The following is a 106,952-nucleotide window of genomic DNA, read 5'->3' on the forward strand; positions in this document are numbered from 1 at the left end:
CCGCAAGATGCAAAAGAGCGTCAGTGTGAAGGTGTCTAGTCTCATCGCTCCAAGTGCCAAATGCCGTGATAACCACATCAAATTTTGCCACATCATCTTTTTTCAAGCTCATGATATCCTTATAAAGTACCTCGGTTTTATCATTTTTATACTCTTTGTTTCGCACGATAGCTGTTACTTTGTATCCTTGAAGCAGTGCCTCATCTACAAGCTTGCTGCCTGCGTTGCCATTTGCGCCAATTATCGCTATGTTTTTCATCTTTGTTCCTTTTGGGTAAAATTTAGTTGTAAATATTTTTATTACAACTTATGGGCGAAGTATAACAAATTTTAGTTGTAATGTCAAGCCTTACAACTAAAATTTTACTTTTATTCTTGTGAAATGTAAAATATAGCCCCAAAATAAGGATAAAAAATGCAAAATCAAATATTTAGAATACTGAAATTAATCATAAAAAATAAATTTTAATAATTATCTTAATTATAATTATTAAAAAATCTATAATAGTTAGTTATAATAAAAACTATTTTTAGATAAAAAATTTAAGATATTTATAAATAGCTATAGTTTAAATTTAAATTAAGGAATTTAAGATGGCAAAGAAAAGATTGTATCTAGTCTATTTTAGTCCCAGCGGTTCGACTGAGAAAATCGTAAAGATGGTTGCAAATGAGATTGCAAATTTGGATGAATTTGAAGTAGAAAAGATTAACCTTTTGTACTCGGCAAATCGTAAGAAAAAATATCATTTTACAAAAGATGATTTGGTGGTTTTTGGCTGTGCGAGCGCCGGTAAGCTTTTTACGCTCTCAGAAGAGATGTTTGAATGCTTACAAGCAAAGGAGACGCCGTTTATTGGGCTTATAACTTATGGTAATGCATATTACGGCATAGCGATAAAAGAGATGTTTGAACGAGCAAATAAAAGCGGTTTTAGCGTCGTTTCGCTTGGAGCTTTTATATCAAGGCGTTCAATCGATATGAGCTTGGCTCATGATAGACCCGATGCTAGCGATTTAGAGATTATAAAAAATTTCGCAAAAAAATCGTATGAGAAATTTTTAAGCGGAGATTTTGCTTTGCATGATGAGCTAAAAACTGGCTGGGGCGATTGGGAGCTAGGAAAACAAGTCATCGCTTACAGGCAGGAGCACCCCGAAGTGCTTTACACGCTTCCGCCCGAATATAAATCCAAAGAAATTTCAGATGCTTGCAAAAAGTGTGGAACCTGCGTGAAAAACTGCCCGACTGACGCGATAGATATCGAAAACAAAATATTTGACCTTGATAAATGCATAGCCTGTTGGGCCTGTATAAATCGCTGATAAAATCAACAAGTAAAGAATTTATGGATATAGTGGATTCTTTTGTTAAGGCTTCAGGCAGAAGGCAAGAGCCGTCTTTGTTTTTTTAATTTTTCAGTGCTGATGTTTAAAAATTATTTATCAGCACTTTTTATCTTGTTAGCTTATAAGCAAATTTTACTTTAATCCTTACAAAAGCCCTAAAATAAGGATAAAATGCAAAATCAAGCATTTAAAACACTCAAACTAATCGCAAGTTAAATTTAAAAAAGCTATCACTCACATTTGCTCTGGTTATGGCTGAAAATGGGTTATTTCTAGTCTATCCTATCATCGCTGGTATTGCCATAGATGCCATCACTAAGGGGCAAACTATCTTGTGATAATATATGCTCTTATCGTCTTTGTAGGCTGGGGCGTAGGAGCGATTAGAAGGCGTGTGGATACGCAGGTATTTACAAGGATTTATGCTGATTTAGCCGTAAAAGTCATAATGAACGAAAAAGTCATTAAAAAGGACGACTTAATCATCGTCGTAGTTTATCAAGAAAGCTTGTAAATTTTTAAAAATCACTTCCCTGTGTTTTTACATCTGTTATATCGAATTTGGCTTGGCTTTTATGCTTTTGTTTGTCGAGTTTTACGTGGGTTTGGCGGCACTAGTTTTGCTTGTTATTTTTGCACTACTTTTACCAAAATATGTATCAAAAAATGATCATCTATACTTAAAGCTAAATAATCAAATAGAAAAAGAAGCAAGTCGCATAACAAACAGCGATGAGATCACGCTAAAAAGGCACTATGGGCTACTTTCGATGATACGGGTTAAAATTTCAAATCGTGAAGCGACTAGATTTTTCATCTAAGTTTTGATGATGCACCGAAATTGGTTGAAGAATTTAGTAAGCTAAAAGAGATCACAAAACGCGTTAATATCGAGATTGGCAGTGATTATTTATAATCCTTAATTAGATTTTAAATGAAATTTGGGCAATATTTAGCACTAAAAATTTAAATCAAAGTAAAACTAAGCATGAAAAACATAAGAAATTTTAGCATCATCGCCCACATTGACCATGGCAAATCAACTCTTGCTGACCGCCTTATCCAAGAGTGTGGAGCTGTTAGCGACCGCGAGATGAGTTCTCAGATAATGGACACAATGGATATCGAAAAAGAGCGTGGCATAACCATAAAAGCACAAAGTGTGCGACTAAACTACGCAAACGGTGGTGAAAATTATGTATTAAATTTAATCGACACACCGGGGCATGTGGATTTTAGCTACGAAGTATCTCGCTCACTTGCAAGTTGTGAGGGTGCTTTGCTTGTTGTTGATGCTTCTCAGGGTGTTGAAGCACAAACCATTGCAAATGTCTATATTGCCCTTGAAAATAACCTAGAAATCATACCAGTCATCAATAAAATCGACCTTCCAGCAGCAGATCCACAGCGTGTTAAGGACGAGATTGAACATATTATTGGACTTGATTGTAGCGGCGCGATCGAGGTTAGTGCCAAAAGCGGTATCGGTATAAAAGAGCTTTTAGAGGCGATCGTAAGCCGTGTGCCAGCGCCAGTATCACAAGAAAATGCCACTACAAAAGCGCTCATTTATGATAGCTGGTTTGACAACTACTTGGGCGCTTTGGCTTTGGTGCGTGTGTATGATGGAAAGATAGCTAAAAACGATGAAATTTTAGTTATGGGAACTGGCAAAAAGCATGTCGTTTTAGACCTAATGTATCCAAATCCAATCGCACCAGTAAAAACCCAGAGCATAACCGCTGGTGAGGTTGGGGTAGTCGTGCTTGGACTTAAAAATGTAAGTGATGTTCAAGTGGGTGACACCATAACGCTCGCAAAATCTCCGACAAAAGAGCCAGTAGGTGGCTTTGAGCGGGCAAAGCCATTTGTTTTTGCGGGACTTTATCCGATAGAAACGGATAAATTTGAAGACCTTCGCGACGCACTTGATAAGCTTAAACTAAATGACAGCTCGATAAGCTATGAGCCAGAGACCTCCATAGCGCTTGGCTTTGGCTTTCGTGTGGGATTTTTGGGACTGCTTCATATGGAGGTTATTAAGGAGCGTTTAGAGCGTGAGTTTGACCTTGATCTTATCGCCACGGCACCGACCGTTACATACGAAGTTGTGCAAACCGATGGGCAAATTTTACGCATACAAAACCCAAGCGAACTGCCAGTTGTAAATAAAATAGAGCATATCAAAGAGCCATATGTAAAATCAACAATCATCACTCCAAGTGAGTTTTTAGGCAACATCATCACGCTTTTAAACAACCGCCGCGGCATTCAAACAAAGATGGACTACATCACGCCAGAGCGTGTCTTACTCGAATACGATATACCAATGAACGAGATCGTTATGGACTTTTATGATAAGCTAAAATCAGCCACAAAGGGTTATGCAAGCTTTGACTATGAGCCAAGCGAGTACCGCATGGGAGATCTCGTTAAGCTTGATGTTCGCGTGGCTGGCGAGATCGTTGATGCCCTTTCCATCATCGTGCCAGAGAGCAAGGCGGCTACTAAAGGCAGGGATTTTGTTAAAGCGATGAAAGAGATAGTGCCAAGACAGCTTTTTGAAGTGGCGATACAAGCTAGTATCGGAAATAAAGTCATAGCACGCGAAACGGTTAAATCAATGGGTAAAAATGTAACTGCAAAGTGCTATGGTGGCGATATCACAAGAAAGCGAAAACTTCTTGAAAAGCAAAAAGAGGGTAAAAAACGCATGAAAGCTATCGGTAAGGTAAATTTACCGCAAGAGGCGTTTTTGTCGGTGTTAAAGATTGATTAGTACGGGCTTTAAAGGAAGCTTATGCCTTATATAAATATCAGAGTCACAAAAGAAAATGGCGAGCCAACGCAAGAACAAAAAGAGCAGCTTATAGGTGGAGTTACAGAGCTTTTTGAGCGAGTTTTAGGTCGTAGTGGTAAAAATGCGATTGTTATTATTGATGAGGTAAGTCCAGATGATTATGCTATTGGCGGAAAAAGCGTGGCTAAAATCCGTGCAAAAACTTTAAAAGAGGACTAAATTTAGCTTGAAATTTTAAATTTTAGGCTAGAATTTGGTTTTTATAAGCGGTTTTAAAAGGAGATTTATGAAGATTAAAATTTTACTTTTGTCTATTATTATGATGGTATTTATTGGTTGCTCAAGCACAAAGAGTATGTCTTGTAATGCATGCGGAGATGAAGGTATGCGAGTAGATGCTCACAATAAAATACTTTTTACCCATGTTATAGAGGTAGAAAATGACTGCTCGATTTGTTCAAAAGATGGCAGTAAAGTCTTTATAAATGGAGCTGGTTACGGTCAAAATGGCGCACTAAAATGCTGTCTTGAAAAAAATATGATAGATACAAATATTGGGCTTAAGAAGGTATATTTTCATCGTTTTACAGATGAGAGAAAGAGCGCTAGAAGTATCGTTTATACACGCAAAAATGGCACACAAACGGTCTTTAACTCAAATCCACGCCTTGAAGTGCTATTTTATATGTTCTTAGAGCATGAGCTAAAAAGCCGAGGTATAGTTGTGGTAGATACTCAAACATCGCCATATACATATAGACTTGACTTTAAATTTTATGGTTTAAAGGGTGATTATGATAGATCGGCTGAGTATCTTTCTGGTAGTATCAACGGTGAGTTTAGCCTTTCAAATATAAATCTTAAACGCCAGAAAAAAATAAATGCCCGCCAAGTTGTTGAAAAGCTTAAGGCGAGCGACTCTGATGACTTTGACTTTTTTGTTGCGCTTTTGGTTAAACAGCTTGCCATAAATGTCGCTGATGAAATTTCAAAACTTTAAAGGAATATGATGAAAAATTTACTATTTGTCTTAGTCCTTGTATTTTTTACAGGATGCTCTACAAAACAGACTTTTATATCATTAAAAGAGTATGTACCTTCACAAAGTATTAAGAGTGATAAAAAAGCCATTGTAATAGCTAGCGTAAATGATATGCGAACCAACAAAGATGTCGTTGCTACGATAGCTAGCGCAAGTGGGGAGATAAGCGAATATGTCGTTTTAAATAATGATGTTGCGATATATTTTAAAAATGCCCTTTTAAATGAGCTTAATTCTCGTGGTGTAAGTAGCAGCGGCGAAAATGCGGTAGTTGCGAATATAAATATCACTGAACTTAAAGCAAATATCAGTGGTTACGCAAGTGATAATACAAAAGCAAGTATCAAAGTAACGCTAAATGCAAGCCGTGGCAGTGAGACGATAACTAAAAATTTTGCTGATAATCAGACAAAATTTGAGCTTATACGAACTGGAGGCGCATTTTCTCCGATATTAAAAACGATGATAGATGATATGGTAAAACGCGTTGCAGATGGACTTATTTCGCTTTGAGATGTTTTGGCTGTGAGTGTTTTAGCCTAGCTTTTATATGCAACCAATGCGCTAGAAATTTCCAAGACTTTGACCTTAGTTTTAGGCAGGTCTCAGGGCTTAAGGTTTATACTTTTTATGACTATTCTGACATAAAAAGATTTATCCATGCAAAGCACAAAATGCAAGGTGGTTTTGCTTTAAAACACCTTGCCAAACTAAGTTTTGCAAAATTTGCAAGTGAGTTTAACCCAAATTTTACTTTAAATGCCATACCTATTGATGATAAAAATAAAAGTGGCTACTCCCATACAGCTATCTTAGCTCACGCTTTGCGTTCTAAGTTTATAAAGCCTATTTTTGGCGCTTTGCGTGCTACTTCAAGCGTAAGTTATAGTGGCAAGGATCTTAAATTTCGTCAGGAAAATCCTAGAAATTTTAAACTTTTAAAGCACCCAGCACATCCAGTAATCTTAGTTGATGATATCATAACTACTGGTACAACGCTGCTTGAAGCGCGTGATACTCTACAAAAAGTGGGCCGTGAAGTTGCATTCGGACTTGTTTTGGCTGATGCAAGATATTAAAATTTAAAAAGAAATTTTAGTAAAAATTAAATCAAAAAACTAACTCTTAGCAAGTTTTTATTAAATTTTAGCTAAAATCTATCCAGTTATTTTTAAGGATAAAAATGGAAGAAAATTTACTAAATTTAAACCAAGATATACAAAATATCGATATTGAAGAGTCGATAAAGGCAAGCTATCTTGACTATTCGATGAGCGTTATCATAGGAAGAGCGCTACCTGATGCGCGCGACGGATTAAAGCCTGTTCATAGGCGAATTTTGTATGCGATGCATAAGCTTGGTGTGCGAGCAAGTGCGAAGTATGTAAAGTCAGCTCGTATCGTGGGTGATGTCATCGGTAAGTATCATCCGCATGGCGATACAGCCGTTTATGACGCGCTTGTGCGTATGGCGCAAAGCTTTTCTATGCGCTATCCGAGTGTTGATGGGCAAGGAAACTTTGGCTCTATCGATGGTGACAGCGCGGCTGCGATGCGTTATACTGAAGCAAAGATGACAAAGCTTAGTGAGGAAATTTTAAGCGATATCGAAAAAGAGACTGTTGATTTCGTTCCTAACTACGACGGCAGTGAGATGGAGCCAGATGTGCTTCCAAGCCGCGTGCCAAATTTGCTACTAAACGGCTCAAGCGGTATCGCAGTAGGCATGGCTACAAACATTCCACCACACAGCCTAGATGAGCTTATCGATGGACTTTTGCTTGTGCTTGATAACAAAGATGCAAGCCTTGAAGAGATTATGCAACATATCAAAGGTCCAGACTTTCCAACTGGCGGTATTATTTTTGGCAAAAAGGGCATCATCGAAGCCTATCGCACGGGTCGCGGACGCGTTAAGGTGCGCGCCAAAACTCACATCGAGAAAAAGCCAAATAAAGATGTTATCGTCATCGACGAACTTCCGTATCAGACCAACAAAGCACGCCTAATCGAACAGATAGCCGAGCTTGTTAAAGAAAAGCAGATCGAGGGCATAAGTGAGGTGCGCGACGAGTCTGATCGCGAAGGTATTCGCGTCGTCATCGAGCTAAAACGCGACGCTATGAGTGACATCGTGCTAAATAACTTATTTAAATCAACCACGATGGAGAGTACTTTTGGCGTTATAATGCTTGCGATTGATAACAAAGAGCCAAAAATTTTCAGCCTTCTTGAGCTATTAAAGCTATTTTTAAATCACCGCAAGACGATCATCATTCGCAGAACGATATTTGAACTAGAAAAGGCAAAGGCTAGAGCACACATTTTAGAGGGCTTAAAGATCGCGCTTGATAACATCGACGCGGTTATAAATCTTATTAGAAATAGCGCAGATACAGCAACCGCCCGTGCAGGTCTTATGGAAAATTTCGGTCTTAGCGAGCTTCAAGCAAACGCAATCCTTGATATGCGCCTTAGCAAGCTTACAAACCTTGGACGCGACGAGATCGAGAGCGAGCTAAAAGCACTTCTTGAAGAGATCGAGCGACTAAGTAAGATTTTAAAGAGCGAAGAACTACTTGAAAATATCATAAGAGAAGAGCTAACTGAAATTCGCTCAAAATTTAAAGTCCCACGCATCACTGAGATCGTTGATGACTACGATGACATCGACATTGAAGATCTTATACCAAATGAAAATATGGTAGTTACTATTACGCATCGTGGTTACATCAAGCGCGTACCTAGCAAGCAGTATGAAAAGCAAAAGCGCGGCGGCAAGGGCAAGGTCGCAGTCACCACATACGATGATGACTTTATCGAGAGCTTCTTTACGAGCAACACGCACGATACACTGATGTTTGTAACTGATCGTGGACAGCTTTACTGGTTAAAAGTCTATAAAATTCCAGAGGGTAGTCGCACGGCAAAGGGCAAAGCTGTGGTAAATTTAGTCCAGCTTCAAGCCGATGAGAAGATTATGGCGATAATCCCAACTACTGATTTTAGTGAGAGTAAGTCGCTTGCATTCTTTACTAAAAACGGTATCGTAAAGCGCACAAATTTAAGTGAGTTTAAAAACATTAGAAGCATTGGCGTAAGAGCCATCAGCCTTGATGAAAATGATGAGCTAGTTACAGCTCTCATTGTTGAAAACGATGATGACTTTTTGCCAAATGAGAACGAAAACGAAAACGATGAATCGCAAAATGTAGAAATTTTAGCAACCGAGGTTGAAGCCGATGAAAACGGTGATCTTATAAGCCTTGAGGGCGAAGAAAATGGCGAGAAAATGCTATTTATCGTTACTAAAAAAGGCATGTGTCTTAAATTTAATGTGAGCAAAGTTCGCCAAATGGGACGAACAGCACGCGGTGTAACAGGCATTAAATTTAAAGAGAAGGGCGATGAGGTGGTCGGTGCTGCCGTGATCGAAAACAATGCGCAAGAGGTGTTAAGCATCTCTCAAAAGGGTATCGGCAAGCGCACAACAGCTGATGAGTATCGTTTAACAAATCGCGGTGGTAAGGGTGTTATCTGTATGAAGCTAAATAACCGCACAGGCGATTTGATAGGCGTTGTAATGGTTGATGATGATATGGATTTGATGGCTCTTACAACAAGTGGCAAGATGATACGCGTTGATATGCAAAGTATCCGCAAAGCAGGGCGAAATACAAGCGGTGTTATCGTAGTAAATGTCGATGGAGACGATGTTGCAAGTATTGCAAGATGTCCAAAGGCAGAAGAGGATGATGGCGAGTTTGATGATGGCGAAGCAAGCCTTTTGGATGAGTAAAATTTAAAGGAAGTGTGATGATAGTTAAAATTTTTGCCGCGATTTTACTAGCGATTTTAACGAGTGGGTGCTCGTTTAACGGCTTTGTGGGCAATGATGATGTTGCAAAGCGTAATGTCGTGATACAAAAGATAGATAAAGATGACCTTAGAGAAGTTATGAAAAAAGAGAAGATGATATACGACACGGCGCCAGTTGAAGTAAGTTTTGCTGCGATAGGTGAGGGTATAGCCCCTACAAATGCTATCTCATATGCGCAGGCTCAAACCCTTGCAAAGCGCGCTGCTGTCGCTGATGCACAGGCACAACTTGCTGGCAAGCTTTATGGCGTGAAAGTAAATGGACAAGACACTGTGCGCGATGCGATGCTAAAAGATAGCTCGATTACTACTAAAGTTCAAGGGCTTGTAAAAAACGCTCGTATCAAAGAAGAAGGCTTTAAAAACGGGCTTTATAGGGTTGAGATGGAGCTTAGGATAGATCAAAATAAGTGGAACGAAGTCTTTGCTTACTGATACTTTTAGCATCTGGGATTTGGGCTGAACAGCTGATATTTTCAGCCCAAGTCGATGTTACAAATGCCTCTTTATCAAGACAGGCTATAAGTATTACAACATCACACATACAGTTAAAAAATGCAAATTTTAAATATCTTTGTGAGATAAAAAATGAAGATAACAATAGTGATATAGAGGCATTTTTAAACACTTACAAAGAGGAGTTGCTTGATTGTTTTATATTGTATAAAGCTAGGGTAAAAAGCAAGATTATAAAAAGCGAAGAAAATGTAAAGAAAACACTAAATTTACGCGTGCTTCCAACAAGATTTATCATAGATTTTAAACCAAAACTAGCCATTATTAAGACTATTTCAATAAAGGGGGATAGATGAAAATTCTCATCGTTGAAGATGATATAAATATGCGAAAATCACTAGAAATAGCACTTAGCGACTATGATGAGTTTGAAATTTCTAGTGTTAAGAGTGCGATAGAAGCCCTAAAAAAGCTTGATAGTATCGCTCCAGAACTCATCATAACCGATATAAATATGCCTGGCATGGACGGAATAGAGTTTATAAAAGAGCTTGATGGTAAATTTGATGTCATTATAATGACAGGAAACGCTACTTTAAACAAGGCCATAGAGAGCGTAAGACTTGGTGTAAAGGACTTTTTAACAAAGCCTTTTGATGTTGAGACACTTTATCATGCTATAAAAAGAGTTGAAATTTTAAAAGAGAAGATGCCGCATAAAAAAACTAAAACAGAAGAAATTAATAGCGAGTTTATAGCCTCATCAAAAGCACTTCAAGAAGCACAAAATATCGCACTAAAAGCCGCAAAAACAGACGCTAGTATCATGCTTATGGGTCAAAGTGGTGTTGGAAAGGAAGTTTTTGCAAATTTTATACACAAAAACTCAAAACGAAAAGATGCACCTTTTATAGCCATAAATATGGCCGCCATACCAGATAATTTGATAGAAAGCGAGCTTTTTGGCTTTGAAAAAGGAGCATTTACGGACGCAAGTGCCAGCAAAAAGGGTCTTTTTGAGCTGGCAAATGGCGGAACTTTGTTTTTAGACGAGATAGGCGAAATGCCAATCAATTTACAACCAAAACTACTTCGAGCACTTCAAGAGCGCGAAATTTCAAGACTCGGTGCAACTAAACCCATAAAGATAGATGTTCGCATAATAAGCGCTACAAATGCTAATTTAGACGAGCTTATAAAAGAGGCAAAATTTAGAGAAGATTTATATTATAGACTAAATACCATCCCTGTTTTAATACCTCCGCTTCGTGAGCGAAAAGAGGAGATAATGCCGCTTGCCAACCATTTTTTAAGCCTAAACTGCAAAGAATTTGGTGTAGGTAAGAAAAGTTTTGCAAAATCAGCCATAAAAGAGCTTGAAAGCTACAACTTCCCGGGCAATATAAGAGAGCTGATCTCTGTCGTGCAAAGGGCAGTGATTTTAAGCGAGGGAGATGAAATTTCAGCACAAGATTTATTTTTACAAGCTAGAAGCGTGAAAGATTGAATTTGTGTAAAATTTGAGATAAATTTAAAAAATTTTAATTTTGTTTGTAAAATTTTGGTGTAATATTTAAAAAAAGTTGTAAAATAGTCGTAAATCAATAAAAAAGGATTAAGATGAGAAAATTTAATATCGCAGTCGTGGGCGCAACTGGTGCCGTTGGGGAGGAAATTTTTAATGTTTTGGCTGAGCTTGACTTTCCGGTGGGCGAAGTTTTGCCACTTGCAAGTGCCAAAAGTGCTGGAAGTCAGATAGAATTTAAAGGTAAAAACTATAAAGTAAAAGAGCTTACAGACGCTGTTTGGCAAGAGCATGATATAGATATAGCATTTTTTAGTGCAGGCGGTTCAGTTTCTGAGCGTTTTGCTCCAGCTGCGGCGGCAAGCGGTGCGGTCGTGATAGACAATACAAGCCATTTTCGTATGCAGCCAAATGTCCCGCTCGTAGTGCCTGAGTGCAACCCGTCAGACATAGCACTTTACAAGGAAACCGGCATCATAGCAAATCCAAACTGCTCGACCATCCAAATGGTGCAAATTTTAAAGCCGCTTGATGATGCTTTTGATATAGAGCGCGTAGATGTGGCGACCTATCAGGCAGCAAGTGGTGCTGGCAAGGAAGGCATGGAGGAGCTTGTGCTACAGCTTCAAAAATTCTTTGAGTTTAAGCTTGATGAGTGCGAAGCGAAGGTATTTGCGCATCAGCTAGCGTTTAATGTCATACCTCATATTGATGTATTCTTGGATAATGATTATACAAAAGAAGAGATGAAAATGGTAAATGAAACGCAGAAAATTTTGCATAAAAATATCGAAGTTTCGGCAACTTGTGTTCGTGTGCCAGTGCTAAGAAGCCACTCAGAAGCCATCACGATCCACTTTAAAAACAGCGTAGATGCTAATCGTGCGCGTGAAATTTTACGCAACGCACCAAGCGTAGTCGTAGTCGATGAGCCATCTAAGAAAAAGTATCCAATGCCGCTTATTTCAAGCGATACTAACGAAACTTATGTGGGCAGAATTCGCAAAGACAACTACCGAGATAATGTCCTTCATCTTTGGTGCTCGGCTGATCAGATTCGCGTAGGTGCAGCAACAAATGCCGTCAGGATCGCACAAAAGTGGATCGAGCTACAAGACTAAACTCGCACAAGTTAATTTGACCGCTCTTTGGGCGGTCTTTTGCAAAATTTAAATTTTCTAACTTGATATTCTATTTTTTATTTACCCCATCAGTTATTTTTCTAGCTTTTTGTCAATAATGAGCTAGTAAAATTTGATAAGTTTATGTCTAAATAGTTCATGTGATACTTGCAAGTCTATTCTAAACAAGGCTCGCTAACTATTAAAGTTATTGATAAAAGTAGGCAAAGTAGGTTTTTTATGCTAATTGGTAGAAAAATTAAAATTTACCTAAAATTAACTCTGTAAATATCTTAGTTATTTGACAGTGTTTATAAAATTTGGATAGATCTGCTATAAATTTTTGCTAAAAATGCTCTCTTTTTTAATTATTTTTTTTAATTAACTAATGCCACGAAACTTATGTGCTAAATTGATTACAATGCTAAAGTATGTAAAATTTTTTCAAACTGTACGCCATACCAAGTTTTATTTGGATCTTGCAGTGTAGCTTTTATACTCTCTACAACAAAATTTGCAGCTCTTTTTATCGCTTCCTCTTTACTAAAACCAAGCACTAGCGAGCCAAAAAGCACAGAGGCAAATATATCTCCAGTTCCGCTTGTTTTTAGTGGAAGTAGTTCATGAAAGTATTCGCATTGATTGTTTCTTTTTGTATCAAGCGCTATAACACCACAGCTATTTTTAGTGTAGCTTATGCCTTTTAGGACGATTTTTGAGGCGCCTATTTGTGCTAAGCGAGATAAAATTTCATCGATATAGCCCTTATCGTAGCCATCATTTTTATACTCCATACCACACATTGCGGTTGCTTCTGTGAGATTTGGCGTTATGACATCAGCTTTTTTGCAAAGTTCGCGCATTGCCATTGCAAAATTTTGATCAAAGCCAGGATATAGCTTGCCGTTATCGCCCATACAAGGATCAACAAGTATGATTTGATTGTCTTGTTTAAACTCATCAAGGAGTTTTGCCATGATCTCAAGTTGCTTAAAACTACCCAAAAAACCAGTATATATACCATCAAAATTTATATTTTCACTTTTCCATGTGTTGCAAATTTTTTCAATCTCATCGGTTAAATCGCAAAAAGTAAAATTTTTAAAACCCGTATGCGTTGAAAGCACTGCCGTTGGTAAGATACAAGTTTCTATCCCAAGTGCACTAATAACAGGTAGTGCCACTGTAAGTGAGCATTTGCCAACACACGATATGTCTTGTATGGTTAAAATTCGCTTCATTACTCCTGCCTAATCTTATAAAAATTTACTCCAGCCACACTGACTTTATGGACTTTGCCTTGATCTATAAGTGTGGCTAGGTTTTGTTTTGATGACTCGCTAAAATTTTCACTCACATTTGCTTGGCTTTGTGGTCTGCGAGATAAAGTTTGTAAAATTTCATCACAGCTAAAGTTATAAATTTCTGTGCTTTTTTGGGCTTTGGCTAGCACAACTGGTACATTTTTTATAAATCCAGCAAGCTCGTTTAAGCGCTCATAACTCACGCTTTTTACAGGATATGCTGGAGGCCTGTCTATGCTGCTTATATCGACCCTATCAGGAGCTATAAAATTTATGGCTTCATTTAATGCTAAAAACTCGCTTTGCTTGTCATTAAAACCAGCAACGACTAGTATCTCAAGTACAAGTAAGCCCTGAAAATTTTTACGAAAATCTGCCATTGCTTTGATGATATTTTTAATATCTAGTCCGCTTTTATCACGATCTATCTTTTTAAAGGTGCTTTGTATTGCACTATCAAGGCTAAATTTTACTATGTCAAGATCTTTTAATGAGCTGCAAATTTTGGGATTTAGTGCGCCAGTGCCATTACTTAGTATGAGTAGTTTTTTGTCTGTTTTTACTAAATTTAGCTCAGTTATTAGCTCTTTTAGGTGTAGATAAAGAGTTGGCTCTCCATTTGCGCTTATGGTTATAACATCGATATTTGGATGAGTTTTTAGGGCTTTTTTTACCTCAGTTATGATATCTGCTACACTTGGAGGGTCTGGTATGAAATTTCTAGGCTTTGCCCCCTTTAGCTCGCAATAAACACAGTCAAAGTTGCATGACTTTTCCTTTGGACTCAGGTCTATACCTAGGCTCATACCAAAACGGCGTGAATTTATCGGACCAAAAACTACACTCAAACTACGCCCTTGCACTTTTTTCTTGAACTTGCTTGATGAAGTACTTAGCATGCTCTACAGGTATGTCTGGTAAGATACCATGACCTAGGTTAAATATATGTGGCGTGCCTTTCATTATGCTTAAAATTTCATCTATGCCCTCATCAATAGCTCTTTTGCTATAAAGACGAGTTGGTTCCATATTTCCTTGCAAAACATAGCGTGGGCTTAGGTCTGACTTTGCAAGGTCGATAGGCGTACTCCAATCTACTCCAAAAACATCAAAATTTCCGCTTATCTTATCTAAATATCCGCTTATGCCTTTTGGAAAGACGATGACTGGAAAGTCTGGAAATTCTGCTTTTATGGCATCTACGATACGCAAGATGTAGCTCCAGCTAAACTCAAAAAAGGCACTCTCTTCAAGTGCGGCCGCCCAGCTGTCAAAAATTTGTATCGCATTTACGCCAGCTTTTATCTGTGCCTTTGCATAGCCGATACAGGCTGTTGTGACCTTGTCTAAAATTCTATGAAGTAGCTCAGGGTCGCTGTATAACATCTTTTTACAGATTGCGTAAGTTTTTGTGCCTTGCCCTTCTATCATATAGGTAGCTAGCGTCCATGGCGCACCCAAAAAGCCAATGAGCGCCTTGTCGTTAGCTAAATTTTGTCTAGTTAAGCCTATCGTATCATATACATAGCTTAGATTTTTAACCGCAAGTTCGCTGTCTAGCTTATCAAGGTCAGACTGTGTTTTTATCGGTGCGTCAAAGACAGGACCTTCGCCTTTTATAAATTTTAGCCCCATACCCATTTCAAGCGGCACTACAAGGATGTCGCTAAAAAGTATAGCTGCGTCAACGCCTAAAATTTCTACAGGCTGTATAGTAACCTCACTTGCTTTTTTGTAGTCTTTGCAAAGACTTAAAAAATCGCTGGCTTGGGCTCTTACTGCCATATATTCAGGTAGATATCGACCAGCTTGTCGCATCATCCAAACAGGAGTGTATGGGGTTGGTTTTTTTAAACATGCGTCAATAAATATCATAAATTTCCTTTTTTGTAAATTTTAGTGATGACCTTTGTGTAGGAAGTAAAGTCCTATACAAAGTGCTAGGATCGAACCAGCAAGATATAACATCTCAACTGGTGTAGTAAAGTTTGTATGTAAAACTCGCTGGAAAAAATTTACGATTAGCACCATTACGATAACTTTTGCAAGTTTATCTTTTAGCTCATCAAGTGAATGTACCTCTAAGACATTTAAATTTTGGCTGTCTTTTAGTTCTTTTATTGGGCTTATGAAAAGCTCATAAATGCCAAAGCCAAAAATAAAAAGTACAAGTGCCATAAGATAAAGATCTATCGCTCCAACGATTGCCCCAACCACATCTGAGTGGAAATTTTCAGGGTGTATGCCTTTAAAAAAGTAAGCATAAATATCGCCAAAAACGACGATAACATCGTAGCTTGCGATGATAAATAGCACTATGGCGCCTAATATACAAAAAACTACTGGTAAGACGGTAAACATATTACTCGCCAACATCAATCTCTCAAACAAACTCTTTAACATTTTTTTCCTTATTAGTTTAAATTTTGCTAAAATTTTTATATTAGTTGATCAGCTCTCTCTCTCTCTCTCTCTCTCTCTCTCTCTAAATACTCGCTATTTTCGGCATCTCTTTGGAGATTTTTTATGATACTTGAAAGCTTGGTTTTGTTTATTTGTGGCGAAAGTGTTCTAACATAAGATTTTAGTCCGCCTAGCTCTTTGCTTATCTCACTAAAGATAAACAGCCTGCTATCGACACTATATCTAATCCTAGCCTCATCAACATCAAGTATGACCTTATCCATCTCAAAGCCAGCTGCATTTTCATCGATAAGAACTGCGCCAAACGGCTTTTCTTTAAGCTCTTTCTCAAGCTCATCAATGCTATTTGCAACAGTCAGATACTCACTAAATTCTTTAAGCGCACCAGCAAAAATTTTGTTTTCTAATGGTGTTTTTTTGTAAAGCAGGATATGTTTGTTTGTTTTTTCTAGGTTACCTTGCTTTTTAAAACTTTCGATATTGTTGATGTATTTGGTTAGAATTTTTTCAAGTTCTTCGCCCGCCATCGGTTTTTTAATGGTGCTATCAAACATCTCAATTGTTTGCTGGGATAAAAATTTACTCGTATTTGAGATCATTGCGATGATAGGTGTTTTGAAATTTGGGTTTTCATCTTTTATGCGTTTTATTGTCTCGGCAACATTTGTGTTGGTTAAATTTATACTTGTAAATATTATGGTAAATTCATTCTCACTTTGTGTGCTTAAAGGCTCAAAGTTGTGTGATATGGTTAAGTTAATGTTATAGTTTCTAAAGGCAAACTCAGCAAATTTTACGCTTATCCCATTATCTTCGATAAGTAAAATTTGTGGTTTTAATAGGCTAAATTTCGCACTTTTTAGCTGAGAATTTGTTTGCATAAATGATAAAATTCCAAGTGGCGTTAGTGGATCTTTTATTTCTATTAGGTTTTTTAAAGCAGAACTTACCTCATGTTCGTTACGGATAAAAACTATGTCGTAGTTGTGTCCAGTAAGTAGCTTTGTATCATTTGCAAAGCTTTTAAATTTAATACCAAGACCGTCCATAGTTCGCTTGAAAAAGTCGTTGTATTCTTTGTTATTATCTTCGATAAAAGCAACATTTTTTGTAAATTTATCATAGAGTGACTCGCGAACATTTTTGATACGAAGCCTAAGTGTAAAGAAAAATTCATTTCCAACATTTGGAGTGCTTTTGATATTTAACTCAAGTCCTATCATTTTTAGGTATAAATTTGCCATCGATAGCCAAAAGTCGCTGTAATCAGCAGTCAGTAGGCGGTTTTTATCAGCATCTAGGATAGTTGCTATCTTGGCTTCACTCATTGGCTTTGCATCATTTTTAACACTTACTAAAATTTGAGAAACATCACTGCTTTTAGTAAAATCAGCTGGTTTTATCTCCACATATAGTTTTGAGTAGGCGTTACACTGGGCTGTTGCTCCAAAGATGATGTTAGCGATGATGGTTATTATCTTATTTTCGTCGCCTTCAACTTCATTTTTAATAGACGGATCGATGTAAGTTGCGTAGTTTATGCGTCTTTTTTCTATCTCGTAGATATTTGCCTCAAGAGCTTTTTTAAAGGTTGATTGTGGGCAAAATGTACTTGTTTTACACACAAGGTTTTCCTGCTTAAAATTTGCTATCTTGCTTAGGTTTTCTATTATAAGATGTGTGGCTGAGAAATTTTCTTCGATAAGATTTATCACCTTAATGCACTCAACATCTTTTAGCTCTTTTTTAAGAAATGCTAGGGCTTGAGAATTTTCTTTTAAAAGTAGTTTGTTCTTCTTTGCTATGTGTGTCATATAGTTGTTTTTTAGCCTATTTAGACCATCTATATAGCCCTTTTCATCTTGTAGTCCTTGGGTTATGTCACTTAATATTTTTATGATATTTGCATGCGAGTCATCGTCTGATTGTATATTAAATTTCTGTTTTGCTTCGTTTGTAGCCTCTTTGATTTTTTGGTATCTTAATACATCTTTATATGCTATGAAAAATTTATACATGAATAGCAACGAAAGCATCGTAAAAAGAAATAGTAAGAGCTTGGCATTATTTATATTTTCTTCATTTGAGCTTAAGAGCTTTTCATCTATGACATCAGAGATTTGAGTTAAGAGCGAAGTCAGGTAAATTTTTAGCCTGTATAACATTATGATGTCTTTTTCTGTTATGATTTGCTCTTTGGTGACAAAATTTTGTCTAGCGCTTTTAAATTCTTCAAACAACTCTTTGCCGTAGTTTTTTTCTGTTATATTTAAAATTTTTGCATTTATCTCATCATCTAGTAGGTCTTGGCTTGAAATTTCAGCCAAACTTTCCATATCAAGCCAATCGGAGATAACTCTTTTGTTTGGAACAGTCTTGTTTTGTAGCGCGTCTAACATAAATTTTCTATCATCAAGCATCTTTGCAATATGGCTGTGTATTGAAATGGTTGATAAAATGTAAGTTTTTTCTTGGATCGATATATGGTCTGATCTTGCAAAGGTCGAGTAGTTTTGCAGTATTTTGTTGTTTAATGTCTTATCAAAATTTATAAAAACCGCACTGTATTTTATGTTTCCTTGTTTGATGAATTCTCTAGCGTTTGCTAGCTGTTCTAGCATAGATGCAGCAAGCTCTTCATTTTTTAGATGCCCTATCTTTTCATTGACTTCATCTCTTAGTTTTTTAGCGATATCATTTTGTAAGATGGTGTCTTTATCTATTGCATCTATAATGGCTTGTCGCTCAATAAAAAATGCGCGTATTATGTCTTTTAGTACGATTTGCTCTTTTAAATTTGTGCTTATTTTTTTTAAGTCTATTAATTTTATAGTCTGATGATATGTCCCATAGCTAAATGTAAGGATAGCTAGAGCTATTGGCAGGAGTATGAGGTATTTTTTCATTTTCTGTCCATTTGTTGTTGTAATAAATCAGCCAGTGAATTTATGCACTCTCTGGCACTTATAAGCAGATCGTTATAGACCGCTGTATTCGCATTTAAAAGTGCATTATAAATTTCTATTAAAGGCGTTATATGAAGATTTTGTGCTGGTTCTTTTAGTTTTGCAACAATCTTTCTTACCGTGCTATAGTTGTGTATGGTTATTAAATTTTGCAACATGATGTCGATTTTATTTGCACTTTGGACGAAAATTTTAAGATATTGTAAAAACTCATCTCTTGTGAGTACAAGCTTTAAATTTGCTTGCTCTAGCCATTCTAAGTTTATAGCTATGTTTTTTTGTTTAAGATTTTGCTTGTTTTTAGATTCGCTAAATATCATTGGCAATCGCAATATACTAAGAGTTGCGCCATCTTTTGTGCTTATCTCATCGTCAAATATCCTATCTTCAAGCCGCAAGTCAAGCTCATAAAGCTTATTTGCTTGCTTATGAGAAATTTCATTAACTTTTAAAATTATAACTAAAAGTTTGCCACTGCGTGAGCGTATATGTACTTTTTTGCTGTGAGATGATAGTGTAAGTATGTGCTTGATGATACTTTGCTTGTTATCATATCCAACCACGAATTCACCTACATCTTTGTGATTTTCCAAAAACTCAGTAAGGCTTGAAAATTCTAAAAAGTCAAGAGCCTTTTCGCCCATTCCTAGAATGTTAAAATTCTCATCATATATTATCAACTCTTGTTCCTTTTAGCACTTGAATCTTTTGTGCAACGCTTTTGTTTGTAAGCTTTGCTATCTCGTCAAAATTTGCACTATAAATTTTATCAAAACTTCCATAAAATTTTACTAATTTTTCTATGCTACCGGGCGAAACTCCAGCCTGAGCAAGCTTGGAGTTTGCAAGATCTTTTTTTTGTCTGGTTTTTCGGTGAAAACTTATGGCAAAACGATGACTTTCGTCGCGAAGTTTTTGAAAAAATTGTAGCTTTTTATCATCAGTGCCAAGGCTAAATTTGCCTTTTGTGGTGTAAATTTTATCTTTTGCAAAACCTTTTGCACGATGTGCTTTGCTGTCTATCTTTTCCTTTGAGATGGCTATGATATCAACATTTGCTCCACTGCTTGCTAAAATTTCATGCGCTAATCTTAGTATTGCTTCTCCGCCATCAAGTAGCCAAAGATCGGGTGCGGATAGTTTATCAAAACGCAAAGCTCTTGCGGTAAGACTTTCACGCATTTGGTCATAATCATTTTTGCTTTGTAAGTGCATATGGCGGTAGTTTTGTTTTGCCCATTCGCCGTTTTCATAGCGTATCATAGCACCAACATTTGCCTCACCAAAAAGGTGTGAGTTGTCAAAGGCTTCGATAACATATGGTATATGCTCAAGCTCAAAATAGCTTTGTATCTCAGATAAAAGCTCGTTTTGGCTTGTCTTGCGGTGTTTTTGGATGTTTATTTGCGCATTTTTGGCAGCTACTTCGCAAATTTTACGCTTTTCACCTATTTTTGGTGTTTGGATACTAAATTTTCTAGTGTTGTGTCTAGTATTTAGTATATTTTCTATTATACAACTATCCTCAAACTCATCAAGAGTGTAAATTTTTGTACTTACAAATGGTTGCTCTGGTGTAAAGCTTTCTAGGATTATTTGCTTATATGCCTCATTTATAGAGTTTTTGTCAAGCTCTTTTGCCATCGTGATAACGCTTTTTACTCCATTTACTCTTCCGTTTTGCACGCTAAAACGCACAGCACAAAGCAAGTCGTTTTCGCCTACAACAGCGTATGCCTCAAAATCCTCAAGTCTTGCAAGATCGACTTCAATTTTGGTATTTAAACTCTTAATAGCCTCTATTTGATCGCGCACAATAGCTGCTTGCTCGTAGTTTTGTGTCATAGCAAAGCTGCTCATCATCTCTTTAAGTCGCTTTATTAGTAAATTTGGATTTTGCAATGCTAAAATAGCCTCCTTTACTATCGTTGCATATTCATCAGTAGAGATTTTGCCTTCGCAAGGGGCTTTGCATCTACCTATCTGATAAAACAAACAAGCTTTTTTGCCTTTTAGGCACGATCTTTTTTGCGCTAAAGCAAAGTTTAGATACAGTCCATCAAGCATCTCTCTTGCGCCGCTAAAATATGGTCCAAAATAGCGTATATTTGACCCTTTTATGATCTTTCTTGTTATCTCAAAACGAGGGTAATCATCGGCTAAATTTATATAAATGTATGGGTAAGTTTTGTCATCACGAAGCAAGATGTTGTATTTTGGTTTTAGCTGTTTGATAAAGGAATTTTCAAGGATAAGTGCGTCTGCCTCTGAGTTTGTGACGATGTATTCAAGTCTAGCAGTTTGGCTTATCATTTTAGCAATTCGCATACTGACTTTTGGATTTGGAGCAAGTTTTGGTGTAAAGCAAAAGTAGCTTTTTACTCGTTTTTTTAAATTTTTTGCTTTACCTACATAAAGTAGGCGATTTTGTTTGTCAAAATACTCATAAACGCCAGGTTCATTTGGTAGAGTTTTTATCTGGTCAATTAATGCCATTTTTTGCCTTTATAATGGCTCTTAATGCTTCAAATTTCTCGTATAATTTTTCATCTTTGCAAGAATTTTCAAACTCGCCTTTTGCTCTGAGAGGTCTAAAAATTTGTGTATTTTGTTGTGTTTGTTGAGGTTTTTTTACTCCATGTAAAACAAAAAATTTTATGTGATGTATGCCTTCAAAAATAGATATTTTTCCATCATTTTTTGCTTTTGTAGCTATAATCTTTAATAAGCTTTTTATGCTAATTATATTACTATTATGCCTTAGTTCTTGTAGTCCAAGTGGGTGTTTTAGTGCGCAATGTAGTGTATCGCCACTGACATAGCAAAATGCTATTAAATTTCTATGATGCGGTTGCATTACTTTTAACAAACATGCGCATTCATAGGCTTTGCTTAAGTTTTTATACAAAGGATTTTTATAAATATGTTCAATCAAAATTTTAGCTTGTTTCATAAGCTCATTTTATCATTTTTTGTCTTAATTTTTCTCGCTGGCTGTGGATATAAAGCACGACCTTTTTATGATGAGGCGCCCACAAAAAAGAGTAAGACCGAGGCGATAAATAAAATTTAAATAAAATTTAGTTCTTTTTAAGTAAAATATCACAAATTTTAAAAATTCCAAGGAGAAAAGATGAAAATTCTTTCACTTATGTTGCTAATGTTCTCAGCTCTTTTTGGCTCTGGTGGCGAAGTTAGTACGATGCCAGATCTTACAACTACATGGGTAGGTATACTATGTTTTATCGTGTTTTTGATCGGATATTATTTTATCGCTGCAGAAGAGGTTTATCATATAAATAAAGCCAAGCCCGCACTATTTATAGGCACTTTTATGTTTGTGCTTATAGGAATTTATATGGTTGTAAATGGTATGGATGTTCATCCGTTAAATCATGAAGTAAATCATCTAATCCTTGAGATCGCTCAGATAGTATTTTTCCTAACGGTTGCAATGACATTTATCGAAGCCCTCATAGATAGAGATGTCTTTAATGCTTTAAAATACAACCTTGTATCAAAAGGATATAGTTATAAAAAACTATTTTGGCTAACTGGTGTTATCGCGTTTTTCTTAAGCCCAGTGGCAGATAACCTTACTACTGCGCTCATCCTTTCGACCGTTCTTTTAACTATCGACCGAGAAAATAAACCATTTTTGGTTGCTGGTGCCATAAATATCGTCGTTGCAGCAAATGCTGGTGGTGCGTGGAGTCCGTTTGGTGATATTACGACGCTTATGGTTTGGGCGGCTGGCAAGGCTCCGTTTATCGACTTTTTAGCACTTTTCCCTGCTTCTATCATAGGCTGGGTGCTTACAGCGTGGTTACTTTCGCTTAGTGTCCCAGAGGGAAGTCCTCACTTTGACCCTACCACAGAGCCAAAAGTGACTATCAAAAGAGGTGGCAAAGTGATAATATATCTTGGTATTTTTACTATCATTTGTGCAGTTTTAGGACATCAACTTTTCCATCTTCCAGCGATGTTTGGTATGCTTTTTGGTATGTCTTTACTCGGAATTTATACATATGTCTTCAAGAAAATTTACAAAGAAGAAAAGCCAATAAATTTGTTTCACTTTATGTCAAAGATAGAAAATGATACGCTGATGTTCTTTTTTGGTATCCTTTCTGCTGTTGGTGCGCTACACTTCCTTGGATTTTTGGATTATCTTATTAAGCTTTATGATGTGTTTGGTCTTACTAGCGTTAATATCGCTGTTGGCTTCGTTTCAGCTATTGTTGATAATGTTCCTGTTATGTCTGCCGTACTTAAGTCAAATCCACAAATGGGGCTTGATCAATGGTTACTTGTTACGCTTACAGCGGGTATTGGCGGTTCGATGATAAGCTTTGGCTCAGCGGCTGGCGTTGGCGTTATGGGTAAGCTTAAGGGAATTTATACATTTGGTGCTCATATGGCTCAGGCTTGGAAGGTTGTGGCTGGATATATCGTTTCGCTTTTGGTTTGGTATGTTCAATTTGAAATTTTAGGATTATACTAATGAGAAATGCAGATATTGTTGTTTTAGATTTTGGCTCACAATACACCCAGCTAATAGCTCGTCGTCTGCGTGAACAGGGAGTTTATGCTGAAATTTTGCCGTTTAACGCAAGGCTTGAGGATATAAAAATAAAACAGCCAAAGGGTGTCGTGCTAAGCGGCGGGCCTGCGAGCGTCTATGCTGAGGATGCTTATTTTTGCGATAAAGGTGTTTTTGAGCTAGGCGTTCCTTTGCTTGGAATTTGCTATGGTATGCAGCTTTTAGCACACACAAATGGTGCAAAAGTTGAGGCTGCAAACAAAAAAGAGTATGGCAAGGCAGAGCTTAGCATTTCTAGTACGCATCCGCTTTTTGAGGGTACGCCAGCCAAACAAATCGTTTGGATGAGTCATGGAGATGTTGTTCTTGAGCTACCAAAAGGCTTTAGTTCTCTTGCGACAAGCGAGCACTCTCCGTTTTGTGCCTTTGGAGATGATACACGCAAATTTTATGCACTTCAGTTTCATCCAGAGGTTCAACATACCGAGTTTGGAACACAAATTTTAAGAAATTTTGCAAAGCACATTTGTGGTTGTGAAACAACTTGGAACATGGGAAGTTTTGCTAAGGATCAAATGGCAAAGATCAAAGAAAAAGTAGGCTCTGATAAGGTGCTTTGCGCGGTTAGCGGAGGTGTTGATAGTTCTGTTGTGGCAGCACTTTTGGCACATTGTATAAAAGAGAATTTAATCGTAGTTTTTGTTGATAATGGACTACTTCGTACAAATGAGCGAGCGCAGGTTGAAAATACATTTAAAACTCGCCTTGGTGTAGATCTTATAACTATCGATGCGAGCGAGCTATTTTTGGGACGCTTGACTGGTGCAACTGATCCTGAGAGAAAGCGAAAGATCATAGGCGAGACATTTATCGAAGTTTTTGACGCAGAGGCTAAAAAGCATACAAATGTCAAATATCTAGCGCAAGGCACTCTTTATACTGACATCATAGAAAGCTCTGTTGTTGGTGCTGGCAAAACGATAAAAAGCCATCACAATGTAGGTGGCTTGCCTGAGTGGATGAAATTTGAGCTTATCGAGCCACTAAGAGAAATTTTTAAAGATGAGGTGCGCGCTCTAGGGCTTGAGCTTGGGCTTAGCCGAGATTTAGTATTCCGCCACCCATTTCCTGGACCAGGGCTTGCTATACGCATAATGGGCGAGGTAAATAAGCCTAGTCTTGAGCTACTTCGCAAAGCCGATGTTATTCTTCGTGATGAACTAAAAAGCACTGGATGGTACGAAAAGACTTGGCAGGCGTTTTGCGTGCTACTAAATGTAAATTCTGTAGGAGTTATGGGTGACAATCGCACTTATGAAAATGCTGTTTGTATCCGTGTTGTCGATGCGAGTGATGGTATGACGGCTAGCTTTTCACGACTTCCGTATGATTTGCTAGAAAATGTAAGCCGTAGGATAATAAATGAGGTTGATGGCATAAACCGCGTTGTTTACGACATTTCAAGCAAGCCACCAGCAACCATTGAGTGGGAATAGGCTTATCTTTTAGGATGACTGCTTGTCATCCTAAATTTTTATAATAATAGTTTTTTGTAATGACAGAAAATTTAACACATCCGTTTGAGCCTATTTTTAATGAAAATTCTCAAATTTTAATACTTGGCTCATTTCCTTCCGAAATTTCTCGTAAATATGGTTTTTACTATGCAAATAAAAGAAATAGATTTTGGCAAATTTTAGCTGAGATTTTTGGTGAGTCAGTGCCACAAAGCGATAGTCAAAAGCGCGATTTTTTATTAAGAAATCACATTGCGATATATGACTCGGCACTTAGTTGCACCATAAAAGGCTCACTTGATACTAATATGAAAAATGTAACTCCAGCTGATTTAAGTGAAATTTTTGCAAAGTCAAATATAAAAGCAGTCTTTGCAAATGGCACAAAAGCTTATAAAATTTGTCAGAAATTTCACACACAAATTATCTTGCATCACACTGGTAAAAGTGTGATAAAATTACCATCGAGCAGTTCGGCAAATGCAAAATTTAGCCTTGAAAATTTAGTGCAAGAGTGGTTAAAAATTTTAGAGTAAACTATTTAATTCATCAAGAAGTGGTTTAAAGTTACTAAAATCAATATGTTTATAATTTTTTCTTACATATTGTGAAAATTTTTCCTTATTATAGTGCATCTCTTTGTTGAAATCTTTTTCTTTTAAGCATAGACTTTTATTGTCAATCTTTGTGCTGAGTGTTTCATCTGTAAAAAGATTTTCTATTTCACATTCATCTTTGTCGTCAACTAGTTGATGTGTCAGTAAATATAAATTGTGTGTAATATGGCTATATAGTTTTTTATTTAACTCAATTTTTATATTATTAAGAAGTTGTTTTAAAGGCTTATCTTTGTTTTTTTGTTCGTTGTCAACTAGCAGTATCACTTTATTTTGTGTTTCTGTTTTGTATTTTTTTTGAAAAAGTTTCACTAAACTATTTTTATTGTTATACATGTTGTTATATATATTTAACATCACACTTCCACCGTCTATGTTTATACCTAAAAAATCACTTAATCGTTCTGTTTTATTAAGAAAAGATATGTTAAATTTAAAACTATTACCTTCTTTTGTTATAAGCTTTGGATAATAGTTGTATAAATTTTTTAAAGCTGATTTTATATAAACTATATCTGTTTTACCTTCAGTTACGATGAGTGTCTTTGGATTTTGTAAAAAATACTTATAGAATAAAAATTTCTGATACTCTTTTTCTCTGCCGGATAAATTCTGAAAAACGCGCTTTTTTCCATCAAGTTTATTATTATGTTTTGAAAGTCTGTCTATAAAAGCAAATCTTCCTTCTAGCTGATCGATTGTGCCATCTATTCCATTAATAGTAAAACTGCCATCTTTGTATAAAGCATTTGCCATAGCTCTTGTTGTCTTGTAATAGTTTTTGCTAACATTGAGTTTTTTATTAACCACCAGACCGGTTACTTCTTGTCTAGAATCTTTATAGAGTAGCCTAGTTTTTTTATCGTTTATTTTAAAACCTGCCTTTTCTATAATGGATGTTATTTCAAATAAAAATTTATCATAGTGTTTGGGAAATATTTTATTATTTGTTGAAAATGTTAAATCATCAGCATATCTTGTATAGTCTAATTTATATTTCTTTGCAAGCTTTAAAAGTCTAATGTCTAGGATGTTACAAATTAGATTTGTTATGATTGGCGAACATGGTGAACCTTGTGGCAGTCTTTGCTTATAACAAGCAAGCCTAGCTATTGTTATAGCAATTTCGCTTGAAACTTTAAAGTATTTATTTTTTTCAAAAAATCCTTTTACTCTGCCAAAATGGAAAGAATGAAAAAAGTCTAGCAAGTCAATATTTAAAACAAAACGCTTGTTTTTATGAATTATAGCGTTTGTGATAAAAGTTTTATCAGTTTCAAAGCCGTGAGATATATTTGGTATTTTATTTTGATTATATTTTTCCCATATATTTTTTTGATGTTTCCATAGCATGTTTTTTATTTTTATTTGAATTTGCTTTAAATCATCATGCGGAGCATCTATTGTTCTAACGCCACCATTTTTCTTTGGTATTTCAAATGAATAATACAAATTTTCTATTTTTTGTTTATAAATAACATATGTTATTTTTTGCAACGGTATATCCATAAATTTTGCAAAATTTTTTAGTGTTTGTAAATTGTTAAAATTTCCCAATTAATAACCATAACATTTAAATCGTATGTGGCGACTCATTAGGCACAAGCTCCTCTATAAGGGCTAATAATGTAATAGCAAAAGTCTGCTAATATTTTAGTCAATACCTGCGAAACACAAGTAAAAAATCTAGCCACATACTTAAGTTTTCATTTTAATATTATTAATGTTAAAATATGCTTAATTTTTTAAGAGCGAGATTACTCTCCCTTAAACCAGCCTGCTATCTTTTCAAAGACACTTTTATCGGTGGCTGTGCTTTCGCCACTTTTTACCCCAAAGCTCTCTTGAAGTTTTTTTAGAAGCTCTGCTTGCTCCTCATTGATATTTTTTGGATATTGTATAGAAATTTGCACCACAAATTTGCCAAGTCGCTTGGAATTTACATCTTTTACGCCTTCGTTGTCAAAGACAAACTGTTGTTTGTCCTTTGCTCCAACTGGAAGCTCAAGCTCTTTTGTACCACGAAGCGTTGGGATGACGATTTTTTCACCAAGCGCAGCCTGCGTGAAAAAGACTGGAACATCAACATAAATATCGTTATTGTGCCTTACAAAATGCTCATCCTCGCGTACACGAATCAGCACATACAAATCGCCTTTTTCGCCGCTAGGCATCGTGTTTCCTGAGCCAGCCACACGCATACGCATGCCATTGTCTATGCCCTCTGGGATGGTGATTTTAAGACTTTGTTTGTGTTCTTCAAAGCCACTACCTTTGCATTTTGAGCACTTTTCTGTAACCATCTCTCCGCTGCCATGGCAATATGGACACTCTTGTACAAAGCTCATAAAGCCTTGTCTTTGGCTTATGCGACCGCTACCACCGCAGTGCTTACAGGTTGAAATTTTGCCGTCCTTTGCGCCTGTTCCTTTGCAACTTTCGCATGCACTTTTACTTTTAAACTCAACCTCTTTTTCGCAACCAAAAACAGCTTCGTGAAAGTCAATCGTAAGTGAAATTTCAATATCAGCTGGGTATTTTTCGTTGCGTCTAGTTCGCCTTTTGCTAGAGCCACTAGCTCCGCCAAATCCGCCAAAAAACGACTCAAATATATCATTTATATCAAAGTCTGCGCTAAATCCACCAAAGCCCCCAGCGCCATTTAGACCATCTTTGCCGTATCTATCGTAAGTTTCACGCTTTTGTGGATCACTTAGAACCTGATAGGCTTCATTGACAGCTTTAAATTTCTCCTCTGCATCCTTGTCGCCTTGATTTCGGTCTGGGTGATATTTTAGTGCAAGCTTGCGGTATGCTTTTTTTAGATCATCTGCGCTTGCGTTTTTGCCAACTTCTAAAATTTCATAATAACTTCGTTCCACATTTCTCCTTTAATTATTTCTTAATTGTTGCTTTATTTCTTCAAGTGCTGCTATGCGATCAGTCGTTAGCGGATGTGTGCGAAACAACGAACTAAATGTGTTTGCAAGTTGTCCGAACGGATTTATGATAAACATATGAGCTGATTGTGGATTTGCATTTTGCATTACATAGCTTTTTGAGTAATTTTCAAGCTTTTTAAGTGCGCTGGCTAGGTGCTCTGGCTTGCCAGTCATCATCGCTGCACCTTTATCTGCTTTATATTCGCGCTCTCTTGAGATTGCCATCTGGATGATCGTTGCTGCAAGCGGTAAGATTACCGCCATAACGATCGTTGCTATGCCACCACCTTGGCGGTTGCCATCGCGATTTACCATGCCAAATTGCGCCATATTTGCAAGCATTGCTATTGCACCAGCGATCACGGCAGCGATCGAGCCAGTTAAGATGTCGTAGTGTTTTACATGGCTTAGCTCGTGTGCGATAACGCCTTGAATTTCATCCTTGCTAAGCAAATTTAAAAGCCCTTCGGTTACCGCAACTGCTGCATTTGTGTGGTTGCGACCTGTTGCGAAAGCATTTGGTACTTGCTCTGGTATTATATAAACTTTTGGCATTGGCAAATTTGCTTTTTCACATAGTTCTCGCACGATCTGAAATAGCCCACTAGCATTGCTTTCATCGACTTGCACGGCGTTGTAGCGCTTTAAAACTAGCTTGTCGCTGAAAAAATAGCTAAAAAAGTTCATTCCAAGAGCCATTAAAAATGCCATTACCATGCCCTGCTGACCGCCGATCTGACCGCCTGCAAATACAAAAACAAATGTCAAAATTCCCATCAAAATTGCAGTTTTAAAGATCTCCATTTTTAGCCTCCACTAAATTTAAGCCCAATATTATAGCAAAATTTTAAATTTTATCCCACTTTTCTAAAAACGAGTGTTTAAAATTGTGTAGATTATAAATTTTTTAAGTTAGTGCTTGCTCATAAATTGCTGTATCAACCTCAAGTTCGGCTAAATTTTCAAGCTCACTATCGGTTTTTATAATGCAGGCTATCTTGCTATCAAAGAGATAAAACTGCGCTAGTTTGGCGAAATTTTGTGCGAGATTTTTTTCACAGATTATTAGCTTTGCACCAACAGCATTTGCTATGATCGCTTGACTAATTTCATTACAAAAAACTCCAAAATCAACTTTTTTTTCAATTGCGGTTTTTATCAAATTTTCATCAAATTTAAATACGCAGTTTTGGCGAATTTCCGCCTTGGTTTTTGCATGTAAAAGCGACTCGTAAGGCGCGAGCGGATGTCCTATTAGCTGCATTTTAACCCTTTATGCATTCACGGCAGATAAATTTTCCACCGCTTAGCACGGCGTCTTTGGTGGCGACAAATGTCCCACACTTCTCGCACTCGACGAAATTTTCAATCTCTTTATTTGTTTCATCTTTTTTTCGTAAAATTTTAAAAAACACAACATAAATAATGACACCAACGATGATTAGCGTTAAAATTTTTCCTAGCATATTTTTTCCATTAAAATGTAATTTCTATTTTTATCATTATAAATTTTTGCATCAAAGCCATCTAATTCGTCAGCAACACTGCTGCCTTTGTAGAACAAAAATTTCGTTTTTTCATCATAAAAACCATAGCAAATCTTGATAAGCTCAGGAGTTTTCATTAATGCCCTTGATGTGATAAGCTCGGCGTGAAATTTTTTGCTAAGCTCGATTTTCTGGCTATGAACGACTAAATTTTCTAAATCCAAACTCGCCTTTACAAAGCTTAAAAAGCTTGATTTTTTCACATTTGGTTCAAACAGATGCCATTCACACTCCTTTAAAATCATCGCCAAAAACACTGCTGGAAACCCAGCTCCAGAGCCAACATCAATAGCCGTGCGAATGCCGCTAAGATCGATAAGTTTAAGTGGTTTTATGCTGTCATTTACCTGCTCGGTGATGCTTTTGTAGTTTGTCAGACTATGGACACGGTTAAATTTAGCTAAAATTTCACTAAACTGATCTACTTTTTGCGAAAAATCACTTGGAATTTTCATCAAGCATATGTCCCATCTGTTCTTTTTTTACGCGTAGATACTCTTCGTTAAATTTATTTGCTTCTATTACGATTGGCACGCGAGCGACTACTTTGACGCAGGTTAAGCCCATTAGTTTTAGTGGGTTGTTTGTGAGTAAATTTATCTTTGTGATACCAAAATCTTTAAGGATAAAATCAACTATCTCATAAGTGCGCTCGTCCGCCTTAAAGCCTAGTTGGTGGTTTGCCTCGATGGTGTCAAAGCCCTTATCTTGTAGAGCGTAGGCATTTACTTTGTTTAAAAGTCCGATATTTCGCCCTTCCTGACGCAGATATATTACCATACCGCCGTATTCTTCGATGTATTTTAGACTTGCTTCAAGCTGATCTCGGCAGTCGCATTTTAGACTTCCGATAGCATCGCCAGTAAGGCACTCTGAGTGAATTCGCACATTTGCAACTTCGCCAAAAGGCTCTTTGTATATCACCATATGCTCTTTTACACCCTCTTTAAAGGCTTTGATTTTAAATTGTCCGAAGCGTGATGGCAAATTTGCCACATTTGAAAGTTCAATATTCATAAAAATTTAACTCCTGTTATGTTAAACTTGCTAAAATTGTAGCAAAAATAAGGGAAAAATATGTTTAAACGATTCAGAAGACTAAGAATCAACCAAAATTTACGCCAGATGATCAAAGAGACTAGCTTAAACGCTACTGATCTAATTTATCCACTATTTGTCGTGCCAGGAAGCGGTATTAAAAAGGAGATTTCATCGATGCCGAGCGTCTTTCAGATGAGCCTGGATGAAATTTTAAAAGAGTGTGAGATAGTGCAAAATTTAGGGATAAGGTCGATAATTTTATTCGGTATTCCAGCCACAAAAGACAGCATAGGCTCAGACGCTCTTAGCGATGATGGCATTATAGCGACGGCTTTAAGGGCGATCAAGGCGAAATTCCCACAGCTTTTTGTCATCACAGATCTTTGCTTTTGCGAATATACCGACCACGGACACTGCGGCATCTTAGATCACATCCACGAAACGGTGGATAACGACGCGACACTTGAAATTTCAGCCAAACAAGCCATTATCCACGCCAAAAACGGAGCCGATATGATCGCTCCAAGCGGTATGATGGATGGCATTATTGCGACTTTAAGAAAGGCTCTTGATGAAAATGGCTATGAAAATTTACCGATCATGAGCTACTCAACTAAATTTGCTTCGGCGTATTATGGACCATTCCGCGATGTGGCTGAGAGTGCGCCTAGTTTTGGGGATCGCAGAAGCTATCAAATGGATAGCGCAAACCGCTTAGAGGCCATAAATGAGAGCCTAGAAGACGAGGCACAAGGGGCGGATATTTTAATGGTAAAACCAGCGCTTGCCTATCTTGATGTGATCCGTGACATTAGGGAGCGAACGCTTTTGCCACTTTGTGTGTATAATGTCAGTGGCGAATACGCAATGCTAAAAGCAGCGGCAAAAGCTGGTGTGATTGATTATGAGCGAGTGATGATGGAGACACTTTTGGCGTTTAAAAGGGCTGGGGCAAATCTAATAATAACATATCACGCAAAGGAAGCAGCGGAAATTTTGCGTAGACAAGGCTTGGCTCGCGAGTGTCTTTAAATGAGTTTGAAATTTAAGTCTGCGATAGGCTTCGTGTCTTATCTTGACTTAAATTTCTGCACAACATTTAAATTCATCTCACGATACTTCGCCTTGTTTTTTGGTGGATTTTGATAAATTTTGAAATTTTGGAGTAAAATGCGACATTTTTTGACACTTGATGATTTTAGTAAAGATGAAATTTTAGAAATTATAAATTTAGGTTTGCAGATAAAAAAAGAGGCAAGAGAGCGAAATTTCAAGCCATATCTAAAAGATCAAAAACTAGCGATGATATTTGAAAAAAGCTCAACCAGAACGCGTGTTAGCTTTGAAGTTGGTATGCATGAGCTTGGCGGAATGGCGCTATTTTTATCAAAAAACGACATACAAATCGGTCGCGGCGAGCCGATTAAAGACACCGCGCGTGTGCTTAGCCGAATGTGCGATATGATAATGGCTCGTGTAAATAGCCATGAAACGCTCGTTGAGCTTGCGAAATTTTCATCTGTGCCAGTCATAAATGGACTAAGTGATAAATTTCATCCGATGCAACTTTTGGCAGATTTTATGACGATATTAGAGTATGGCTGGGAGATAGTAAATATGAGCGTTGCATATATCGGCGATGGTAATAACATGACGCATTCGTGGCTGATGCTAGCGTCTAAGCTTGGTTTTGAGCTTAGAGTCGCCACGCCAAAGGGCTACGAAGTGGATAGTGAAATTTTAGCTCGTGCGATGAAAAACTGCGAAATTTCAGGCGGTAAAATCATCATTACAAACGACCCAAAAGAGGCAGTGCGTGGTGCAACTATTGTAACTACCGATACTTGGGTATCGATGGGGCAAGAGGATGAGAAGGAAAAACGCATCAGGGATTTTGCTGGATTTTGCGTGGATGAAAATTTAATGAGTCTAGCCGATAAAAACGCTACATTTTTACACTGCTTGCCAGCTTATCGTGGATATGAGGTAAGCGAGGCGGTTTTTGAAGCACACGCGGATGAAATTTTTGATGAAGCAGAAAACCGCTTGCACGCACAAAAGGCGGTTATGGTTTGGCTTGATACAAAGAGAAAGTGAAAACATGAACAAGAAAAAGAGCGCATACGAGCAGATTGATGAGATAAGTGCATCGCTTGGATTTGGCGATGATGAGCGAACAATATTTGAGATAGTTCCAGCAAATAGCCCAAATGAACGCTGTTTAAGCCTAAAAAGTGGCTCTTGGGATGGGGCTGAGCCTTGGTTTGGCATTGATGAGAAGCAAAATTTACACACGATGGTTTCGGTAAAATCGCTCTCAACTCTGATCGAAGCACTTAAACGCTCGCAAAAGGAAAATTTTGACCTAAGGCTTGAAAAGACGATATGGCAGAGCATCCCAATAGATTTTGGCGATGTTTGGGCGGTGGCGATGGATGAGGTTAAAAAGGTTTCAAGGCAAAATAATGAGCATGAATTTGGCGTGGATCTTGAAAAACTTTTAAAGGGTATCAAAAAAGAGCACCCAAATTTGTTTGTAGATATGAAAGAGATAATGAAATTAAGGAGAGCAAGAAATGATTGACTTTGATGCCTATGTGAAATACTCACGCCCAGGACCAAGATACACAAGCTATCCAACCGCCTTAGAGTTTAGCCAAAATTTTAGCTATGAAAGCTATGTTAATGAGTTAAAAAACAGAGATAAATCTCGTCCGCTTTCGCTTTATTTGCACTTGCCATTTTGTCGCTCTGCCTGTTATTTTTGCGGCTGTAATGTTATTTATACAAGCAAAGAGGATAAAAAAGAAAGATATATCGAGTATATCGCAAAAGAGCTTGAAATTTTATCTACTCATCTTGATTGTAGTGCTCCTGTTTTACAGCTTCATTTTGGTGGCGGGACTCCGACTTTTTACTCGGCCGAGCAACTAGATCGTATCATAAAACTCATAAAAGCAAAGTTTAAAATTTTTAGTCCAGAGGCTGAAATTTCATGCGAGATCGATCCAAGATTTTTAAACGAAGATCAGATTATGGTGCTTACTTCGCACGGATTTAACCGCATTAGTTATGGTGTGCAAGATTTTGATGAAAAAGTCCAGCAAGAGATACATCGTATCCAGCCATATGAGATCACGAAAAATGCAGTAAATTTAGCACGAAAATACGGCATAAACTCAATAAACATGGATCTTATTTATGGACTTCCGTATCAGACATTTGAGAGCTTTAAAGCGACGCTAAACAAGGCTTTAACGCTTGATCCAGATCGCCTTGCAGTATTTAACTACGCGCATGTGCCTTGGATAAAAAAATCAATGAGAAAATTTGATGAAACTACGCTCCCAAACCCACGAACGAAGCTTGAAATTTTAAAATACACGATCGAGTTTTTTACCCAAAATGGCTATAAAATGATCGGCATGGATCACTTTGCCAAGCCAGATGATGAGCTTTTTGCAGCTCTTGCAAACGGGACTTTGCATAGAAATTTTCAAGGCTATACAACTAAGGGTGGAGCCGATCTGATAGGCATTGGCGTTACTAGTATCGGCGAGTGTGTTAGGCATTATGCACAAAATCACAAGGATATGGACGAGTATGAAAAGGCTATTGATAGTGGGTTGTTGCCTTACTCTCGTGGAGTGCTTTTAAATGATGAAGATTTATTACGAAAAGAAGTTATAATGAATTTGATGAGCAATTTTGCTCTTGACATATCAGATATAGAAGCGAAATTTGGTATCAATTTCAAGCAACATTTTAAAAACGAAATAAAAGAAGCTAAAGTTTTTAGTGAATTTGTCGATATAAACGATACTAAAATACAAGTAAATCAAACTGGTGCTATGCTTATACGCAATATAGCTATGTGTTTTGACGAGTATATGGTAAAATTTAAAGACAGTAAAAGTAGTTTTTCTAAGACAATATAAGTCATTTTTTTTTTTTTTTTTTTTGAAAACATTTACTTTTTTAAAAAAATATTATATAATCGCAGCAAAATTTAAATAAAACTAAGCCTAAAAGGAAAAGGATTTTTTATGAAAAAGGTAGTATCAATAAGCCTGTTTGCAGCGATGGGCATGGCAACTATGGCTAACGCTGAAGACAGTATATATAGGATATATGTTGGCATGTTTGGTGGAAACAGGGATGAGGTCGCCATAGAAAGGGTAACAAGTATTATTAAAGCAAAGATTGGTGATAGTCCAAAATTTGATGTTATTGATAGCTATATAACAGACGCTCAACAAAAGGTGCTTTATGTTGATACTAAGCCAGCTTCAAGAGCTCAAGCTGATGCTTTGGCTGCAGAAGTTAAACAAGCTACGGGATATAATGATATTTTTGTAAAACCAAAAGTTGGCACAAATCCAGTCGCAAAAGTTGATACTCTAGTAATGGCGCAAGAAAGTATGCAAACCCCAGTAGTGGAACCAGCCACACAAACTGCAGAAGTTCAAGAGCCTGCGGTATCTGGAATTTTAACAATTAGAGAAGCAGCACAAAAAGTTTTAGCTGAAAATCCAAAAATAAAAGAGTCAGAGTATAACTATTTTCAAGTAGGCAAAGATCTTAAAATAGCAAAAAGTGCTTATTATCCGACACTTGATCTTCAAGGATCAGTTGGTTATGAAAGAAGAGCACAAGATGAAGGTTTTAGACAGCCACGCAAAAGCGGTGATGGCAGAATCTCGAATGCCAGTCTTACTTTGGTTGAAAATTTATATAACGGCGGCGCTGATAAAAACCGTATAAACTCACAAAGTGCGCGCCTTGACTCGGCAGCTTATACTATAAACCAAGCTGCTGATAGACTTATATTGCAACTTGCAAATGCCTATCTTGAGCTACTTCATACTAAAAAGATTGTAGATATAGAGACTGAGACTGTGGCATCGCATGAGAGAATTTATAATCAAATCAAAGATCGCGCGGCTTCAGGTTTTGGTGTAGCATCAGAAGAGAGACAAGCTGGTTCTCGCTATACACTAGCACAGTCAAATTTGATTGCAGCGCAAAATAACTACGAAGATGCGATTACAACTTTTGAAAAGCTCTATGGGCAAAAAGTTGATGCAGATTCTCTTGTAATGCCTGATTTTAACCTTCCATTGCCAAACAGCGAAATGGAACTACAAGATAAGGCCTTAATGTGTAATCCAGCATTGCTAGTGCAAAGGGCAAATATAGCGATGGCTGAGTCTGTTGTTAAGGAAAAAAATGCTCCATTCTTGCCAAAACTTGATCTAGAGGTTTCTGGTAGATATGATCACTCTACAGTTTTATATGATAATTATGAAGATAAGGCATTTGATACACTTTTGAGACTAAGATATAACCTTTATAACAAAGGTATTGATAAGCTAGATAAAGAAAAGAGCCAGCTGGCTGCTTCACAAGAGCAACAAACACTTGATGTTTTAACGAGGGATCTTAAAGAGAGCCTTAAATTTACATGGCAAAACTACAACTTAGAACAAAAGAAAATGGCTTATTTAAATGAGCATGTTGAGTATGCAAAAGCTACACTTGACTCATATCAAGATGAGTTTAGAATAGGTCGCCGTGATCTTATAAACTTGCTTGATGCCGAGACTGAATACAACACAGCACTAAAAGAAATTCTAAATACTGAAGTAGCTATTCGCTATGCTCAGTATAGGATGCTGGATAATATGGGTATGCTATCTGATAGTTTTGAGCCAGGTTTTGGTAGAAAGTATATTCAGGGTGCGTGCTCTATAGAAAACGACTTAAGATAAGCTAAAGTATGACCCTGAGTAAGGTCAAATTTCTATCATGGGCGGTGATGTCAGCTGCCTTTTTGTTTATATTAGCACTGCATGCGCAAGATTACATTGCGTCGCATATACTAACTCAGCTTGAAAAAAGCTATGGGGATGCTGCTAGAAGAAGAGCTGTAGCATTAAATTCTATGATGAATTCTATCGCAAATGCGAGTGAAAGAGATAAGCTTACTAGGGTTAATGACTTTTTTAATTCATTTAGATGGGTGGATGACTTGAGTGTTTGGGGTCAAAAAGATTATTGGGCAACTAGGACTGAATTTATTGGTAAAGGCGCTGGTGATTGCGAGGACTATGTTATAGCTAAATACTTTACTCTCAAACAACTTGGTGTATCTACAAGTAAGATGTATTTTACATATGTAAAGGCGCTAAAATACAATCAAGCTCATATGGTACTATCATACTATGAAACACCAAAATCAATCCCTCTTGTTTTGGACAACATTAACGGCAATATCAAACCAGCAACTCAAAGAACTGACTTAGCGCCAGTTTATAGCTTTAACGGTGATTCGTTGTTTTTGGCAAAACAAGAAGGATTAGGGCAGGCCGTTCCGGGTGGAAATAAGAAAAATCCAAAATGGCTAGAGCTAGTTGATAAAATGAAAAAAGAGGGACTATGACACTTTTTAAACAGATAATTTTTGCTATCATTACTTTTAGTATTGTTGTTTTTGTTTCGGTTGGGTTTTTAAATTTTAAAAGTCTTGGTAATTATATCGAAACACAACTTGGTACAAATGCTAGCCATACGGCAAATTCGCTTGGACTTTCTATTAAGCCAGTGATTGATCCAAACGATCTTTCTATGGTAGAGGTTATGGTAAATTCTATGTTTGATAGTGGTTATTATCAAGAGATTAGTTTAAAAGATATAGACGGAAATATTTTGGTTGAGAACAAACAGCCACTAAATGTTTATGGTGTCCCATCTTGGTTTATTAATATAGTTAAGCTTGACGCACCTATAGCAGAGTCTGAAGTTATGGCTGGTTGGAGTAAATTTGGCACGCTTTATGTTCAAAGTAGCACAGGTTTGGCATATCAAGAGCTTTATACTAGCTTAAAAAATATCATTTATACATTGCTTACTATATTTGGTGTAGCTTTTGTATTTACACTGTTTGGCTTACAGGCGCTCTTTTCTCCACTCAAAAGTATCCAAAAACAAGCTGAAGCGATACTTGATAATAAATTTATTATACAAAATAAACTACCTTTTACCGTTGATCTAAAACAGATGGTTATGGCGATGAATACCATGGTTGGCAGAGTAAAAGATATCTTTGATAGAGAGTCTCAAACCCTTAATAAATACCAAGAGCTTCTTTATAAAGATGGTATGACTGGGTTATTTAATAGACGATATTTCCAAACAAAGATAAGTGAATTTTTAGGAAGCGAGGAGTATTCTAGCGGCTCTTTGATTATAATCAGTCTAAAAGAACTTACCGCGCTTAAAAACACTCTTGGTTTTGAAAGCTGGAGAAAACTTTGTATCGAAATTTCAGACTCTATCAATGCTCAAACTAAAGCACTCAAGCACTCAACCGTTTTAGCAAGACTAAATGATAATGACTTTGCTATTATCGTTCCTAATGTTACCTCTTTTAGTTTAGAAAATTTTGTTAAAAATAGCTTAGATGATATAAAAGAGATTTTTGCTAAAAACACTACTGTTGAAGGCGATGAGTGTTTAGTACATACTGCACTTGTGGATTACAGTAGCGAAAGTAGCCTAAAGACACTTCTTACTACGGCTGATGTTACGCTTGCTAATGCAAGACTTGGTGAAAATTTTAGTTATAAAATTTATCAAGAGAGTAAAAATACGATGATACTTGGTAGGGAACAATATAAAGAGCTGATTAACAAAGCTATGAATGAGGATAGGTTTAAATTTGCTGTTCAAAAAGTTACTGATGGGGATGATAAATTTATCCAGCATGAGTTATTCTTACGTTTTGTTGATGAGAGCGGAAAATGGCAGATGGTGTCATATTTTATGCCAATGGTAAATGAGCTAAATATTAGTGTAGATCTTGATATTTATATACTCAATCGCGTTGCAAATATGCTTGCAAAAGGCGAGCTTCCAGATACTCCAATAGCTATAAATTTAAGCAAAGAGACGCTTATGGCTGACCCTGCTCGTGAGCTTAAGCTAGAGCAAGCACTTAAGCAAATTTCAATGCACGCAAGACAGAAAATTTATGTGGAAGTGCCAAATAAAGATGATATTAGCTCACAGGCTATCATGAGTCTTGTTAGTAAGCTGCATAAATTTTACTTTGGGCTTGGGCTTGATCATTTTGACTTTAGTGCAAAAAGTATGGCAAAGCTACAAGATATTAATCCAGAATACATCAAGATACAAGCTGGAAATATCATTGACTTTTTAAGTGGCAGCGAGGGTGAACATACCAAAAAGTCGCTTGAAGTTATAGCTCAGTCAAAAGGAATGAAGATTGTTGCTATCGGAGTTGAAAATGAGGAGCAAAAGCAAAAACTCCTTGGCCTAGGTATAACCATTATGCAAGGAATTTATATAGATGATACTAAAAATATTGGATAATAAATGAGTACAAAAAAACAAGATCAGCTTTTAGAATGTTTGGTTATCTTTACCAAACTTCATAATAACCCTTATAGTGCAGACGCCCTAACTGTAGGACTTCCAGTAAAAGATGGCGAAGATGTTGAGCTGTTTTCTCTTAGTAGCTCAAAGTCGCTTTTTAGTCGTGCTGCAGCTCGTGCTGGTTTTGCCTCGACCCTTGTTAGAAAAAATATAGAGGAAATTTCACCACTTGTTTTGCCGTGTATTCTTATGCTTCGTGGTAAGCGTGCGTGCATACTTCAAAAGATAAGTTCTGATAAAAAGAGTGCGACCGTTATCTCGCCAGAGGTTGGAAGTGGGGCGAGTGTAGTTGATGTGGATACTTTGAAAGAGGAATATTTAGGGTATTCATACTACTTAAAGCGCGAATTTGTCCCAGAAGACAGTAGTTCATCACATTTGATTGATACGGGAAATGAGCACTGGTTTTGGGGTACGCTAAAGCGTTCGCGTAAAATTTATGCAGATGTTTTACTTGCTAGTTTTATTATCAGCCTTTTTGTGCTTGCAAGCCCACTCTTTACAATGAATGTATATGATCGCGTCGTTCCAAATAATGCCGTTGAAACGCTTTGGGTTTTAGCCCTTGGTGTTGGTATGGTTTATTTAATAGACTTATTTTTAAAGTTTATACGCTCATATTTTCTTGAAGTTGCTGGCAAAAAGAGCGATATTATCATGAGTTCGCTTATATTTGAGCGTGTTATGGATATGAAATTTAACAACAGACCAAAGTCGGTCGGTTCATTTGCTAACAATATGAAAGAGTTTGATACTATCAAAAATTTCTTCTCATCAGCTTCACTAGTTGCTATTGTTGATCTGCCATTTGCAGTTATATTTTTGATAGTTGTATATTTTATTGGAAGCTATCTTGTAGTAGTTCCTGTGGTTATTATAGCTATAATTTTAATTTATACATTTTCTATAAAAGACCCTCTTCAAAAGGCTATAAAAAGTACATTTGAAGCATCTGCGGCAAAGAGTGGAATTTTGATTGAGAGTCTAAATGCTCTTGAGACTATAAAGACTCTTGGTGCTAGCGGACATGTTCAATGGAACTGGGAGGAAGCTACTGGTGAGATCGCAAACCGCAGTATAAAATCAAAGATGATAACAACATCTATTACAACCATAACGGCGTTTTTAGTTCAGTTAAATACCATAGCTATTATCGTTACTGGTGTGTATATGATAAAAGAGACACACTTAACCATGGGTGCTCTTATCGCTGTTGTTATGTTAAGCTCTCGCGCGATAGCTCCAATGGGTCAAGTTGCTGCGTTAATTGCAAATTTTGAGCAGACAAAAGCAGCATATGAGAGCGTTAATAAAATTATGAATATGCCAGTAGAGCGACCAGAAGGAAAGAAATTTGTCCGTAGAAACTCGTTTGATGGCAAGATAGAATTCAAGAATGTTAGTTTTACATATCCTGATACTACAAAAGGCTCGCTTGATAGGATAAATTTTGTGATAAATGCGGGCGAGAAGGTCGGCATTATAGGACGAAATGGCTCTGGAAAAACAACGATACAAAAGCTTATTTTGGGTCTTTATGCTCCGACTGAAGGTGCAGTATTAATAGATGGTATAGATATTAATCAAATAGACCCAGCCGATCTTAGGCGCAATATAGGCTATGTTCCGCAAGATATTTTGCTGTTTAAAGGAACTGTACGCGAAAATATCGTTCAAAAAGCACCTTATGCTGATGATATGCAAATCATAAAAGCAGCTAAAATAAGTGGTGTTGATGAATATGTAAATGCTCATCCACTTGGCTTTGATATGCCAGTTTTAGAGCGCGGTGATGGTATTAGTGGCGGACAGCGCCAAAGTATAGCGCTTGCTCGTGCATTTTTGCTTGATAGTCCGATAGTATTACTTGATGAGCCAACAAACTCGCTAGATAACACTGTTGAAAATAAGCTAAAAGGAAATTTAAAAATAAATCTCGTTGATAAAACGATGTTGCTTGTTACACACAAAACATCGCTGCTTGAGCTTGTAGATAGGCTTATTGTCGTTGATGCGGGCAAAATTTTACTCGATGGACCAAGAGATGAAGTCTTGGCAAAACTTAGTGGGAAATAATAATGCAAGAAGATAAAATAGAAAAAGAAAATTTACAATCACAAAAAATCCAAGAAACTACTGAAGTTTCAGATGATGTAGCGCAACAAAAAGAGCATATAGATATACAGACACAAGATGCTATAAGTAGCGAAACTTTTGATAGTGTAAAAAGTATAAGAGATAGCATACAAAAGAAAAACTACGATGCTTATGATATTAGATTTATGTCAAGCCTTTCAGAAGCTGTTTTGGCAAAAGCTCCATCAAATTCAAGAAAAGTGCTTTATGCTGTTTTGATAACTGTAGTTTGGCTTGTTGCTTGGGCTTCTCAAGCTGAAATAGACGAGATAACTAGGGGCGATGGCAAGATCATTCCATCAGGTAAAAATCAAGCAGTCCAAAATCTTGAAGGCGGTATAGTTGAACAAATTTTTGTTAAAGAGGGTGATAAGGTAGAAAAAGATCAGATAATTTTAAAAATAGATAATAAAAATTTCTCAAGTAGCTATGGTGAGTCTCAGATTAGACTTGATGAGCTTCAGGCTAAAAAGTTAAGACTAGAAGCTGAGGCAACTGGTAAGGAATTTACCTATGATATGCTAAAAGATTTAAATAATACAAGAGCCATCTCATACGAAATAGGGCTTTATAACTCAAATATATCTCGTTTAAATGAGCAAATTCAGGTATTAAACGAACAGTATCGCCAAAGGCAAAGTGAGCTTAATGAGCTTAGAAACAAAATTTCTCAGACTCAAACAAGCTATGGGCTTGCTGTAAAAGAGCGCGATATTATGGAGCCATTGTTTAGAAAAGGGCTTGTGAGTGAGATAGAATTTTTACAACTTCAAAGAAAGTTAAGTGACTTAAAAGGTGAGCTTGATGCAGCAAGGCTTTCTGTGCCAAGGGTTGAATCAACCATGAAAGAGGTTGAAAATAAAAAGAGCGAAGCTAAAGCAACATTTGAAAGTGCAGCCAGAAAAGAGCTTAGTGAAGTTTCAGCTGAGCTTGCTCGTATAAATGAATCTCAGATAAATCTAAGCGATAGAGTGGAAAGAACTTTTGTGCGTGCGCCAGTAAGTGGTATAGTGAGTAAGCTTATAGTAAATACTGTCTCGGGTGTTATTAAGCCTGGTGAAAATATAGCAGAGATAGTTCCGCTAGAAGATAAGCTTGTTGCTGAGATAAAGGTAAAACCAGCCGATGTTGCGTTTTTAAGACCAAACCTTGAAGCTATGGTAAAATTTACAGCTTATGATTTTAGTATTTATGGTGGATTAAAAGGCAAAGTTACTCAGATAAGTGCAGATACTGAGACAAATGAAAAGACTGGCGAGAGTTACTACTTGGTTCGTGTGGAAACGGAGAAAAACTATCTAGGAACAGAAGAAAAGCCTTTGCATATTATCGTTGGTATGATAGTCAGTGCAGATATTATAACTGGTAAAAAAACAATACTCGATTACATTCTTAAGCCTATATTTAAAGCAAAAAATAATGCTTTAACGGAGAGATAGTGGGACTTTGTGTAAGGTATGATAAAAATTTTAGTGATTACAAGATCACAAAAGCTGGCGATAGTGGACTTATGCTTATCAGTGATGATGAAATTTCAGATATAGTGGATACAAGCGTTAGTGAGCTTTATTTTAAAGATGTAACGAAAAAATTTGATGATCTTTTAGTAAATGAGCAAATTTATGATATAATAATTAAATTTGGCATCGAGATACAATATGCTAAGGAGATTGAAACTTTAAAAATTTTAATACAAGGCTATGATGAAAATAGTGATAATTTAGTATTTGATACTACTTTTTTAAGTAGTCCATATCGATACTCTATTACGGATGATAGTATAGAGGTGAGCATAAATTTGAGCAAGGATAGTGCCGCACATGACTTTTTGCAGAGTTTAGCTTTAAAATGTCGTGCTAATGAAATATACAAAGAGAAGAAAATTTTTGTATATATAAATGGAAATTTGGTTTATGATAAATTTACACATCACAAGATAGGAATTTAAGATGAATGTAGTGTTATGTACAAATAATAATTCACTAAAAAACTTATGGAAGAGTTATAAGATAAAAAAGCTATCAAATATCGTAAAAACTGAAGCTGAGCTTTTAAGTGAGATCAAAAAAAATAAAGAGATCATCATAGGTATCGATATAGGCGCATTATCTGATCCGCAAAAGTTTATAAAAGAAATTTTGGCTACATACTCTGGGGCTAGGATTTTAATACTTGCAAATGAACCAAATTTTGCTTACGGCAAACTACTTTTAACTTATGGAGTAAAAGGATATGCAAACTCTCATATGCAAGAGATACACTTTTGTGATGCCATAAGAGCGATTGCAGACGGAAATGTATGGTTATATCCGGAGTTTATCCAGCAGATGATTGGCGAGCTTACAGGCACCGCTGGAACTGGCGTAAAAAATGATATATTAGCAGAGTTAACACCACGGGAAAAAGAGGTTGCCGAGCTGATTTATAAAGGATATACAAATCAAGAAATTTCAGATCTTTCAGGCATTACTTTACGCACTGTAAAGGCACACGCAGTATCTATATATGCAAAAGCTGGTGTGAAAGATAGGGTAGGTCTGGTTCTTGCTATGCAACAACAAGATGCTTAAGTTTATTTTATGCATATTGCTTTTCTCTCATACTATTTTTGCCAAAGAGTATGTACTCTCTTCATCAGCCCTAAACGCCTGTAAAAATGATGAGCGATGTAAAAATATTTTAAAACACTATGAAAATTTTATGAACAAGATTAAAAATGAAAATTTTACTCGTAAGGTCGAACTTGTAAATGACTATATTAACACCATGATGCCACGATATGATGATTTTTATAATACAAATATCGATATTTGGAGCACAAGGGCTCAGTTTTTGCAAACTGGTGGAGGAGATTGTGAGGAGTATGCTATAAGTAAAAAAGAGAGTTTAAAAGATCTTGGTATTACAAATGAACACTGCTTGCTTGTGGTTAAAGAGAAATTTTCTAGTGGCTATCATATGGTCTTAGCGCTTTGGGAAAATCCAAAAAAAGAGCCGTTAATATTAGACAATCTTAGCTTTAAAGTTCTGCCAATTTCTAAGCGCTATGATCTTGAGCCAAAATACTGTTTAAAAGATGAAAAATACTATAAAATTGCAAAAGATGGCAAAAGTCTAGAGCCACTAAATATTAGGATAGAAGCCTATGAAAAGCTCATTGAAAAAGAAAAAAGAGAGAATTTTTGGAGGCGTTAGTTTCCACTCTTTTTGTTTGATAAATTTGCATTTATATTTTCTTTATTAATCTGAATTTCCTCTTTATTTTTTTCAATCATTTTTCTGTTTTCTTTGATATTGGCACGATTTTCCTCAACAAGTTTGCCGAGTACATTTATCCTTTTTTCATATTTTATCATCAAAAAATAAATAGCGTATATGAGTATAAGTATGATTATCCATGGCAGGTATTGCATTTTTAACCTTTTAAATTTTCTATAATTATATAATTTTTATAGTTAAAGACAATTTAAACTGAACTTTTTTAAAAATTTTATAAAAACCCTTGACTTTTATTTTATTTTGAGATATAATTTCCACTTCACTAAATTGACGGATGCTGGTGTAGCTCAGATGGTAGAGCTACTGCCTTGTAAGCAGTAGGTCGGCGGTTCGATTCCGTTCACCAGCTCCATTTTTATAACAGTGTTTGACCAGAAATACCTAGCGAGCATTTATTTTTATTAATAAGGTGAGATACTCAAGCGGCCAACGAGGGCAGACTGTAAATCTGCTGACTATGTCTTCCGTGGTTCGAATCCACGTCTCACCACCATGCTACTGCGGGAGTAGCTCAGTTGGCTAGAGCATCAGCCTTCCAAGCTGAGGGTCGCGGGTTCGAGTCCCGTTTCCCGCTCCAAGAGAATAATGGATATTTAAACTGGGAGCTGTAAGATTTTATTTTTATTTGCTTCTAAAGTTTATTCCATTTATAGTTGATTTGTTATTGTTAAATTTATCGTCTCTGACAAGCGTTTTAACGCTCATATGGCTCAGAGGTAGAGCACTTCCTTGGTAAGGAAGAGGTCGCGGGTTCAAGTCCCGCTATGAGCTCCAGGTTATACGATATTTAAGATGATACAAATTTGGTTTTGATTTCATATTATTAATGGAGGACAAGATGGCTAAAGAAAAATTTTCACGCAATAAGCCACACGTAAACATTGGTACTATCGGTCACGTTGACCATGGTAAAACTACTTTGACAGCTGCAATTTCTGCTGTTCTTTCAAGAAGAGGTCTTGCAGAAATGAAAGACTACGATAATATCGATAATGCTCCAGAAGAAAAAGAGCGTGGTATTACGATCGCAACTTCACACATTGAGTACGAGACAGAAAATCGTCACTATGCTCATGTTGACTGCCCAGGACACGCCGACTATGTTAAAAACATGATTACAGGTGCTGCTCAGATGGACGGAGCAATTTTAGTTGTTTCTGCTGCTGATGGTCCAATGCCACAAACAAGAGAGCACATCCTGCTATCTCGCCAAGTTGGTGTTCCATATATAGTTGTTTTCATGAACAAAGCTGATATGGTTGATGACGCTGAGCTGCTTGAGCTAGTTGAGATGGAAATTCGCGAACTTTTAAGCACTTATGACTTCCCAGGAGATGATACACCTATCGTTTCTGGCTCTGCTCTTCAGGCTCTAAATGAGGCTAAAGAGGGTAAAGATGGTGAGTGGTCAGCAAAAGTTCTTGAGCTTATGGCAGCTGTTGATAGCTATATTCCAACTCCAGCTCGTGCAACAGACAAAGATCTTCTTATGCCTATTGAAGATGTATTCTCGATCTCAGGTCGTGGAACGGTTGTAACTGGTAGAATTGAAAAAGGTGTTGTTAAAGTTGGCGATACTATTGAGATTGTTGGTATCCGCGATACTCAAACAACCACGGTTACTGGTGTTGAGATGTTTAGAAAAGAGATGGATCAAGGTGAAGCAGGTGACAATGTTGGCGTTCTTCTTCGTGGAACAAAGAAGGAAGATGTTGAGCGCGGTATGGTTCTTGCTAAGCCGAAATCAATCACTCCTCATACAAAATTTGAGGGCGAGGTTTATATCCTAACTAAAGAAGAAGGTGGTCGCCACACTCCATTCTTTAATAACTATAGACCACAATTTTATGTAAGAACGACAGATGTTACTGGCTCTATCACACTTCCAGAGGGAACTGAGATGGTTATGCCAGGCGATAACCTAAAAATTTCAGTTGAGCTTATAGCTCCAGTTGCACTTGAAGAAGGTACTCGTTTTGCTATCCGTGAAGGCGGTAGAACGGTTGGTTCAGGTGTTGTTTCTAAGATATTAGCATAATATTATAGCTTAATAAGACTTATGGCGGGATGTTTTCCCGCCTTTTTAAAGGGAAAATTTATGGCAAAAAATAACAGTAGAGTTAAGATAGGTCTTAAATGTTCAGAAAGTGGCGATATAAACTACACTACAACAAAGAATAGTAAGACTACAACAGAAAAGCTAGAGCTTAAAAAATATTGCCCTAGACTTAAAAAGCATACAGTTCATAAAGAAGTTAAACTAAAAAGTTAATTTAGGCTATAAACAGTAGGGCAATAGCTCCAACGGTAGAGCGCTGGATTCCAAATCCAATGGTTGGGGGTTCGAATCCCTCTTGCCCTGCCAGTGTTAAGGTAAAATATGGAAAAGATAATAAACTATATAAAGCTTTCTAAACTTGAAATTTTCAAGGTTATATTTCCAACGAAGCAACAAGTTAGAAATGCTTTTATCACCGTTTTTATTGTGGTTACTGTTGTTTCACTTTTTTTAGCTTTAGTTGATGCAATTATGTCTTTTTCGCTTTCAAAATTAATATAAGGAATTCGGTTATGGCACATAAGTGGTATGCTATTCAAACATATGCCGGAAGCGAGATGGCTGTTAAAAGAGCAATCGAAAATTTAGTTAAAGATCATGGTATTGATGAACAACTTAAAGAGGTTATTGTTCCAACAGAAGATGTTATTGAGATAAAAAACGGAAAACAAAAGATAAATGAAAGGACTCTTTATCCAGGATATGCATTTGCTCACCTTGATTTAGATACAGCTTTATGGCATAAAATTCAGTCTTTGCCAAAGGTAAGTAGATTTATAGGTGAATCAAAAAAACCATCACCTTTAAGCGATAAAGATATTAATACAATTTTAGAGAAAGTTGAAAAAAGAGCTGCTCCAAAACCTAAAATTTACTTTGAGAATGGAGAGAGTGTTCGTATTACAGAAGGCCCTTTTGCGAACTTTACTGGTATCGTAGAGGAGTATGATATGATTCATGGAAAACTTCGTTTAAATGTTTCTATTTTTGGTAGAAGTACCCCAGTTGAAATTTTATATTCACAAGTTGAGAAGATAATTTAAGGAGAAATTTTATGGCTAAAAAGGTTATAGGCGAAATAAAGTTGCACATAGCAGCTGCTAAAGCAAATCCAAGCCCACCGGTTGGTCCAGCACTTGGACAAAAAGGTGTAAATATTATGGAGTTTTGTAAAGCATTTAATGAAAAAACAAAAGATATGGCAGGATTTAATATACCTGTTGTTATTACTGTTTATGCTGATAAAAGCTTTACATTTATTACAAAACAACCACCTGCAACTGACCTTATTAAAAAGGCTGCAGGCATAACAAAAGGAACGGATAATCCTCTTAAGAATAAGGTTGGTAAGTTAACAAAAGCTCAAGTTCTTGAGATCGTTGAGAAAAAGATTGTTGATTTAAACACAAAAGATAAAGAGCAAGCGGCTAAGATTATAGCTGGCTCAGCTCGTTCAATGGGTGTCGAGGTAATAGACTAATAACCTAAACCGCCAGGTTGATCTACAGAAGGCGGAAGCACTTTAAATGCGGAGAAATTTATGTCAAAAACTACAAAAAGATTTCAAGAGCTACTTAAAAAAGTAGACGATAAAAAAATTTACAATATTTCAGAGGCTATTGATACAGTTAAAACATTGGCTTCTGCAAAATTTGATGAGACTGTTGAGATAGCACTTAAGCTCAATGTTGATCCAAGACATGCGGATCAGATGGTTCGTGGCTCAGTTATTTTACCAGCTGGAACTGGCAAAAAAGTTCGTGTTGCTGTTATAGCAAAAGATGCTAAAGCGGATGAGGCTAAAGTTGCTGGTGCTGATTTGGTTGGCGCAGAAGATATTATTGATGATGTTCAAAAAGGTATTATAAATTTTGATGTTCTTATAGCTACACCGAATCTTATGGGTATCCTTGGTAAAGCAGCTAGAATCCTTGGACCAAAAGGTCTTATGCCAAACCCAAAAACTGGCACAGTTACAATGGATGTAGCTCAGGCTGTTAATAATGCAAAGAGCGGTCAGGTAAATTTCCGTGTTGATAAACAAGGAAATATCCATGCGGGTCTTGGCAAAGTTAGCTTTAGCAAAGAGCAACTTTCTGAAAATATTTCGGCTTTCATAAAAGCCATAAATAAGCACAAACCAGCCGCTGCAAAAGGTAGGTATGTTAAAAATGCAGCACTTGCTTTAACTATGAGTCCATCTATATCTCTTGATGCCCAAGAAGTTATGGATCTTAAGTAAAATTTATGGGCTGAAATTTCAGCCCTTTTTTAAGATTAAAATGTGAGTTTTTTTAACTTAGATTTTAATCTTAGATTGGAGATAGCCGAGGTCTTTTGACTTAATTGATTCGACCCTCTCTGCTTGAAATCACCGGTCGGAAAGGAGAAAAAGTGACACGAAACGAAAAATCTGAAATCATCTCAAAACTTGAAGGCGAGTTTAAAACTGCTGAAGCTATTGTTGTTTGTGATTATCGTGGCTTAAGCGTTAAAAAACTTGAGGCTTTAAGACATGCAGCTCGCGAACGAAGCGTTAAAGTTCAAGTTGTTAAAAATACACTAGCAAACATAGCTCTTAAAAATGTTGAAAAAGATGGCATGGATCTTAAAGATACAAACATTTATGTTTGGGGCGAAGATCAGCTAGCTGTAACAAAAGTTGTTGCAAAATTTGAAGAGAACAATGCTGAGCTCTTTAAAATTAAAACAGCTCACATAGATGGTCAAGTTGCAAGTGTTGACAAGGTTAGAGCTCTATCTAAAATGCCTAGTCGTGATGAGCTTATTGCAATGCTTTTGCAAGTTTGGAATGCGCCAATTCAAAATTTTACAATTGGATTAAATGCGCTTAAAGAGAAAAAAGAACAATCTGCATAAAATAAAGAAGGATAAAAAATGGCAATTACAAAAGAAGATGTATTAGAATTTATTTCTAACCTTTCAGTTCTTGAGCTTTCTGAGCTTGTAAAAGAATTTGAAGAGAAATTTGGTGTTAGCGCTGCTCCTGTTATGGTAGCTGGTGCTGTTGCTGGTGGCGGTGCTGATGCGGTTGAAGAGAAGACAGAATTTAATATCGTTTTACTTGACGGTGGCGATAAGAAGATCAATGTTATTAAAGTTGTTCGTGCTCTTACAGGTCTTGGTCTTAAGGAGGCTAAAGACGCAGTTGAGCAGACACCATCAGTTCTTAAAGAAGGTGTTAGTAAGGATGAGGCTGAGGCAGCCAAAAAAGAGCTTGAAGAAGCAGGTGCTAAAGTCGAACTTAAATAATTTCGTTTTTGCGAAATTATCAAAAATTCAAGAGAGGGCAAAGGCTCTCTCTTTTTTAAATTTAGATGCTCTTTATAAAAAGAGCTTAATACTTTCTTTCAAAATTACCACGAGGTAGATGTATGTTAAATAGCTTATACTCAGGAAATCGTCTAAGAGTAGATTTCTCTAATGTTGTTAAAGAGATAGATGTTCCTAACCTACTGCAATTACAAAAAAAGAGCTTTGATCAATTTTTAAATCTAGATAATACACACCCTGAAAGCGGGATTGAAAAAGTTTTTAAATCTATATTTCCCATTCATGATGCGCAAAATCGCCTAAGTTTGGAGTATGTTAGCTGTGAGATTGGAAAACCAAAATATACGATAAGAGAGTGTATCGAACGAGGACTAACTTATAGTGTAAATTTAAAAATGAAAATTCGCCTAATAGTTCATGAAAAAGATGAAAAAACTGGTGAGAAAATTGGCGTAAAAGATATAAAAGAACAAGAAATTTTTATTCGTGAAATTCCTCTTATGACAGATAGAATTTCATTTATTATAAATGGTGTTGAGCGTGTTGTTGTTAATCAACTTCATAGAAGTCCTGGCGTTATCTTTAAACAAGAAGAGAGCGCAACAGTAGTTAATAAACTTATCTATACAGCGCAGATCATCCCAGACCGTGGCTCATGGCTATATTTTGAGTACGATACGAAAGATGTGCTTTATGTGCGTATTAATAAGCGTAGAAAGGTTCCTGTAACTATACTTTTTAGGGCGCTTGGATATAAAAAACAAGATATTATTAAACTATTTTATCCGATTCAAACTTTAACTATTAAAAATGGCAAATTCTTAACAGCCTTTAACCCAGATGACTTCCTAGGTCGTGTAGAGTATGACATAAAAGATGAAAATGGCAAACTCCTTCATGAGGCTGGCAAGCGTCTTACAAAGAAAAAAGCTGATAAACTTATAGAAGAGGGATTGAAATTTGTTGAATATCCGACAGATGTACTGACTGGTCGCTTCCTTGCAAGCCCTGTTGTGGATATGCAAAGTGGCGAAGTTCTTTATGATACTTTGGTTCAGCTTGATGAAAATAAACTGGTTAAAATTTTAAGCGAGCATGAAAATATAGAGATTATAAATAACTCAGCGGCTGGCGTTGATGATGCGATCATTAACTCTTTTATTGCGGATAATGAGACCCTTAAAGTGCTTAAGCAGACTGAGGGCATTGATGATGAAAATGATCTTTCGGCGATTAGAATTTATAAGGTTATGAGACCTGGTGAGCCAGTAGTAAAAGATGCGGCAAAAGCATTTGTAAATGATATTTTCTTTAACCCTGAGCGTTATGACCTAACGAAAGTCGGTCGTATGAAGATGAATCATAAGCTTGGCTTTGATGTGCCAGAGTATGTGACAGTGCTTACAAACGAAGATATTATAAAAACAGCAAAATATCTTATAAAGGTCAAAAATGGACAAGGCTTTATCGATGATCGTGACCATCTTGGTAACCGCCGTATAAGGAGTATTGGCGAGCTTTTAGCCAATGAGCTTCACCTTGGTTTTGTAAAAATGCAAAAGGCCATCCGCGATAAATTTACAGGACTTAGCAACAACATTGATGAAATGATGCCTTATGATCTTATAAATCCAAAAATGATTACCGCAACTATAATGGAATTTTTTACCGGCGGTCAGTTAAGCCAGTTTATGGATCAGACAAACCCTCTTAGTGAGGTTACACATAAGCGTCGCTTATCAGCTCTTGGCGAGGGCGGTCTTGTGAAAGAGCGAGCTGGTTTTGAGGTGCGAGATGTACATCCTACTCACTATGGACGAATTTGTCCAGTTGAGACACCGGAAGGGCAAAATATTGGTCTGATAAACACACTCTCTACTTATGCTAAGGTGAATGAGCTAGGTTTTGTTGAGGCGCCTTATAAGCGTGTCGTTGATGGTAAAGTGACTAATGAGATCGTTTATCTAACAGCAACTCAAGAAGAGGGCAATGTTATTGCTGCAGCCTCCACTAAACTTGATGAAAATGGACGCATTATTGAGGATCTTATTGAGGTAAGAAAAGAGGGCGAAATGATGCTTGCACGTCGTGAAGAGGTGACATTTATTGACCTTTGCTCTGGTATGATAGCTGGTGTTGCAGCCTCTCTTATTCCGTTCTTAGAGCATGATGACGCAAACCGTGCCTTAATGGGCTCAAACATGCAGCGTCAAGCTGTCCCACTCTTAAAAGCCACTGCGCCAATCGTTGGAACTGGCATGGAGGGCATAGTGGCTCGCGACGCTTGGGAGAGCATAAAAGCTAAGCGTGGCGGAGTTATAGAAAAAGTTGATAATAAAAATATCTTTATTTTAGGCGAAGATGATGCTGGCCCATACATAGATCACTACTCTTTAGAGAAAAATTTAAGAACAAACCAAAATACTACATTCTCGCAGCACCCTATCGTTAAAAAAGGCGATGAGGTAAGAGCTGGGCAGATTATTGCGGATGGTCCAAGTATGGAGCAAGGCGAGCTAGCGATCGGTAAAAATGCACTTATTGCATTTATGCCATGGAATGGATATAACTATGAGGACGCTATCGTTATAAATGAGAGAATGATTCGTAATGATGAATTTACAAGCGTTCATATCTACGAAAAGGAGATTGAGGCTCGTGAGCTAAAAGATGGGGTTGAGGAGATTACAAAAGATATACCAAATGTCAAAGAAGAAGATCTTATGCATCTTGATGAAAGTGGTATAATTAAGATCGGTACTCAAGTTAAACCAGGCATGATCCTAGTTGGTAAAGTATCCCCAAAAGGCGAAGTTAAACCTACTCCAGAAGAACGGTTGCTTCGTGCGATATTTGGAGAAAAAGCAGGTCATGTTGTAAATAAGTCTTTATACGCTACCGCTTCACTTGAAGGCGTTGTTGTTGATGTTAAAATTTTTACCAAAAAAGGGTATGAAAAAGACACAAGAACGCATAAAACATATGAAGATGAGAAGAGTGCTTTAGAAAAAGAGCACCATGACCGCTTGCTTATGCTAGATAGAGAAGAGATGTTAAAAGTTACTTCGCTCCTATCAAAAAGCCCACTTACAAGTGAACAAACTGTCAATAAAAAAGAGTATAAAAAAGGTCAAAAGATAGATAAAGCAGACCTTGAAAATATAAATCGCTTTACCATAAATTCTATCGTAAAAGGATTTAGCAAAGATATTCAAAAACAATACGACGAGCTAAAAAACTACTTCCAAAATGAGAAGAAAAAATTAAAAGAAGAGCATGATGCTAAGATAGAGATTTTAGGCAAAGATGACATCTTGCCAAGCGGAGTAGTAAAGCTAGTGAAGGTCTATATAGCAACTAAGCGTAAGCTTAAAGTTGGTGATAAAATGGCTGGTCGCCACGGAAACAAAGGTATCGTTTCAAATATCGTGCCAGAGGTTGATATGCCGTATTTGCCAAGTGGTCAGATAGTTGATATCGTCTTAAATCCGCTAGGCGTTCCAAGTCGTATGAATATAGGGCAAATTTTAGAGAGTCACCTAGGTCTAGTCGGCTACCGCCTTGGCGAGCAGATAAATGAAATTTTTGAAACCAAAAAGGGCGAGTGGGTCAAAGATCTACGCAAAAAGATGATAGAGATCGCAAGTGTTTCAAATTTGATGAATGCTAAAAAAGTGCTTGGCGAGATAAGCGATGAGAAGTTGCTTGAGTACGCAAAGGATTGGAGTAATGGCGTTAGATTTGCTACGCCTATTTTCGAGGGTGTTAAGCCAGAAGAATTTGCTAAACTTTTTGAAATGGCAAAGATAGATAGTGATGGCAAGACTGAGCTTTATGATGGACGCACGGGCTCAAAGATAAGAGAGCGTGTTAATGTTGGCTGCATGTATATGCTAAAACTTCACCACTTGGTTGATGAAAAAGTTCACGCAAGAAGCACAGGTCCATATAGCCTAGTAACGCAACAGCCAGTTGGTGGTAAAGCACTATTTGGTGGTCAAAGATTTGGAGAGATGGAGGTTTGGGCACTTGAGGCTTACGGCGCAGCACATACGCTCCGTGAGATGCTAACTGTAAAATCAGATGATGTTGAAGGCAGACTTTCTGCTTATAAGGCGCTTACTCGTGGAGAAAATGTCCCAGAAACTGGAATACCAGAGACATTTTTCGTTCTTACAAATGAACTAAAATCGCTAGCGCTTGATGTTGAGATATATGATGAGGGAGAGGCAGATGAGTGAGTTAAAACCTGTTGAGATAAAAGAAGAGCGCAGACCAAGAGATTTTGAAGCTTTTCAGCTTCGTTTAGCAAGCCCAGAAAAGATAAAGTCTTGGAGTTATGGTGAGGTTAAAAAGCCAGAAACTATCAACTATCGTACGCTTAAACCTGAGCGTGATGGCTTGTTTTGTGCTAAAATTTTTGGACCGATTCGTGACTATGAGTGTCTTTGTGGCAAATATAAAAAGATGCGCTATAAAGGGATTAAATGCGAAAAATGTGGTGTTGAAGTAACTAGCTCAAAAGTTCGCCGTTCTCGTATGGGGCATATTGAGCTTGTGACGCCAGTTGCGCATATTTGGTATGTAAATTCACTTCCAAGCCGTATCGGAACACTGCTTGGCATAAAAATGAAAGACCTTGAGCGCGTGCTTTACTATGAGGCTTATATTGTTTCAAATCCTGGAAATGCCTTTTATGATAACGAAAATTCTAAAAAAGTAGAAAAATACGATGTCTTAAATGAAGAGCAGTACCAACAGCTAGCTCAGCGCTATGAGGATGAAGGCTTTGTGGCTCGCATGGGTGGTGAAGTTATTCACGATATGCTTGCCGAACTTGATTTGATGGAAATTTTAACGCAACTTAAAACAGAGATTGAATCAACAAGCTCAGAAGCAAAGAAAAAGACTATCGTTAAGCGCTTAAAAGTTATCGAGAGCTTCCTAAACTCAGGCAATCGCCCAGAGTGGATGATGATAACAAATTTGCCAGTTCTTCCACCTGACTTGCGTCCACTTGTTAGTCTTGATGGTGGCAAATTTGCAGTTTCTGATGTAAATGACCTTTATCGCCGCGTTATCAATCGCAATAGTCGTTTAAAGCGCCTTATGGAGCTTGATGCGCCTGAGATTATTATCCGAAACGAAAAGCGTATGCTTCAAGAGGCAGTAGATGCGCTATTTGACAATGGTCGCCGTGCAAATGCCGTAAAAGGAGCAAACAAACGCCCACTAAAATCGCTTTCAGAGATCATCAAAGGTAAGCAGGGTCGTTTTAGGCAGAATTTGCTTGGAAAGCGTGTTGACTTTTCTGGTCGTTCGGTTATCGTTGTTGGTCCAAAACTTCGCATGGATCAGTGCGGTCTTCCAAAGAGAATGGCACTTGAACTATTTAAGCCACATTTGCTTGCTCGCCTTGAAGAAAAGGGTTATGCAACAACTGTAAAACAAGCTAAAAAGATGATAGAAGATAAGACAAATGAAGTTTGGGAGTGCTTAGAAGAGGTTGTTAAAGATCACCCTGTTATGCTAAACCGTGCACCAACACTTCACAAACTATCTATTCAGGCATTTCACCCAGTACTAGTTGAGGGAAAGGCTATACAACTTCATCCGCTTGTTTGTGCTGCATTTAATGCTGACTTTGACGGCGATCAGATGGCTGTGCATGTTCCACTTAGTCAAGAGGCAATAGCTGAGTGTAAAATTTTAATGCTTAGCTCGATGAATATCTTGCTTCCTGCAAGCGGCAAGGCCATCACTGTTCCGTCACAAGATATGGTTTTGGGAATTTACTATCTAAGCCTTGAAAAAGCAGACGCTAAAGGTGCAAATAAAATTTTTGCTTCAGTTGATGAGGTGATGATAGCTGAAGAGGCTCACTCACTTGCGTTGCACGCAAAGATAAAAACTATCATAGAAGGCAGAACTCTCTTTACAACGGCTGGTAGATTGATACTTCGCTCTATCATACCTGATTTTGTTCCTGATAACTTGTGGAATAAAATAATGAAGAAAAAAGACATATCGGCACTTGTTGATTATGTTTATAAAAATGGCGGACTTGAGGTTACGGCTGATTTCCTTGATAAGCTTAAAAATTTAGGCTTTAGATATGCAACAAAGGCAGGAATTTCTATCTCTATAGCTGATATTATCGTCCCAGATAGTAAAGAAAAGCATATAGATGATGCTAAAAAGAAAGTGCGTGAAATTCAAAAACAATACGGCGCAGGCTTATTAACAGATAGTGAAAGATATAACAAGATCGTTGATATTTGGACGGATACAAATAATACAGTTGCAAGTGAGATGATGAAACTTATCCAAGGTGATAAGGGTGGATTTAACTCAATTTATATGATGGCTGACTCTGGCGCAAGAGGTTCGGCGGCTCAAATTCGTCAGCTTGCTGGTATGCGTGGTCTTATGGCTAAGCCAGATGGCTCTATTATTGAAACACCGATAACATCAAACTTCCGTGAAGGTCTAAATATAATGGAGTACTTCATCTCGACTCACGGTGCAAGAAAGGGTCTGGCTGATACCGCTCTTAAAACGGCAAATGCTGGTTACCTTACTCGTAAGCTAATTGATGTTGCTCAAAATGTTAAGGTAACAATGCATGATTGTGGTACGCACGAGGGTGTTGAGATAACAGACATTACAGAGAGTGGCGAGCTTATAGAAAGCTTAGAGGAGCGCGTGCTTGGTCGTGTGTTGGCTGATGATGTTATAGATCCTATAACAAATGAAATTTTATTCTCAGAAGGCACGCTAATTGATGAAGAGAAGGCAAAAGTTATAGGCGAAGCAGGGATAAAATCAGTAAGCATTAGAACGCCTATTACTTGCAAGGCACCAAAGGGTGTTTGTTCTAAGTGCTATGGTATAAACCTTGGTGAAGGCAAGTTGGTTAAGCCGGGCGAAGCAGTCGGCATCATCTCAGCTCAGTCTATCGGTGAGCCAGGAACTCAGCTAACGCTAAGAACTTTCCATATCGGTGGAACTGCTTCAACCGAGCAGCAAGACCGTCAAGTAGTAGCTCAAAAAGAGGGCTTTATACGCTATTACAACCTAAATACTTATGAAAATGGTGGAAAGATGATAGTGGCAAATAGAAGAAGTGCTGCTGTGCTATTGGTTGAACCAAAGATAAAGTCACCATTTGATGGTAAGATTAGCATAGAATTTGCTCACGAAGATGTAAACATTACAGTTAAGGGCAAAAAAGATGAAGCCAAATACACTATCCGTAGAAGTGACCTAGCTAAGCCAAACGAACTAGCTGGTGTAAGTGGTAAAATCGAAGGTAAGTTTTACATCCCTTATGTAAATGGCGATAAAGTAAACGAGAATGAAAGTATTGTTGAAGTCATAAAAGAGGGCTGGAATGTGCCAAATCGTATCCCATTTGCGGCTGAGCTTAAAATTTCAGACGGTGAACCAGTAACTCAAAAGATAACAGCAAATGCAACTGGTGTGGCGAAATTCTTTATCTTAAAGGGCGATTATTTAGAACGACTAAAAGAGATTAAAAAGGGTTATAAAGTTACCGAAAAAGGGCTATTCGTTGTAGTTTCTGATAAAGATGGTCGTGAGGCGGTGCGTCACTATATACCAAGAAATTCTATCATTGAACTAAATGATAATCAGCCAGTCGAGGCTAAAACCTTACTTGCAAAACCAGAGAGTAATGACAAGCTTATCATTGCTGAGTGGGATCCATACTCAACTCCTACTATCGCTGAAGAGGCTGGTGTGGTAAGCTTTGAAGATATCGAGCCAGGTTATAGTGCGGCTGAGCAGTTTGATGAAGCAACAGGTCAAAGTCGTTTGGTTATTAATGAGTATCTGCCAAGTGGAGTAAAGCCAACTATCGTTGTTGCTACTGCAAGGGGTGGCATCATAAGATACCAGCTTGATCCAAAAACAGCGATATTTGTAAGCGATGGAGCTCAGGTTGCACAGGCTGATGTGCTTGCTAAGACTCCAAAGGCGGTTGCTAAGTCAAAAGATATTACTGGCGGTTTGCCTAGAGTTTCTGAATTATTTGAAGCTAGACGCCCAAAAAATACGGCTATCGTTGCTGAGATTGATGGTGTAGTTAGATTTGATAAACCACTTCGTTCAAAAGAGCGTATCATAATTGAAGCAGAAGATGGTGCAACTGCTGAATATCTTATAGATAAAACACGCCAAATTCAGGTTAGAAATGGTGAATTTGTTCATGCTGGTGAGAAGCTAACCGATGGACTTATCTCAAGCCACGATATTTTAAGAATTTTGGGCGAAAAGGCATTGCATTACTATCTAATTAGCGAAATTCAGCAAGTTTATCGTCGCCAAGGTGTTGCGATTGCTGATAAGCATATTGAGATCATCGTTTCTCAGATGCTTCGTCAGGTTAAGATTGTTGATAGTGGAAATACAAATTTCATAGTAGGCGACATGATCTCAAGGGTGAAATTTAAAGAGGAAAACGAGCGTATTATGAAGATGGGTGGCGAGCCAGCGATCGCTGAGCCGATACTTCTTGGTGTTACAAGAGCTGCTATTGGAAGCGATAGTGTTATCTCGGCCGCATCGTTCCAAGAGACTACAAAAGTTCTCACCGAAGCTTCAATTGCAGCAAAATTTGACTATCTTGAAGATCTTAAAGAAAATGTTATCTTGGGTCGAATGATCCCAGTTGGAACTGGACTTTATAAAGATAAAGAGATTAAGCTAAAACAAATTTAATCACCTCTGGGCAGGTTGCTAAGCCTGCCCTTTTTACCCCTTTTTTATACATAAAGGAAATTTATGAACTTTTTAAAACAACCAGATTTGGGTATATTTTTTGCTAGACTTGGGCTTGGTATTATGCTTTTAATGCATGGCATAGCTAAAATTTTAAACGGCATAGGTTTTATAAAAAACTTAGCCCTAAAACAGGGCTTACCAGAATTTATTACATATGGTGTTTATGTGGGAGAGGTTATTGCGCCTGTACTTTTGATACTTGGAATTTACACAAGAGTTGCAAGTGCGATAGTACTAGCAACTTGTGCAGCGATATTATATCTTTTTTATCTGCCAAATGGCGACTTGTTTACACTTTCATCTCATGGTGGCTTTAAGCCTGAGATAGTCTATCTTTATATATCTTTGGGGTTTTGCATTTTGCTTAATGGCAGTGGAAAATATGCTTTAAAAAGGGATTAAAGAGTTAAATTTGCCAGCTTTATAAAATTTATTTTGTGTTAATCTTAAAATAATTATTCTTTAAGCCCTAAAAAGATAAATTTGTGCTTTATAATTTATTTTTAAGGAAATTTTTATGGAAACACAAAAACAAAAACCCAGCTTTTTGATAGCTGTGATGCCTATTTTGGTGATGCTTGCTGGACTAGCCATAGGTGTTGGATATATGAAGTTACGGGTAGAGCCTATCATTTTGCTCTCTGCTTTGGTTGCTGGATTTTTAGCATATAAGCTAGGTTATAGCTATAAAGAGATGCAAAAGGGGATGATAGATAAAATTTCAGACTCCATGCCTGCTTTGATGATACTATGGTCTGTTGGTTTGATTATCGGTGCTTGGATGTTTTCTGGTACAATCCCGATGATTATTTACTACGGAGTACAGATCATTAGCCCTAGCTATCTTGTTATAACTGCGTTTTTGATTTCAGCTATACTTTCTACAGTGACTGGAACATCTTGGGGGTCGGCTGGAACAGTTGGTGTTGCCATCATGGGTATATCACAAGGTCTTGGCGTCGATCTTGCAGTTACTGCTGGTGCGGTCGTTGCTGGGGCTTATTTTGGAGATAAGATCTCTCCGCTTTCAGACACTACAAATTTAGCTCCCATAGCTGCTGGATCAGAGCTTTATGAGCATATTAAACATATGTTTTATACAACTGTACCAGCTGCCATAGTAGCTCTTATTGTGTATTCTACTTTTGGCTCAGGCGCTACTTCTGGCGGAGATATATCAGCTTCTGTTTTGGCACTTCAGACTGAACTTGACAAAGTGTTTAACTTTAACATTTTACTTCTTTTACCAGTTTTAATAGTCATAGCTGGCTCTGTTCTTAAGTGGCCAACTATCCCAGTGATGATAGTTGCTGCGATGCTTGCTATCGCTTTTGGTGTGATATTTCAAGACTTTAGTTTAAAAGATGGCTTTACATCGGTAATTAAAGGGTTTAACTTAAGCATGAGTGGGATAGATGTCTCTTTTTCAAAAGACATTATGAGGTTGCTTAACCGTGGCGGAGTTGATTCGGTAAATGCGACAACCATTCTTGTTATTTGTGCTATGGGCTTTGCTGGCATTATGTCTATTACTGGTATGCTCGAGGTTGTGCTTCATACTTTGATGGCTGGAGTAAAGAGTGTATTTGGTGTGATTTTCTCAACTATTTGCTCTTGTTTGACGGTTGCATTTGTTACTGGAAGTTCATATCTTTCTATATTAATCCCAGGAGAGATGTTTAAAGATTTCTACAAAGAAAAAAACCTTGCAGCCAAAAATTTATCTAGAACACTAGAATATTCAGGTACGGTTATAGTACCGCTGATACCTTGGTCTGCTGCTGGGGCATATATGGCTACAACTCTTGGAGTACCGACTATTGAGTATCTTCCTTGGGCGGTTTTAAACTATATGGGTGTTGTCTTTGCTATTATTTTAGCGCTTACTGGCATTGGTATAACAAAACTTGCAACTAAAAAGGAAAGCTGATGTTGCTTATTAAAAATATAGAAATTTTTTCGCCAAAATTTCTAGGCAGAAAAGATATTTTTATATGCTCTGGTAAAATCGTTTGTATTGGTGAGAGTTTAAATCCAAATTTGCCAAATTTAAAAATCATAGACGGTTCAAAATTTATAGCAACACCTGGCTTTATAGATAAGCATGTGCATATTACTGGTGGTGGTGGCGAAGGCAGTTTTAAGACTCGTGTTCCTGATATTATGCTTTCAAAACTCATTGAGGCTGGCATAACAACAGTGGTTGGACTTTTGGGAACTGATAGTACAACAAGGAGTGTTGAAAATTTAGTAGCTAAGGCAAATGCCTTAAGGGAGGAGGGCATAAGCTGTTATGCCCACACTGGTGCGTATAATTTGGATACTCCAACAATTACGGGCGATATACAAAAAGATATTGTATTTATAGAGCCTATTATCGGCACAAAGCTGGCTATAAGTGACCATCGTTCAAGCTCTGTAAGTCCAGATGAGCTTGCTCATATAGTATCAGCTGGTCGTGTGGCTGGTATGCTAAGCGGTAAATCAGGACACACTACACTTCATATGGGCGATGGTCAGCGTGGACTAGAGCTTGTAAGAGATGTTTTGGCTAAATACGATACCCCTATCACTTTTTTTCAGCCAACTCATGTAAATAGAAATGAAAGGCTATTTGCTCAAAGTATTGAGTTTTTAAAGGATGGTGGCTATGTCGACCTTACCTGCATGCTGGGACTGACACCATTGCAAGCTATAAAAAGGATAAAAGAGCAAGAAATTTCAACTCAAAAAGTAACGATTAGTTCCGATGGTTATGGTAGCTTTTCAAGTTATGATAGTGATGGAAAGTTACTTAAAATAGGTGTCTCAAGCGTTATGGCAACTTTTAATGAGTTTAAAAATTTTATAGAAAATAAATTTGAGCTTGAAGAGGCGCTTTGTTATTTTACAAAAAATGTTGCAAATTCAATATCTCTAAAAAATAAAGGGGAAATTTTAGAGGGCAAGGATGCTGACATTTTGCTGTTTGATGAGAATTTAAATTTAGAGTTTGTAATAGCAAATGGAGTAGTTTTAAAAGATAATGAAGGATACATCAAAAAAGGAACTTATGAGTAATTAAAGAGCTTTTAAGCAAAATTTAAATAAAATTAGGTCTTTTTTAATAAATTTAGTTGAAAGGATTACTGTGCCAACCATAAATCAATTGGTCAGAAATGAGCGTAAGAAGGTGACTTACAAGTCAAAATCACCTGCACTTAAAGAGTGCCCACAAAGAAGAGGAGTTTGCACGAGAGTTTATACAACAACTCCAAAAAAACCAAACTCAGCTTTGAGAAAAGTTGCCAAAGTTAGATTAACAAGTGGCTTTGAAGTTATTAGCTATATCGGTGGCGAGGGACACAACCTGCAAGAGCACTCAATCGTGCTAGTTCGCGGTGGTAGGGTTAAAGACTTACCGGGTGTTAAGTATCACATCGTTCGCGGTGCGCTTGATACTGCTGGTGTTGCAAAAAGAACAGTTTCACGCTCGAAATACGGCGCAAAACGCCCTAAGCCGGGTCAAGCAGCTGGCAAGAAGTAAGAATTTAGGTTCACAGATCAAGCTTTTAGTGGCTTAGATTTGAGTAAAATTTAATTAAAATTTGAAGGAAAAATCAAATGAGAAGAAGAAAAGCCCCTGTCAGGGAAGTTATGCCAGATCCAATATATGGCAACAAAGTAATCACTAAATTTATTAACGCATTGATGTATGATGGCAAGAAAAGCGTTGCAACTGAGATTATGTATGGCGCTATCAAAGCTATCGAGAAGAAAAGCGGCGATGTTAAGGGTATCGATGTATTTAACGATGCTATCGAGAATGTTAAACCTATCCTTGAAGTAAAATCACGCCGTGTAGGTGGCGCGACTTACCAAGTCCCAGTTGAGGTTCGCCCAGTTCGCCAACAAGCTCTAGCTATTCGCTGGCTTATCACTTACGCTAGAAAAAGAAGCGAAAGAACGATGATAGATAAGCTTGCAAACGAGCTATTTGACGCTGCAAATTCAAAAGGTGCATCTTTCAAGAAGAAGGAAGATACATACAAAATGGCAGAAGCTAACAAAGCATTTGCTCACTACCGCTGGTAAGAAAGGGCTCTTATGGCAGATAGAAAAACCCCATTACATATGGTTAGAAACATTGGTATCGCGGCTCACATTGACGCTGGTAAGACGACTACGAGTGAGAGAATTTTATTCTTCACTGGTATGAGCCACAAGATTGGCGAGGTGCATGATGGCGCTGCGACTATGGACTGGATGGAGCAAGAGAAGGAGCGTGGTATCACGATCACTTCTGCTGCTACAACTTGTTTTTGGAAAGATCATCAGATCAACCTGATTGACACTCCGGGACACGTGGATTTCACGATAGAAGTTGAGCGCTCTATGCGTGTTCTTGACGGAGCTGTTGCTGTATTTTGTTCAGTTGGTGGCGTTCAGCCGCAGTCTGAAACTGTTTGGAGACAAGCAAACAAATACCGCGTTCCAAGAATGGTTTATGTAAATAAAATGGACAGAATCGGTGCAAATTTCTACCGCGTTGAAGAGCAAGTTAGAACAAGACTAAAAGCCAATCCAGTGCCTATTCAAATTCCTATCGGCGCAGAGGATAACTTCCGCGGTGTAGTTGATCTAGTAACGATGAGAGCACTTGTTTGGGAAGATGATAAGAAGCCAACTGATTATACGGTTATTGAAATTCCAGCTGATCTAAAAGATAAAGCAGAAGAGTATAGAGCAAAGATGGTTGAGGCTGTTGCTGAGACTGACGATGAGCTAATGGAGAAATTTTTAGGTGGCGAAGAGCTAAGCATTGAAGAGATTAAAAAGGGTATCAAAGCTGGTTGTTTGTCGATGAGCATGATTCCGATGATTTGCGGAACATCATTTAAAAATAAGGGTGTTCAGCCACTGCTTGACGCAGTTGTTGATTATCTACCTGCACCTGATGAAGTTGCGGCTATTAAGGGTGAGTATGAAGATGGTAGAGAGGTTGTTGTAGAGAGCACAGATGACGGCGAATTTGCTGGTCTTGGCTTTAAGATTATGACAGACCCATTTGTTGGTCAGCTAACTTTCGTACGCGTTTATCGTGGCCAGCTAGAAAGTGGTAGCTACGCTTATAACTCAACAAAGGGCAAAAAAGAGCGTATCGGTCGTTTGCTAAAAATGCACTCAAACAAACGAGAGGAAATTTCAGTTCTTCACGCTGGTGAGATCGGCGCGGTTGTGGGCTTAAAAGACACTCTGACTGGTGATACTTTGGCAACTGAAAAAGATCCAGTAATCCTTGAAAGAATGGACTTCCCAGAGCCAGTTATCAGTGTTGCTGTTGAGCCAAAAACAAAAGCTGATCAAGAAAAAATGGCTATAGCTCTACAAAAGCTAGCGCAAGAAGATCCAAGCTTCCGCGTTAGTACAGATGAGGAGAGTGGTCAGACTATCATCAGCGGTATGGGCGAACTTCACCTTGAGATCATCGTTGATCGTATGCTTCGCGAATTTAAAGTTGAAGCTGAAGTTGGTCAGCCACAAGTTGCTTACCGCGAAACTATCCGCAAATCAGTTGAGCAAGAGTATAAATATGCTAAGCAATCAGGCGGTCGTGGTCAATACGGACATGTATTCCTTCGCATCGAGCCACTTGAAGCGGCTAGTGGCTTTGAGTTTGTCAATGATATTAAAGGCGGTGTTGTTCCGAAAGAATACATTCCAGCAGTTGAAAAGGGTTGTAAAGAGGCACTTCAAAATGGTATCTTGGCTGGTTATCCAGTTGAAGATGTTAAAGTTACGCTATTTGACGGAAGTTACCATGAAGTCGATAGCTCTGAGATGGCGTTTAAACTAGCTGCATCTATGGGTTTTAAAGAGGGTGCAAGAAAAGCTGGTGCGGTTATACTTGAGCCGATGATGAAGGTTGAAGTTGAAACTCCAGAAGATTATATGGGTGATGTTATCGGTGACCTTAATAAGCGCCGCGGGCAAATAAGCTCAATGGACGAGCGCAATGGTAACAAGATCATCACAGCATTTTGCCCTCTGGCACAGATGTTTGGCTACTCAACAGACCTAAGAAGCCAGACACAAGGTCGTGCTAGCTACTCTATGGAATTTGACCACTATGAGGAAGTTCCAAAGAATGTTAGTGAAGAGATTATAAAGAAAAGAAACGGCTAAAAGCCAAATTTGCCGCCTCACTTGGGGCGGCTTTTTAAATTTAAAGCCTTTTGGGTTTTAAATTTGTATTAAAATTCTAAATTTGTCCTCATAGCTCAGCTGGATAGAGCGCAAAATTCCTAATTTTGAGGCCACAGGTTCAAATCCTGTTGGGGACACTTTTTACTTTTTAAATTTAAAAATATCAAAAAACTCATTTCTTTCTTTTAAAATATTTTAGGTAAATAATTTGATTAAATTTTATTTATAAAAAGGTGCTAAAATGCCTAAAAATTAAAGGAAAAAGATGAAAAAAACACTACTATTTTCAGCTTGCTGTGCAGTTGGGGCGTTTGCTCAGATAAATGTTTTGCCAGCAACACCTGCAAATATCGAAAAATTTGAGCAAATAGTTGATATTAGAACTCCAGCTGAGTGGCGCGATACTGGGATTATAAATGGTGCAAAAACTATTGTTTTTAGTAAAGATAAAGAAAAATTTATTGAGGCTATAAAGGAACAAGTGGATATAACTAAGCCATTTGCTATAATCTGTAGAAGTGGTGGTAGAACTGATTCTGCTGCTCAGATGCTTGATGAAGCGGATATGAATGTTACAAATTTAGATGGTGGCATGAATTTGCTTATCAAATCAGGCTATATGACTACCCCTTATAGTAAATAAACCTATTCATAGACCCGTTTTTAGGGTCTATATTTAGTTAAAAAATAAATTTGGTTTTAGCCTAAGCAAACAAGTAAAAGCCATAACGGCACTTTGCTCTCTTATATAATCCCTATCGCCTCTTAAAAAAAGTCTCTCTATAATCTGTGCTCCATCTTTTGCCATAGCTCCTACAAATACTGTTCCCACAGGTTTTTGAACACTTCCACCGCTAGGACCAGCTATGCCACTAACAGCTAGAGCAAAGTCAGCTTTGCTTGCACTTAAAGCCCCACTCATCATAGCTTGCACGCAAGCCTCACTCACTGCTCCATGTGTATTTAAAATTTCCTTATCTACGCTTAACCACTCATTTTTTATGTGATTTGCATAAGTTACAAGTGAGCCATTAAAAACGCTAGAAACCCCATCAACGCTTGCAAATTTACTAGCTAAAAGTCCAGCTGTACAAGACTCTGCAAATGTAATGCTCTTATCATTTTCTTTTAGTTTTTTTGCAACAGAACTATAAATATTGGCACTATCTATAAATTTTTGCGAAAATAAATTTTTAACTGCTTGTAAAAATTGCTCTAAGTTACTATTTTTATCATTCTTTTGCGATCTGATTAAAAGCAAATTAGGTGATACTTCGCTTAAGATTATATTTATTTTATAAGGGCTGGCGACAGGATCTAGTAAAATTTTTGCACTATCTTTATCTATATCAAGAAGGCTAAAGAACGCTACTTCTTGCTCAAATGGCATTAAAATTTCAGCCATTTTTTTAGTCGGCGTGGCGTTTATTAAATTTATTAGACTCTCATTTATTTTTATCAAAAAGCTACCTTCTTTAACACTACTCGCCTCCTTTATCGCAAGTGTTTCGCCGACTAGCTCAAGTCCATTTCCAGAGAGTGTAGAGAGGATCTTTGCCATTGTTGAGTAACTTTCGTCCGAGCAACAGATGCAAATTTTTTCAAAGTCCTTTGCCAGAGTTTCTACAACAAAAAGTAGCTCACTATCCTTACTTTGAAACTTTACGACCCCAAGCTCTCCAAAATGCGCCTCGTAAGTGTCAAAAATATAGCTTAAATACGGCTTATTTATCCGCAGGTCTTCACCCACAATGAGTAAAATATGCTTCATTTTTGCTCCTTTTATTGTGCTATTATAGCTTAAATTTACCAAAAGCTTGCTTTTTGATAAGCCAAATACAAAGTAAGAGAAATTTTAAGATGTTGGTTTTGTTTGATTTTGAAATTTAGTTAAATGGCTAAGACTTAAAGTCCTAGCCATTTTGTGTTTTAGAATTTGTATGAAATTCCAAGTGTGCCATTGTAGTATTGCTCTTTTGATTTAGCTTTTGCACCGAAATTTAGGTTTGTGCTTAGGCTATTTGTGATCTTAAATTCAGCACCAGTTTTAAGCATAAAATAAGTATCTTTTTTCTTGTCAGCATTAAAAATTACACCTTTACTTGATCCAACAAATTGTACGCCTAGATCATCTACGCTCTTGCTTAACTCTCTTTCAACGCCAGGTGTTATGTAGAAGTAGCTACCATTATCTGCATATGCTCTAAATTCGGCTGCTGCTCTTGCACTTAAAGTTTTTGCAGAAGTTGCACTAAACACAACTGGTACTTTGCCACTATCTGTAAAGCCATCATTTTTGACATATAGATATGAAAGACCTAGCATAGGCTTAATAAATTTAGCATCTCCTAGACCAAATACATAACCATAATCAACACTTGCATCAAAGAATTTACTATCGTATTTGCCTTCGTTTGTGCCTAGTAAAGTTGTTCTTTCAAGATCATTTTTACCAAAGCCATAGCCGATTTTAGCGTCGATCTCGTTTTCACCAAAGTAGCTTCTTGAATACACACCAAAGCTATAGTTGTCAGACTCGTGTCTTACTTGGCTATCTTTTGCTTGTGTCTGAGCATAGTTTAAGTATCCGCCCACGATAGTGTTATCAAAAGCTCTATCGTAACCAAGTGTTACACCCCAGATAGTTGGATTTGCACTATCTTTTATCTTGGCTTTGCCACCAAATACATTACCCCAAAGGTTGTTGTCATTATTAAAGCGATTTGTGTATTCTTTTACTATGCTACTTAGACTGCTGCCATTATCCGCAAATGCTTCACCACTTAAGTCATTTATCGCCTTAGCTAGAGCTAGATCTGCATTGTATGGATTGGCTAGTTTTGCCAAGCGTGTATTTGTCGCTAAGCCAGTGCTGAAATTTATAATCTCAGTTGAGATACCTTTATTTAGTACTTTTGAGCTTTTTCCAAAAGATGAAGTAAGGTCTTTTGCGATATCTGCCACATTTTCTACACCTGTATTTGTGATGACTTCTTGGATAGTTTCGTTTGACAAAATAGCATCGCTAAACGAGCCTAGTACTTCAGCCTCTTTTGTATTTAAATTTTGAGTTTTTACTATAGCTTTTGCTCTTGCATTTGATGCTTGTTTTGTCTCGTCTTTTGCTTTATTTAGTTCTTCATTTGCCGTTTTTAAGGCTTCGTTTTTAGTTACTAGGTCATTTGTTTCAGCATTTACCGTATTTAGTGCAGTTTCTGCTTTTGTAGTTTTATCTGTAGCATCAGCAAGCACGGCTGCTATATCTCCTGCTTCAAGAGCTTTAGCTTCGGCTTCTGTGATCTTTTTGCCGTCTTTTTCCACAGGTACTCCAGCTTTGATAGCGTCTGCTATCGCATTTTTCTTAGCATCATCAGCACCACCAGCCGCTGTTGTTAAAGCATTTTTGGCTTCTGTTACGGCTTGTGTTTGTTTTTTGATATCCTCTGGTTTTGTGCTTGTTAGAGTAACTGCTTTATCGATGTCAGCTTTTTTCTCCTTAAGTTTTGCATCAAAAGCTTTTTGAGATTTGGCTTGTTCTTCTGCCTTATCAGCTTGTTCTTTTGCTTTTGTACCAGGGGTTTTAGGGTCTAGCTGGGCTAGCTTAGACTCTGCTATAGTTGAGTCTGAAGAATGATCGTTAAATTTCTTCAAATTTTCTTTTGCAGTTTTTAGATCGGCGTCTGCAGCCGCAGAGGCATTTGTAGTAGCAGTGTCAAGACTTGTTATTTTGTCTGATAAGTTAGCTGCACTAAAATCTGCTTCAACTGCTGGAGTATCTTTGTCTATATTTGCGTTCCCATCCTTATTAGCATCTTTTAAGGTTACACCATGTTTTTTTACAAGTTTGTTAAAGGCTGCTATCTTTGCATCTTTGTCACTAGCAGTTTCATCTATAGCCTTTTTTGCGTCATCAAATGCTTCTTTTAGCTCATTTCTTATGGTTGTTTGTTTCTCAGCTTCTGCTTTTTTCTCAGCTATATCTTTTTCAAGAGCTTTACTTAGCGCGTCTTGGTGCTTTACATTTGCGTCATAGTCGGCTACGGCTCCTGCGGCTGCATTTGCATATACAAGTGCTTTTGTGTCTATGTCTTGAGATCTTTCTTTTGTATTTTTTTCGTTTTCCTTTTTAAACTCAGCTATAAATTTGTCCCATACATCTTTGTTGTTTTCAGCAAACATTTTAGCGATATTTTCTGAATTTGCTAAATCGTCAAGCGTTATGGTGGTTTCACCTAAGGCTGTATTATCAGCATATGCGATGGTTAGTTTTAGAGCTCCACTAGACTCAAGAACTAGCTTTGAGTCAGTACTGCCTTTGATTTCTAAGTCTGAACTGCCTTTTATGGTTTTAAGCTGGTCTTCTATAATTTTCATAGCATCGTAAATTTTTTTATTTGTAGCTGCGTCGTTTTTCTTTGACGCTTCTACCAAAGCTAAAGCGCTAGAGTAGTCTGCATCAGCCTTGCCATTCCACTTTGCAAGCGTGGTTGAGCCTATGCTTTTTAAGGTGTTGATAGCACCTAAAACTTTAGAAACTGCCTTGGTTTTGTCTTTTTGTAGTTTCACAGCACTTTCGTAAGCGTCTTTATCCGCTAGTGCTACAGTCGAAATACTAGCGCTTAAAAGCGCAACACAAGCAATCTTTGAAATCTTCATTTCAAACTCCTTAAATGAAATTGGAATAAACAGTAGTATTCTACCCCCCCCCTTTTTTTTTTAATCTAAACTGAAATTTTACTAAATTTATAGGGAAAATCGTTTTTTTTTTTTTGTAGAATTTTGGGATGGATTTTAGACATTTTTGTTTAAAATTATAGATGAACATTAAAACTTATAAAAAGCTTATGCTTACATAAATTTATAAATATATAAAACCATAAAATTGAGTTAAAAATTTTAAAAATAAAGGCTTTTCAGTGCGATTTAACCAGAATTTAGCTAAAATCAGCAAATTTTACAACACTAAGGCATATCAATGGACTACAAAGAGACTTTACTACTTCCAACGACAGAATTTCCTATGCGCGGTAACCTGCCAGAAAACGAGCCAGCTAGGCTTGCCTCATGGTATGGTGAGCGAAAAATTTATGAAAAAATGAAGCAAAAAAGGCAAAATGCCACTAAAAGCTTTGCTATCCACGACGGACCGCCGTATGCGAACGGACACCTGCATATAGGACATGCGTTAAATAAAATTTTAAAAGATATCATCACAAAAACTCACTACTTTTTTGGCGAAAATGTCCGCTATGTGCCAGGCTGGGACTGCCACGGACTGCCGATAGAACAGCAGGTCGAGGTTAAACTAGGGGATGCGAAAAAGACGATGAGTAAGAGTCAAATTCGTGAGCATTGCCGCGCGCATGCTAGAGAATTTATAGACATTCAAAGAGATGAGTTTAAGATGCTTGGCATCATCGGCGACTTTGAAAATCCTTACTTAACAATGAAATTTGAGTTTGAAGCTGACATCTACCGCGCGCTTTGCGAGATCGCAAAAAGGGGACTTTTGGTTGAGCGAAGCAAGCCAGTTTATTGGAGCTGGGCGGCAAAGTCTGCGCTGGCTGAAGCTGAGGTTGAGTATGAGGACAAAGAAGATTATAGCATTTATGTGGCATTTGAGCTTGACAAAGAGGCTTTGTCTCGTCTTGGTGTAAGCGAGGCTAGGGCTGTTATATGGACGACTACGCCTTGGACTTTACCAGCTAATCAAGCCATTAGCCTAAGCCCGAATGAAAGCTATGTTTTAACGACTGATGGGCTTATCTTGGCTGAGCCACTTTTGGAAAATTTAACTAAGCTTGGCATCACAAACGGCGATGTGAAAACTGAATTTAGGGCTGAAATTTTGGTCGGAAGTAGCGCGATAAATCCACTAAACGGCAAAGAAAGCTTGTTTTTAACTGGCGAGCATGTTACGATGGACGGCGGCACAGGGCTTGTGCATACCGCGCCTGGACACGGCGAAGATGACTACTATGTCTGCCTTAAAAACGGCATAACTGATGTTATTATGCCTGTTGATGACGGTGGCTGTTACGATGCTACGCTAAAGGCTAGAGGGCTGTTTAGAGACGATGTGGTTGATGAATTTGTTGGGCTTCACATTTTTAAAGCAAATGAGAAAATTTTAGAGCTTCTAGGTGGTGCACTGCTTCACTCGTCAAAATTTATCCACTCATATCCGCACTGCTGGCGAACACACAAGCCAGTTATCTACCGCGCGACAAAGCAGTGGTTTATCACGATGGATGATGCTAAACTAGACGGAAAAACACTGCGCCAGACGGCACTTGGCGAGCTAGAAAAGGTTAAATTTTATCCAGCTGTTGGTATAAAGCGTATAGGCTCGATGATAGAAAATCGCCCAGACTGGTGTATCTCTCGCCAGCGCGACTGGGGCGTGCCAATAGCGTTTTTTAGGCATAAAGATACAAAAGAGCCGATATTTGATGCTGATATACTTGAAAATGTGGCGAAAATTTTTGATGTTAAGGGTGCAGATGCTTGGTGGGATCTAAGTGTGTCTGAGCTTTTACCAGCTAACTCAAAATACAAACCAGAAAATTTAGAAAAAGTGATGGATATACTTGATGTTTGGTTTGATAGCGGCTCTACTTGGAGAGCTGTGCTAAACAGTGACAACTACGATGCTGGCGAGTATCCATCAGGTATGTATCTGGAGGGTTCAGATCAGCATCGTGGCTGGTTTCAAAGCTCACTTTTAGTAAGTACGGCTGTAAATTCAAAAGCACCGTATAAAAGCATCTTAACACACGGCTTTACAGTTGATCAAAACGGCGAAAAGATGAGCAAATCAAAAGGCAATGTCGTAGCTCCGCAAGATGTTGCAAAGAGCTTTGGTGTTGAAATTTTACGCCTTTGGGTTGGGTTAAGCGATTATTCAAGTGATCTTAAAATCAGCGATGGAATTTTAAAGCAAGTAAGCGAGCAGTACCGAAAAATTCGCAACACCATACGCTTTTTGCTCGCAAATGTAAATGATTTAAATAGCCTTTCGGTAGAATTTACCTTGCTTGACAGATGGATACTTGCGCGCGCTAAAAAGGCGTTTGACGAGTGCGAAAAGTGCTTTAAAAGCTATGATTTTTCAAAAGGCTTTAACATTTTACTAAATTTCTTATCGGCTGATTTGAGTGGAATTTATCTTGATGTTTGCAAAGATCGCCTTTACTGTGATGCAAAAGATGACAAAAGACGCAAAAGCGCGCAAACTGCGATGGCTCTTATAACTCGCTCGCTTTTACCACTCATCGCTCCAACGCTTACTTATACTATAGATGAGGTTATGGAGTATGCGCCAAATATCGTTAAAAACGGCGCAAATGATGCGTTTGATCTAGTTTATGAGCCGATAAAATTTGATGAGAATTTTGATGATGAGCTGCTTTTTGCAAGTCGTGAGAAATTTTTCGAGCTTATCGATGCGCTTAAAAAAGATAAAAAGATAAAAACTACACTAGAACTTGTGATACAAACTACTTGTGAGCGAATTTTGGGCTATGATCTTGACGAGGTAGCTGATATTTATATGGTTAGCTCAGTTGGAAAATTTGACGAAAAAGAGGCACTTTGCGAGTTTGAGATAGATGGTGAGAAATTTAAAATAGTGTTAAGTGACGCACACAAATGTCCAAGATGCTGGAAATGCAACTCTACTAACGAAGATAGTGTCTGTGCAAGATGCGATGAGGTTTTAAGTGCTAAGTGAGCCTATAAATTTCTCATTTATTGTAGCGACGATAGTTGTGGTATGCGTTGTGACCGCGATCGGAATAGTTTTTGTAAATAAATTTAAGGATAATAGATGATAACTTTAAAAGAGGCTTTAAAGCTCTCCGCCGAGGAGATAAAAAATCTACGCGCGGAGCTTGAGACAAAAATTTTTGCACAAAAAGAGCTTGGTGCGTATGTTGAGCAGTTGGCAAATTTACCGCTAGCAAAGCTTGGCGAGGGCGTGCCTGTGGCGATAAAAGATAATATACAAGTTAAAGACTGGGCGATAACTTCTGCTTCAAAAATTTTGCAAGGCTATGTCGCACCTTATAACGCAAGTGTCATCGAAAAGATGCTGGCTGCGAATTTATCGCCATTTGGTAGAACAAATATGGATGAGTTTGCGATGGGAAGTACGACTGAAAGCAGCTTTTATGGTAACACGCTAAATCCGCTAAACCATGCTCATGTTCCTGGCGGTAGCTCTGGTGGCTCTGCAGCTGCAGTGGCAGCAGGGCTTGCGGTAGCGGCACTTGGCTCAGATACAGGTGGCTCTATCCGCCAGCCAGCGGCATTTTGTGGCTGCGTGGGCTTTAAGCCAACTTACGGCAGAGTGAGCCGATATGGCTTGGGTGCTTACTCAAGTTCGCTAGATCAGATAGGACCGATAACGCAAAATGTAGAGGATGCGGCGATACTTTACGACATCATCGCAGGGCATGATGAGCGTGATAGCACGAGTGTAAATTTAACTCATGAAAGTATTGCCGATAAGATAAACTCAAGTAGAAAGCTAAATATCTGCGTGATAGAAAACTATGTAAATAACGCAAGCTATGAGACAAAAAACGCCCTTTTAAAGGCAGTGGAAATTTTAAAATCAAATGGGCACAAGATAACTTATGCGAATTTAGAAGACTCAAAATACGATGTTGCGACCTACTACATTATCGCAACCGCCGAGGCTAGTGCAAATTTAAGTCGCTACGACGGCGTTCGTTATGGGCGCAGAGCAGAAGCTAAAAATTTAAAAGAGTTATATCTAAATAGCCGCTCTGAAGGCTTTGGAGAAGAGGTAAAGAGACGAATATTGCTTGGAACTTTCGTTCTAAGTAGCGGATATTACGATGCCTATTACATTAAAGCACAAAAGGCTAGAGCGCATATCAAGGCGCAGTATGAGAAAATTTTAGCTGATAATGATCTTATCTTTATGCCAGTTTCACCAACCACAGCGCCAAAATTTGGAGCGATGAAAGATCCTTTGACTGCGTATTTGAGTGATATTTATACTATAAGCGTTAATCTTGCTGGGCTTCCAGCCATCTCGGTGCCTGTTAGCAAGGATACAAATGGGTTAAACATCTCAGCTCAGCTGATCGGTAGGGCTTATGATGAGCAGGGCGTGATAGACGGCGCATATAGCTTGGAAAATTTAATAAAAGGATAAAACGATGAAAGTAGCAAAAAGAGCTTTGACATTTGACGATGTACTGTTGGTGCCACAATACAGCGAAATTTTACCAAAAGAGGTGAGCGTAGCCACTCGTTTTAGTAAAAATGTAACTTTAAATATCCCGATCGTATCAGCAGCCATGGACACAGTAACTGAACACCGTGCTGCTATCATGATGGCAAGGCTTGGAGGTATCGGAGTTATACATAAAAATATGGACATCCAAAGCCAGGCAAAAGAGGTAAGGCGCGTTAAAAAGAGTGAAAGCGGCGTCATCATAGATCCTATATTTATAAGCCCAGATGCTACTGTCGGTGATGCTTTAAATTTGATGTCTGAGCTGCATATTTCTGGTGTTCCAGTGGTTGATAGCGAGCATAAATTGATAGGAATTTTAACCAACCGAGATCTGCGTTTTGAAACAAATAAATCAACTTTAGTCAAAGAGCGTATGACTAAAGCTCCTCTTATCACGGCACCAAAGGGCTGCACGCTTGATGATGCTGAAAAAATTTTTAGTCAAAATAGAGTAGAAAAGCTCCCCATCATCGATAAAGACGGTAGACTTGATGGACTTATCACGATCAAAGACCTTAAAAAGCGCAAAGAGTATCCAAATGCAAACAAAGATGCATATGGTCGCTTGCGTGTAGCAGCAGCGGTTGGCGTAGGTCAGCTTGATAGGGTTGAAGCTCTTGTGAATGCTGGTGTAGATGTCATCGTCATGGACTCAGCACATGGACATTCAAAAGGCATTATAGATACATTAAAAGAGATAAAAGCAAAATTTACTGTTGATGTAGTTGTTGGAAATATCGCCAATCCAGTAGCCGTTAAAGACCTAGCCGAGGCTGGTGCAGACGGCATAAAAGTAGGCATCGGACCAGGATCTATTTGCACTACTCGTATAGTTGCAGGTGTTGGCGTTCCGCAAGTTTTTGCTGTTGATGAGTGTTCGCAAGAGGCTAGAAAATATGATATACCAATCATAGCAGATGGCGGTATAAAATATTCAGGCGATGTAGCAAAAGCACTTGCTGCTGGGGCTAGTTGCGTTATGGCGGGTAGTTTGCTGGCAGGTTGCGAGGAGACGCCGGGCGAGATCATAACATTCCAAGGTCGCCAGTATAAGGGCTACCGAGGCATGGGGAGTATCGGTGCGATGACAAAAGGCAGTTCTGATCGCTATTTTCAAGAAGGCACAGCCCAAGATAAGCTGGTGCCAGAGGGTATTGAGGGCAGGGTGCCATTTGCTGGTAGTATGAAAGATGTTATCCATCAGCTAGTTGGTGGGCTTAGGAGTTCAATGGGATACATGGGTTCAAAAGATATACCAACACTTTGGGAGAGGGCTGAGTTTGTTGAGATTACAAGTGCAGGACTAAAAGAAAGTCATGTTCATGATGTTGTTATAACGCAAGAAGCGCCGAACTATAAAGTAAATTAATGCTTTCATTAAAAACTGGCAGACGAAAATTTTATGAACCGCTCTATCTTGAGAGCGGTCGAATTTTGCCAGAATTTGAGCTAGTTTATGAAACTTACGGCAAGTTAAATGCTGACAAAAGCAATGTCATAGTGATTTGCCATGCTTTAACAGGAAGTCATCATGCTGCTGGGCGTTACGAGGGCGAGAGTAGGGCTGGCTGGTGGGATGATCTTATTGGCGATAATAAGGCGGTAGATACACAGCAGTATTTTGTGATTTGTGTTAGTATTTTAGGCTCTTGTTATGGCTCAACCTCACCGCTTAGCGTTGAGCCAAGTAGTGGCAAGCAGTATCGGTTAAATTTTCCAGTTCTTACGATAAGCGATGTTGTAAAGGCGCAGATGAGATTGTTTAATGAGCTTGGCATAGAGCGCGCTCACGCGGTTATCGGTGGAAGCTTAGGAGGCATGCAAGCGCTTTGCTTTGCGATCGAATTTGCTCAATTTGCCAAGCGTATCATCATTATGGCTAGCACATATCAGACCAAGGCGTGGGCGATTGCATTTAATAAAATTGCAACAGAAGCCATTAAAAACGATCCGATGTTTAATAATGGCAACTATGATGAGAATTTGATACAAAAGCACGGACTAAACGGACTTGCATATGGTCGTATGGCTGGGCATATAAGCTTTTTAAGCCCAAGCTCCATGGATGAAAAATTTGGTCGTAACTATGCCCAAACAGATGGACTTTACGAGCTTTTTGGAAGGTTTTTAGTCGATACTTACATGGAGTATAATGGCTATGGTTTTCCAAGACGCTTTGATCCGCTAAGCTATCTTTACATTATAAAGATGATGAATATCTTTGACTGTACGCGCCACTACGATAGCCTTTCAGACGCACTTTCGCCGATACGCGCACATCTTAGTTTGATTAGTTTTAGTGGGGATTTGCTTTTTCCTCCAAGCTGTATGCGTGAAATTTATGATACGCTTTGTGGTATGGGGCGAGAAAAAAAGTGCGAATATATCGAGATTGACAGCGACTATGGGCACGATGCGTTTTTGGTTGAAGTGCCAAAATTTGAAGCAAATGTGAGAGAAATTTTAAAAAGGAGAGTAGATGAGTGAAGAGCAAAGCTTTGAAACAAAGATAAAAATGGCTGAAGAAATCTTGGCTAAACTTGATAAAGATGAGCTAAATTTACAAGAGAGCCTTGCCCTACACAAACAAGGAAAAGCCCTACTTGACGAAGCTAGAGCGATGCTTGAGAATGCAAAACTTAGCATAGAGCAAGTCGATGAGTAAGATAGCCATTTTGCAGTTGCCGACCCTGCCTTTAAGCGAGGCAAGGCTTGATTACTACCTTAAAATTTGCAAAGATCGTGGCGCACACCTTGTGGTGCTTGGCGAATATGTTTTAAATAGCTTCTTTAAAGAGCTTGAAAATATGCCAAAAAATATCATTAAACAGCAAAGTGATGAGAAGAAAAAGAGCCTAACCGAACTTAGTAAAAAATATGACCTAACTATCATCGCTCCGCTTGTAACTTATAGCGCAAAGGGTGCACTAAAGGGCATTGCAAAGTTTTCAAATGGGGTTTATAAATTTAACGAGCAGCAAATTTTGATGCCTTACGCCCACTGGAATGAGGCTAAATTTTTTGCTAATAAAAATGATGAGATCAAGCCGTTTGTGTTTAAATACGAAGAGCTTAAAATCGGCGCAATGTTTGGTTTTGAGGCTTATTTTGACGCTAGCTTTGCAGCTCTTGCCAAGAAAAAAATCGATGTTTTACTAGTTCCAACAGCAAGCACATTTGATAGCAACGCTCGATGGGAGGAGCTTTTACGGCTTCGCGCGCTTACTCATGGTATTTATATCCTGCGAGCAAATCGCATCGGTACGCATAAACCAAAAGGCACCAAAGAGGCTGATGCGTGGAAATTTTATGGTGACAGCTTTATGTGTGATGCGCTTGGAGAAATCCAAAATAGGCTTGGTGATGAGGAGGAAATTTTAATATGCAATGTGGATAATAAAGAGCTTTTAGCTCAAAGGTCGATTTGGGACTTTAATGCTATAAAGAACAGATTAAAGGAACAAAAGTGAATATAAATTTTAGCAATACAAACATCTTTCAGATGATTTATCGTGCCAGTGGGCTTGATATTTTGTATTTTTCAGATGAGCATTATAAGGAGAGGTTTTTTAGTATTGTTGAAAGTTTTAGCCCTGAAAAACTTCAAGAGATAGCGCAAAATTTACATGAGTATTATGGCGTATCTAGCAAGGATGATATTTTTGAGTTTGAAAACACAGCACCACATTTAAGCATAATTTACAGTGCATATTCTAGTCTGGGAAGTGTGTTTTTTCAGATGAAATTTGATGAGTTTTCAAACAATTATTTAAGTGATGATAGTATTAAGGAAGCTTTTAAAATTTTTAGCATCGATACTAGTGCTGATGGGTTTTATGACGATTTTAGAAGTGAGATAGCTGGATCGTTTTATGACGATGCAGGTGTGTGTAACGAAAGGCTAAAACAATACCTTACTCAAATGCAAGATGTTTTTGCCTATGCACCAAAAAGCACAACATATGCCTTTGATATCGCTAGGATGCTTCAGATTGCTACAAATTCATTTGCTCTAGGCTATATAGACTACGATGAGTTTTGCGAGTTATATGATAAATATACAAAAAGCGCGCTTGATGTTTTTGGTTCGTTTGATGAGTATGCGGCTAGTTGTTTGCTTGGCAGGGCATTTATGTTTTTAGATGATAAAACGAGCTTTAAAGAGAGTGTTTGCGAGCATGCAAAGACATTTTATATCCTTGCAAATGCACCATTTGATGTATTTAAAGCAAGTGGCATATGGGCTGAAAATTTAGACAAGCAAAAGCAAAACATCATAAAAATCACACAAAATTTCATAGACAATGCAGAAATAGATGAGCTAAAAAAATCAATGCAAGAGCTTTATGAATTTGCTAAAGATAGAGTTAGTCAATACGGCTTTGATATGCAGATGCTTAAAGTTTGTCTTGATGAGTATTATCAAAATTTCCACTTCATTCTTAAGCAAAATGCTCTTGATAGTTTGGCAAGTGGTTATGATGTATATACTCCGCTTCGTGAGCTTGGCGACGATGATGACACATTTTTTAAGCGTGTAAGAAATTTTTGCGATAAGGCGAAGCTAACGCTTGCAAGCGATGAAGTTCCGCTTTTGATGCTAACACAGCTGGGTGATTATCTGATAACAAATAAGGCAATCTATTCGTTTAAGGGCGTTTTATTAATTTTTGGCAAAAAGCTAGTCGCAACACCGTGGAGTAAGGTTGAGCTTGATGCGGAGTTTGAAGATAGCTTAAGCGTGGTGTTGCGTTATAGCAAAAACCCTGATTTAAAGCTTGACTTTGATACTGCAGAATACTCAAAAGAGCACAATCTAAGCAAAAGCAATAAAGATGAGATTTTATATATTATGGATACGGTAAAATCGGCATTTGCTAGCTTAAAAAAAGCATATGTTTAGGCGTTGTGAGTGGTGCGAAAAGGACGATCTTTATCGCGCGTATCATGACAACGAGTGGGGTGTGATCACGCGCGATGAGCGAGCCTTGTTTGAGTATATCGTGCTTGAAGCTATGCAGGCTGGGCTTAGCTGGCATATAGTGCTTAAAAAGCGTGAGGCGATGAGGGTGGCGTTTGATGGCTTTTGCCCTGAAATTTTAGCCCTTTATGATGATACCAAAATTTCTGAACTTTTAAAGTGTGACGGCATCATTAAAAACCGCCTAAAGCTAGCAAGCCTTAGCGCAAATGCACGCGCATTTTTGGCGGTTCAGCGTGAATTTGGTAGCTTTTATGAGTATATCTGGGGCTTTGTTGGTGGCAAGCAAATCATAAATCACTACAGCGAAATTTCGCAAATTCCAGCCAAAACACCATTAAGCGACATGGTTGCTAAAGATATGAAAAAACGCGGATTTAAATTTTTAGGTAGCACGAGTGTTTATGCGCTTTTGCAGGCTATTGGTGTGATCGATGATCATTTGCAGTATTGTTTTCGTAAGGCTTAGTTGTTTTGCTTTATTAAAATGCTTGCGTTCTAGGCAAATTTTCCTAGTTTAACTAAACGCTCACATTATCACAACCTATGGTGTTGCTCTTATAGCACTTCAATGTTAGTAACTTTGCAACTCCAGACACCAGTCTTGTGCGATAACACCTTTTTATAAGCAAATTTTAGCTAAAATATATAAAAATTTAAAAAGGCAAGAATTTGAAAAAAGTTCATTTTATTGGCATTGGTGGCATAGGCATCAGCGCAATCGCAAGATTTTTAAACGAAAAGGGATATACTATAAGCGGCTCAGACATTAAAGAGAGCAAGACTACACAGGAGCTAAGAGCTGAGGGGATAGAGGTTATAACGCCACATTGTGCTGAGGCGATCAAAGATCAAGATTTTGTGGTTTATTCAGCTGCTATTAAGCCAGATAATATCGAGCTTAGCACGGCAAAAGCCAAAAATATCCAGTGCTATTCGCGTAAGGAAATTTTGCCATTTGTTCTAAATGATAAAAAGGTCTTTTCAGTCGCTGGTGCACATGGCAAGAGTACGACCAGTGCGATGCTATCAAGTCTTATCGAGGGCTCAGCTATCATCGGTGCCGTTTCAAAGCAGTTTGGCTCAAATATGCGCTACGCTCCAAGTGAGAATGTCGTCTTTGAAGCCGATGAAAGCGATAGCAGCTTTTTAAACTCAAACCCATATCTAGCTATCGTCACAAATGCTGAACCTGAACATATGGAGCATTATGACTATGACATTGAGAAATTTTATGCGGCGTATCGTGGCTTTTTGGAGCGTGCGAAGGTGCGCGTAATAAATGCTGAAGATGAGTTTTTAAGCACGCTAAAGCTTGATGCGATCCGACTTTACCCAAGCACGGATATTACTGATATGACGATGGTTGTGCGAGATTATCAGCCATATACTAGCTTTAACCTTAAGCATCTTGGGCGTTTTGAGGCGTATGGTATGGGTAAGCATATAGCCATTGACGCTAGTCTTGCTATACTTGCGGCACTGGATGAAATTTCACTAAAACAAGTTAAACAAAATTTCGCTGGCTACAAAGGTATTAAAAAGCGTTTTGACATACTTTCGGCAAGTTCAAATTTCGTGCTTATCGATGACTACGCACACCATCCAACCGAGATAAAAGCCACACTTTCTTCAGCGTTTGAATATGCAAAACTGCTTGGACTTTCTCGTGTGGTCGCTGTCTTTCAGCCACACCGTTATACACGCCTAAGTGCGAATTTACAGGGCTTTAAAGAGTGTTTTAGTGGTGTTGATGAGCTTGTGATCTTGCCAGTTTATGCCGCAGGCGAAGTGCCGATAACAATCGATATGAAATCGGAATTTAAGGAGTATAACGCGATATTTACTGAGCGCGTTGAGCGCGTTGAGGATGGGATAGAATTTACCGATGAATTTGGCGTGAAAAACCGCCTAGCAGATGGGCTTGTGATAGGGTTTGGTGCTGGTGATATCAGCGTACAACTTCGCGGAGGATTTTAATGGATGAAATTTTAGATCAAGCACGCACAAGCGAGCTTGCAAATGCCAATTTGGATGTGATCGCTCACGATAGCCTGCCAGAAAAAACCGCCGTAGATAATGCGCAAATTTCAGCCGAACTAACAAGTGATGAAACTGAAATTTTAGAAAATTTTGCTGTACAAAATGAAGGTAAAATTTTAGAGATTATAAAAACAAAAAGGCTTTTGCCAGCACAGATCACAAATCTTATAAAACTTAACAAAAAAGATATAAATATTGCACTTGCAAGAAGCCAAAAGCTTAGCACAGAGCAAATTTTACTCATGTTGCCAGAGGCAACTTATCTGGCGGTAAAATTTCTGCTTACACAAGAGCAAGCGCAGGGCGTTAAAGAGCATATCATCGCTAAAATGCAAGCTAAGCCAGCCATATATAAAGAAATTTTGATCGAGTTTGGTCTTTTATGAGGGGTTAGAGATGATGCGTGAGATAGTATTTTTCGTTGGAATTTTGCTGTTTTTGGCGGCCATTTGGATGATAAAAGATGAAAACATAAGTCGCAAAGCAAAGGCTGTAATAACAGCGGTTTTGCTTTGTGGTGGTATATTTGCTTACATCTATGAAAGTGGCGTTAGCGAGCGCGAAAGCCAAGTCGCTCAGCTTTTAAGTGCGTTTCATCAAGGCAAAACTCTAATTTGTAGCGATAAAAGTGTCAGTATGGATAAATTTAATTATGAATTTGGCACAGCTTGCTTTATGCCAAAGCGTGAATTTATAGAGTTAAATGGTGTTATTGTTAAAATTTCAGATTGTGAGCTAGCAAGTGAGTGAGCAAGAAAACAAGCTTGAAGCAATTATAGCAAAGCTTGATCTGGGAGAGTATTTTGAGAAATTTGGCTCATTTTTAGCCAGAGATAAGCCACTTTTTTTAGCTGGAGATAGCAAGATACACTTTCAAAAGATCACCGAGCTTTCAAGGCGCGAATTTAACGCTCCAGCCAAGAGTGCAAATCTTGATGATGCGCTGGCTAGACTTAGCAAGCAAGCAGTGCTTCATATCAGCGAGATATATGAATTTGCTAAAATTTTAAACTATTTTGCCTATCTTCGTTCGCTTGGATTTGATGGTAAGCTTGGCGAGTGGCTTGCAAAGATCGAGATCCCAGCACCGATGAGTGAGCTTGCGGGTAGTTTTAACAAGGACGGTGAGTTTAAAGATAGTGTAGATGAGCGATTTGGTGCTTTAAAGATAGCTTTTGCTAGCAAAAAACAGCAGATAGAAAGTGAGCTAAAGCACATTATTTACTCAAAAAGCATCACTCCATATCTTGTTGATACACAGGTGCATTTTATAAACTCGCAAGAAGCGCTACTCGTGCGCGGTGGCTTTAATCACGCTTTAAAAGGTGTTGTGATAGCTCGAAGCTCAAGTGGGTATTTTTATGTAACTCCAAGTGCGATCGAGCGGCTAAAAAAGGAGCAAAGTGAGCTTTTGGATAGGCGCGAAGAGATTATTTATGAGCACTGCAAGCGCCTAAGCCTTACGATGTCAAAGTCGCTTTTGTTTTTGAAATTTATAAACGGTGCATTTGATCAGTTTGACGCCTATCAGGCGCGCGTAATGATGGCTAAAAGGGCTGATTTTAATTTTATTTTAAGTGATAATTCAAGCGATATTATACTAAATGAATTTGCTCATCCAGCGCTTAAAAATCCAAAGCGTGTGAGCGTAAATTTTAGTAAAAAGGTGTTTTTAATAACTGGTGTAAATGCTGGTGGAAAGTCTATGCTTTTAAAATCCATCATCACGGCAAGTTTTTTGGCTAAGTATATTTTGCCATTTGCTATTAATCCCAAAGGCTCTAAAATAGGCACTTTTAAAGAATTTGACGCGATTATTGAAGATCCTCAAAATGTGCGAAATGACATCTCAACATTTGCGGGAAGGATGCTTCATTTTTCAAAGCTTTTTAACAAAAAGTCGCTACTTATCGGCGTTGATGAGATAGAGCTTGGAACAGACTTTGAAGAAGCTGCTAGCCTTTATGGCGTCATTATCGAGCGACTCATAGCGCAGGATATAAAGCTTATCATCACAACTCACCACAAACGCCTTGCGATGTTACTTTCTAAAAACGACGAGGTTGAGCTAGTCGCTGCGCTTTATGATGAGATGGCACAGCGACCGAAATTTGAGTTTTTAAAGGGCACTATAGGTAAGTCTTACGCTTTTGAAACAGCGCAAAGATATGGTATACCAGTAAATTTAGTTGCTGATGCAAAGCAAATTTACGGACTTGAGAAAGAAAATTTAAATGATATCATTACAAAAACGCTAAATTTGGAGAGCAAACTAAAAGAAGAGCTTGATGAAGTCGGCAAAAAAGAGCGCAAGCTAGCAAGCTTGATTGAGGAGTTAAAAGAGCAAAAAGAGCGTGAGCAACGACGCATTGATGGCATTGTTAGCCGTCTTGAAAGGGAGTATTTTAACGCTATAAATGAGGCTAAAAGAGCTGTAAATTTAAAAGATACAAAAGAGAAGCAACGAGCCATAAACAAAGCCCACGAGAGCAAAAGTGCCATTCAAAAGCCACGATCTGAGAAATTTGAGGAGCTAAAAGTAGGCGATAATGTAAAATATGGCAATGTAAAAGGCATTGTTCAAAGTATCGCAAAAGATGAAGCGGTTATTATTAGTGAAGGCATCAGATTACGCTTGCCGCTTTCTGCGTTGCAAAAAAATGGCGCCCCAGTCGTCCTGCCAAAGCCAGCCGTAAAACTAAGCGTGCAAAAGCCAACGAGTGCTAGTGTCGTGCTAGATCTGCACGGACTTAGGGCTGATGAGGCGATAGAGCGACTGGATAAATTTATCTCAGATAGCCTAGTTATGGGATTTGATGAGGTTCAAATTTTCCATGGTATTGGCACTGGAAGGCTTGCATGGGCGGTTAAAAATTTCTTAAAATCCCATCCGAGCGTGAAAGGATTTAGCGACGCTCCGCCTAATCAAGGTGGCTTTGGTGCAAAGATTGTACGACTTTAAATGTCTAATTTGAAGAAAAATTTAAATTTTCAGTTAAAAGGTGCTATAATATAATAAAATAACAAGGTGAGGCTGTGAACGAAAAGTATAAACTACATCGATACAATGGCATGATGTTTGTTGGTTTTTGGCTCATTTTTATAGCCTGTATTATAAATGGACTCATATTTTACTTTAAGTATTCTCAAGCCAAAAGCGATGCACATATCGACTATAAGCAGCGTGCCGTTTTTGTTATGGAGAGTATAATGGACAGGATAGGTTCAGAAAACAACTCTAGTCGTCTTACAAAGCTTAATGAAATTTACAAAGACTTGAGCTTGCCATATCAAACATATCTTTTAAAATTTGATGCTGGAGGTGTTTTACGGGTTGTATCAACGCCAGATACCCAGTTTCAGCCAGGTGATGAGTTTATACATCCTAGCTGTGGAAATGGTCTAGCCTCACACAATTTTAACAACAAATATACGCATAGGATAATGCGTCCAGAAAATAGAGTTAGTATGTGTATTTTTCAAAGGGTTGGAGAGTATATATTTGGCTTTAACTATATTTTTCCTCAAACTTTAAGTGACATGGATGACCCAGACTTTAAAGAGTGGCTAATAAAAAATATGTCTATCTCTTTTATCGCGAGCTCAAGTACAGCATTTATGGCTTTTGTTTGGTATACTTGGATCTCTATGAGATTTTTAAGACTGCGTGAGAAATTTGTTGGCCATAAAAAAAGATCCATAAGGTCGTTAAAATCAGCTAGAAACAACCTATATGCAGATCCGCTTACTGGCATTTCAAATAAAAATGCTTTAGAAAATGATATTGCTGCTAGCAAGAAACCAAAGGTAGTTGTTGTTGATATAGATGACTTTAGTAGGATGAATAACTACTATGGAAGATCGGTTTGCGATAGGCTTCTTTTGTATCTTTCTGAGCTTCTTCGTGAATTTGCAAAAAATGAACATATGAAGCTTTATATCATATCAGCAGATCAGTTTGTTTTATTTGAAAATGGTGACTTTTTCATAGATCGATACGAGGAGTTGGCTAATGAGCTTAAAAACCGCTTTAAAGGTAGGATAGTAACCATAAAAGATGACAATGGTAAAAATATCGATATAGAAATTCACACAACGATAGGCTTTGCTCTTGATAAAGACGATACTTTGATGAAAGCTTTGACTGCTTTAAAGATGGCAAAATTACTTAAAAAAGACTTTGTTTGCTACTTTAAAGGACTAAATAAATCAGATGAGTATGCCGAGCAGATAAGCCGCTCAAATATCATCCGTAAGGCTATCATAAACAACAATATCGTGCCATTTTATCAGCCTATTTATGATATAAATTCTCAAGTCGTTAAATATGAGTGTTTGATTCGTATAATGGATAGTGGAGAGATTATCTCGCCATACATCTTTTTATCAACCTCAAAGCAGATAAAGCGCTATGCTGAATTGCAAAAGATGATAATCTCAAAGGCGGTTGAGCGGCTAAATGAAAATGAAAATTTAATCCTCTCCGTAAATTTAAGCGGTAGAGATATGATAGATGGCGATGTTAGCATGCATGTTGTAAGGTTGCTTAATCAGTTTAATGTCGCTGAGAGATTAGTTTTTGAGATAGTTGAAGATGAAAATATCGAAAATGCCGAGCGTATTGAAAATTTCATAGACAAGGTCAAAAATATGGGTGCAAAGATAGCCATCGATGACTTTGGCTCTGGGTACTCGAATTTTTCATATATATTAAAACTAAACCCAGACTACATCAAGATTGATGGTTCTATCATTAAAAATATTGATACCAACAAAGATTCATATACGATAACTCGCGCGATAGTGACATTTGCCAAAGATCTTGGCATCAAAACTATAGCAGAATACATCCACTCAAAAGAGGTCTTTGATATCTGCAAAGAGCTTGGTGTTGATGAGTATCAGGGCTTTTACCTTGGCGCACCAAGCGATAAGACAATGTAAATTTGCTAAGTTGCTAGGGCTTTAGCCTTGGTGACTTATTTTTCATAAAACTATAAATATTTTTTAAATTTGGACGATATTTAGCCTAGTATTTTCATTAAAAAGGATTTATGATGAATATTGCAGGGTCTATGGCGGCATTAAATTTAGGGCACATCGACTCAAGCTTGCTACAAAAAGTCACAAATATAGATAAGATAGACCTTCAATTAGAGCGACAAACCGCATAAAATAGCGTAAAAACACAAATTTTAGAAAGCTTAAATGCCACAATCTCAGGTCAAGGATAAAAAGAGCTTGGCTCAAGTCTTGCTAGATACGCAACTTTAAGCAAAGATAGAGCGGTTTTAAGTGGTGTGGTAAAATCTCCCACAAGATATGAAATTTCAAATGGTATAGATACGCATAGTTATTTTGAGCAAATAGGTGCAAGTGACTTTCACATGTCTGTTTATGATGATAACAACGCTATATTTGCCAAAAATAGAACTGTGATCGTTTCAGCTGATACTAAAATTCACAACATTAATGAGTATGGTCTTTCAAATGTATTAAAAACAGCTTGCGGCGATGTTAAGGTCTTTTTTGACCCCTTTGATGATGGCAATAAAATGGGGGTAGGAGAGATAAATGCAAATATGTATCTTATAAATTTTGATACCACAGGAGATGGTGTCTTGGATATAAATGATGAAAATTTTAGTAAATTAAAAATTCGTGACTATGATATTGATGGTAATGAAAAAGTAGCTCGTAGATGTTAAGCGAGTTTAATTCAATCATCTCAGAAAAAAATACAAATAAGAGCAAGTTTTCTTATATTAATTACCAAAAACAGAGTTTTATGAATTTTATAAAGACTACAAAGCCGAGCTTAATGAGTATAATGAGAAAATTTCAAAACTTTCAAATTAGCTAAAACAGTGGTTTTAGTAGTTCTGATAAGCTTATTAAAAACTTAGCTCTACCAAGTCAGCAAGGCTAAATGCTATGGAGCGTGAATTTGAGCAAAATACTGGCATGAAAATGAGCTTAAGAAATTTAGAGAGCTTAAAACATCGCTTTGATAATGACCCAGAAGGCTCAGCCTATTCCTTAAAAGATACTGATGCGGCTGTTGTGATGAAGCGTGAAAATGATGGCAGGATAAGGCTAAAATTTGATAGCGACACAGAGCACTTGCGGTCGATAAGGTATATGAAGATACAGGCAAACTAAATGATATATAAAGCGGCAAAAGAAAGAGTGCTTTTGTCAAAAAGCTAGACATCAAGATAGCTCCAGCACCAGAACTTGGTGTGCAAAATTTATCTAAAACGCTAACAGAGGCTGAGTTTAAAGCTCTTTGGGAGCTTGGCGTGAGTGAGTTTAAGATGGGCGAATATGATAGCAAATTTTATCTCATGGCACAAAAGCTAAATCAAAGCGAGCTCTTTACTCTTTCAAGTCTTGAAAGGCTTTTTAATAATGATCTCATCAAATTTAGCGAGATAAAACCAGAGTAAATTTTATCAAAAGATAGATGCTTATGTCTAAAATTGGCTTATTTTGATACCAAAATGTTTCCTAAAATGTGTTATAATGTCAAACAAAAAGGAGCAGATATGGTCAAAAAAACTAAAATCGTAGCTACACTAGGACCAGCAAGCGATAGCATAGAAACTATGGAGCGCATGGTAAAAGCAGGAGTAAATGTCTTTCGTCTAAATTTTAGCCACGGCACGCATGAGTATCACAAGCAAAATATAGATAAAATTCGTGAAGTAGAGAAGCGACTTGGGCTAAGGATAGGAATTTTGCAAGATATCTGCGGTCCAAAAGTTCGTATTGGAAAGCTTGAAGCACCGTTTGAGTTAAAAGCTGGCGATAGGCTTGATATCTATGCCGATGAGATTATGGGTGTAAAAGTTGGTGAAAATCATTTTAAAACCTGCCTAAATCAACCACAAATTTTAGCTATGCTAAGAAGTGATGAGTATGTCTATCTTTACGATGGTCGTATCCGTGCAAGAGTCATAAATACTGGCTCAAATGTGGTTGAGACGCGCATCGAAAATGATGGCATTTTAAGTTCAAATAAGGGTGTAAATTTCCCAAATACCAAGATAAATATCGAGGTTATCACGCCAAAAGATAGAGCAGATATGGAATTTGGTGCGCAGTGTGGAGTGAGCTTTGTTGCTATTAGTTTTGTGCAAAATGCAAGCGATGTGATAAAAGCTAAAGATATACTAAAAAGCTTTGGTTCTCGTGCAAGCGTTCTTTCAAAGATCGAGAAATTTGATGCGGTAGAAAATATCGATGAGATTATTAAGGTTAGCGATGGTATCATGGTGGCAAGGGGTGATCTTGGCATAGAGGTGCCTTACTATCAAGTGCCAACTATTCAAAAACTAATCATCCAAAAAGCAAATGCAGCAAGCAAGCCAGTCATCACAGCCACTCAGATGATGTTAAGTATGGCAGAGCATGAGACTGCTACTCGCGCCGAGATAAGCGATGTGGCAAATGCTGTGCTTGATGGTACAGATGCTGTTATGCTAAGCGAAGAGAGTGCTATTGGCATAAATCCTGTTGCAGTTGTTGAAGCTATGAGTAATACAATAGTTCAAACTCAAAACATATACCCATACAATAAATTTGACACTTATGAATTTCTTGATGAGACTGATGTTGTATCATCAAGCGCAGCAGCTCTAGCTGTAAGACTAAAGCTTGATGGGATGATCTCTATCACATCATCTGGAAAGTCAGCCATAAAGTTAGCTAGAAATCGCCCAAATATCGACATCTTTGCCGTTGCGCATGATGAAAGTACAGCTCACGCGCTTACGCTTGCTTGGGGTGTAACTCCAGCACTTGTCGTTGAGAAAAATAAGCTTAGCGATTTGCTCGTAGATACAATTCAGCGCGCAGTAAACGACGGCTTTATAGATCATGATAAAAGCTATTTAGTCACTGCTGGCTACCCTACTGGTATAGAGGGAAGCACTAACTTTATGCGAATTTTAAGGCGCGATCAGATAGATTATTATCTTTCACAAAAACTATAAATTTTAGGCTCGCTTGTATATTTTAGCGAGCCATTACTCATTTTATATAGCTTCATCTATACTAGTTTATAAAGTATTAGTTTTTAATAGAAATTTATTGATTTTTAGCGAGAGAGAGAGAGAGGGGGTATTATAATTAAGATATAAATCCTTAAAAGGAGCTCTTATGAAAGATATTGTTATAAAAACTTTATTACTTGGCTCGCTTGTGGCAGTTGGCGCAATGGCTGAGGATAGATTTATTGGAGTTGAGGTAGGCTATGATAAGTCAATACTTAAAGGAAATATTGATGATAAAGAAGACATATCGTCTGGAAAATCAGATGATACCAGGGCAAATATAGGTTTTAAAATCGGTCAAGACTTAGAAAGCTATAGAATTTATGGCTCTTATATCTATGATACAAAAGCATCTGAAAGCGGAAAAATCAGTAACACAAATGATAACTACAGCATAAACTGGAAAAAGCATAAGCTTTTGGTTGGTGTTGATTTTACTCCTGAGATAAGTCAAAATTTTAGAGCTCTTCTGGGTGTTTATACTGGTTTAGCGATAGCTAACATTGATTTAAATATGCCCATAACAAGCAATAGTACAACTTATGGCGGTGCGTATGCTAAAAATCTTAAAGGCTGGGTAGTTGGTGGAAAGGTTGGTGGACTTTATGATTTTGATGAGCAAAGTGAGCTTGAGTTTGGCGTAAAGGCTGAATATACTAAATACAAAAACTTTGACATAGGCAGTGCAAATTTTAAATTTAAAGAGACGGCTTATGGACCATATCTAGGTTATAACTATAAATTCTAATCTCATAGAAAACCAAGTCAAAAAACGGCTTGGTTTTCTATCTTTAAAAGATAATTTCTAGTACAATTCTAGCTTTTTATCTCATTTTTTATCTTTGCGTAAAGTTCTAAAATTTCAGCCTTTTTTATGATGAAGCTGTTTTTGTTTGCGATAAGATGAGCTGAGCTTGTCATTATAGTTTCGCCTACTTTTAGCCCATTTTGCTTCATTGTAGTGCCAGTTTCAACTACATCAACGATACCATCACTAAGCCCAACAAGCGGTGCAAGCTCGATACTGCCATAAAGCTTGATGATCTTTAGTGCTGTTGCTTTTTGTGCAAAGTAGTTTCGTGCGATATTTGGCATCTTTGTTGCGATACGAATTTCGGGCTGAGTATAATCTATCTCATATCCCTCCTTTATCCCTACGCAGACACGGCATTTGCCAATATTCAAGTCAAGTAGCCGCACAACATCTGGCTGGTGCTCTTCAAGTACATCAAGCCCAACCACACCGATATCTGCCGCGCCTTCTGTCACATAGGTTGGTATATCTTGGTTTCTTACCATTAAAAATTTAAATTGTCCTTCGCTTAGAATAAGTTTTCTATCTTCAAACTCAAACGCCCCACCAAAAATTTTTCTAAAAATTTCAAGCGTTTCATTAGCTATACGACCTTTTGGAAGTGCGATAGTTATCATTTGTGTAATCCTTTTTCGTTTATTAATCTTTGCATTGAGCGAAATACAAGTGTTTTATCGCAAATTCCATTTTTAAAAAATCTTGCTAAAAACTCACCGTCTCCTCCAGTAAGATAGATACTTTTATCGTAAGCGATAGCTGATATTAGCGTAACGATAGGCTTTATAATGCCATAACTTACAGCATCAGCCGTTTTTTGAGGAAATGCCTCGAGTTCGATTTGTGAGTTTAAAACTACTTTTAGTCTAGGTGAAATTTCTTCAAATGCCTTTAGTGTAGCCGTGATACCTGGCAGAATGTAGCCGCCAAGATGGATGGAGTTTGCCATAATATCAACTGTTATTGCGCTCCCTGCATCAACAACCACACCATCTTTTATCCCATAACATGCCGCAACCCTATCGATACCTATGCCTTGATATATCGTGTCAAGTTCAAAATATGGCTCAAGGTCGATAAAATTTTTAGCGTTTTTTAGGCGCTCTTTTAGACTGTCATTTACGCTTATAAAATAAACGGGTTGGCTTGAGTCGGTACTAAAATTTTCTATTTTAACACGAGTTATCTTGCCATTTTCGTAAAAAGTGGCATTTGTATTGCCGATGTCACAAAGCTTCATGGCACTTCCAGCCAGATGATGTTAGCTCATCTAATGCCTTTGAGCAAGCAGGCGAGCTGTAAAAAAGTATGCGTTTTTTTATTGCTGTATCAAATTTAGCTTCAAATTTAGTGCAAAGCTCGTTTAGGGCTTGACTCTCTTTTTTTAAAAGTCTTGATTTTGCAAAACGAAAAAAGACGATGGTATAAAAGCCCTTTAGGTCAACACCAAAAAAAATTTTGAGAGTTTTTGAGCGAGAAAACTCGCTCACATCAAGATTTTTTAGATCTTTTAAAAATATCTTTTTGCTTTCAAAAAGCTTTAAAATTTGAGTGTCCATTACTCAAAAGTCACATACTCATCATCATAGTAAAAGGCATTTTTGCCAGTAAAACTTTTATCTTCTAGCTCTCCGCTTAGTTCAAAAATTTGTGCACTATTTAAGTTTGTATCTGTTTTTATAAGATAGCCAGTTTTTTCGACTATGTAAAGGTTGTCATTATGTGCTGTAACATCTGAAAAAATAGCAAATTTGAAATATTTATCAGTTATTTTATTTAGCTCAAAGTCAAGCTTTGTTATCTTGCCATCTTTTTGCAAGACAAAGATATTGTTATTATGAACTATTGTATCTTTTATCTCGCCGTCAAAGTAGGTCGTTTTTGCTGGATTTATCGAGATAACGCGCTTTGCAGTAGCCGCGAACATGTAATCACCAACAACATCTAAAAATGTAATATTGTTAAAGAAATTTTCTGAGCTTACTACGATGTCACTTATGATTTGCGATGTTGCTTTATTTACGATGTAAATTTTACCATCAAGTGATGGGTAGATGATGATGGTGTTTAGAAAAAACGGAGCTGCAACTCTTGAGTCAACGGCTGAAATTTCACTTGAGCGATACTCCATTAGTGTAATTGCATTATAAATATCAATAAGGTATATATGGTTTGTGGCGCTTACAGTAGCTAGCAAATTTCCTTCAATATTTGCTGAAACTATGGCTGCTGGAAAAGAACGGATAAAAATTTCAGCCCCTGTTGTGTCAGTTACTTTTAAGTCTCCCTGTATGTTTGTGGAGATGACCTTGCCCTCGTTCTTGTTTAGAAGAAAGTAACCTTTTTCTAGTTTTACATCATTTTCAAGACCATCTTTTGTTATGACGCTACCGTTTTTTAGTGTTGCACCACCATTTGTAACATGCGTGATTGATGCGGGTAGATCTTTTGATAGTCTTATGTCCCCATCTATTTTTTCGGGGTCAAAATACTCTCTTTTTGAGTTACAACCAGCTAATACAAATGCCGAAATCACGGCAAGTAGTAGTATTTTTTTCATTGTTTTATTCCTTGATAGTGCTGTAAATTTTTAACTATATTTGCAAGAGGTGAGTCTGCGCTGATTTTGCTAAATTCGGTATTTGCCTCTTTTATTTTATTTTGTTTTAAAAGTTCGTAGCCGTCGATTAACAAACTATAATCAGCCAGTATTGCACCGCTTGCCTCACCAGCATAGGCTGAGAAAATTTGTTTTAAAAGTGGATCTATGTCAGCGCTAATAAGCGACTTTATGCCTTGTGTATCATTTTTATCTTGAAATTCTTTAAATTTTGCAAGTGCATAAAGTGAAGGAGCGTCATTTTTTAGCGAATTTAGAGCATTTATATCGTTTTCAAGGGCTTTGTTGTATGCTATATTTGTCTTTGCCATATTGCTTTGCTCTATGCTCTTTAATGCATAATATCCAACTCCCGCAACTACTGCTAAAACAGCTACGCTTATCAATGCAAATTTATACTTTTTTAAAAACCTTTCGCCCTTTATCATCCCTTCTAAAAACTGCTCTTGGGTACTTAGCTCATCTTTTATGATCTTAATATCGTCTTTTACTGCCAATTTTTTTCCTTTTTGTTTTATTTTTGGCTGTAATTGTAGCATAATAAAATTTAAAACAGCAAAAAAATAAGCTTAAATGTGATATAATGGCAACAAATTTTGATAAATTAAGGTAAATTTATGATTATTGATGATACTTTGTTAAATAAATTAGAAAAACTTTCGTCATTAAAAGTCTCAGATGATAAGCGTGAAGAGATAAAAAAACAGCTCAGTGAGATAGTAAATTTTGTCGAGGTTTTAAATGAGCTTGACTTAAGTCACGATGAGGCAGTTGTAAGTGCGATAAATGCAGCTACTCCGCTGCGCGAAGATACTCCACGGCAAAGCGATGTGGTACGCTCGATACTTGCCCATGCTCCACATCGCGAGGGCAATTTCTTTGCCGTTCCAAAAATAATAGAATAGGAGTGTTTGGTGCAAGAAAATTTGCTATTTGAAAAATTTATCTTAAAGGATGCTAGCGACCTGCACTTGGTTGCAAATTCGCCAGCATTTGTTCGGATAGATGCAAATTTGGTAGCATTAGATAATAAAAATTTATGCGATGAGGAGTTATGTGAGTTTTGTTTTTCACTTTTAAATGAATCTCAAAAGTGTGAGTTTTTATCCAAAAAAGAGCTTGACTTTTCGTTTGGGTATAAAAATTTTAGATTTAGGGCAAATTTTTACTTCGTAAATGAGTCTAAAATGGCGGCTAGCTTTAGGAAAATTCCAGCCAAAATCCCAACTCTAAGCAGCCTTAACGCACCAGATATTTTAAGGCATATCGTGTGTCGGCAAAAAGGACTTATTTTAGTAACTGGTGCTACTGGAAGTGGCAAAAGCACGACGATGGCAGCTATGTTAAATGAGATAAATGAAACTCAGGCAAAGCATATTTTAACGATAGAAGATCCAGTTGAGTTTATACATACAAATAAAAAATCACTTTTTTCGCATAGAAATTTAGGCTCAGACACAACCTCCTATGCAAATGCTTTAAAACAAGCTCTTAGGCAAGATCCAGATGTGATATTAGTCGGAGAGTTGCGCGATGCAGATAGTATGGCAGCGGCTATAAGTGCGGCAGAGACCGGACATCTTGTACTTGCCACACTTCACACAAACTCCGCGGTTTCAAGTATAAACCGCATACTTGATAGTTTTGTTGGAGCTGAGCAGGCATTGATTCAAAGTATGTTAAGTAGCTCTCTTGTTGCAGTAGTTTCACAAAATTTAGTACCAAAAATAAGCGGTGCAAGGGTTTGTGTTCATGAAATTTTGATAAACAATCAAGCTATCTCAAATCTTATCCGCGAAGGAAAGACTCATCAGATATATTCACAGATACAGTTAGGTCAAAGTAGTGGTATGCAAACGCAGGCTTTTGCACTAGTAAAAGCCGTAAATAGCGGGTTTATAACACAACAAAGTGCGTTAGAGTATGCAAATAACACACAAGAAATTTTAAATTTAAATGTAGGAATGTAAATGCAAGGATTAATGTTTTTTGATATTATCGTCATTGGTGCAATACTTATACTTGGGCTTATGGGTTTGGTGCGAGGTATTATCACTGAGTTTGCTGGACTTGTTGGACTTATAGGTGGTTTGGTGCTTGCAAGTCGTCTTTCTTCACAAGCTGGAGAGTTTATAAAGTCAAACATCTATAATATACAAAATCCATCAATGCTTGATTTTGTAAGTTTTGTTGGAGTGTGGATAGTTTTTTGGATACTATGTGTTTTGGTTGGCAAATTTCTTTCAAAGCTTGTTGGTGTAAGTGGGCTGGGATTTTTAGATAGGCTTGGAGGCTTTGTGGCTGGTAGCGCAAAGGTCTTTTTGACGCTTTCTGCGGTTTTAGCTATTATTTCAAATACCAATCTAAGCGATGAGATTGAGGAGTATTTTAAAGATAGTAAGGTTTATCCTGTTTTGCTAAATACTGGAAAATGGATAGCAAATATTGATGTAAAGGCGCTTAAAAATGATGTTGAGAATGCTATCGTTCCGCTTACAAAAGATGATAGCAAGAGCGATGAGATTATCAAAAGTGAAGTTATTATGATAGACAATAATATAACTTCGGATGTAAATGTATCAAAGGAGAATTGATGAGTATTGAAAATTTAGAGTATGACGCACTTTTAGAAAAATTTAAACGAGTGCTTCGTAATAATGGCTTAAAATATACAAAACAGCGCGAAGTTTTACTAAAAACGCTTTATAATAATGAAGAACACTTTACATCTGAAAAACTTTATATGTTTATCAAGGAGAACTATCCTGACCTGAATGTGGGTATTGCGACTGTTTATAGAACGCTAAATTTACTGGAAGAGGCTGAAATGGTAACATCTATCAGTTTTGGCTCTCAGGGTAAGAAATTTGAGCTTGCTACAAAGCCTCATCATGATCATATGATATGTAGAAAATGTGGGCTTATTATCGAGTTTGAAGATGCAGTTATAGAAAAGCGTCAGCTTGCTATTGCAAAAGAGCACGGCTTTAAGCTTACTGGGCACATGATGCAGCTATATGGAATTTGTGAAAAATGTAATAAAGATAATATAAAAGGTAAATAGTAAAAAGGGGCGATAAAAACGGTGATATTTGAAAACAAACTAGAATTACAAAGACTACAAACTGCCGAGGAATTGCGCAAAATAGGGGTTAATCCCTATCCACATTTTCTTAGGCGTGATATGGATATAACAAAATTTAAGATAAAATTTAACCACATAAAAGATACAGAAGAGCGCAAGGCAGAGGGACAATTTGTCGGCCTTGCGGGGCGTATAAAGCTTATTCGTGATGCTGGTAAGGCTATATTTGCAAACATTGAAGATGAAGATGCAAATTTACAAATTTATTTTAGCAACAAAACTCTAGATCCTGAGTGGTTTAATGTAGTAAAGAAAAATATCGAAGTTGGCGACATCGTTTATGTGCGTGGCTATGCTTTTATAACTAGGACGGGCGAGTTTTCAATGCATGTAAGTGAGATAACGCTTGCAGCAAAGGCCATCAGTCCGCTTCCTGAAAAATATCATGGACTAGTGGATATCGAGATGCGCTATCGTCAGCGCTACCTTGATATGATAATGAACCCAGAAGTTAGAAATGACTTTAAAAAGCGCTCGATAATAGTAGCAACTATACGCAGATTTTTTGAAGATAAGGGCTTTTTGGAGGTTGAAACTCCTATGATGCACCCTATAGCTGGTGGTGCCAATGCAAAGCCTTTTGTGACTTTTCACAATGCACTCGGAATTGATAGATACCTTAGGATAGCGCCAGAGCTATATCTAAAGCGCCTTATAGTTGGTGGCTTTGAAGCGGTTTATGAGATGAATAGAAATTTCCGTAACGAAGGCATGGATCTAACGCACAATCCTGAATTTACAAGTATTGAGTTTTACTGGGCATATCATACATATCACGATCTTATGGGGCTTACAGAAGAACTTTTTACAACACTAATAGATAAGCTTGATATGTCAAAGGTGATAGAATTTGATGGCATGCAGATAGATTTTTCAAAGCCTTTTGCGCGTATAACATATAAAAAAGCGTTAGTTGATATAGGCGTGCTTGATCCTGCTATTATTGATGATAGGGAGCAAATTTTAGCCAAGCTTAGAAAAGATGGTTTTGAAGCAAATGAGAAGCTAGATCTTGGGCATTTGCAAGCCGAACTTTTTGATAATTATGTTGAGAGTAAGCTTATAAATCCTACATTTATCACTGACTTTCCAATCTCCATAAGTCCGCTTTCAAGAAGAAATGATAAACATCCTGATATAGCTGAGAGATTTGAGCTATTTATCGCTGGGCGTGAGCTTGCAAATGGGTTTAACGAGCTAAATGATCCGATCGATCAATACAACCGTTTTGCTGGACAGATAGATGCTAAAAATGCTGGCGATGATGAGGCGCACGAGATGGATGAGGACTATGTTAGGGCGCTTGGATACGCTATGCCACCAACTGCTGGAGAGGGCATTGGTATTGACCGTCTTGTAATGCTTTTGACAAATAAAAAATCAATCCGTGATGTCGTGCTTTTCCCTGCTATGCGACCACTGAAAAATGAAAACCAACTAAAGGAGAGCAAATGAGTTTAGAAAATTTTGATAAGTCGATATATGGCCTTGTAAATTTGGAGTTAAAGCGTCAATGTGACCATCTTGAGATGATAGCAAGTGAGAATTTTACATACCCAGAAGTCATGCAAGTCATGGGCTCTATCCTTACAAATAAATATGCAGAGGGCTATCCTGGTAAAAGATATTATGGTGGTTGTGAGTTTGTTGATGAAATTGAAAAAATAGCCATTGATCGTTGTAAAGAGCTTTTTGGTTGCGAGTTTGCAAATGTTCAGCCAAACTCAGGTTCGCAGGCAAATCAAGGCGTTTATGGTGCGCTTTTAAATCCAGGCGATAAAATTTTAGGCATGGATTTAAGTCACGGTGGACACCTTACACACGGTGCAAAGGTAAGCAGTTCTGGTAAAATTTACGAGAGCTTTTTTTACGGCGTGGAGCTTGATGGTCGTATAAATTATGAGCGAGTTCTTGATATAGCAAAGATAGTAAAACCAAAGATGATAGTTTGCGGTGCCAGCGCATACACTCGTGAGATTGAGTTTAAAAAATTCCGTGAAATAGCCGATGAAGTAGGCGCGATACTATTTGCCGATGTAGCTCACATCGCTGGACTTGTCGTAGCTGGTGAACATCAAAACCCATTCCCACATTGTGATGTTGTAAGCTCTACAACACACAAAACACTTCGTGGACCAAGGGGTGGTATCATAATGACAAACAACGAAGAGTATGCTAAAAAGATAAATTCTAGTATCTTTCCAGGTATCCAAGGTGGACCGCTTGTGCATGTGATAGCTGGAAAGGCTGTTGGTTTTAAACACAACTTAAGCCCAGAGTGGAAAGTTTATGCAAAACAAGTTAAGGCAAATGCGAAAATTTTAGGCGAAACCCTTGTAAAACGAGGATATGATCTAGTGAGTGGGGGCACGGATAATCATTTGGTGCTTATGAGCTTTTTGACAAAAGAATTTAGTGGTAAAGATGCTGATATAGCACTTGGTAATGCTGGCATTACTGTAAATAAAAACACCGTTCCTGGAGAAATCCGTAGTCCATTTGTTACAAGCGGTATTCGCGTAGGAAGCCCTGCGCTTACAGCTCGTGGCATGAAAGAGACTGAATTTGTGCTAATTGCAAATAAAATAGCCGATGTACTTGATGATATAAACAACATCCAAGTTCAAGAAAGGGTTAAAGCCGAGCTAAAAGAGTTAGCACATCAGTTTATAATCTATGATAAGGCGATGTTTTAATGCAAAGTATAGATACCGCACTAATTAAAATGATAACCACGCACTATTATATAAAGCGTGATAGTATCGTAAACAAGATCGAGTATAAGGGCAAGCTATTTTTTGACAAATTTGAGCGTGTGAATGAGATGTTAAACTATAAGGTTATCCAAGATCACGAAGCTGGCAAGATAGTTGTGGCTCACTCTTTGATAAATCAGTTTGATAAAGTTGAAAATATAGTTTTTGACTATAATGGACGCACACCAGAGCGCTTTTGGCATAGAGCCCAGCTCTTGCTTCGTGAAGAAGGCTTTATAAATTTTACTGCCTATAAAAGCAAAACAGAGGGGCATTTGCATCTTTATGTTCATAAGGGACATACAACATTTAGCGAGGCCTGCCAGCTTGCAAATATGCTAAGTGCAAAGCTTTTACAGCGCCTTCCAAAGGAGTGGAAGATGTTTCCAACGATAGAGATGCCAAAAGAATTTAACATCCTAGCGTTGCCATACGAGCTTTATCAAAAAGAGCGCGGTGCAAGCTGGTCAAAACATATGTAAGGAAATTTTATGCAGATAAACAACGAACTAAAAGATATTTTATTGGAAAAAAATGACAACAGTGGTACTAATGTAAAGAAAATTTTGCTTATCGTTGCGGCTGCGGTTATATTGTTTTTAGCAGTTATTGTTGTGATGAAATTTATAAACAGCGATCCAGAGGCAAAAACAAGTGCAAATGTCGAGATTGATTCAAGGCTTGTTTTGCCACCAGCTCCAAGCCAGGATCAAAATTTAGCACTAAATCAGCCTATGGCTACCCAGCCAGCATCAAAGCCGCAAGATGTAAGCGAGAGAAAAAATGATGAACAGCTTTTTGAGCAAGTGCCGATTATGCCAGAAGGGAAAAGCCAAGATGACTTTGAGGATATGGTTAAAAAGCTAAAGGGCAAGAGTGAAACCGATACAAGCAAAAATGATGCGACTCAACAAAAGCCTGAGCCAAAACTAGTTATAAAAGCAGTAGAAGAGCCAAAGCCTGAGCTTACTAAAAAGGTTGAAGTAAAACCAGAACCTGAAGCTAAAAAAGAGGAAGTAAAAAAAGAAGAGCCTAAAAAAGTTACCAAAGAGCAGCCAAAGCCAGCTGCAAAGCCAGAGTCTAAAAAAGAGCCTGCAAAAACAACTACAGCAGCTGTTAGTAGTTCAAAAGGAGCCTATGTTCAAGTTGCGGCTATCTCAAAGCCAACCCCTGACACATCACTTACAAATAAAATTTCAGCTAAAGGCTATAGCTATACAACTGTTAAAGCTGGCAATATGACAAAGGTTATAGTTGGTCCTTTTAGTGAGGATAAAATTCAAAACGCACTTAGTGATATTCGCAAAGACATTGCCTCTGGTGCATTTATTTATAGGATCAAATGAGAGCGTTTGCTCTTTTTGGAGATCCAGTAGCTCACAGTATATCGCCTAGACTTCATAACAAGGCGATATCTGAGCTAAATTTAAATGGCTTTTATAGTCGTATTTTATTAAAAGAGGGCTATAAGCTCATAAGTTCATTTAAGAAGCTTAGGCTCGATGGCGCTAATATTACGGTCCCACACAAGGCTTATGCCTTGCGTCTTGCCGATGTTGCCTCAAAAGAGGCTATGGCTATAGGCTCTGCCAATACTCTTGTTTTAAAAGATGATAAAATTTATGCATATAATACCGATGCCCCAGGCTTTTTGCGTTCTATAAAAGAATTTAAAGAGGTAAAAAGCGCGCTTATCATTGGTGCTGGTGGAACTGCAAAAGCGATTGCATATAGTTTGAAAAACGCTGGCATAAGTGTAGAAATTTTAAATAGAAGCAAGGATCGGTTCGCAGAGTTTGATGGCTATGAGTGCTTTACATGGAGCGATTTTAAGGTAAAATCATTTGATTTGATTATAAACTCAACTTCGGCTGGATTAAAGGACGATAGCTTGCCATTAAGTTCTGAAATTTTAACTCCATGCTTACAAAGATCAAAATTTGCTTATGATGTTATATATGCAAAACAAACACCATTTTTAAGGCTTGCAAAGTCAAATAGCTTGCTTACAAAAGATGGCTCTGATATGTTACTTTTTCAAGCCGTTTTGGCATTAAATTTATTTTATGATAATAAATTAAACGAAGAAAATATAGAAATTGCTATGCGCAAGGCTATGCAAATTTAAAATATTAACTTTAAACTATATTTTTACTTTTTAAATTTTTAAAAACTTCAGAATTATAATAAATAACCTTAAAATATCGACAAATACTATAAAATATAAAAAATCTATGATAATAAATTTTTGCGATTATTGATAATGATTTTCTTATTTTACTTAAAATAATAATTAAAAAACATATTTAAGAAATATTTTACATTAAATTGACCTTGCAATGATATAATTTTCCCGATAAAACTATTTTAGGAGGAGAAAATGAACAATTCAAGACGAAATTTTCTTAAAGCGTCTGCAGTTGTTGGGGCTGTAAGTGCAATGCCTGGCACGATAGCAAAGCTTGGTGCAAATCCACTAAGTCCTAGCGAAAAAACGGTAATGAGTTTTTGTGAAATGTGCTCATCACGCTGTCCTATAGAGGCACGCATTAGCGACGATAAAACAGTTTTTATACAAGGCAATGCAAAGGCAAGCGGAACAAAGACATCAGTTTGTGCGCGCGGAGGTTCTGGACATAGTCAGCTTTATGATCCACAACGCTTAGTAAAGCCGCTTATTCGTGTTGGAGAACGCGGAGAAAACAAATGGCGCGAAGCTAGTTGGGACGAGGCGCTTGATCTAGTTGCAAAAAAAATGCAAGAGATAAAAGAGAAGTATGGACCCGAAAGTTTTGTATTCACTGCAAAAAGCTCTCAAACTCATAAGCTTATGGTAAATTTTGCCTCTAGCTACGGCTCACCAAACTGCTTTTCACATTTTTCATGCTGCCCTATAACATATCAAATGGTGTGCGAGCATATGTATGGTGATGCTAAGTTAAAGCGTGACTTCTCTAATGCAAAGTATGTTGTAAATTTTGGACACAACCTTTTTGAGGGTATAGTTATTAGCGATGCTAAAAAACTTGCAAAATTTGCTGCTCAAAAAGATAGAAAGCTTTTGGTGCTTGATCCAAGATTTAGCGTTGTTGCTGCAAAGGCTGATGAGTGGTTGCCAGTTAAGCCAGGAACTGACTTAGCTTTTGTTATGGCGCTTATTCATACTTGGATAAAAAATGGTACTTATGATAAAAAATTCATAGAAGATTTTACTATCGGTTTTGATAAAGTTGTTGAAATGACTAAGGATACAACACCTGAGTGGGCTGAAAAAATAACTGGCATAAAAGCCTCTGATATACAAAGGATAGCAGCTGAAATTTGGGCAGCTGCGCCAAAGGTTATCATCGACTTTGGACATAAAACAACAACAGCAAAAGCTGAGTATATGAGAACTAGAGCCATAATGACTGCAAATGCAATGATGGGTAACTGGGAAGTTAAAGGTGGTTTGTTTAGTGGTAAAAACGCTAAAAAATACAACAAACTTGTAGGCGAAAACATCATTGATGAGCTTGCAAATCCAGATAAAGACTTTAAAGTTCCAAAGGTTCAAAGACTTGACTTTGCTGGAGAAGATGGCAGACATAAGTTTGTAAGTAGAAGTCACGGGGTTTTGATGGATATCCCTCATGCTATTTTAAGCGAAAAACCGTATCCAATAAAAGGCTGGTTTAATATCCGCTTTAACCATCTTATAAATGTTGCAGAAACTGAAAAGGCTATAGAGGCTATGAAAAAGCTTGACTTTATCGTTGTTAGCGATGTTTATATGAACGATATGGCAACTTTTGCTGATGTAATCCTGCCTGAAAGCACATATCTTGAGCGTGATGAGGGTATTGAAGATAAGTCAAGTTTAAAACCAGCTTATATGATACGAAATAAAGTTGTAGATCCGGTCGGTGACACTAAAGATGGAGCAACTATCTTTAGAGAGCTTGCACGTCGCATGAAGATTGATGAGCTTTACAAATGGAATAATATGCGTGAGTGGCGTATGCAACAAGTTAAAGGTAATGTTGAGTTGCTTGCCAAGTTAGAAAAAGATGGATATGTTAGTTATGATGTGCCGGGGATTTTATTCCGAGATAAAGATAGTGTGGCAAAATTTGTAGCTAAATATCCACAAACAGCTCAGTATGTAGGCGAAAATGGACTTATGGACTCTCAAGCTAAGTTAAAAACAAAAAGTGGCAAGATAGAGCTATTTAGCGAGCAAGTTGAAGCACAGTTTCCTGGATACGGCTGTTTAAATACTGAAGGTATGGATGTTTATGATGGTCATGAGCTTTGCTTAATGACAGGTAAGACGCCTATTCATACAAATGGTCACACCCAATCAGTTCCATATTTAAATGATTTAATGAACGATGCACCTATATGGATACATCCAAAAACAGCTGCAAAGCGCGGGATAAAAGATGGAGATGATGTTGTTATTAAGAACCAATTTGGTAAACAAAATGGTAAAGTTATGCTAACTGAGGGCATTCGTGAAGATACGCTATTTTTGTATCACGGATTTGGTCACATCACGCCAGCACTTGGCAAAATTCACATGGTAGGTACAAACCAAAGTGTGTTGCTTAACCCAGAAGAGGGACCTGTGGCTGCTACGATGGTTACAAATGTCGGTGTTGAGATAGTTAAGGCGTAAGGGAGATAAGATGAAAAAGTATATGATGATTCATGATGAAAATTTATGCATAGGCTGTCAAGGCTGTTCTGTCGCTTGTAGAAGTGAAAACAATGTTCCTAACAACCTTTATCGTTTGCAAGTTCATACAAAAATGAGCGGCACATTTCCAAAGCTAAAAATGGACTTTTTGCGCCATAGCTGTGTTATGTGTGAGGATGCGCCTTGTGTTGAAGTTTGTCCTACTGGAGCAAGCTTTAAGACAGCAGATGGTATCACTTTGCTTGATGATAGAATTTGCGTTAGCTGTAAATACTGTATCCTTGCTTGCCCTTATGATGCTAGATTTGTCTTACCAGATGGAAACATTGGCAAATGTACATTTTGTCATGAAAGCCGCCTAGCACGCGGTGAGGAGCCAGCTTGTGTAACTGTTTGTCCAACAGACGCACTTGTATTTGGAGATGCAAATGATGAAAACTCAAAAATTTCAAAGATGTTAAAGGAAAAAGAGGTTTATTACCCAAAAGCCGAGCTTGGCACACATCCACGCCTTGCTATGGTCGCAAACACAAAAGGAGGACACAATGAATAATATGTGGGGAAGTATGGCTCAATATGGCGAAATTTACTGGCCGTGGCCAATCGCACTTTATCTATTTTTGGCTGGTCTTAGTGCTGGTGCTGCTATCGTTGCAGTCCTTTTAAAGTGGCAAGGTAAAACTGGGGCAAATTTTAAGAGTGCCGTTTTGCTAGCACCTATTGCTATCATTGTTGGTCTTGCTCTTTTGGTGCTTGACCTTGGGAAGCCACTTAGTTTTTACTGGATATTGTTAAAGTATAACTTTACATCAGTTATGAGCATCGGTGTTGCGCTTCTTTTAGTTTATACACCGATAGTTGTTGTTTATGCACTTTTTGCCTACAAAGACCTTGCTATCTTGGCTCCATTTAAAGGCTTGATAAGTTCACTTGAAAAGGCTTTGGCAAAACTTTGTGAAATTTTAATCCTCCCACTAGCCATTGGTGTGGGCGTTTATACAGGCTTTTTGTTAAGTGCTGTAAGTAAAATTTTACTTTGGGATACGCCTATCCTACCTATATTGTTTTTGGTTTCTGGACTTAGTTCAGGTATAGCTGCCAGCGTACTTTGTGGTGCAATATTTGGTAAAGAAAAAGATGAAAGTACATTTAAACTTTTAAAGCTTGATATGTTTGTTATAATTGTTGAATGTTTGCTTTTAGTTGCTCTTTTTGGCTATCTTTACTCATCAGGTTCAGCAGGTGCAGAAGTTGCTGGTAAGGCGCTTACAAATGGTGCATTAGCTGTGATGTTTTGGGTGTTCGTTGTTGGCTCTGGTATGGCGCTTCCAGTTGTCATAGAGCTGGCAAATGGCGAGAAGATGAGTAAAAATTTAATCATTTTTAATACTTTTATTGTTATACTTGGTGTTATTTTGCTAAGATATTACATAGTCTATGCAGGACAGATGTAAGATTTTGATACCCATCATTTTGGTGGGTATCACTTTTAGCAACAACACTTAAAGGATACATTTGAAAATTTTACTTATGGAAGATGACCTTGGTTATCAAGAGAGTGTTAGTGAGTATTTAACATCACTTGGCTATGAGGTCGATACAGCGGGTGATGGCGAGACTGCTTGTGATAAAATATCAAAAAATATCTATCAACTTTTTATACTCGATGTTAAGGTGCCAAACATAAATGGCTTTGAAGTTTTAAAATTTATAAAAAGTATAGGTCTTCAAACACCTATAATGATGATGACTTCGCTTGTTGATATAAACGATATGGCGATAGGCTATGAGCTTGGCTGTAACGAATATCTTAAAAAGCCGTTTGAGCTTGCTGAGCTGAAATTTCGTGTGGGCGAACTTATGAGAAAATACTACAGCCTTGGCGATAAAAATTTTATAGCACTTGATATGGATTTTAACTATGACGCTATAAAAAGACAACTTTTAAAAGATGGCGAGGTGATTGAGCTTAGTGCAAAAGAGCTTGAGATAGTAAGTTATCTTGCTGTAAATGCTGGAAATTTTATCAGCATAAATGAGCTAAAAGAGAAAATTTGGGGCGATAAAGAGATAAACGAAGCCGATATAAGGATGCATGTTTTAAAAATTAGACAAAAAACTTTGAGTGATTTTGTAATTTCAAAACGACATTTTGGCTACAAAATCGATGGAAAAAAATCTTAAAATTCCAACGATTGCCGTTATTATTATAATGGCACTTTTTGCTTTGCAAAGCTTTTGGATAATAGTGTCAAGCCAAAAAGAGGAAGTTTCAAATAATATTTTTGGTATGATGCGTTTTGAAAAGCAGGTTAGGCGCAACTTTGAAAATGGTCAAATTTTGCCTGACTCTCTTATTTACAAATACGCACTTTATGACTCAAATGATACTATATACTTTTCAACACTTCAGGACCTGCACAAGGAGCGAACAGAAAAAAATTTTATAAAAGATGGAGTTTTATATTATAAAGATTTTTTCTTTTTAAAAGAGAGACCTTTTTTTATAATTATAGCCAGTGAGTTAAATGTAAAGCGTGAAATTTTTATCGTCTCTCTTACGCTAGCACTTGCTCTTTTGGTTGTTAGCATAACTATTTATCTACTTTTTGTTACAAGCGTAAAACCTTATAAGCAAGCACAAAAATATCTAAATGACTTTTTTAATGACGCTATGCACGAGCTAAAAACACCACTTGGTGTCGCTAAGATAAATCTTGAAATGCTTGGTGTTGAGAACAAAAACACAAAGCGAATTTCAAACGCACTAAAGCAAATGCAGCTGCTGTATGATGATGTGGAATATTATATTAAGCGTGGATATATAAAATTCCCAAGCGAACATATCAATTTATGTGAGTTTGCACGCGAGAGAGTAAGATTTTTGGCATCTTTGGCTGATACTAAACGCATTAAGATAGTTTATGATATTGAAGCAAATTTATATGTTTTTATAAGCAAGATAGCCCTTCAAAGGCTCGTTGATAATACTATAACAAACGCTATAAAATATAGTCCGCAAGACACCAAGATCATTTTGAGTATAAAAAAAGATGAGGGTAGGGTGGTGTTTAGTGTTGAGGACTTTGGTAGTGGCATAAAAGATGTGAAGAAAATTTTTAGACGATATGAGCGTGAAGATAGTGTGCAGGGTGGTTTTGGGATCGGGCTAAATATAGTTGAAGAGATATGTGTAAAAAATGATATTATCTATAATGTAAGAAGTGAACTTGAAAAAGGAAGCAAATTTTCTTATAAACTAAAACTTGCTTCTTTATCTTAAGTGTTTTACTTAAG

102 protein-coding genes and 6 tRNA genes (1 of these 108 only partly in view) are annotated in these 106,952 nt (G+C 37.5%); 84 read left to right on the forward strand and 24 right to left on the reverse strand.

Annotation, left to right across the window (positions count from 1 at the left end):
• A protein-coding gene (locus U5B17_RS06555) for an NAD(P)-dependent oxidoreductase (protein WP_430804550.1) crosses the window boundary here: on the reverse strand, positions 1-259 show its 5' end (the start). Its footprint begins 377 nt before the window's first position; only the first 259 of its 636 coding nucleotides appear in the window; it begins with the start codon at positions 257-259; its stop codon lies off the left edge, out of view.
• A gap of 335 nt (positions 260-594) precedes the next feature.
• On the opposite strand from U5B17_RS06555, the gene U5B17_RS06560 reads away from it, so the two are divergent.
• The 14 genes from U5B17_RS06560 (at position 595) to U5B17_RS06625 (ending at position 12,173) form a co-directional block, all read left to right on the forward strand.
• Positions 595-1,326, forward strand: coding sequence for a 4Fe-4S binding protein (locus U5B17_RS06560; protein ID WP_430804551.1), 732 nt, complete (start codon positions 595-597; stop codon positions 1,324-1,326).
• Positions 1,327-1,601: 275 nt separating this feature from the next.
• A complete protein-coding gene (locus tag U5B17_RS06565; protein WP_430804649.1) occupies positions 1,602-1,688 on the forward strand; it encodes a hypothetical protein in 87 nt (28 codons plus the stop codon).
• Entirely contained in the window at positions 1,685-1,864 is a 180-nt protein-coding gene (locus U5B17_RS06570) for an ABC transporter six-transmembrane domain-containing protein (RefSeq protein ID WP_430804552.1), read from the forward strand. The genes U5B17_RS06565 and U5B17_RS06570 overlap by 4 nt, the downstream gene beginning before the upstream one ends.
• Positions 1,865-1,955: 91 nt before the next feature.
• The gene (locus tag U5B17_RS06575) at positions 1,956-2,171 is read left to right on the forward strand and encodes an ABC transporter six-transmembrane domain-containing protein (RefSeq protein ID WP_430804553.1); all 216 of its coding nucleotides are present in this window, start codon (positions 1,956-1,958) and stop codon (positions 2,169-2,171) included.
• 167 nt (positions 2,172-2,338) lie between these two features.
• On the forward strand, positions 2,339-4,129 hold the full coding sequence (lepA, locus tag U5B17_RS06580; RefSeq protein ID WP_430804554.1) for a translation elongation factor 4: 1,791 nt from the start codon (positions 2,339-2,341) through the stop codon (positions 4,127-4,129).
• A gap of 21 nt (positions 4,130-4,150) precedes the next feature.
• Positions 4,151-4,369 carry a tautomerase family protein gene (locus U5B17_RS06585; RefSeq protein WP_430804555.1) on the forward strand — a complete coding sequence of 73 codons (219 nt, stop codon included), beginning with the start codon at positions 4,151-4,153 and terminating at the stop codon, positions 4,367-4,369.
• Positions 4,370-4,436: 67 nt separating this feature from the next.
• Positions 4,437-5,150, forward strand: coding sequence for a hypothetical protein (locus U5B17_RS06590; protein WP_430804556.1), 714 nt, complete (start codon positions 4,437-4,439; stop codon positions 5,148-5,150).
• 9 nt (positions 5,151-5,159) lie between these two features.
• Positions 5,160-5,705, forward strand: a complete 546-nt coding sequence (locus U5B17_RS06595; RefSeq protein ID WP_430804557.1) for a YajG family lipoprotein — start codon at positions 5,160-5,162, stop codon at positions 5,703-5,705.
• Complete coding sequence (locus U5B17_RS06600; RefSeq protein WP_430804558.1) at positions 5,702-6,271, forward strand: ComF family protein; 570 nt, start codon at positions 5,702-5,704, stop codon at positions 6,269-6,271. The genes U5B17_RS06595 and U5B17_RS06600 overlap by 4 nt, the downstream gene beginning before the upstream one ends.
• Before the next feature lie 104 nt (positions 6,272-6,375).
• Complete coding sequence (gene gyrA, locus U5B17_RS06605) at positions 6,376-8,991, forward strand: DNA topoisomerase (ATP-hydrolyzing) subunit A (protein ID WP_430804559.1); 2,616 nt, start codon at positions 6,376-6,378, stop codon at positions 8,989-8,991.
• A gap of 17 nt (positions 8,992-9,008) precedes the next feature.
• Entirely contained in the window at positions 9,009-9,506 is a 498-nt protein-coding gene (locus U5B17_RS06610) for an LPP20 family lipoprotein (RefSeq protein WP_430804560.1), read from the forward strand.
• On the forward strand, positions 9,482-9,883 hold the full coding sequence (locus tag U5B17_RS06615; RefSeq protein WP_430804561.1) for a hypothetical protein: 402 nt from the start codon (positions 9,482-9,484) through the stop codon (positions 9,881-9,883). The genes U5B17_RS06610 and U5B17_RS06615 overlap by 25 nt, the downstream gene beginning before the upstream one ends.
• Entirely contained in the window at positions 9,880-11,034 is a 1,155-nt protein-coding gene (locus U5B17_RS06620; RefSeq protein ID WP_430804562.1) for a sigma-54-dependent transcriptional regulator, read from the forward strand. Before U5B17_RS06615 ends, U5B17_RS06620 begins: the two co-directional genes overlap by 4 nt.
• A gap of 113 nt (positions 11,035-11,147) precedes the next feature.
• A complete protein-coding gene (locus tag U5B17_RS06625) occupies positions 11,148-12,173 on the forward strand; it encodes an aspartate-semialdehyde dehydrogenase (RefSeq protein ID WP_430804563.1) in 1,026 nt (341 codons plus the stop codon).
• 416 nt (positions 12,174-12,589) lie between these two features.
• Here U5B17_RS06625 and U5B17_RS06630 read toward each other — a convergent pair whose 3' ends face one another.
• From U5B17_RS06630 to U5B17_RS06665, 8 genes are read right to left on the reverse strand one after another with little or no spacing between them, the layout of a single operon-like run.
• A complete protein-coding gene (locus U5B17_RS06630; RefSeq protein ID WP_430804564.1) occupies positions 12,590-13,414 on the reverse strand; it encodes a pyridoxamine kinase in 825 nt (274 codons plus the stop codon).
• The gene (locus U5B17_RS06635; protein WP_430804565.1) at positions 13,414-14,325 is read right to left on the reverse strand and encodes a radical SAM protein; all 912 of its coding nucleotides are present in this window, start codon (positions 14,323-14,325) and stop codon (positions 13,414-13,416) included. The genes U5B17_RS06630 and U5B17_RS06635 overlap by 1 nt, the downstream gene beginning before the upstream one ends.
• A 1-nt stretch (position 14,326) precedes the next feature.
• Complete coding sequence (hemE, locus tag U5B17_RS06640; RefSeq protein WP_430804566.1) at positions 14,327-15,352, reverse strand: uroporphyrinogen decarboxylase; 1,026 nt, start codon at positions 15,350-15,352, stop codon at positions 14,327-14,329.
• A gap of 21 nt (positions 15,353-15,373) precedes the next feature.
• On the reverse strand, positions 15,374-15,880 hold the full coding sequence (locus tag U5B17_RS06645) for a YqhA family protein (protein WP_430804567.1): 507 nt from the start codon (positions 15,878-15,880) through the stop codon (positions 15,374-15,376).
• 35 nt (positions 15,881-15,915) lie between these two features.
• Positions 15,916-18,807, reverse strand: a complete 2,892-nt coding sequence (locus U5B17_RS06650; protein WP_430804568.1) for a hypothetical protein — start codon at positions 18,805-18,807, stop codon at positions 15,916-15,918.
• Complete coding sequence (locus U5B17_RS06655; protein WP_430804569.1) at positions 18,804-19,547, reverse strand: hypothetical protein; 744 nt, start codon at positions 19,545-19,547, stop codon at positions 18,804-18,806. Before U5B17_RS06655 ends, U5B17_RS06650 begins: the two co-directional genes overlap by 4 nt.
• Positions 19,534-21,363, reverse strand: a complete 1,830-nt coding sequence (gene uvrC / locus U5B17_RS06660; protein WP_430804570.1) for an excinuclease ABC subunit UvrC — start codon at positions 21,361-21,363, stop codon at positions 19,534-19,536. Before uvrC ends, U5B17_RS06655 begins: the two co-directional genes overlap by 14 nt.
• Positions 21,350-21,820 carry a hypothetical protein gene (locus U5B17_RS06665; RefSeq protein ID WP_430804571.1) on the reverse strand — a complete coding sequence of 157 codons (471 nt, stop codon included), beginning with the start codon at positions 21,818-21,820 and terminating at the stop codon, positions 21,350-21,352. Before U5B17_RS06665 ends, uvrC begins: the two co-directional genes overlap by 14 nt.
• A 180-nt stretch (positions 21,821-22,000) precedes the next feature.
• Between U5B17_RS06665 and nhaD the strand changes: the two genes are divergently transcribed.
• From nhaD to U5B17_RS06680, 3 genes are read left to right on the forward strand one after another with little or no spacing between them, the layout of a single operon-like run.
• Complete coding sequence (gene nhaD, locus U5B17_RS06670; RefSeq protein ID WP_430804572.1) at positions 22,001-23,371, forward strand: sodium:proton antiporter NhaD; 1,371 nt, start codon at positions 22,001-22,003, stop codon at positions 23,369-23,371.
• Complete coding sequence (gene guaA, locus U5B17_RS06675) at positions 23,371-24,906, forward strand: glutamine-hydrolyzing GMP synthase (protein WP_430804573.1); 1,536 nt, start codon at positions 23,371-23,373, stop codon at positions 24,904-24,906. The genes nhaD and guaA overlap by 1 nt, the downstream gene beginning before the upstream one ends.
• Positions 24,907-24,965: 59 nt before the next feature.
• Complete coding sequence (locus U5B17_RS06680) at positions 24,966-25,463, forward strand: DNA-deoxyinosine glycosylase (RefSeq protein WP_430804574.1); 498 nt, start codon at positions 24,966-24,968, stop codon at positions 25,461-25,463.
• Here the strand turns inward: U5B17_RS06680 and U5B17_RS06685 are convergent.
• The 7 genes from U5B17_RS06685 to ribA all read right to left on the reverse strand — a co-directional run bounded on the left by U5B17_RS06685 (position 25,455) and on the right by ribA (position 31,050).
• Positions 25,455-27,101 carry a retron Ec67 family RNA-directed DNA polymerase/endonuclease gene (locus U5B17_RS06685; RefSeq protein WP_430804575.1) on the reverse strand — a complete coding sequence of 549 codons (1,647 nt, stop codon included), beginning with the start codon at positions 27,099-27,101 and terminating at the stop codon, positions 25,455-25,457. The two genes, U5B17_RS06680 and U5B17_RS06685, sit on opposite strands and share 9 nt — an antisense overlap.
• 200 nt (positions 27,102-27,301) lie before the next feature.
• Positions 27,302-28,426: a molecular chaperone DnaJ gene (gene dnaJ / locus U5B17_RS06690; protein WP_430804576.1), complete on the reverse strand. Its 1,125-nt coding sequence runs from the start codon at positions 28,424-28,426 to the stop codon at positions 27,302-27,304.
• Between the two features lie 9 nt (positions 28,427-28,435).
• Positions 28,436-29,290: a zinc metalloprotease HtpX gene (htpX, locus tag U5B17_RS06695; protein ID WP_430804577.1), complete on the reverse strand. Its 855-nt coding sequence runs from the start codon at positions 29,288-29,290 to the stop codon at positions 28,436-28,438.
• Positions 29,291-29,393: 103 nt separating this feature from the next.
• On the reverse strand, positions 29,394-29,750 hold the full coding sequence (locus tag U5B17_RS06700; RefSeq protein WP_430804578.1) for a hypothetical protein: 357 nt from the start codon (positions 29,748-29,750) through the stop codon (positions 29,394-29,396).
• 1 nt (position 29,751) lies between these two features.
• Positions 29,752-29,952, reverse strand: a complete 201-nt coding sequence (locus U5B17_RS06705; protein WP_430804579.1) for a PP0621 family protein — start codon at positions 29,950-29,952, stop codon at positions 29,752-29,754.
• A complete protein-coding gene (gene rsmG, locus U5B17_RS06710; protein ID WP_430804580.1) occupies positions 29,946-30,488 on the reverse strand; it encodes a 16S rRNA (guanine(527)-N(7))-methyltransferase RsmG in 543 nt (180 codons plus the stop codon). The genes U5B17_RS06705 and rsmG overlap by 7 nt, the downstream gene beginning before the upstream one ends.
• The gene (gene ribA / locus U5B17_RS06715; RefSeq protein ID WP_430804581.1) at positions 30,472-31,050 is read right to left on the reverse strand and encodes a GTP cyclohydrolase II; all 579 of its coding nucleotides are present in this window, start codon (positions 31,048-31,050) and stop codon (positions 30,472-30,474) included. The genes rsmG and ribA overlap by 17 nt, the downstream gene beginning before the upstream one ends.
• 60 nt (positions 31,051-31,110) lie before the next feature.
• On the opposite strand from ribA, the gene hemB reads away from it, so the two are divergent.
• The 12 genes from hemB to U5B17_RS06775 all read left to right on the forward strand — a co-directional run bounded on the left by hemB (position 31,111) and on the right by U5B17_RS06775 (position 44,862).
• Complete coding sequence (gene hemB / locus U5B17_RS06720; protein ID WP_430804582.1) at positions 31,111-32,106, forward strand: porphobilinogen synthase; 996 nt, start codon at positions 31,111-31,113, stop codon at positions 32,104-32,106.
• A gap of 138 nt (positions 32,107-32,244) precedes the next feature.
• Positions 32,245-33,171, forward strand: coding sequence for an ornithine carbamoyltransferase (gene argF / locus U5B17_RS06725; RefSeq protein WP_430804583.1), 927 nt, complete (start codon positions 32,245-32,247; stop codon positions 33,169-33,171).
• A 4-nt stretch (positions 33,172-33,175) separates the two neighbouring features.
• Positions 33,176-33,658, forward strand: a complete 483-nt coding sequence (locus U5B17_RS06730; RefSeq protein ID WP_430804650.1) for a DUF2603 domain-containing protein — start codon at positions 33,176-33,178, stop codon at positions 33,656-33,658.
• Entirely contained in the window at positions 33,651-35,012 is a 1,362-nt protein-coding gene (gene hemN / locus U5B17_RS06735; RefSeq protein WP_430804584.1) for an oxygen-independent coproporphyrinogen III oxidase, read from the forward strand. Before U5B17_RS06730 ends, hemN begins: the two co-directional genes overlap by 8 nt.
• A 108-nt stretch (positions 35,013-35,120) precedes the next feature.
• Positions 35,121-36,845, forward strand: coding sequence for a TolC family protein (locus U5B17_RS06740; protein WP_430804585.1), 1,725 nt, complete (start codon positions 35,121-35,123; stop codon positions 36,843-36,845).
• Between the two features lie 8 nt (positions 36,846-36,853).
• Positions 36,854-37,516 (forward strand): transglutaminase-like cysteine peptidase, encoded by a 663-nt coding sequence (locus U5B17_RS06745; protein ID WP_430804586.1) that lies wholly within the window; start codon positions 36,854-36,856, stop codon positions 37,514-37,516.
• Positions 37,513-39,468 carry a bifunctional diguanylate cyclase/phosphodiesterase gene (locus U5B17_RS06750; protein ID WP_430804587.1) on the forward strand — a complete coding sequence of 652 codons (1,956 nt, stop codon included), beginning with the start codon at positions 37,513-37,515 and terminating at the stop codon, positions 39,466-39,468. The genes U5B17_RS06745 and U5B17_RS06750 overlap by 4 nt, the downstream gene beginning before the upstream one ends.
• A 3-nt stretch (positions 39,469-39,471) precedes the next feature.
• Positions 39,472-41,607 carry a type I secretion system permease/ATPase gene (locus tag U5B17_RS06755; protein WP_430804588.1) on the forward strand — a complete coding sequence of 712 codons (2,136 nt, stop codon included), beginning with the start codon at positions 39,472-39,474 and terminating at the stop codon, positions 41,605-41,607.
• A gap of 2 nt (positions 41,608-41,609) precedes the next feature.
• The gene (locus U5B17_RS06760) at positions 41,610-43,106 is read left to right on the forward strand and encodes an HlyD family type I secretion periplasmic adaptor subunit (RefSeq protein ID WP_430804589.1); all 1,497 of its coding nucleotides are present in this window, start codon (positions 41,610-41,612) and stop codon (positions 43,104-43,106) included.
• Positions 43,106-43,615 carry a DUF5416 family protein gene (locus tag U5B17_RS06765; protein ID WP_430804590.1) on the forward strand — a complete coding sequence of 170 codons (510 nt, stop codon included), beginning with the start codon at positions 43,106-43,108 and terminating at the stop codon, positions 43,613-43,615. Before U5B17_RS06760 ends, U5B17_RS06765 begins: the two co-directional genes overlap by 1 nt.
• 1 nt (position 43,616) lies before the next feature.
• Positions 43,617-44,237 (forward strand): response regulator transcription factor, encoded by a 621-nt coding sequence (locus tag U5B17_RS06770; RefSeq protein ID WP_430804591.1) that lies wholly within the window; start codon positions 43,617-43,619, stop codon positions 44,235-44,237.
• A complete protein-coding gene (locus tag U5B17_RS06775) occupies positions 44,230-44,862 on the forward strand; it encodes a transglutaminase-like cysteine peptidase (RefSeq protein ID WP_430804592.1) in 633 nt (210 codons plus the stop codon). Before U5B17_RS06770 ends, U5B17_RS06775 begins: the two co-directional genes overlap by 8 nt.
• Here the strand turns inward: U5B17_RS06775 and U5B17_RS06780 are convergent.
• Positions 44,859-45,080, reverse strand: a complete 222-nt coding sequence (locus U5B17_RS06780) for a hypothetical protein (RefSeq protein WP_430804593.1) — start codon at positions 45,078-45,080, stop codon at positions 44,859-44,861. The genes U5B17_RS06775 and U5B17_RS06780 overlap by 4 nt on opposite strands.
• A 142-nt stretch (positions 45,081-45,222) precedes the next feature.
• On the opposite strand from U5B17_RS06780, the gene U5B17_RS06785 reads away from it, so the two are divergent.
• The 23 genes from U5B17_RS06785 (at position 45,223) to U5B17_RS06895 (ending at position 65,933) form a co-directional block, all read left to right on the forward strand.
• Positions 45,223-45,298 (forward strand) — tRNA-Thr (locus U5B17_RS06785).
• 56 nt (positions 45,299-45,354) lie between these two features.
• Positions 45,355-45,439, forward strand: a tRNA-Tyr gene (locus U5B17_RS06790).
• 7 nt (positions 45,440-45,446) lie between these two features.
• Positions 45,447-45,523 (forward strand) — tRNA-Gly (locus U5B17_RS06795).
• A gap of 122 nt (positions 45,524-45,645) precedes the next feature.
• Positions 45,646-45,720: transfer RNA gene (locus tag U5B17_RS06800), tRNA-Thr, on the forward strand.
• A gap of 64 nt (positions 45,721-45,784) precedes the next feature.
• On the forward strand, positions 45,785-46,984 hold the full coding sequence (gene tuf, locus U5B17_RS06805) for an elongation factor Tu (protein WP_430804594.1): 1,200 nt from the start codon (positions 45,785-45,787) through the stop codon (positions 46,982-46,984).
• A 60-nt stretch (positions 46,985-47,044) separates the two neighbouring features.
• A complete protein-coding gene (gene rpmG / locus U5B17_RS06810; protein WP_230057110.1) occupies positions 47,045-47,218 on the forward strand; it encodes a 50S ribosomal protein L33 in 174 nt (57 codons plus the stop codon).
• A 17-nt stretch (positions 47,219-47,235) separates the two neighbouring features.
• Positions 47,236-47,311 (forward strand) — tRNA-Trp (locus U5B17_RS06815).
• Between the two features lie 15 nt (positions 47,312-47,326).
• Positions 47,327-47,506: a preprotein translocase subunit SecE gene (gene secE, locus U5B17_RS06820; protein ID WP_230057111.1), complete on the forward strand. Its 180-nt coding sequence runs from the start codon at positions 47,327-47,329 to the stop codon at positions 47,504-47,506.
• Positions 47,507-47,517: 11 nt separating this feature from the next.
• Positions 47,518-48,048, forward strand: a complete 531-nt coding sequence (gene nusG, locus U5B17_RS06825) for a transcription termination/antitermination protein NusG (protein WP_430804595.1) — start codon at positions 47,518-47,520, stop codon at positions 48,046-48,048.
• An 11-nt stretch (positions 48,049-48,059) separates the two neighbouring features.
• Positions 48,060-48,485, forward strand: coding sequence for a 50S ribosomal protein L11 (gene rplK, locus U5B17_RS06830; RefSeq protein WP_230057113.1), 426 nt, complete (start codon positions 48,060-48,062; stop codon positions 48,483-48,485).
• A gap of 60 nt (positions 48,486-48,545) precedes the next feature.
• Entirely contained in the window at positions 48,546-49,247 is a 702-nt protein-coding gene (gene rplA / locus U5B17_RS06835; RefSeq protein ID WP_430804596.1) for a 50S ribosomal protein L1, read from the forward strand.
• Positions 49,248-49,399: 152 nt separating this feature from the next.
• A complete protein-coding gene (rplJ, locus tag U5B17_RS06840; RefSeq protein WP_430804597.1) occupies positions 49,400-49,885 on the forward strand; it encodes a 50S ribosomal protein L10 in 486 nt (161 codons plus the stop codon).
• An 18-nt stretch (positions 49,886-49,903) separates the two neighbouring features.
• Complete coding sequence (gene rplL / locus U5B17_RS06845) at positions 49,904-50,278, forward strand: 50S ribosomal protein L7/L12 (RefSeq protein ID WP_430804598.1); 375 nt, start codon at positions 49,904-49,906, stop codon at positions 50,276-50,278.
• A 122-nt stretch (positions 50,279-50,400) separates the two neighbouring features.
• Entirely contained in the window at positions 50,401-54,540 is a 4,140-nt protein-coding gene (rpoB, locus tag U5B17_RS06850) for a DNA-directed RNA polymerase subunit beta (protein ID WP_430804599.1), read from the forward strand.
• Positions 54,533-59,041 carry a DNA-directed RNA polymerase subunit beta' gene (rpoC, locus tag U5B17_RS06855; protein ID WP_430804600.1) on the forward strand — a complete coding sequence of 1,503 codons (4,509 nt, stop codon included), beginning with the start codon at positions 54,533-54,535 and terminating at the stop codon, positions 59,039-59,041. Before rpoB ends, rpoC begins: the two co-directional genes overlap by 8 nt.
• 63 nt (positions 59,042-59,104) lie before the next feature.
• Positions 59,105-59,506 (forward strand): DoxX family protein, encoded by a 402-nt coding sequence (locus tag U5B17_RS06860; RefSeq protein WP_430804601.1) that lies wholly within the window; start codon positions 59,105-59,107, stop codon positions 59,504-59,506.
• Positions 59,507-59,621: 115 nt separating this feature from the next.
• On the forward strand, positions 59,622-61,034 hold the full coding sequence (gene nhaC, locus U5B17_RS06865; protein ID WP_430804602.1) for a Na+/H+ antiporter NhaC: 1,413 nt from the start codon (positions 59,622-59,624) through the stop codon (positions 61,032-61,034).
• The gene (iadA, locus tag U5B17_RS06870) at positions 61,034-62,164 is read left to right on the forward strand and encodes a beta-aspartyl-peptidase (protein WP_430804603.1); all 1,131 of its coding nucleotides are present in this window, start codon (positions 61,034-61,036) and stop codon (positions 62,162-62,164) included. Before nhaC ends, iadA begins: the two co-directional genes overlap by 1 nt.
• A gap of 70 nt (positions 62,165-62,234) precedes the next feature.
• Positions 62,235-62,630, forward strand: a complete 396-nt coding sequence (gene rpsL, locus U5B17_RS06875) for a 30S ribosomal protein S12 (RefSeq protein WP_430804604.1) — start codon at positions 62,235-62,237, stop codon at positions 62,628-62,630.
• A 77-nt stretch (positions 62,631-62,707) separates the two neighbouring features.
• Entirely contained in the window at positions 62,708-63,178 is a 471-nt protein-coding gene (gene rpsG / locus U5B17_RS06880) for a 30S ribosomal protein S7 (protein WP_430804605.1), read from the forward strand.
• A gap of 12 nt (positions 63,179-63,190) precedes the next feature.
• Positions 63,191-65,269 carry an elongation factor G gene (gene fusA / locus U5B17_RS06885; protein ID WP_430804606.1) on the forward strand — a complete coding sequence of 693 codons (2,079 nt, stop codon included), beginning with the start codon at positions 63,191-63,193 and terminating at the stop codon, positions 65,267-65,269.
• Positions 65,270-65,353: 84 nt separating this feature from the next.
• Positions 65,354-65,427, forward strand: a tRNA-Arg gene (locus U5B17_RS06890).
• Positions 65,428-65,555: 128 nt separating this feature from the next.
• Positions 65,556-65,933, forward strand: coding sequence for a rhodanese-like domain-containing protein (locus U5B17_RS06895; RefSeq protein ID WP_430804607.1), 378 nt, complete (start codon positions 65,556-65,558; stop codon positions 65,931-65,933).
• A gap of 33 nt (positions 65,934-65,966) precedes the next feature.
• Here the strand turns inward: U5B17_RS06895 and U5B17_RS06900 are convergent, their stop codons facing one another.
• Together U5B17_RS06900 and U5B17_RS06905 are read right to left on the reverse strand one after the other, a co-directional pair.
• A complete protein-coding gene (locus U5B17_RS06900; protein WP_430804608.1) occupies positions 65,967-67,061 on the reverse strand; it encodes a CinA family protein in 1,095 nt (364 codons plus the stop codon).
• 158 nt (positions 67,062-67,219) lie between these two features.
• Positions 67,220-69,946 carry an autotransporter domain-containing protein gene (locus U5B17_RS06905; RefSeq protein ID WP_430804609.1) on the reverse strand — a complete coding sequence of 909 codons (2,727 nt, stop codon included), beginning with the start codon at positions 69,944-69,946 and terminating at the stop codon, positions 67,220-67,222.
• A gap of 319 nt (positions 69,947-70,265) precedes the next feature.
• Here U5B17_RS06905 and ileS point away from each other — a divergent pair, with 319 nt between their 5' ends.
• The 18 genes from ileS (at position 70,266) to U5B17_RS06995 (ending at position 90,390) form a co-directional block, all read left to right on the forward strand.
• On the forward strand, positions 70,266-73,022 hold the full coding sequence (gene ileS / locus U5B17_RS06910) for an isoleucine--tRNA ligase (protein ID WP_430804610.1): 2,757 nt from the start codon (positions 70,266-70,268) through the stop codon (positions 73,020-73,022).
• 96 nt (positions 73,023-73,118) lie between these two features.
• Positions 73,119-74,477, forward strand: coding sequence for an Asp-tRNA(Asn)/Glu-tRNA(Gln) amidotransferase subunit GatA (gene gatA, locus U5B17_RS06915; protein WP_430804611.1), 1,359 nt, complete (start codon positions 73,119-73,121; stop codon positions 74,475-74,477).
• A gap of 4 nt (positions 74,478-74,481) precedes the next feature.
• Positions 74,482-75,930, forward strand: coding sequence for an IMP dehydrogenase (guaB, locus tag U5B17_RS06920; RefSeq protein WP_430804612.1), 1,449 nt, complete (start codon positions 74,482-74,484; stop codon positions 75,928-75,930).
• Positions 75,930-77,048, forward strand: coding sequence for a homoserine O-acetyltransferase MetX (gene metX / locus U5B17_RS06925; RefSeq protein ID WP_430804613.1), 1,119 nt, complete (start codon positions 75,930-75,932; stop codon positions 77,046-77,048). The genes guaB and metX overlap by 1 nt, the downstream gene beginning before the upstream one ends.
• Positions 77,041-77,226 carry an exodeoxyribonuclease VII small subunit gene (gene xseB, locus U5B17_RS06930; RefSeq protein WP_430804614.1) on the forward strand — a complete coding sequence of 62 codons (186 nt, stop codon included), beginning with the start codon at positions 77,041-77,043 and terminating at the stop codon, positions 77,224-77,226. The genes metX and xseB overlap by 8 nt, the downstream gene beginning before the upstream one ends.
• Positions 77,219-78,031: a carbon-nitrogen hydrolase family protein gene (locus U5B17_RS06935; RefSeq protein WP_430804615.1), complete on the forward strand. Its 813-nt coding sequence runs from the start codon at positions 77,219-77,221 to the stop codon at positions 78,029-78,031. The genes xseB and U5B17_RS06935 overlap by 8 nt, the downstream gene beginning before the upstream one ends.
• Positions 78,028-79,464, forward strand: coding sequence for a DUF1266 domain-containing protein (locus U5B17_RS06940; protein ID WP_430804616.1), 1,437 nt, complete (start codon positions 78,028-78,030; stop codon positions 79,462-79,464). The genes U5B17_RS06935 and U5B17_RS06940 overlap by 4 nt, the downstream gene beginning before the upstream one ends.
• Positions 79,457-80,011, forward strand: coding sequence for a DNA-3-methyladenine glycosylase I (locus tag U5B17_RS06945; RefSeq protein WP_430804617.1), 555 nt, complete (start codon positions 79,457-79,459; stop codon positions 80,009-80,011). Before U5B17_RS06940 ends, U5B17_RS06945 begins: the two co-directional genes overlap by 8 nt.
• Positions 80,012-80,214: 203 nt before the next feature.
• Positions 80,215-81,522 carry a UDP-N-acetylmuramate--L-alanine ligase gene (gene murC / locus U5B17_RS06950; RefSeq protein ID WP_430804618.1) on the forward strand — a complete coding sequence of 436 codons (1,308 nt, stop codon included), beginning with the start codon at positions 80,215-80,217 and terminating at the stop codon, positions 81,520-81,522.
• On the forward strand, positions 81,522-81,971 hold the full coding sequence (locus U5B17_RS06955; protein WP_430804619.1) for a hypothetical protein: 450 nt from the start codon (positions 81,522-81,524) through the stop codon (positions 81,969-81,971). Before murC ends, U5B17_RS06955 begins: the two co-directional genes overlap by 1 nt.
• A gap of 10 nt (positions 81,972-81,981) precedes the next feature.
• A complete protein-coding gene (locus U5B17_RS06960) occupies positions 81,982-82,335 on the forward strand; it encodes a hypothetical protein (protein WP_430804620.1) in 354 nt (117 codons plus the stop codon).
• Positions 82,328-84,547, forward strand: coding sequence for an endonuclease MutS2 (locus U5B17_RS06965; RefSeq protein ID WP_430804621.1), 2,220 nt, complete (start codon positions 82,328-82,330; stop codon positions 84,545-84,547). Before U5B17_RS06960 ends, U5B17_RS06965 begins: the two co-directional genes overlap by 8 nt.
• 74 nt (positions 84,548-84,621) lie before the next feature.
• Entirely contained in the window at positions 84,622-86,529 is a 1,908-nt protein-coding gene (locus U5B17_RS06970; RefSeq protein ID WP_430804622.1) for an EAL domain-containing protein, read from the forward strand.
• Between the two features lie 356 nt (positions 86,530-86,885).
• Positions 86,886-87,293: a hypothetical protein gene (locus U5B17_RS06975; RefSeq protein ID WP_430804623.1), complete on the forward strand. Its 408-nt coding sequence runs from the start codon at positions 86,886-86,888 to the stop codon at positions 87,291-87,293.
• A gap of 226 nt (positions 87,294-87,519) precedes the next feature.
• Entirely contained in the window at positions 87,520-87,747 is a 228-nt protein-coding gene (locus tag U5B17_RS06980; protein WP_430804624.1) for a hypothetical protein, read from the forward strand.
• A gap of 80 nt (positions 87,748-87,827) precedes the next feature.
• Entirely contained in the window at positions 87,828-88,034 is a 207-nt protein-coding gene (locus U5B17_RS06985; RefSeq protein WP_430804625.1) for a hypothetical protein, read from the forward strand.
• A 99-nt stretch (positions 88,035-88,133) separates the two neighbouring features.
• A complete protein-coding gene (gene pyk, locus U5B17_RS06990) occupies positions 88,134-89,582 on the forward strand; it encodes a pyruvate kinase (RefSeq protein WP_430804626.1) in 1,449 nt (482 codons plus the stop codon).
• A 166-nt stretch (positions 89,583-89,748) separates the two neighbouring features.
• Entirely contained in the window at positions 89,749-90,390 is a 642-nt protein-coding gene (locus U5B17_RS06995; protein ID WP_430804627.1) for an outer membrane beta-barrel protein, read from the forward strand.
• A 68-nt stretch (positions 90,391-90,458) separates the two neighbouring features.
• Here U5B17_RS06995 and hisG read toward each other — a convergent pair whose 3' ends face one another.
• Genes hisG through U5B17_RS07020 form a run of 5 tightly spaced genes read right to left on the reverse strand, consistent with a single transcriptional unit; the run spans position 90,459 to position 93,570 of the window.
• The gene (gene hisG, locus U5B17_RS07000) at positions 90,459-91,073 is read right to left on the reverse strand and encodes an ATP phosphoribosyltransferase (protein ID WP_430804628.1); all 615 of its coding nucleotides are present in this window, start codon (positions 91,071-91,073) and stop codon (positions 90,459-90,461) included.
• A complete protein-coding gene (locus U5B17_RS07005) occupies positions 91,070-91,693 on the reverse strand; it encodes a type III pantothenate kinase (RefSeq protein ID WP_430804629.1) in 624 nt (207 codons plus the stop codon). The genes hisG and U5B17_RS07005 overlap by 4 nt, the downstream gene beginning before the upstream one ends.
• The gene (locus U5B17_RS07010; RefSeq protein WP_430804630.1) at positions 91,680-92,012 is read right to left on the reverse strand and encodes a hypothetical protein; all 333 of its coding nucleotides are present in this window, start codon (positions 92,010-92,012) and stop codon (positions 91,680-91,682) included. Before U5B17_RS07010 ends, U5B17_RS07005 begins: the two co-directional genes overlap by 14 nt.
• Positions 92,012-93,013, reverse strand: a complete 1,002-nt coding sequence (locus tag U5B17_RS07015; protein ID WP_430804631.1) for a PQQ-binding-like beta-propeller repeat protein — start codon at positions 93,011-93,013, stop codon at positions 92,012-92,014. Before U5B17_RS07015 ends, U5B17_RS07010 begins: the two co-directional genes overlap by 1 nt.
• Positions 93,010-93,570, reverse strand: coding sequence for a hypothetical protein (locus U5B17_RS07020; protein WP_430804632.1), 561 nt, complete (start codon positions 93,568-93,570; stop codon positions 93,010-93,012). The genes U5B17_RS07015 and U5B17_RS07020 overlap by 4 nt, the downstream gene beginning before the upstream one ends.
• A gap of 120 nt (positions 93,571-93,690) precedes the next feature.
• Between U5B17_RS07020 and gatC the strand changes: the two genes are divergently transcribed.
• From gatC to U5B17_RS07090, 14 genes are all read left to right on the forward strand, one after another.
• The gene (gatC, locus tag U5B17_RS07025; RefSeq protein ID WP_430804633.1) at positions 93,691-93,978 is read left to right on the forward strand and encodes an Asp-tRNA(Asn)/Glu-tRNA(Gln) amidotransferase subunit GatC; all 288 of its coding nucleotides are present in this window, start codon (positions 93,691-93,693) and stop codon (positions 93,976-93,978) included.
• Positions 93,979-93,987: 9 nt separating this feature from the next.
• Positions 93,988-95,043 (forward strand): type IV pilus twitching motility protein PilT, encoded by a 1,056-nt coding sequence (locus U5B17_RS07030; protein WP_430804634.1) that lies wholly within the window; start codon positions 93,988-93,990, stop codon positions 95,041-95,043.
• Complete coding sequence (locus tag U5B17_RS07035) at positions 95,044-95,667, forward strand: CvpA family protein (RefSeq protein ID WP_430804635.1); 624 nt, start codon at positions 95,044-95,046, stop codon at positions 95,665-95,667.
• A complete protein-coding gene (locus tag U5B17_RS07040; RefSeq protein WP_430804637.1) occupies positions 95,667-96,137 on the forward strand; it encodes a Fur family transcriptional regulator in 471 nt (156 codons plus the stop codon). The genes U5B17_RS07035 and U5B17_RS07040 overlap by 1 nt, the downstream gene beginning before the upstream one ends.
• Positions 96,138-96,161: 24 nt before the next feature.
• Positions 96,162-97,673 (forward strand): lysine--tRNA ligase, encoded by a 1,512-nt coding sequence (lysS, locus tag U5B17_RS07045; protein ID WP_430804651.1) that lies wholly within the window; start codon positions 96,162-96,164, stop codon positions 97,671-97,673.
• Complete coding sequence (locus U5B17_RS07050) at positions 97,670-98,914, forward strand: serine hydroxymethyltransferase (RefSeq protein WP_430804638.1); 1,245 nt, start codon at positions 97,670-97,672, stop codon at positions 98,912-98,914. The genes lysS and U5B17_RS07050 overlap by 4 nt, the downstream gene beginning before the upstream one ends.
• The gene (locus U5B17_RS07055; RefSeq protein ID WP_430804639.1) at positions 98,914-99,456 is read left to right on the forward strand and encodes a DUF1882 domain-containing protein; all 543 of its coding nucleotides are present in this window, start codon (positions 98,914-98,916) and stop codon (positions 99,454-99,456) included. Before U5B17_RS07050 ends, U5B17_RS07055 begins: the two co-directional genes overlap by 1 nt.
• A gap of 9 nt (positions 99,457-99,465) precedes the next feature.
• Entirely contained in the window at positions 99,466-100,320 is an 855-nt protein-coding gene (locus tag U5B17_RS07060; protein WP_430804640.1) for an SPOR domain-containing protein, read from the forward strand.
• Positions 100,317-101,102, forward strand: a complete 786-nt coding sequence (locus U5B17_RS07065) for a shikimate dehydrogenase (protein WP_430804641.1) — start codon at positions 100,317-100,319, stop codon at positions 101,100-101,102. The genes U5B17_RS07060 and U5B17_RS07065 overlap by 4 nt, the downstream gene beginning before the upstream one ends.
• A 252-nt stretch (positions 101,103-101,354) precedes the next feature.
• Positions 101,355-103,634: a thiosulfate reductase PhsA gene (phsA, locus tag U5B17_RS07070; RefSeq protein ID WP_430804642.1), complete on the forward strand. Its 2,280-nt coding sequence runs from the start codon at positions 101,355-101,357 to the stop codon at positions 103,632-103,634.
• A 10-nt stretch (positions 103,635-103,644) separates the two neighbouring features.
• Positions 103,645-104,208: a 4Fe-4S dicluster domain-containing protein gene (locus U5B17_RS07075; protein WP_430804643.1), complete on the forward strand. Its 564-nt coding sequence runs from the start codon at positions 103,645-103,647 to the stop codon at positions 104,206-104,208.
• The gene (nrfD, locus tag U5B17_RS07080) at positions 104,201-105,109 is read left to right on the forward strand and encodes an NrfD/PsrC family molybdoenzyme membrane anchor subunit (protein WP_430804644.1); all 909 of its coding nucleotides are present in this window, start codon (positions 104,201-104,203) and stop codon (positions 105,107-105,109) included. Before U5B17_RS07075 ends, nrfD begins: the two co-directional genes overlap by 8 nt.
• 61 nt (positions 105,110-105,170) lie before the next feature.
• Positions 105,171-105,839, forward strand: coding sequence for a response regulator transcription factor (locus tag U5B17_RS07085; protein WP_430804645.1), 669 nt, complete (start codon positions 105,171-105,173; stop codon positions 105,837-105,839).
• Positions 105,823-106,938 carry a sensor histidine kinase gene (locus U5B17_RS07090; RefSeq protein WP_430804646.1) on the forward strand — a complete coding sequence of 372 codons (1,116 nt, stop codon included), beginning with the start codon at positions 105,823-105,825 and terminating at the stop codon, positions 106,936-106,938. The genes U5B17_RS07085 and U5B17_RS07090 overlap by 17 nt, the downstream gene beginning before the upstream one ends.
• Positions 106,939-106,952 lie beyond the last annotated feature (14 nt).

It is taken from the genome of Campylobacter australis (assembly GCF_050586305.1).
Taxonomy (GTDB): Bacteria; Campylobacterota; Campylobacteria; order Campylobacterales; family Campylobacteraceae; genus Campylobacter_A.

Bases quoted from the DNA above. Each gene is read 5' to 3' on its own strand.
- U5B17_RS06560 (WP_430804551.1), top strand. From the start codon at position 595: ATGGCAAAGAAAAGATTGTATCTAGTCTATTTTAGTCCCAGCGGTTCG.
- U5B17_RS06565 (WP_430804649.1), top strand. From the start codon at position 1,602: ATGGCTGAAAATGGGTTATTTCTAGTCTATCCTATCATCGCTGGTATT.
- lepA (WP_430804554.1), top strand. From the start codon at position 2,339: ATGAAAAACATAAGAAATTTTAGCATCATCGCCCACATTGACCATGGC.
- U5B17_RS06585 (WP_430804555.1), top strand. From the start codon at position 4,151: ATGCCTTATATAAATATCAGAGTCACAAAAGAAAATGGCGAGCCAACG.
- U5B17_RS06590 (WP_430804556.1), top strand. From the start codon at position 4,437: ATGAAGATTAAAATTTTACTTTTGTCTATTATTATGATGGTATTTATT.
- U5B17_RS06595 (WP_430804557.1), top strand. From the start codon at position 5,160: ATGAAAAATTTACTATTTGTCTTAGTCCTTGTATTTTTTACAGGATGC.
- gyrA (WP_430804559.1), top strand. From the start codon at position 6,376: ATGGAAGAAAATTTACTAAATTTAAACCAAGATATACAAAATATCGAT.
- U5B17_RS06610 (WP_430804560.1), top strand. From the start codon at position 9,009: ATGATAGTTAAAATTTTTGCCGCGATTTTACTAGCGATTTTAACGAGT.
- U5B17_RS06620 (WP_430804562.1), top strand. From the start codon at position 9,880: ATGAAAATTCTCATCGTTGAAGATGATATAAATATGCGAAAATCACTA.
- U5B17_RS06625 (WP_430804563.1), top strand. From the start codon at position 11,148: ATGAGAAAATTTAATATCGCAGTCGTGGGCGCAACTGGTGCCGTTGGG.
- U5B17_RS06630 (WP_430804564.1), bottom strand. From the start codon at position 13,414: ATGAAGCGAATTTTAACCATACAAGACATATCGTGTGTTGGCAAATGC.
- hemE (WP_430804566.1), bottom strand. From the start codon at position 15,352: ATGATATTTATTGACGCATGTTTAAAAAAACCAACCCCATACACTCCT.
- U5B17_RS06645 (WP_430804567.1), bottom strand. From the start codon at position 15,880: ATGTTAAAGAGTTTGTTTGAGAGATTGATGTTGGCGAGTAATATGTTT.
- U5B17_RS06650 (WP_430804568.1), bottom strand. From the start codon at position 18,807: ATGAAAAAATACCTCATACTCCTGCCAATAGCTCTAGCTATCCTTACA.
- uvrC (WP_430804570.1), bottom strand. From the start codon at position 21,363: ATGGCATTAATTGACCAGATAAAAACTCTACCAAATGAACCTGGCGTT.
- U5B17_RS06665 (WP_430804571.1), bottom strand. From the start codon at position 21,820: ATGAAACAAGCTAAAATTTTGATTGAACATATTTATAAAAATCCTTTG.
- nhaD (WP_430804572.1), top strand. From the start codon at position 22,001: ATGAAAATTCTTTCACTTATGTTGCTAATGTTCTCAGCTCTTTTTGGC.
- guaA (WP_430804573.1), top strand. From the start codon at position 23,371: ATGAGAAATGCAGATATTGTTGTTTTAGATTTTGGCTCACAATACACC.
- U5B17_RS06680 (WP_430804574.1), top strand. From the start codon at position 24,966: ATGACAGAAAATTTAACACATCCGTTTGAGCCTATTTTTAATGAAAAT.
- htpX (WP_430804577.1), bottom strand. From the start codon at position 29,290: ATGGAGATCTTTAAAACTGCAATTTTGATGGGAATTTTGACATTTGTT.
- U5B17_RS06700 (WP_430804578.1), bottom strand. From the start codon at position 29,750: ATGCAGCTAATAGGACATCCGCTCGCGCCTTACGAGTCGCTTTTACAT.
- U5B17_RS06705 (WP_430804579.1), bottom strand. From the start codon at position 29,952: ATGCTAGGAAAAATTTTAACGCTAATCATCGTTGGTGTCATTATTTAT.
- rsmG (WP_430804580.1), bottom strand. From the start codon at position 30,488: ATGAAAATTCCAAGTGATTTTTCGCAAAAAGTAGATCAGTTTAGTGAA.
- ribA (WP_430804581.1), bottom strand. From the start codon at position 31,050: ATGAATATTGAACTTTCAAATGTGGCAAATTTGCCATCACGCTTCGGA.
- hemB (WP_430804582.1), top strand. From the start codon at position 31,111: ATGTTTAAACGATTCAGAAGACTAAGAATCAACCAAAATTTACGCCAG.
- argF (WP_430804583.1), top strand. From the start codon at position 32,245: ATGCGACATTTTTTGACACTTGATGATTTTAGTAAAGATGAAATTTTA.
- U5B17_RS06730 (WP_430804650.1), top strand. From the start codon at position 33,176: ATGAACAAGAAAAAGAGCGCATACGAGCAGATTGATGAGATAAGTGCA.
- hemN (WP_430804584.1), top strand. From the start codon at position 33,651: ATGATTGACTTTGATGCCTATGTGAAATACTCACGCCCAGGACCAAGA.
- U5B17_RS06740 (WP_430804585.1), top strand. From the start codon at position 35,121: ATGAAAAAGGTAGTATCAATAAGCCTGTTTGCAGCGATGGGCATGGCA.
- U5B17_RS06745 (WP_430804586.1), top strand. From the start codon at position 36,854: ATGACCCTGAGTAAGGTCAAATTTCTATCATGGGCGGTGATGTCAGCT.
- U5B17_RS06750 (WP_430804587.1), top strand. From the start codon at position 37,513: ATGACACTTTTTAAACAGATAATTTTTGCTATCATTACTTTTAGTATT.
- U5B17_RS06755 (WP_430804588.1), top strand. From the start codon at position 39,472: ATGAGTACAAAAAAACAAGATCAGCTTTTAGAATGTTTGGTTATCTTT.
- U5B17_RS06760 (WP_430804589.1), top strand. From the start codon at position 41,610: ATGCAAGAAGATAAAATAGAAAAAGAAAATTTACAATCACAAAAAATC.
- U5B17_RS06770 (WP_430804591.1), top strand. From the start codon at position 43,617: ATGAATGTAGTGTTATGTACAAATAATAATTCACTAAAAAACTTATGG.
- U5B17_RS06775 (WP_430804592.1), top strand. From the start codon at position 44,230: ATGCTTAAGTTTATTTTATGCATATTGCTTTTCTCTCATACTATTTTT.
- U5B17_RS06780 (WP_430804593.1), bottom strand. From the start codon at position 45,080: ATGCAATACCTGCCATGGATAATCATACTTATACTCATATACGCTATT.
- tuf (WP_430804594.1), top strand. From the start codon at position 45,785: ATGGCTAAAGAAAAATTTTCACGCAATAAGCCACACGTAAACATTGGT.
- rpmG (WP_230057110.1), top strand. From the start codon at position 47,045: ATGGCAAAAAATAACAGTAGAGTTAAGATAGGTCTTAAATGTTCAGAA.
- secE (WP_230057111.1), top strand. From the start codon at position 47,327: ATGGAAAAGATAATAAACTATATAAAGCTTTCTAAACTTGAAATTTTC.
- nusG (WP_430804595.1), top strand. From the start codon at position 47,518: ATGGCACATAAGTGGTATGCTATTCAAACATATGCCGGAAGCGAGATG.
- rplK (WP_230057113.1), top strand. From the start codon at position 48,060: ATGGCTAAAAAGGTTATAGGCGAAATAAAGTTGCACATAGCAGCTGCT.
- rplA (WP_430804596.1), top strand. From the start codon at position 48,546: ATGTCAAAAACTACAAAAAGATTTCAAGAGCTACTTAAAAAAGTAGAC.
- rplL (WP_430804598.1), top strand. From the start codon at position 49,904: ATGGCAATTACAAAAGAAGATGTATTAGAATTTATTTCTAACCTTTCA.
- rpoB (WP_430804599.1), top strand. From the start codon at position 50,401: ATGTTAAATAGCTTATACTCAGGAAATCGTCTAAGAGTAGATTTCTCT.
- rpoC (WP_430804600.1), top strand. From the start codon at position 54,533: ATGAGTGAGTTAAAACCTGTTGAGATAAAAGAAGAGCGCAGACCAAGA.
- U5B17_RS06860 (WP_430804601.1), top strand. From the start codon at position 59,105: ATGAACTTTTTAAAACAACCAGATTTGGGTATATTTTTTGCTAGACTT.
- nhaC (WP_430804602.1), top strand. From the start codon at position 59,622: ATGGAAACACAAAAACAAAAACCCAGCTTTTTGATAGCTGTGATGCCT.
- iadA (WP_430804603.1), top strand. From the start codon at position 61,034: ATGTTGCTTATTAAAAATATAGAAATTTTTTCGCCAAAATTTCTAGGC.
- rpsG (WP_430804605.1), top strand. From the start codon at position 62,708: ATGAGAAGAAGAAAAGCCCCTGTCAGGGAAGTTATGCCAGATCCAATA.
- fusA (WP_430804606.1), top strand. From the start codon at position 63,191: ATGGCAGATAGAAAAACCCCATTACATATGGTTAGAAACATTGGTATC.
- U5B17_RS06895 (WP_430804607.1), top strand. From the start codon at position 65,556: ATGAAAAAAACACTACTATTTTCAGCTTGCTGTGCAGTTGGGGCGTTT.
- U5B17_RS06900 (WP_430804608.1), bottom strand. From the start codon at position 67,061: ATGAAGCATATTTTACTCATTGTGGGTGAAGACCTGCGGATAAATAAG.
- U5B17_RS06905 (WP_430804609.1), bottom strand. From the start codon at position 69,946: ATGAAGATTTCAAAGATTGCTTGTGTTGCGCTTTTAAGCGCTAGTATT.
- ileS (WP_430804610.1), top strand. From the start codon at position 70,266: ATGGACTACAAAGAGACTTTACTACTTCCAACGACAGAATTTCCTATG.
- gatA (WP_430804611.1), top strand. From the start codon at position 73,119: ATGATAACTTTAAAAGAGGCTTTAAAGCTCTCCGCCGAGGAGATAAAA.
- guaB (WP_430804612.1), top strand. From the start codon at position 74,482: ATGAAAGTAGCAAAAAGAGCTTTGACATTTGACGATGTACTGTTGGTG.
- metX (WP_430804613.1), top strand. From the start codon at position 75,930: ATGCTTTCATTAAAAACTGGCAGACGAAAATTTTATGAACCGCTCTAT.
- xseB (WP_430804614.1), top strand. From the start codon at position 77,041: ATGAGTGAAGAGCAAAGCTTTGAAACAAAGATAAAAATGGCTGAAGAA.
- U5B17_RS06935 (WP_430804615.1), top strand. From the start codon at position 77,219: ATGAGTAAGATAGCCATTTTGCAGTTGCCGACCCTGCCTTTAAGCGAG.
- U5B17_RS06945 (WP_430804617.1), top strand. From the start codon at position 79,457: ATGTTTAGGCGTTGTGAGTGGTGCGAAAAGGACGATCTTTATCGCGCG.
- U5B17_RS06955 (WP_430804619.1), top strand. From the start codon at position 81,522: ATGGATGAAATTTTAGATCAAGCACGCACAAGCGAGCTTGCAAATGCC.
- U5B17_RS06960 (WP_430804620.1), top strand. From the start codon at position 81,982: ATGATGCGTGAGATAGTATTTTTCGTTGGAATTTTGCTGTTTTTGGCG.
- U5B17_RS06980 (WP_430804624.1), top strand. From the start codon at position 87,520: ATGGAGCGTGAATTTGAGCAAAATACTGGCATGAAAATGAGCTTAAGA.
- pyk (WP_430804626.1), top strand. From the start codon at position 88,134: ATGGTCAAAAAAACTAAAATCGTAGCTACACTAGGACCAGCAAGCGAT.
- U5B17_RS06995 (WP_430804627.1), top strand. From the start codon at position 89,749: ATGAAAGATATTGTTATAAAAACTTTATTACTTGGCTCGCTTGTGGCA.
- hisG (WP_430804628.1), bottom strand. From the start codon at position 91,073: ATGATAACTATCGCACTTCCAAAAGGTCGTATAGCTAATGAAACGCTT.
- U5B17_RS07005 (WP_430804629.1), bottom strand. From the start codon at position 91,693: ATGAAGCTTTGTGACATCGGCAATACAAATGCCACTTTTTACGAAAAT.
- U5B17_RS07010 (WP_430804630.1), bottom strand. From the start codon at position 92,012: ATGGACACTCAAATTTTAAAGCTTTTTGAAAGCAAAAAGATATTTTTA.
- U5B17_RS07015 (WP_430804631.1), bottom strand. From the start codon at position 93,013: ATGAAAAAAATACTACTACTTGCCGTGATTTCGGCATTTGTATTAGCT.
- gatC (WP_430804633.1), top strand. From the start codon at position 93,691: ATGATTATTGATGATACTTTGTTAAATAAATTAGAAAAACTTTCGTCA.
- U5B17_RS07035 (WP_430804635.1), top strand. From the start codon at position 95,044: ATGCAAGGATTAATGTTTTTTGATATTATCGTCATTGGTGCAATACTT.
- U5B17_RS07040 (WP_430804637.1), top strand. From the start codon at position 95,667: ATGAGTATTGAAAATTTAGAGTATGACGCACTTTTAGAAAAATTTAAA.
- U5B17_RS07050 (WP_430804638.1), top strand. From the start codon at position 97,670: ATGAGTTTAGAAAATTTTGATAAGTCGATATATGGCCTTGTAAATTTG.
- U5B17_RS07055 (WP_430804639.1), top strand. From the start codon at position 98,914: ATGCAAAGTATAGATACCGCACTAATTAAAATGATAACCACGCACTAT.
- U5B17_RS07060 (WP_430804640.1), top strand. From the start codon at position 99,466: ATGCAGATAAACAACGAACTAAAAGATATTTTATTGGAAAAAAATGAC.
- U5B17_RS07065 (WP_430804641.1), top strand. From the start codon at position 100,317: ATGAGAGCGTTTGCTCTTTTTGGAGATCCAGTAGCTCACAGTATATCG.
- phsA (WP_430804642.1), top strand. From the start codon at position 101,355: ATGAACAATTCAAGACGAAATTTTCTTAAAGCGTCTGCAGTTGTTGGG.
- U5B17_RS07075 (WP_430804643.1), top strand. From the start codon at position 103,645: ATGAAAAAGTATATGATGATTCATGATGAAAATTTATGCATAGGCTGT.
- nrfD (WP_430804644.1), top strand. From the start codon at position 104,201: ATGAATAATATGTGGGGAAGTATGGCTCAATATGGCGAAATTTACTGG.
- U5B17_RS07090 (WP_430804646.1), top strand. From the start codon at position 105,823: ATGGAAAAAAATCTTAAAATTCCAACGATTGCCGTTATTATTATAATG.